Below are 113,877 nucleotides of genomic sequence, written 5' to 3' on the forward strand. Positions count from 1 at the left end.
GACGCCCCGTCGATCCGGGCGGCCTCGATCGGCGCCCGCGGGATCGACTGGAGTCCGACCACGAACAGCAGCATGTTCACGCCGAGCTGCTGCCACGCCCACACCACGATCATCGCGATCGTGTTGCGCGGGCCGTCCTGGAGGAACTCGGTGTCCCCGCCGGGCATCCCGAAGAAGGTCAGCACCTGGTTGGCCATGCCGTCCGGCTGGAGGATGAAGCCCCAGATCAGGCCGAGCCCCGCGCCGGACATCGCGTACGGCAGCAAGAACGGCAGCCGGAACCAGCCGCCGCCCTTGAGGTCGTAGGACAGGACCGCGACGAGCAGGCCGAGGCCGACCGGCAGGACGGTCGTGCCCACCACCCACAGCAGCGTGTTGCGGATCGAGGTCAGCAGCGCCTCGTCGTGGAACATCCGGACGTAGTTGTCGAGCCCGGTGAACTCCGCCGAGCCGAGCCCGTCGTAGGTGGTCAGGCTCAGGTACGCCGTCCAGACGAACGGCAGGTAGAGCAGGACCGCGACGAACACCACGGCCGGCGAGATGTACAGGTAGCGGAGGCGTCCGAACAGCGCGAAGCGGCCCGGCCGGCCGGGGCCTCCGGGGCTCGCCGCGGCCCCGGCGGCGGCCACCGCGCGGTCCGGGAGGACCGTGGGGGTCGTCATGCGCCGCTCAGCTTCCGGCCTTGTGCGACTTCCAGTACTCCGCGTTCACCTTCTGGATGTCCTGGAGCACCTTCATGTAGGTGTCGGGCTTGCCGAGGAACCCGTCGAACCCGCTCAGCGCCTCGGTGAGCACCGGCGGCGGCGCGGCCTCGAAGTAGCGCGGGACGAGCCGGTTCCTCTCCTCCTTCGCCGCCTCCTTGGTGACGCGGTCGAGCTCGGGGTCGGCGACCTTCACCCGCGGGTTGCCGGACACGTCGCCGCGCGCGTTGGCCCACTTCTCCTGCGCGGCGGGTGTGACCCACCAGTTGAGGAACTTGGTGCTGGCGGCGGTGTCGGGGGCCTTGCGCAGCGAGCAGAGCGGCCCGCTCTCGAAGACCAGCGAGGTCTTCGGCAGCGCCGGGTTAGCGTTCGGGACGAAGAAGAACCCGTAGTCCTCGCCCTGCTTGAGCCCGCGCTGGGTCATGGAGGTGTTGAACCAGGTGCCGTTCAGGACCATGGCGGCCTTGCCGGACTTGAAGTGGTCGGCCGGGTCGGCCTTGTCGCCGGGGGTGTTGAAGTACCCGGCCTGGATCATCGACTTCCAGCGCTCCATCGCCGCGACGACGCCCGGGTCGGTGTAGGACGCCTGCCCGGTGGAGAGCCGGTCGTACAGGTCAGGGTCGGTGCCGGCCAGGATCTGCTCGAACCAGGCGAAGGAGAACAGCGAGGTCGGCGAGGTGTGGTGGAAGGGCACCTGGCCCTTGGCCTTCAGCGTGTCGGCGATCTTGATCAGGCCGTCCCAGCTGGTGGGCGGCTTGAGGCCGTACTTCGCGAAGATCTTCTTGTTGTAGAACATGCCCCAGTAGGCGGTGTTCAGCGGGACGCAGTACTGCTTGCCGCCGACGGTGTAGTACTTCTGGAGGCTCGGCGACAGGTCGCCGTTCTTGACGCCCTCCGCCCAGATCGCCGAGGTGTCCGACACCTGCTTCTGGTCGACGATCTCCTTGAGCCGTCCCCCGGTGGACCAGGTGAACAGGTCCGGCTTGACCTTGGTGCGGAACGAGGTCTTGATGAAGGCCGTGTACGTCGGCTCGTCGGTGTAGCCCACCGGCGTGACGCCGAGCCCGGTCTGCTGCTTGGACAGGACGCCCATCTGCTGGAAGAAGGGCTTCCAGGCGCCCTTGTCGTTGTACAGCCTGAGCTCGGACTTCTTCCCGCCCGAGTCGCCGCCGGACCCGCAGCCTGTGGCGATGAGCAGCGCGCCCATGGTGAGTGCGGTCACCCGCATTGGCTTCGACGACAACATGTGGGCCTCCTTGTCGGGGGGGTGGGTGCCCAGAGAGATCGGTGTTGGAGGGGTCGTTGAAGGGGGCCCGCGGCGGGGGGTCGCCGCGCGCCTGACCTGAGCGGCCGGTGCGTCGGTGTGTCGAGTGCGTCGGTGCGTCGAGTGCGTCGGTTGAGTTGAGGGGCTGGAGGCGGGAGGCGGGTCAGGCCCGGTCGAGACGTTCCTCGATCACGTGCTTGACCACGGCGAGGTGGTCCCGCATGAGCCCCTCGGCCGCGTCGCCGTCGCCGCGCTCGATCGCACCGAGGATCGCCCGGTGCTCCTCGAAGTCGCGGCGGCGGTCATCGAAGATCCGCTGTATCTCGCGCTGTTCGGAGCCGTGCACCGACAGCAGCGAGTCGATGACCTCGTCCAGGACCGAGTTGCCCGCCGCGGCGGCGGCCTCCCGGTGGAAGGCCATGCTGGCCTCGTGCAGCCCGTCGTCGTCGACGGTGAGGTGCCGGGCCGCGTCGTCCAGGACCGCGCGGAGCCGGTCGAGGACGGCGGGCTCGGACCGGCGGGCGGCCCGCGCGGCCAGCGGCGGCTCGATCAGCAGCCGGGCGTCCAGCAGGTCCAGCAGCCGGTCGGTGTCGAGCTCCCGGACGTTCGGGTTGGGGATCACCACCCGTTCCAGGTCGGTGCCCACATAGATGCCCGAGCCGTGCCGGAGCTGGACGGCGCCGGTGGCCTCCAGCCGGCGCAGCGCCTCGCGCAGGGTCGGCGTGGTCACCGCGAACCGCTGCGAGAGCTCCCGCGCCGACGGCAGCCGGTCACCGGGGCGCAGGCCGCCCGACCTGATCAGCTCCAGCATCCGCTCGGTCAGAGCGTCCGAAAGGCTGGGCCGGGCCACATCCTGGGACATCGCCACCTCACTCCAGAAGAAGTAAAATCATCTAATCACTTAGTCTACGACGCTGTCCAGGGCCCGGCGCAGCACCGCGCGCTGCTCCGCGAGCGCGCGCCGCGCCACCTCCGCCGAGGTCACGCCGTCGAAGCCGTGATAGACGCCCGGCACGTGCCGCAGCTCGGTCGGCACCCCGGCCGCGATGAGGCGCAGCGCGTAGGCGAGGTCCTCGTCGCGCAGCGGATCGGCTTCGGCGGCGAGCACGTACGCGGGCGGCAGGCCGGACAGGTCGGCCGCGCGGGCCGGCGCCGCATAGGGCGGCGCCTCCGCGAGACCGCCCAGGTAGTGCCGCCACATGTGCGTCACGTCCGTCCGGTTGAACAGGGGCGGCTCGGTGTACGCCCGCATCGACGGCGTGTCCATGCGGTCGTCGAGCACCGGGTAGAGGAGGAGCTGGAACGCCAGCGGCGGCCCGTCCTCGTCCCGCGCCCGCAGCGCGACCCCGGCCGCGAGCGCGCCGCCGGCGCTGCCGCCGCCGACCGCGATCCGCGCCGGGTCACCGCCGAACTCCGCCGCGTGCCGATGCGTCCAGCACGTCACGGCATAGCAGTCGTCGAAACCCGCCGGGAAGGGATGCTCGGGCGCGAGCCGGTACTCGGCCGACACCACCGCGATCCCCTCCTCGGCGGCGACGTCCAGGCAGCGCCGGTGCTCGTTCTCCAGGTCGCCGGTGACGAACCCGCCACCGTGGAAGTACACGAGCACCGGCGCCGGACGCCGGGCCCGCCGCGGCCGGTAGACGCGCACCGGGACGGGCGGCGCTCCGGGCGGGCCCGGGACCTCCCGGCCCGTGACCTCCACGCGGCCGTCCGCCGCCGGCTCCACCAGCACGGCCACCAGCTCGCGCATGGCGGCGCGGGCGGCACGCGGATCGGCCAGGCCGACGTAGGGCAGGCCCGCGATCGCGGCGCGCAGTTCCGGATCCACGGCGGCGCGTCAGCCGGTCACGGGCACGTCGACGAACCGCGCGCGGTAGATGCTGACATCGGTGTAGTTGTCGTTCTCCTCGCCCTCGGTCTTGTCGAGCGAGTTGACGTTGTACGACACCACCAGGGTGTTCGCGCCGCTCAGCGAGGCGTGCGCGTGAGCGTTGTAGGTGTAGACGTCCGCGTTCCCGTACGTGCCGGACGCGCCGGTCTCGGGCGTGTTGTAGACGGTCCGCTCGCCGGTGAACGGGCCCGCCGCCGAGCACGACAGGTACGCGTCGATCTCGGTGCTGACGTACTCCTTGGTGTCCTGGGTGATCAGGATGTAGTGCGAGCCGCGCCTGGTGACGCTGAACTCGTTGGACACCCCGCTCATCAGCCGCGCCGAGTCGGCCTCCGTCGCCGACCACCCGGCGGCGGTCCGGTAGCTCCAGGCGCCGCGCAGGTCGGTGCCCTTCACCCGGGCGACGTGCAGGTACTTGGTGTTGACCTTCGTCTCGGGGTCGGTGAAGTCCTCGGTCCCGTAGACATAGGTGTGGCCGCCGTCCTTGAGCAGCGCCGACCCCCACTGGACGCCCGTGACCGACGGGGCGTCCCGCACCTCGGTCGGGGCCGCCATGGAGCCGGGCGCGAAGCGCGCGAGGACGTTGCGCTTCCACCGCAGGTCCCACGGGTCGTTGTTGCCGGGGTCCGGGTCGTAGTACTCGCGGTAGAACTGCTGCACCTCGCCGCCGCTCTCGGTCAGGTCGCCCGCCCAGTACCAGTGGGCCGCCTGCGAGGGCGGCATCGGCTCGACCGGGTCGGACGCCGGTCCCCGGTGGACGGTGCTGAGCGACCCGTCCGTCCCCTCGACCACGAAGGAGTTGTTGAGGAACGGCGTCGTCCCGCCCTCGTCGGTGACGACCGGCCGCGACCCGTCGGCGTCGACCTTGCCGAGGAAGGTGTCGGAGTAGGCGAACACGGTACGGCCGTCGGACAGCTTGAGGGAGTAGGTGGTGTCGGCGCCCGTCCAGTCGTCCAGCCGGGTGTTGTCGTTGCCGTAGGCGGTGAACTTGGCGTTCTCGGCGCCGTCCGGCTTTGCGGCGCCGAACACGGGCGCCGGCTCGCCCGCGCAGACGGGCCCGGCGGCGCGGGGCGCGTCGGCCCGCGCGGCGGCCGGGAGGACGGCGACCCCGGCGGCCAGCGCCGCCACCGCGACCGCGGCGCCGAGCCGCCTGGACGGGCGGGGGTGGGAGGGGGCGGATTCCTGCATGCGAACCTCCGGTCAGGGGGAACGGGTGTGGGAACAGGCGTGGAACAGGCGTTGGGACGGGTGTACGGGAGTTGCCGACGGCTCGGCGGTCGGGGCGCTAGACCTCGGGGAGGGCGGCCGGGTTGCGGGCGAGCAGGCCGCCGTCCACGCGGTGCTCGGCCCCGGTGACGAACGACGAGCGCGGTCCGGCGAGGAAGGCCACCACCTCGGCAACCTCGGCAGCGGTCGCCACCCGTCCGAGCGGATGGGCCCGGCCCCACTCGGCGACCTGCGCGTCCTGGGAGGTCTCGCCGCGGAACAGGTCGGCGGCCCAGCGCAGCATGGGGGTGTCGACCGACCCCGGGCACACCGCGTTGGCGCGGATCCCGTCGGCGGCGTGGTCGAGCGCCATCGACCGGGTCAGCGCGTTGATCGCGGCCTTGCTGGCGCTGTAGGCGGCGACCCGCGCCTGCGACACGAACGCCTGCACCGACGACATGGTGACGATCGTGCCGCCGCCGCGCCGGCGCAGCTCGGGCACCGCGGCCCGGCAGGTGAGGAAGACGCCCTTGAGATTGACGTCCAGGACCTCGTCCCACACCTCCTCGGAGGTGTCCTCGACGGTCCCGTACCGCTGGACGCCCGCGCAGGTCGCCACCACGTCCAGGCCCCCGTACCGGGAGACGGCCTCCGCGACCAGACCGCGCGCCTGCGCGGCGTCGGTCACGTCGGCGACCACCCCGGTGACCTCGTGGCCGGCGCTCCGCGACGCGTCCTGCGCCGCGCGGACGGCGTCGTCCTCGATCCCGCAGAACACCACCGCGGCGCCGTCCCCGGCCAGCCGCTCGACCACGGCCCGGCCGATGCCGAGCGACCCCCCGGTGACCAGGGCGACCCTGCCCTCGAACTCGCTCATCGCTCTCCTCCCCCGCGGACCCCGGGCTCGCCCCCGCAGTCTTAGTCATCAGATCACTTGCTGTCTAGATGTATCGTCTCCTGCATTCGATCCCCGTTCCCCAGGAACCCCGGCGAGAGGAGAGCGCCCATGGCCGCCCTGGAAACGCTCGGCAGGCCCGGACCGGCCCGGGTCGCGCTCATCGGCGAATGCATGATCGAACTGAGCCACGTCGCGTCCGACCGGCTGGCGGTCGGCTACGCGGGCGACGTCCTCAACACCGCCGCCTACCTGGCCCGGAGCGCCGCACCGGGCCGGGTCGACGCGCAGTTCGTGACGATCACCGGCGACGACCCCTACAGCGACCGGATGCGGGCGTCCTGGGCCGCGCACGGGGTCGGCGCGGCGCTCACCCGGGTCCGGACGGGCGGGCAGGCCGGGCTCTACCTGATCCGCACCGACGACCACGGCGAGCGGACCTTCCACTACTACCGGTCGCAGTCGGCGGCGCGCGGCCTGTTCGGCCCAGAGCACGGGGCCGGGATCGACGCCGCCGTCGCCGCGTCCGACCTGGTGCACCTGTCCGGGATCACCCTGTCGATCCTCGGCGACGCGGCCCGTGAGCGGCTCCTGGACGTGCTGGACGAGACCCGCCGCCGGGGCGGCCTGGTCTCCTTCGACGGCAACTACCGCCCGGCCGGCTGGCCCTCGCCCGCGGCGGCGGCGCGGGCCATGTCCGCCGTGCTCGCCCGCACCGACATCGCCCTGCCGACCCTGGCCGACGACCGCGCCGTGTTCGGCGACGCGACCGCCGCCGACACGGCCCGCCGGCTGCGCGCCGCCGGCGTCGCCGAGATCGTGATCAAGCTCGGCGCGCGCGGCTGCGTGATCGCAAGCCCGGACGGCGCGGACGATCCGGGTCCTGACGGCCCCGGCGCGGGCGGGCTGGTGGAGGTTCCGGCCGTCCCCGGGGTCCGGGTCGTCGACACCACGGCGGCGGGCGACGCGTTCAACGGCGGGTACCTCGCGGCCCGGCTCGGCGGCGCCCGCCCGCGCGGGGCGGCGGAGGCCGCGGCCTGCCTCGCCGCCCGTGTCATCGGGCACCGCGGGGCGCTGCTGCCCCCCGGAGACCGGCTCTCCGCCACTCCCGCGGTGGTACCCGCCACACGGGAAGGGTGACGATTTTCTCCGCCGTACGACGTTTGATGGGCTTTCGGTCAGCTCGCCACGGACATTGGTGAGAAGCCACGCGCGGCGAAGTCTCGCGAGGGCCTCCGCAGGCGGTAGTTTCAAAGGTGCGGGACCATCCTGCGAGGGAGTGACGTGACCGAGGAAACCGCTGCAATGCCGTCCAGTACCAAGTTGTCCGTTCGTGACGTGGTGACCGTGAGGTTGCCCGCCGCGAGCGCCTATCTGTCCGTCCTGCGGACCGCCACGGCGGGGCTGGCGGCCAGACTGGACTTCACGCTGGACGAGATCGAGGACCTCCGCATAGCGGTGGACGAGGCGTGCGCCATGCTGCTCGCCCAGGCGGTCCCCGGGACCGATCTGACCTGCGAGTTCGAGCTGACCGGAGAGGCCATGCGCATCTCGGTGTCGGTGCTGACCGTGGACGGCATGGAGCCCAGCCGCGACACCTTCGCCTGGACCGTCCTGTCGTCCCTGGCCGGCGAGGTCGACGCCCAAGTGGGCGCCGACGACAGGGTCACCGTGACGCTCCAGAAGCGACGCGGCGCGGCGGGGGCCCCGTGACGGAGAAAACGACGATCGCGGGCTCGGGCGCGAGCAACGAGCGGTCCGACAGCGCGGTCCCCGACCGCGCCCGGGCCCGCGCGCTGTTCGTGCGCCTCGCCGAGCTGCCCGAGGGCGACGCCGAGCGCCAGCGCATCCGCGACCAGCTGGTCGAGCTGCACCTGCCGCTGGTGGAGTACCTCGCCCGCCGGTTCCGCAACCGCGGCGAGTGGCTCGACGACCTGATCCAGGTCGCCACCATCGGGCTGATCAAGTCGATCGACCGGTTCGACCTCGGCCGCGGCGTGGAGTTCTCGACCTACGCCACGCCCACCATCGTCGGCGAGATCAAGCGGCACTTCCGCGACAAGGGCTGGGCGGTCCGGGTACCGCGCCGGCTCCAGGAGCTGAAGCTGTCGCTGACCAAGGCGATCAGCGACCTGGCCCAGCGCGAGGGCCGCGCGCCCACCGTCAGCGAGCTCGCCGCGCACCTCCAGATGACCGAGGAGGAGGTGCTCGAGGGCCTGGAGTCCGCGAACGCCTACTCCACGGTGTCGCTGGACGCCCCCGACTCCGGTGACGAGGACGCGCCCGCGGTGGCCGACTCGCTCGGCATGATCGACGAGTCGCTGGAGGGCGTGGAGTACCGCGAGTCCCTCAAGCCGCTGCTGGAGAAGCTGCCCGCGCGGGAGAAGAAGATCCTCCTGCTCCGGTTCTTCGGCAACATGACCCAGTCGCAGATCGCCGCCGAGCTCGGCATCTCCCAGATGCACGTGTCCCGGCTGCTGGCCCGCACGCTCGCGCAGCTCCGCGAGGGCCTCACCGCCGACGAGTGATCCCGGCGCCCCTCCGCGGGGCGTCCGGTCATCCGATCCCGGCCCGGTGCCCTCGCCGGAGCCTTAGCCGCGCTCTTGGCCGAGCCCTTGGCCCGAGCCCGAGCCCTTGGCCGAGCCGGCTCCGTCGTCGTCCGGGCCGCCGTCCGCGGGAGCGCCGTCCTCGTCGTCCGGGCCGTCGTCCTCGCCTCCGTGCACCAGCCACGCGGTGCTGGGCGGGCTGAGCACCAGCACCAGGGTCAGCGCGGCGACCACACCGAGCGGGATCGCGGTGAACGCCTGATCGCTCTGCCACAGCGACCAGGCCACCGGCAGCGCGAAGAGCTGGGTCAGCACCGTGGGCGCGCGGCTGCCCTGCTGCCCGCGCAGCAGGCCGCGGGCGCAGGCCAGCATCCCGATCCCGCCGGCCAGGGCCAGCACGGTCACCCCGATGGCGCTCACGGGATCGACGGCCGAGCCGATGGCCGTCTCCACGCCGACGTAGCCGCCGAATCCGACGGCGGCCACTCCCTCCGCGGCCTCGAGGGCGGCGGCGGCGAGCACGGTGCTGGAACGCTTGGACACAACCCGAAACCCTACTCGCCCGCGCGGGGAACGCGGCCACCATGGATACGCTGGCGCCGTGCGCGCCATGCTCATCGCCAATCCCAAGGCGACCTCGACCTCTCGGCGGGCCCGTGACCTCCTGGTCCGGGCCTTCACCGGCGACCTCGACCTCCTGGTCGCCGAGACCGGCCACCGCGGCCACGCGACCGAGCTGGCCCGGCGGGCCGCCGACGAGGGCTACGACGTCGTGGTGGCCCTCGGCGGCGACGGCACCGTGAACGAGGCGGTCAACGGCCTGCTCGCCCAGGGCCCCTCCCCCGAGCTGCCGGCGCTGGCGGTGCTGCCGAGCGGCAGCGCCAACGTGTTCGCCCGCGCGCTCGGCCTGCCCAACGACCCGGTCGGCGCGACCCGGGTGGTGCTGAGCGCGCTGCGCGCCGGCCGGCACCGCACCGTGGGGCTCGGCACCGCCGAGCACGCCGGCGCGCCGCCGCGCTATTTCACCTTCTGCGCCGGAGTCGGATTGGACGCCGAGGTCGTGCGCGAGGTGGAACGGCACCGGCATCGAGGATCCAGGGCCGACCCGTCACTCTATGTGCGGACGGCGGTCCGGCATTTCTTCTCGGGCACCGATCGGCGCCGTCCCGCATTGACGCTGGAGGCGCCCGGACGCCCGACCAGAACGGGCCTGTTCCTCGCCTTCGTGTCCAATGCCACACCCTGGACCTACCTTGGCCCGCTGCCGTTGAATCCGAGCCCGCTGGCCGGATTCAACGACGGCCTGGACGTGTTCGGGATGCGTTCCCTCGGGCTCGCCCCGACCCTGGGCGCGCTCACCCAGATGCTGGTCGCGCGGACCCGTCCGGTCCAGGGTGAGCATGTCCTCAACGCGCACGACGCGGCCGAGTTCACTTTGCGCGCCGACCGCCCAGTGGCTTTTCAACTGGACGGCGACTACCTTGGTGAAGAGGATTCGATCACCTTCCGGGCGGTGCCCAAGGCCGTGCGCATTGTCATCTGAGGACGTGCGCACCACCTGTTATCAACAAAGCAACAGGCCCGACCCACTGATGTGACACATGCGACACCCATACTTTGAGAATCCCTTCTCGAGGGTCTTGCGCCTGGCCACACCCCCCTGACACGCTCAAAGTGCGCCAGCCGACAGGGGCCCCAACGCCGCCGGCCCTCTGATCGCAGCGCCGCCGAACCCCACATCACCCCCGTGACCGAGCCCGATCAGGCTCGGGGTGTTCGCGACATGTGAAACCGTTCACAAGTGGAGTTTCTCCGCCACGCTGACAGAGGAGTGGACCGCATGGACTGGCGCCACCGCGCAGCCTGCCGTGACGTGGACCCCGAGTTGTTCTTTCCGATCGGAAACACCGGGCCCGCGATCCTACAGATCGAAGAGGCCAAGCAAGTATGCAGGCGCTGTGACGTGAACGACGCGTGCCTACGCTGGGCGCTGGAGTCCGGCCAGGACTCGGGCGTCTGGGGCGCGATGGGCGAGGACGAGCGCCGCGCCCTCAAGCGCCGCACCGCCCGTGCCCGCGCCCGCGCCAACGCGGCTGCCGGAGCCTGACCCGGCTCCGGCACACCACCGCCGCCGCACCCGGCGGCCCGTTCCGCGGACGTGGTACCGCCTCCGAACCCAACGGCCGGAGAGCAGCAGCGCACCACCCGCGCGACCTGACATCAAGCGCCCGTGGCCTTCGCCACGGGCGCTTGTCATGCCCGCCCGACCGGACACCGCGCCGGCACGACCGCACCGGGCGACCACCCGGCCCGCCCGGCCCGATGGCGACGGCGACGGCGGATCAGCGGGCGGGCGGGCCCGGACGGTGGTGCTGGTCGAGCGGGACGTCCACCACGACCTCGGTGCCGCCGCCCGACCGGGCGCGGAAGTCCAGCCGTCCGCCCAGCTCGCCCACGATCAGCGTCCGGACGATCTGGAGGCCGAGGCTGTTGCTGCTCTCCACGTCGAAGTCGGCGGGCAGCCCCACCCCGTCGTCCACCACGACCGCGACCAGCCGCTTGCCCGCCTCCTCGGGCCGGGACGCCGGGCCCGCGGGACCCGCCGGATCGGCCAGGCCCGACCCGCCCGGCCCCTCCGGCGGACGGTTCGGCCCCTCCGCGGCGCCGCCCGGCCACTCCCCCCACACGTCCACGACCGCCGGATCGTGCGCCGCGCGGCCATCGCCGTAGCGCCACGCCACCACCTCCAGCGTCCCGAACCGGTTCGACAGGCCGTGCTCCAGCGCGTTCTGGAGGAGTTCGGTGAGCGCCATCGCCAGCGGCGTCGCGATCTCGGCGGGCAGCACCCCGAAGCTCCCGGTCCGCTTCGGCGTGACCCGCGTCTCCGGGGTGGACACCTCGCCCGCCATCGTGATCACCCGGTCCGCGATGTCGTCGAAGTCGATCAGCTCGTCCGGGGTGAGCGACAGCGTCTCGTGCACGATCGCGATGGACCCGACCCGGCGCACCGCCTCGTCCAGCGCCGCCCGCCCCTCCGGGATCCGCAGCCGCCGGGCCTGGAGCCTCAGCAGCGCCGCCACCGTCTGGAGGTTGTTCTTCACCCGGTGGTGGATCTCCCGGATGGTGGCGTCCTTGGTCATCAGCTCCCGGTCCCGCCACCGCAGCTCGGTGACGTCGCGGCACAGCACGATGGCGCCGATCCGGTCATCGCCCACCACCAGCGGGATCGTGCGGAGCTGCATGATCGACCCGTGCGCCTCGACCTCCACCTCGCGCGGCGCCCGGCCGCTGAGGATCACGCTCAGCGCCTCCTCCAGCGGTTCGCCGGTGTCGCACAGCTCGGTGGTGACCAGGCCGAGCGACTCCCCGACCAGGTCGGTCGGGTAGCCGAGCCGCCGGAACGCCGACTGCGCGTTCGGGCTGGCGTAGGTCACCCGTCCCGGCCGGTCGAGCCGGATCAGCCCGTCGCCCACCCGCGGCGAGCGGACGAGGTTGGGCTCCTCCCCCGGCGCCGGGAAGCGTCCCTCGGAGATCATCTGCGCGAGGTCGCTGGCGCTCTGGAGGTAGGTCAGCTCCAGCCGGCTCGGCGTCCGGGCGGAGCTGAGGTTGGTGCTGCGCTGGATCACGCCGAGCACCTTGTCGCCGCGCCGCACCGGGATGGACTCCTCCCGCACCGGGATGCCGCTGCCCCACTCCGGGTCGCCCTCCCGGACGATGCGCTGCTCCCGCCACGCGACGTCGATCAGCCCGCGCCGCCCGGTGCGCACCACCTTCCCGACCAGGTCGCCCGAGTAGGCCGTCGGCCCGGTGGTCGGGCGCATCTGCGCGATCGCCACCCACCCCGGCACGGTCGCGCTCGTGTCCACCCCGACGTCCCCCGCACCGCCCGCGCCGCCCGCGCCGCCGGGGGACGGGTCGTCGCCGGGCCGCAGCGGCACCCACAACAGCAGGTCGGCGAAGGAGAGGTCGGCCAGGAGCTGCCAGTCCGAGACCAGGGCGTGCAACCACTCCAGGTCGGTGTCGGTGAGGTCGGTGTGGTCGCGGACCAGATCGGTCAAGGTAGGCACGCGACCATCATCGCCCATCCGATTTCGTGCCCTCCCTCCGTCCCCCGCGCGTCCCCGGGCTGGCAGGATGCCCGCATGACCGCAGGACAGGACGCACTGGCCAGGTTCCGGGACGCGGCCGCGCGCCGCGCCGACGCGGGACTGCGGCGCACGCTGCGCCCCCGCGGCAGCGACCACGACGGGCTGGTCGATCTGGCGTCCAACGACTATCTGGGGCTCGCCCGCGACCCGCGGCTGATCGACGGCGCCGTGGCGGCGGCCCGGGAGTGGGGCACCGGCTCGACCGGGTCCCGTCTGGTCACCGGCACCACCGAGCTGCACGCCGAGCTCGACCGACGGCTGGCCGCGTTCACCGGCAGCGCCGCCGGGCTGGTCTTCTCGTCCGGCTTCCTGGCCAACCTCGGCGCCGTCGCCACCCTGGCGGGGCCCGGCACGCTGGTGGTGTCCGACCAGGTCAACCACGCTTCGATCGTGGACGCCTGCCGGCTGTCGCGGGCCCGGGTGGTGATCGTCCCGCACCGGGACGCCGCCGCCGCCGAGCGGGCACTGGCCGGCCGTGACGAAGAACACGCCCTGGTCGTCACCGACGCCGTCTTCTCCGTGGACGGCGACCTGGCGCCCCTCGCCGGGCTGCACCGCGCCGCCCGCGCGCACCGCGCCCTGCTGGTCGTCGACGAGGCGCACGCGCTCGGCGTCGTCGGCGACGGCGGCCGGGGCGCCGCGCACGCCGCGGGCCTCGCCGGCGAGCCGGACGTCGTCCTCACCCTCACCCTGTCCAAGTCGCTGGGCGCCCAGGGCGGCGCGGTCCTCGGCGCCCCCGAAGTGATCGGCGCGCTGGTCGACACCGGCCGCGCGTTCATCTTCGACACCGGCCTCAACCCGCCCGCGGCGGGCGCGGCCCTCGCCGCGCTCGGCATCCTGGAGACCGATCCCGCGCTGCCCGCCCGCGCCCGCGAGCGGGCCCGGCGGATGGCCGCGCTGGCGGCCGGATCCGGACTGGAGACCGCCGTCCCCGCCGCGGCCGTCGTCCCGGTGTACCTCGGCGAACCGGCCGCGGCGGTCCGCGCCGCCGGGATCTGTGCTGACCATGGCGTCCGCGTCGGCTGCTTCCGGCCGCCGTCGGTCCCCAAGGGACGGGCCTGCCTGCGCCTCACCGCGCGCGCCTCGGTCAGCGAGGCGGACCTCACAATGCTGGAGACCGCTCTGGCGGACGTGGCCTGCTCTACCGCCCGTAGTCTTCAGACGTAACATCGGGGTCAACCGATGATGAACGTGAGGAGATGCCGTGACGGAGGTCAGGGGCGGGCCCCGGCACGGGGGCTACGAGCGCGCGCCGCTCAGCGACATCGGCAGACACCACTCGGCCCAGGCACCCCGCATCCCCAAGTACTACAAGCTCAAAGAGCTGCTCGTCGAGCTGATCCAGTCGCTGCCGCCGGGCAGCCCGCTGCCGCCTGAGCGCGCCCTCGCCGAGAAGTACGAGACCTCGCGCACCACCGTCCGGCAGGCCCTGTCCGAGCTGGTCGTCGAGGGGCGGCTCCAGCGGATCCAGGGCAAGGGCACCTTCGTCGCCAAGCCGAAGGTCTCCCAGGAGCTCAACCTCGTCAGCTACACCGAGGACATGCGGCACCACGGGCTGCGCCCCGAGACCCGCATCCTGGAGGCCGGCTACGTCAGCGCCGACGAGCGCCTGGCCGGCCTGCTCAGCATCCGTCCCGGCGGGCGGGTGCTGCGCATCCACCGGCTCCGCCTCGCCGACGGCGAGCCCATGTCGGTCGACACCTCGCACCTCCCGGCCCGCCGCTTCCCCGGCCTGCGCCGCGAGCTGCCCCGGCACCGCTCGCTCTACGAGACCCTCGCCACCGCCTACGACGTCCACCTGGCCGAGGCCGAGGAGACGATCGAGACCGTGCTGGCCACCCCGCACGACGCCCAGCTCCTCGGCGTCGACGTCGGCCTGCCGATGCTGCTGCTGTCCAGGCACGCCTTCGACTCCACCGGCCAGCCGGTCGAATGGGCCCAGTCCCTCTACCGCGGCGACCGCTACACCTTCATCACCCGCCTCCGCCGCAACTGACCGACCGACTACTCTCGGCGACCGATCACACTGTTCTCGGTACTCTTAGAACACACGTTCTCTACGATGACCGGAGCAGATCGTGAGGGAAGGGTCGCCCAAAGTGAGCGTCACGCCAGTGGACATCGAGCAGATGCAGTTGCCCGACACCGCCTACAACATGTGGGTCCGCGGCGAGCTCGATGACTTCGTCCACGCGCCCGAGGGCCACCGGGTCGAGGTCATCGGAGGCAGAATCGTCGTGTCACCAGCTCCCCTGCTCCAGCACGGCGGCATCGTCCAGGACATCGTCAGAGCCGTCTTCAAGATGGAGGCGGCCGACTCCGACTTCCCCTGGGAGTGCATTCAGGCCAACGGCGTGGACCTGTTCGGCGCCAGAGAGGGGTACATCCCCGACCTCATCCTTCTGGACAAGCAGGTCTACGCGACCGCGCGCCGGTCATCGGTGCGCTACCTCGTGCCGGATCAGGTCGAGCTCGTCATCGAGGTCACCTCGCCGTCCAACGCCAGCGAGGACCGCCGGCCGAAGCGCGGGCACGGGCGCGACCGAGCCACCAAGTGGAACGGCTACGCACGGGCCGAGGTCCCGTACTACCTCCTGATCGACCGCGATCCGAAGTCCCCGGGCACGACCCTCTACTCCATCCCCGACCAAGGCACCGGCGCCTACCTCCACAAGGAGACGTGGGAGTTCGGCGAGACCGTCCACCTGCCGGAACCGTTCGGCCTCGACATCGAGACCGGTGCGTGGACGTCCTGGCAGACCGGGTCGCCGGAGACCGGGCTCGAGGAGTAGAGGGCGCGGCGCGGCACGGCCGGATTCGGGCGGGTTCGGCCGGGGGCGCCCGGACCTGGCCGGACCAGGGCCTCAGAGGGTCTTGGAGAGGGCCTTGATCGGCATCTGGAGCTCGGTCAGCAGGTCCAGGTCCTTGGCGGCCGGACGGCCGAGGGTGGTGAGGTAGTTGCCGACGATGATGGCGTTGACGCCGCCGAGCATGCCGTCGCGGGTGCCGAGGTCGCCGAGGGTGAGCTCGCGTCCGCCGGCGTAGCGCAGGATGGTGCGGGGCAGGGTGAGCCGGAACGTGGCGATGGTCTTGAGCGCCTCGGTGCCCTCGACCAGCGGGAGGTCGGCGAACGGGGTGCCGGGACGGGGCGCCAGGAAGTTCAGCGGGACCTCGTCGGGCTCCAGTTCGGCGAGCTGGGCGGCGAACTCGGCGCGCTGCTCGACGCTCTCGCCCATGCCGACGATGCCGCCGCAGCACACCTCCATCCCGGCCTCCTTGACCATCCGCAGCGTCTCCCAGCGCTCCTCCCACGAGTGGGTGGTGACCACGTTCGGGAAGTGCGAGCGGGCGGTCTCCAGGTTGTGGTTGTAGCGGTGCACGCCGAGCTCGGTGAGCTCGTCGACCTGGGCCTGGGTGAGCATGCCGAGGGAGCAGGCGATGTTGATCTCGACGGCGTCGTTGATCGCCTTGACCCCGTCCCGGACCTGGGACATCAGCCGGTCGTCCGGGCCGCGGACGGCGGCGACGATGCAGAACTCGGTCGCCCCCGTGCGGGCCGTCTCCCTGGCCGCCTCGACCAGCTCGGGGATGTTGAGCCACACCGACCGGACCGGCGACTCGAACTGGCCCGACTGCGAGCAGAAGTGGCAGTCCTCGGGGCAGCCGCCGGTCTTGAGGGAGATGATCCCCTCGACCTCGACCTCCGGGCCGCACCAGCGCATCCGCACCTCGTGCGCGAGGGCGAGCAGGTCCTCGATGCGGTCGTCGGGGAGGGTGAGGCACTCCAGGGCCTGCGCGGCGGACAGTCCCTTGCCCTCGTCCAGCACCTGGCGGCGGGCCACGTCGAGGATGTCGGTCACGGGTTCTCCTTAGTGAGGCCGTTGTTGTCACGGAACGTAGCAGCGTCGAACGCGCCGCCGAACGCCGGGGCGAGGCCCCCGTGCGCGGCGAGCAGGAACTCGGCGGGCCCGAGCGCGGCGGCGCCCGCGGGAAGCGCGCCGGCGAGCGGCCGGGCGGCGATCGTCTCCAGGTCGCGGATGTTGCTGCGCATCGCCTCGTCGGGCTCGTCCGGCCAGGACCCGAGGACCACGCCGGCGAGCTGGACGCCGCGGTGCGCCATCGCCTCCAGGGTGAGCGCGGTGTGGTTGAGCGTGCCGAGGTCCGGACGGGCCACCACCACGACGGCGGCGCCGAGCCAGCGGGCCAGGTCGGCGATCGTGGTGCCCTCCTCGTCGTAGCGGACGAGGAGGCCGCCCGCGCCCTCGACCAGCACGAGGCGGCGGTCGCGGGACAGCTCCTGGACGCGTTCGGCCACGTCCGCGAGGCGCACCGGAGGTGTCCCGGCGTGGCGGGCGGCGGCGGCGGGCGACAGCGCGGCGGGGAACCGGGCGAACTCGTGGACGTCGCCGACGGCCGCGAGGCGGCGCACCGTGTCGAGGTCGCCCGGCTCTCCCGGATCCAGCCCGGTCTGCCCTGGCTTGATCACGGCGACCGGCGTCCCGCGCGTCGCCGCCAAGGCGGCCAGCGCGGCGGTGACGACGGTCTTCCCGACTCCGGTGCAGGTCCCGGTGACCACGAGCACGCTCACCTGCGGCAGGTTAGCGCGGGTCCGGCGGCGGGTCGCCCGCCGAATCCCACAGTCTTCGCCGGAGGATTTTGTAGCGGAACCCCAGGGCGCGGCGGGACGTCCAAGGCCCATGGCCGATCTGTCAGGACGTTCCAGACATGTGATCGATCGGGGGATCGTGACCCTACTGGTGGGGGCGGGGGCCCTCACCGCCTGCGGCGACCTCGGACCGAACGACGAGGTGTCCACCCTTCCCATCGCCCCGTCCTCCGCCCGGCCGCCGCAGCCGGGGCCGGCGGGAACGGGGGCGGGGGCGGGGGCTGTGCTGCGCTGGCGGAAGGGCGGCGGCATCGCCGGACTGGGCGGTCCCGGGAGCCTGCCCGACTTCTCGCTGTACGCCGACGGCCGCGCGGTCTCCGTCCCGGGCGGCGGCGCCGCGCCGGTGGAGTTCCGGCTGAAGCCTGCGGCGGTGACCCGGCTGCTGGACGGGGCCAGGGCCGCCGGGCTCGGCCGGTCGCGCACCGTCCAGGCGGACGGGGTCGCCGACGCGATGACCTTGGAGATCACCCTGGGCGGGGCGCGCACCCGCGTCGTCCAGCCGGACGGACGGAGCGACCCGGCGGTGCGGTTCTGGACGCGGCTGCGCCCCGAGACGTGGCCCAAGGCCGACCAGACCGCCCCGAGCCGCCCGTACGTCGGCGACCGGCTCGCCGCGCTGGCCACGCCCACCACGTCCACCACGGGGAACGGGCAGAAGGTTCGGGAGTGGACGCTGGCGCCGCTGGCCAAGGGCGCACCGGGGCCGGGGGGCCTGTGCACGGTCCTCGCCGGACGCGACGCCCAGTCCCTTCAGAAGGAGAGCGGGCCGCCCAGGCCCCGCTCCGTATGGCGGGACGGGGGCAAGGTCTACTCGCTCCGGCTCCGCCCGCTACTGCCCGACGAGAAGACCTGCGCGGACCTCGCCCGCGCATAACGCGCGGGGCGTGGGGAGGCGGGGCGCACGGGGTCAGTGTGCCGTCGCGTCGAGTTCGGCGGCGACCTCGTGCGCGACGGCGGCCAGTTCCGGGTCGAGCGCGTCCAGCCGGGCGTCCAGGTCGTCGGCGAACCGGAGCCGGTCCAGGCCGGACGGCGCCGCGACGGCCTCGGGCATCCATGCGGAGTGGATCAGGAACGGCACCGTGGTGCCGCGCGGCGGGGCGAGCACCGCGACCGGTCCGCGCGCGACGTCCGCCGCGTCGAACAGCTCGATCCGGAACCGGTCGTCGTTGTGCACGGCCACCACCAGGTGGCCGTCGTGCCCGCCCGGCCGCGCGCCCGCGTACCGGCTGCGGCCCCCGGTGCCCGGGTCGCGCGGGACGAAGGTGGGCGAGGTCGGGTAGTCGTCGAGCGCGAACGTCCACTCGGCGAGCGGCTCGAGGTCGTCGCGGTCGAGGCTCGCCAGCACCGCGGGCGTCTCCTCGCGCGGGAACAGCGAGGTGTCGACGCGGCCGGCGTAGTTGGCCAGCGCCCGCTGGTTGATCGCCTCGGGATGGAAGCCGAGGAAGACCAGGTGGTGCCGGGTCGGCGCGAGCTGCCCCTCCATGCTCCAGTCGAGCGCCGACAGCTCGGCCTGCCACCAGCGCGCGGGGTCGTGGGCGCGGGCGTGCTCGTCCACCCGGCCGGTCTCGGGGTCGAACCGCAGGACGGTGGTGAGCGCGGGCGTCATCCCGTGGCAGTACATGCCGCGCAGCGCGGGGTCGACCGGGCGGCCGAGGGCGTCCACGTCGTCCGCGCGCAGGTACATCCCGATGTCCACGCCGGGCGTGTGCTCCATGACGACCTGGACGCCGTCGGAGTCGTCGTAGCGGGCGTAGAAGTGGTTGACCTCGGGCGCGATCCGGAACTCCCGGCACCGGACGGTGGCGCGGGACGGGTCCAGGTCGTCCTTGCGGATCAGCAGCACCGGGCCGCCCGGGTTGTTGGCGACGGTCCGGTCGGCACCGAAGACCTCGTCGGTGTCGACCTTGTACGCGGTGTCGGCCAGCACCAGCCAGTCGCGGGTCTGGGTGATGGTGTGGGCGGCCTGCGGGAGCGCCGCGCCCTCGACCGCCCAGCGCCGGACGTGCTTGCCGGTCCCGTCGTAGCGGATCACCGAGAAGGCGCCGGTCATGACGTCGCGGCTGACGCTCCACAGGCAGCCGCGCTCGGGGTCGACGACCGGATGCGCGGAGGAGGAGACCAGTGGCAGCACCGCCTGGTCGAGCGCGGGCCGCCAGTCGTCGCGGTGCCCGACCTCGGCGACGAACTCCAGGGTGACCGGGTCGATCTCGACCGGGCGGCCCGCGTCCCAGGTCGCGAAGAGCCGATCGCCCCAGGGCAGCGGCGCGGTGTTGGCGCAGTTGACGAAGCCCCAGGGCGAGCTCGTCCCGACGGGCCCCGCGGTGAACAGGTCGGGACGCTTGCGCCGCAGCCGCACCGAGGGCGTGTCGATCACCCGGGGCCGCCAGGCGAACCGTCCGGCGGGGGCGCCGTCGGTGCCCGGACGCAGCGCCAGCCGCGCCATGATCCCGTCGCCGAAGAACGCGTGCACGGGATGGGTGCGCTGGTCGGAGGTGCTGACGACGTAGTGCCCGGACACCTCCTGCGGCCACGTGCCGGCCACGACCTCCAGATCCAGGTCGCGGGGGTCGTCCTTGCCGAGGATCGAACGGGGGATCGGCATCACGCCTCCAGAACGAGTGTCCGCACGAGTGGCACCGCCCCATCAAGCCGCAGTCCGGCACCCGTCGTCAAGGCTCTAACGACTATCGCACACAAGATCGGGACTCCCCGGACAAGCGTTCGCTTGTTACGGTGCGTCCATGAAGCCTGCACACGGTGGCGACACCGTGATCTCGGTGGTGCGCCGGCACGGCGTGGAGACCATGTTTACCTTGTCCGGGGGGCATGTGTTCCCCCTGTACGACGGCGCGGTCAAGGCTTCGGGGAGGCCGCGGATCCTGGACGTCCGGCACGAGCAGACCGCCGTGTTCGCCGCCGAGGGGACCGCCCGGCTGACCCGGCGGACCGGCCTCGCCGTCCTCACCGCCGGACCCGGCGTCACCAACGGCGTCAGCGGCATCGCGTCCGCGCACTTCAACGGCTCGCCGGTCGTCGTCCTCGGCGGGCGGGCCCCGCAGGGGCGCTGGGGCTCGGGCGCGCTCCAGGAGCTGGACCATCCCCCGCTGGTCGCGCCGATCACCAAGCTCGCGACCACCGCCGCCGGGCCCGGCACCCTCACCTCGGACGTCACCCGGGCCTTCCAGACCGCGGCCGACCCGCACCGCGGGCCGGTCTTCCTCGACCTGCACATGGACCACCTGTTCGGCCCGGCCGCGCCGGAGCAACTGGTCCCGAGGACGCCGGCGGGCGCGCCGGACCGGCCGCCGGACCCGGACGCGCTCGCGGCCATCGCCGCGCTGCTGGCCGCGGCCCGGCACCCGGTGCTGGTGCTCGGCTCGGACGTGTGGATGGACGGCGCCGACGAGGCCGCCCGCGCGTTCGCCGAGGAGCTGCGGCTCCCCGTGGTCGCCAACGGGCAGGGCCGCGGCGTCCTGCCCGCCGGGCACGGGCTGCTGGCGACCCGCGCCCGGCGCACCGCGTTCGCCGAGGCGGACCTGGTCATCGTCGCCGGCACCCCGCTGGACTTCCGGCTCGGGTACGGGTCGTTCGGCGGCGGCGCGGCCAAGGTCGTCCACCTGGCCGACGCGCCCTCGGCCCTCGCCCGGCACACCGGCACGGCCGGCGCCGCGGCGGGCGACCTGGCGCTCATCTTCGCCGACCTGGCGGCGGCCTGCGTCACCGCCGGCGTCTCCCCCGCCGCGTACGCGCCCTGGACGGCCGCGCTCCGCGACGCCGCCCGCGCCGCGATCGCCGCCGACGCCGGACCGCTGGCCTCGGGCGCCGACCCGATCCACCCGCTGCGGATCTACGGGGAGCTGGCCCGGATCCTGGACGACGACGCGGTGGTGATCGGCGACGGCGGCGACTTCGTCTCCTACGCCGGCAAGCACATCGAGCCCGCGCGGCCCGGCGGCTGGCTCGACCCCGGCCCGTACGGCTGCCTCGGCACCGGCCTCGGCTACGCGATCGCGGCCCGGATCGCGCGCCCGGCGGCCCAGGTGGTGGCGCTGCTCGGCGACGGGGCGGCCGGTTTCTCCCTGATGGACGTCGATACCCTGGTCCGGCACGATCTGCCCGTGGTGCTGATCGTCGGCAACAATGGCGCCTGGGGGCTGGAGAAACACCCGATGCAGATGCTCTACGGCTACGACGTGGCCGCCGACCTCCAGCCGCAGTGCCGGTACGACCAGGTCGTCCGCGCCCTGGGCGGGGCCGGCGAGCTGGTCACCCGGCCCGACCAGATCGCCCCGGCGCTGCGCCGGGCGTTCGGATCCGGCGTCCCGTACCTGGTCAACATCGCCACCGACCCGGCGGTCGCCTACCCGCGCAGCACCACCGGTGTCTGAGGGCGTCACCGTCCGGCCGGTCCGGACCGCGGAGTACGGGCGGGTCGGGGCGCTGACCGTCGAGGTGTACGTGCACGGCGGGCTGGTCTCGCCCGCGTCGCCGTACGTGAGCACGCTCGCCGACGCCGCCGACCGCGCCGCGAAGTCGGAGCTGCTGGTGGCCGAGGTCGGCGGCGACCTCGCCGGGGCGGTCGCCTACTGCCCGCCGAGCAGCCCGTACGCGGAGCTGGCCGGGCCGGACGAGGCCGAGTTCCGGATGCTGGCCGTCCTCGACCGGGTCCGCGGCCAGGGGGTCGGCCGGGCCCTGGTGCAGGCGTGCGTCGACCGGGCGCGCGGCACCGGGCTGGCCCGCGTCCGGCTGTCGACGCAGGAGAACATGGGCTCGGCCCACCGCCTCTACGAGCGGATGGGGTTCACCCGCACGCCGGACCGCGACTGGTCGCCCGTGCCCGGCGTCGACCTGATGACCTACGTCCTGCCGCTCTGACCCGGAGCCCGGCCTTCCGGCCCGGCGCGCTGCCCCCGGCCCTCCGCCCTGGCGCTCGGCTCAGGTGGAGGCCAGGACGCCGTGCTCGGAGCAGCGGGCCGTCCAGCCCTGCGGCGTCACCTGGACGACCATGCGGCGGCGGCACCGCGCGCAGTAGCGCGGCGGCTCCATCCGCCGGGCGGCCCGGCACGCCTCGTGATCGGCGCCGCCCGCGTCGCCCGCGGGGTCCCCGCAACGGTCACAGTAGGTGTCCACGACCGGCACAGTACCCTCCGGCTACTCGACGACGCGATGAGGCCGCCGCTCTGGATCTCACGGGAGCACGGCCAGGGGACGCATGCGTTCCACGATCCCGGTGTCATAGGTCCCACCCGTGAACTCGGGACGGTCGACCAGCTCGGCCAGGAACGGCAGGTTGGTCGGGAGCCCCTCGATCCGGAACGCGCCGAGCGCGGCGCGGGCCCGGCCGAGCGCCGCGGCGCGGTCGTCGCCGTGCACGCAGAGCTTGGCGAGCAGCGGGTCGTAGAACGGGGTGACGGTGTTGCCCTCGGCGTAGCCCGCGTCGATGCGGATGCCGGGGCCGACCGGCTCCTCCCACACCTCGATCTTGCCGGGTCCGGGCATGAACCGCTGCGGGTCCTCGGCGTACACCCGGAACTCGATGGCGTGCCCGCGGGGCTCGCGCGGGCCGAGCGCGACCGGCTCGCCCGCGGCGGCGCGGAGCTGCTGCTCGACCAGGTCGACGCCGGTGGTCATCTCGGTGACCGGGTGCTCCACCTGAAGGCGGGTGTTCATCTCCAGGAAGGAGAAGTCCTGGGCCGGGTCGACGAGGAACTCGACGGTGCCGGCGCCCCGGTAGCCGACCGCCTCGCCCGCGCGCACGGCCGCGGCCAGCATCCGCTCGCGCAGCGCCGGGGTGATGCCGGGCGACGGGCCCTCCTCGACGATCTTCTGGTACCGGCGCTGCACCGAGCAGTCGCGCTCACCGAGGGCGGTCACGGTGCCGTCCGCCAGGCCGAAGATCTGCACCTCGACGTGCCGCGCCCCCTGGACGAAGCGTTCGAGCAGGATGTCGGCGTTGCCGCCGGTCTCGCCCGGACCGCCGGCGAAGTACCGGTCGGCGGCGGCCCGGGCGGACGCGTACACGCGGCGCACCCCGGCCTCGTCGCGGGCCGTGCCCATGCCGACGCCGCCGGCGCCCGCGGCGGGCTTCACCATCACCGGGTAGCCGATGCGGTCGGCCTCCTCGGCGGCGGTGTCGGCGTCGGGCACCGGCTCCCAGGCCCCGGCGGAGACCGGGACACCGGCCTCCTTCATCAGGTTCCGGGCGTTGATCTTGTCGCCCATCCGGGCGATCGCCAGCGGCGGCGGCCCCACCCAGACCAGCTCCCGCTCGATCACCTGCCGGGCGAACCCGGCGTTCTCGGCGAGGAACCCGTACCCGGGGTGGACGGCCTGCGCGTTGGTGGTCCGGGCCGCCTCCAGCACCGCGGCGACGTTGAGGTAGCTGCGGGCGGGCTGCGCCGGGCCGATCAGGATCGCCTCGTCCGCCTCGGCGACGAACGGCAGGTCGGCGTCGGCCTCGGAGTACACCGCGATGGCCTTGAGGCCCATCGAACGCACGGTGTGGATGATCCGGCTGGCGATCTCGCCCCGGTTCGCCACGAGCACCGACTCGAACACCTGCGGACTCCCCTTCGCCGTCTCGATCCCGTCGCACCGACGCCGCCGACACTAGCGGGACGCGCCCCCCTCGTCGGCCATGAGATCGACAAATACCGGCCCGGAGTTTTGTGCGCCGGTCCGCCCGCGGCCCGCCGCTACTGGCGGAGCCGCCGGTCGACCACGCGGCTCAGCGCCTCGACCACGGTCGGGTCGTACTCCGAGGCCGAGTCGAGGCGCAGCCGTTCGAGCACCGCCGCGCCCCGGTCGCGGTCGGACGACTCGCCGACCAGGTCGTCGTAGGCGTTGGCGACCTTGATGATGCGGCTGGCGAGCGGCGGCGGCAGCGGCCGGGCGTGCGCCGGGTCGCCGCCCTGCCGGAGCGGCTGCGCCTCGCCGTGCCCGGTCCGGTACGGGTGGGACGAGAGCCGGACGATGTGCGCCACCCGGTCGAGCACCCCGGTCTGCTTGATCACCTCGGCGCCCAGCTCGGCGATGCGGCGCTGCTCGGGCGGCGAGGCCAGCACGGTCGCGCCGCCGGGGATCGGGTCGCCGAGCGAGAGCTGCCCGATGTCGTGCATCAGCGCCGCGTACTCCAGTTCGAGCAGCTCCTCCTCGGACATGCCGAGCTCGCGGCCCATCGCCACCGCCAGCCGGGACACCCGCCGCGAGTGCCCCGTCTCGACGTACCCGCCGACCTCGGTGACCCGGGACAGGGCCCGCACGGTCTGGAGGTAGGTCGCGCGGATGCCCGCGTACCGCCGGAATGCGAACTGGGTGACCAGGATCGGCGCGGTGAAGACCATCAGCGCGGCCGGGCCCATCGCGGTGGTGGCCACCGCGATCAGCATCGCGGTGGCGCCGATCGCCGCGCACAGCGCGAGCTTGGCCCGGATCTCGTCACGCAGCGCGATGCCGAACCGGGCCCGGACCGCCTCGGCCCGGATCATCGCCGCGATCACCACGTCGGTGAAGCACGACACCACCACCACGACGCCCATCACCGCCAGCAGCAGCTCCCATTCGAGCCGGGCCGACACCACCGGGCGGAAGCACAGCGCCACCACGGTCACGGTGAACAGCCGCCGCGCCATCGCGTCGGGCCGGGGCGAGCGGCCCACCGCGATGTGCGGCAGCGACCCGACCAGCATGCCCGCCGCGGTCACCGCCACCACCTGGAGGGCCGAGTGCCCCGCCGGGACCACGTGCAGCGGCAGCGCGCCGCGGGAGCCGTCCGGCCCGGTGCCGATCAGCAACGCGTAGCCGATCGCGCCGGCGCTGGCGATCGGGGCGACCTCGCGGTTGCCCGGCATCACCATCCGGAACAGCTCGCCGAGCGCGATCAGCACGCCGAAGACGATCGCGATGTTGGGCTGGTCGAGCCCGACCGCGGCGACCTGGGTGACCGCGACGACCACCGCCAGTCCGGCGGTGGCGATCAGCAGCAGCTGGCCCGAGTCGATGCTCTGCCAGGCCGCCCGCTCGCGGGTGCGCATCTGCGCGCTCATCACGTCGCGCATCAACGCACCCGGATGGGGGCGCTCGGGTCGTCGTGGTCCTGCTGGGTGGTCTCCACGACGTCGTCGTCGGGCAGCACCACCGGCTGCGGCGGCTCCCACCCGGTACGGTCCAGCGCGCACAGGAACGCCTCCACGATCGCCGGGTCGAAGTGGTCGCCCATCCCCCGGCGCAGCTCCTGCACGGCCTCCTCGATCGTCCTGGCGGCCCGGTAGGACCGGGTGGAGGTCATCGAGTCGAACGCGTCGGCGACCGAGATGACCCGGGCGAACTCGGGGATCTCGTCGCCGGCCAGGCCCATCGGGTAGCCGCGGCCGTTCATCTTCTCGTGGTGGTGCATGATCCCGGCGAGCGCCTCGTCGAGGAATCCGATCTCGCGGACGATCTCCAACCCGCGCATCGGATGCAGCTGGATCGCGGCGAACTCCTCCTCGGTGAGCGACCCGGACTTCTGGAGCACCTTGGTCGGCACGCCGAGCTTGCCCACGTCGTGCAGCATGCCCGCGTAGCGGATCGCCTCGACCCGGTCGGGCCGCATCCCGATCTCCTGGGCGATCATCACCGAGCCGCGGGAGACCCGCTCGGAGTGCCCGCGGGTGTAGTAGTCCTTGGTCTCGACCGCCTGGCAGAGCGCGGCGAGGGTGGCCGCGTGCGCCTGCTGCTGCGCGTGCGCCTGCTCCATCGCCCAGCGGGCGACGAACAGCGGCAGCAGCACCAGCACCGCCGAGAACGGCCCGACCCGCTGCCACAGGCCCGCGATCAGCAGGCCGAACATGCCGTAGCCGAGGCACCCGGACGCGAGCTGCCCGCTCCCGCGCAGCAGGTCGCGCGGCACGGCCTGCCGGCTCAGCAGCAGCACCCCCGCCGTCAGGGACATGTTGACCAGGACGAAGGTGACCAGCGCGCCGAGGAACGGCACGCTGACATGCTCGACCCACCTGGTCTGCCCGGCCTCGAAGCGGTGCCCGCCGAGCAGGTTGAACACCACGCCCGCGGTGTAGCCGCTGAGCGCGAACTGCGCGCCGTTGAACAACCGCTTGACGGGGGCGAAGAACCGCTGCCCGGTGACCACCGCGCAGAGGCCGAGCAGCGCCGCACCCGCCGGGCCGAGGAGCACCACCCCGGCCAGGCTCGCGGCGAAGCTGAGCGACACCTTGGCCCGTTCGACGCTGAGCTGAGCGGGCGCGGAGTCGCAAATGAGGAAGAGCACGGCCAGCACGGCCAGCTTGTACCAGTCAAGCTCCGCAAAGGACGACGTCGCGATGAGGCCGGCCGCGAGGGCCACCACACCGCAGACGTACGCCCAGGCAGCGAGAGGTAGTCCACGCATTGCCGCCCCCCTCGGGAGTGACGAATGAGCGGGCCGCCGCCAGGATCGCCGGTGCCGGCCGGCACCGGCCGGCACGCGACTAGACCCAGGACACGCCCTTGGGCATCATCAGCGACGACGACACCAGGGCAGGCCGGTCGAGACCGGCCGTCACCACCTGCTCGGGCATGACTACTGCCTCCCCCCACACCGGGCCGGCCGGACCGCCAGATCCGGCCACCCGAACCGGCATGGTCCGGGCTTCCCGGGCGGGCGCATACCCACTATCGGAGGGCATGCACCTGTTCCCGTCGCTGAATTCGGCACAAGCCTAACGTGGGAGGCCCAGGTCACACAGGCATGCGAGAAATCGTGAGCAAAGCGTGAAGTAATCGTCACCTTAGGTGACCAATCGCCCCAGAAGATCCACACAGGGTACTCGCACGCTCGCTCTGCACAACCGTACTGCACGTGCACGTCAATCCGGGCGTTCTCGGTGAGACTCAGGCGCGCCGGCCGCCCGCCGCGCCACCGCGCTCGCGGGCCCACGCGACCGTTTCCGCCAGCCCCTCGCGCAGCCCCACCCGGGGCTCCCAGCCGAGTTCCCGGCGGGTCGGCCCGGGGTCGACCGACATCGCGGGCAGGTCGCCCAGCCGGGCCGGGGCGAACTCCGGCTCGTCCGCCGCGCCCACCGCCTCGGCGACCATCGCATGCAGGTCGCGGTCGGTCGTTTGCAGGGCCGTTCCCACGTTGAACCGCTGCCCGCCGCCCCGCTCGCCCGTCGCGCGGGCGAACGCGTCGACGACGTCCTGAACGAAGACGTAGTCGCGGGTCTGGCGGCCGTCGCCGAACACCTTGGTCGGACGTCCCGCCAGAAGCGCGTCGGTGAAGATGGAGATGACCCCGGCCTCGCCCTCCGGCGTCTGCCTCGGGCCGTACACGTTGGCCAGCGTCAGGGTGGTGAAGTCGATGCCGTGCAACGCCCCGTACATCTGGGCGTAGACCTCGCCCGAGACCTTGGACGCGGCGTACGGCGACGCGGGACGCAGCGCGGCGGTCGGCGGGACGGGCAGCGCGTCGGGCACCCCGTACACCGCGCAGCTCGAGGTGAAGACCACCTTCCGCGCGCCCGCCGTGCGGGCCGCCTCCAGCACGCCCGCGGTGCCGACGACGTTCACCCGCGCGTCGCGCAGCGGGTCGGCCACGCTCAGCCGCACGCTGACCTGCGCGGCCAGATGGCAGACGACCTCGGGACGGCGCTCGGCCGTCCGCACGGCCAGCTCGGGGTCGGCCACGTCCATCCGCCACAGCTCGACACCGGGGCGGATGTTGGACCCCGACGACAGGTCGTCCACGCCGATGACCTCATGGCCGTCGGCGAGCAGCCTGTCGACGAGGTGGGAGCCGATGAAACCGGCCGCGCCGGTGACGAGTACGAGCACCCGAGCACGATAGCCGGGCCGGCCCCGCACCCGCGATGACGGGGCACGGCCATGACCGGGACCCGCCAGACCCGCCCACGGCGGGTCTGGCACGTCCGGGCGTGGTCAGCGCCCGGTCAGGCCGTCTCGGACGACCTGGCCGCGTCGCCGATCCCGCCACCGGCCGGATTTCCGGCCTCCCTGGCGGGGTCGCCGGAGCGGATCTCGCTGCACACCTGCTCGATGCGGCCGAGTACTTTGGCACGCAGGTCGCCCGGGGCCGACTCGCAGGCGCAGGACTTGTTCACCAGCTTCTTGACGGCCTCCTCGAGGCCGTACTCGCGCAGGCACGGCCCGCACTCGTCGAGGTGCTCGCGTACCTCACCGCAGCCGCCCTGGTCGAGCTCGCCGTCGAGGTAGGTGTAGACCCGGGCCAGCACCTCATCGCACGGGGTGTCGTGGTGATCGCCACAGCTCATGGCTCACGCACCCTTCTCGCTCACCGCACGAAGGGCCGTGCCCTCCCGGCGCTCGCTCCGCTCACCGCGGCGGGTCCGTACTCGGCTCATGCCGATCCCTCCCTCGCGCGCGACAGGCCGCGCTCCTGAGCGTAGTCCTCGAGCATGCCGCGCAACTGGCGGCGGCCCCGGTGCAGACGCGACATCACCGTGCCGATGGGCGTGCCCATGATCTCGGCGATCTCCTTGTACGCGAAGCCCTCGACGTCGGCGAGGTAGACCGCGATGCGGAACTCCTCGGGCAGGTCCTGCAAGGCCCGCTTGACGTCGGAGTCGGGAAGGTGTTCGAGCGCCTCGGCCTCGGCCGACTTGAGCCCGCTGGAGGTGTGCGACTCGGCCCGCGCGAGCTGCCAGTCCTCGATCTCCTCGGTGGCCGACTGCTGGGGCTGGCGCTGCTTCTTGCGGTAGGAGTTGATGAACGTGTTGGTCAGGATCCGGTACAGCCACGCCTTGAGGTTCGTGCCTTCCTTGAACTGGTGGAAGGAAGCGAACGCCTTGGCGAAGGTCTCCTGCACGAGATCTTCGGCATCGGCGGGATTGCGCGTCATGCGCAGCGCGGCCGAGTACAGCTGGTCCAAGAACGGGAGCACGTCGCGCTGGAACCGCTCCTGGCGCTGCTCCACGGTCTCCGTGGTGCCCGGTACCTGACCCACCCCCTTGGCTGTGGCGACGCCGGCGGCGTCGTACCCCACAGACGATATCGGGCCGCGCTGCCTGATGACGCCGGTGGGGGCCGGTGCGCCTCCGGGCGGCGCCGTCAGCGGCCTTCCGCCACGGTGTTCGGCAACGGCTGTGGTCATCTGCCTGCACCTCCGCTGTACTGGTCTGTCTTTCCCCGTCCGCGGGCACCTCCGGGCTTTACCCCTGTCCTGGCGCCGCGCGTAAACGGTTGTGAGACGGTGCAACGCCGGGACCGGCCCGCCGATTCCCTGACCGGGAGTGATGGGCGGACCGATTTCGGACGAGTTCCGTGCGGGTTCGGGACACCTCACCCCGACCTGTACGCAGGGTGATGACCGGGCCCTGGCGGGGAAGAAGTCCTCATACACGGCGAGAACAGGAGCAAACCGTTGCTACCGGTGCCGGCGCGACCTCCCGAACCCACCATCGCCAGCCTGCGCGACGCCCCAGGAGACGGGACGGGAGACGGCGATACCCTGGCGCTGTATTGGACGTTCTACTGGGCCGTGGCCGAGGCCCAGTTCGCCCGGTGGCTGCCCCGTAGACCCTCCCGCGTGCTGGACGTGTCCGGCGGGCAGGGGCACAGCGCCACCCAGGCCACCGCCGCCGGGCATTCGGTGATCGAGGTCCTCGATCCGGGGCTCGGTCAGTCCGGCAAGGGCGGCGAGGCGGGCAAGGGCGGCGGGCCCGGCAGGATCCGCGGCGCCGGGAAGGCCCGCCAGGCCGGCGGCGTCCGCGCGGCCGGGATGATCCGGGAGGCGGGCGGCGGCCGTCCGGCCGGGCACGCCGCGCGGGTGATCGCCGACTCCGGCTCGCTGACCTTCCTGAACGACCAGTGCGTGGACGCGGTGGTGGCCGAGAACCGGGTGCTGTCCCGGCACCTGGTCACCGAGTCGACGGTCGCCGAGATCGCGCGGGTGCTGCGGCCCGGCGGCCGGGTGCTGCTGTCGGTCGACTCGCTCACGCTCGGGATGGCGCTGCTGGCCGAGCAGAACTGCTGGGCCCACCTGTCGGACGTGCCGAGCGCCGAAGTCGTGCTGGTGCCCTGGCCGGACGGGACGATCACCCGCTGCTTCTGGGCCGACCAGCTCCGTGAGCTGCTCACCGAGGTCGGTCTCGAGGTCGAGTGGATCAGGCCGCGCACGGTCCTGTCGCCCTCGACGGTCGAGCACGTCCTCAAGACGTCCCCCCAGGCCATGCCGCGGCTGGTGCGCACCGAGCTGAACGCCCCGCCGGGCGACGAGTCCCTCGGCATCCACCTGCTGGCCAGCGCCCGCCGCACCCCCTGACCCGCCCACGCGGCGCGCGGTCCCAGCCGCGCGCCGCGTGGGGGCTCGGGGCCCAGCGCGTGGGGCTCAGCGCGTGGGGCGGTCGTGCGCGGTCTGGCAGGCGACACAGCGGGCGGCGTCGGGACGGGCTTCGAGGCGTCCTTCGGGGACCTGCTCGCCGCAGCCGAGGCAGCGGCCGTACCGGCCCTCGGCGAGCCTGGCCAGGGCCGCGTTCACGCCTCGGCGGTGCCGTTCGAGCGAGTCGAGCGCGGCCTCCACGCGGTCGCTGTCGGAGAGGCCCGCGCCGGCGTCGGCGGCGGAGTTCTCCCGTTCGGGGCGCTCGTCGCCGAGGATCGCGATCGACCGCTCCAGGTCGGCGAGCATGGACTCGAGGCGGGCACGGGCGGCGGCGCTGTCCACGGTGCTCCGATCTCCTCCCGGCGGGGTCCCGGGCGGGGGGGTGGGCCGCCTCCGGTCGCCCCGGGGGGGCGCGGCGGCGGTCAGAACAGGGTGTCGGAAGGGCTGCCAGAACTGTTCCCGTTCGTAGAGGGTTCAATGAGTTCCGGTCCGTTGTTCTTGACATTGTTGACGGCCTTCGACACCGGGAACGCCTCCATCGTCCCGGCCATCGCGGGCACCAGCAGCTCACGGACCCCGGCGGCCTCGGTCAGGCCCGGGTCGAGCCAGGCGTCCCAGCGGTCGGGCTCGACGACCATCGGCATCCGGTCGTGGATGCGGCCGACGTCGTCGGGGGCGTCGGTGGTGATCACCGTGGCGGTCCAGACCCACTCACCCTCGGGCGATTTCCAGAGCTCGTAGAGGCCGGCCATGGCCATCACGCCGCCGTGCTTGGGACGGATGTAGAACGGCTGCTTCTGCGGCTTCTTGGCCTTCTTCTGCGGCTGGGCGGGGTCGAGCGCGGCTCCGGGCCCCTGGTCCTGGAGGGTGTACCACTCGAAGTAGCCGTCGGCGGGCAGCAGGCAGCGGCGCTGGGCGAACGCGCGGCGGAAGGCGGGCTTCTCGTCCACCGTCTCGGCCCGCGCGTTGATCATCCGGGCGCCGACGGATAGGTCCTTGGCCCACGACGGGACCAGCCCCCACCGCACCGTCCGGAGCTGGCGGACCGGGGCCTCCTCCTCCGGGGCGTCCTTGGGGCGCCGGACCAGCACGGCCGGGACGTCCTTGGTCGGGGCGACGTTGTAGTCCGGCTGGAGATCCCCCTCGACCGCGTCGACCTGGACCTGGAACTGGTCCAGGAGTTCCTGACGCGCACGCGCTGTGGCATATCGACCGCACATGCCCCCATCCTGCCCCGTGCCTCCGACGGTACGGACGGACGGAGCCGACGGCGCGGTACGGAGCAGAGCGGGCGAAGCGGGGCGTCCAGGCAGTTTTCCGGACTGCCGCCCGGCGTGCCGGTGCTTGATGTCCGGCGTGCTGGGCATGTACGCGAGCATGCGACCCATCACGACTCTGGCCCGCCCGTTCGTGGCGGCTCCGTACATCATCACCGGCCTGGAGACGCTCCGCGATCCCACGCCGCGCGCCGAGCAGGTCGCGCCCACGCTCAAGCCGATCGTCGACCGGCTCGACTGGCTGCCCACCAAGGATCCGGAGACCCTCGTGCGGATCGAGGGCGCGCTCAGCCTGGGGACCGGCGCGCTGCTGATGGCCGGCAAGTTCCGGAGGCTGACCACGCTGCTGCTCGCCGCGCAGCTCGTGCCCGCGCTCGCGACCGAGCACCGGTACTGGACCGAGGACGACCCCGAGCGCCGCAACAGCGAGCGCTCGCACCTGCTCAAGAACGCCGGCCTGTTCGGCGCACTGCTCATGGTGGCCACCGAGCCGCGCCACGTGTCCCGCCGCGCGCCGCGTGCCGCCGACCTCCGGCGGCAGACCCGCGAGGTCCGGATCAGGGCCGGCGCGGAGACCAAGGCACTGCGCCGGGAGACCGCCGCGGAGATCAGGAACGCCCGCCGGGAGGCGGCCCGCCAAGTGCGCGACGTCCGCCGCGAGGGGAGCCGCAGGGCGGCCCTGGGCACGGCCAAGGCGTCCAAGGGGGCGGCCAAGGTGTCGATGGGGGCGGCGAAGGCCGGGCAGAGTGCGGGGAAGGGCGCGGCGAAGGCCGGAAAGGGCGCGACCAAGGCCGCCAGGGCGGTCCGGACCTCCAAGGCCGGAAAGGCCGCGCGCTCGTCCTTCGGACGTTGAGCGGGCCCACTTTCCGAAGGGAGCCTTGAAAGAGGCTCAGAGCGCCGTTGAGCCGCGCACCGGTCCGGCCCCGTGCTGCCTGCTGACCGCCCGTTCCATCTGGGACGCCCCCAGAGGACGGCCGCCGGGCCTTCGATGCGCCTCTCCATGAGCGCGAGCCGCACAGGGCCGAACAGCGCCTGACGGCCGGGCCAAAGGACGCCCTCACCGGCGTGTCCCCGTCATCGAGGCGCGCCATGGACGAGCGCGCAGCCGACACACAAGCGAGCGCCGCGTGCGCGGGTGAGGCATGCCCAGGTGACGCGTGCGCGGGTGAGGCATGCGCGGGTGAGGCATGCGCGGGTGAGGCATGCGCGGGTGACGCCCACGCGAGCGCCGCGTGCGCGGGTGTCGGCGACACGCCAAGCGGTCCGGCGGTGCACAGCGCTGGGCGGTGCGGGCGGTCCGGGTGGGCGGTTGTGCGCTACGCCCTCTGGACACAGCTAAACCGCGCTGCGGGGAGGGCGGCCGGATCTGGCCGCATGGGGCATCCAGACCACTCATCGGCTCGACGTATTCCTGATCTTTAACCGGCACGACTCCGCGCATTCATGGGGGCAAACAGCCGCGACGTCCCCCAGATCTCCAATTACGCATGTTCCTCGATTTCCAGGAGATAGCCCAGCACGACATGCGCACTATGCACCTTTCGCCGTTTTAATCCGACCTGGCGAGCGTCAAGAACGGCTCGAATCGCCACTCCGAGACGACGTTTGCTGCGGCCAGTAATAGCTGTTATACGTAGTGATACCCAGCTCCGCCAGGGGCTAGAGGGGACACCCGGTGCCCGTATCGGGATCCCGGGCGTGACAACAAGGAAAGGGAATCATGAAGTCCTTCAGCTACGCGGAACTCGACCTGCTGGCCGGCGAGGTCCTGCCGGAGCGCGCCGTCCTGTCCACCGTGATGGCGGGCGTCCCCGGCGACTCCTACAACAACAACAACGCCGGCGGCTCCGGCCACGACGGTGGCGGCTCCACCATCGTCTCCAACGCCTGCCAGAGCAACATCAGCCGTCCCGACAGCGGGCTGCTCCAGCTCGTGGGCCTGCACGCGCAGAACGACGCTTCGTCGTTCACCTGCGTGCCGGGCACCGCCGTTTCGGGCCACTGATCCACGGTCTGTAACGAGCGGAAGCTCACATCGGCATAGAGAAGGGCTGGCGTTCATCCGCCAGCCCTTCGCCCGGTTTTCGGTCCCCTTACCAGCCCCGCGACCGAGGACCATTCGGAAGGCGTTCTCGAACGACACGGAAGAACAATGGGCGCTCACAACAAAGAGACTTTCAGTTTCGCAGAGCTCGACCTGCTCGCCGGCGAAATCCTGCCCGAGCGGGTCCTGCTGTCGCTGGCCGGCCCGCCGACCGGTGACGGCCATCGGACCGAGGTGTTCTACGCGTGCCAGTCGACGTATTACGCGGGCACCTCCGGCCTGCTCGGAACCGGCCTGCTCGCGGAGGGCGCCAAGACCACGATGACCTGCGTACCCGCCGTGACCAACAGCTATTGACCATGGCGCCGCCGGTCCCGCGCGAGATCCGGCACTTCCCCATGAATTCCACGAATTCCCGGAGAGTTCCATGAGCACGCCAGCAACGTCGACCATCGACGATGCCGAGCCCTGCACGCTCCCCACGCTGACCGAGGGGGCCGAGCTGGTCGGCGAATTCAAGGGCTCCGGCTACCGCGAACCGCCGCAGCTCGTCAGCCTGCCCAACCGGCAGCTCGTCCGGCTCCCGCCGCTGCTGTTCCAGGTCGTCAAGGCGCTGCACGACCACCGCCACCTGGCCGGGACCATCGATCCCCGCATCGCGCTGGACGCGGTGGCCACCGAGGTGAGCCGCGCGGCGGGCGCGCGGATCTCCGGCGAGCAGGTCCTGTTCCTCGTCGACCGCAAGCTGGCCCCGCTCGGAGTCACCACCTACAGCAACGGGGCCCGCCCGCAGCTGGTCAAGCCCGACACCTTCCTCGGGCTGCGGTTCAAGCTGGCGGTGTTCCCCGAGTCCGCGACCTGGATCCTGGCCGGGCTGTTCTCCTGGCTGTTCACGCCGGTGGCGATGATCTTCGCGTTCGCCGCCGTCTTCCTCAGCGAGGTCTGGGTGCTCGGCACCCAGTCGGTGGGCGACGCGCTGCACAGGGCGATCCTGGCGCCGGAGAGCATCCTGATGGTGCTGGGCCTGGCGATCGCCTCGTGCGTCTTCCACGAGATCGGCCACGCCGCCGCCTGCCGCTACAGCGGCGTCCGCCCGGGGGTGATGGGCTGCGGCATCTACCTGGTGTGGCCGGCCTTCTACACCGACATCACCGAGTCGTACCGGCTGGGGCGCGGCGGGCGCATCCGCACCGACCTGGGCGGCGTCTACTTCAACGGGATCTTCCTCGTCGGGCTGACCCTGGTGTACCTCCAGACCGGGTTCCAGCCGCTGCTGCTGGTCATCCTGACGGTCAACTTCGAGATCATCCAGCAGCTGCTGCCCACGCTGCGGTTCGACGGGTACTACATCATCTCCGACCTGGTCGGCATCCCCGACCTGTTCAAGTACATCAAGCCGATCCTGCGGCGGACGCTGCTGCGGCGCGCCGCCGACGAGCGGCTCAAGGCGCTGAAGCGGTGGCCGCAGATGATCGTCACGCTGTGGGTGCTGACCGTCATCCCGGCGCTGGCCTTCCAGTTGACGCTGATCGCGGTGCGGGTCCCCGAGCTGGTGGTGAGCGACTGGCGGATGATCGAGGGACTGGGCCGGGCCGCCGCGGCCGGGGCCGGCCCGCTCCAACTGATCACGGCCGGGTTGCAGATCCTGCTGCTGATCCTGCCGCTGCTCGGGCTGGCACTGCTCGCCTACCGGCTGGTGCGGTGGCTGGTGGTGAAGGCCGTCCGGTACGTGCAGGGGCCCGCTCCCGAACCGGCCCTGCCAGGGGCCTAGCGGGTCAGGTCGCGTCCAGCGGGCGCGCGTGGACACGGCGGTGCGGCGGGGTTCCGGGTTCTCGGAGCCCCGCCGCACCTTTTCATGGTCGGTCCCGCCGGTCAGCGGGCGAGCGGGCCGAGGGTGTGGAGTTCGTCGACGTGGCGGAGGACGGGGTCCGCACCGGGCACCGCGTCGCGATGGCTGATCAGCACGACGGTGCGGTCCCGGGCGGCGGCGAGCAGGCCGATCAGCACGGTGCCGGCGGTCGCCTCGTCCAGGTGCGCGTCCGGCTCGTCCAGGATCAGGATCGGGACACCGGCGAGCAGGGCGCGGGCGAGCGCGAGGCGCTGCCGTTCGCCGCCCGAGACCGCGGTGCCGTGCTCCCCCACCCTGGTCGCGAGGCCGTCCGGCAGCGCGTCCAGCCAGCCGCCGAGGCCCGCGCGGCGGAGGGCGGCGGCTACGTCGGCGTCGGACGCGGCGGGACGGGCCAGCCGCACGTTCTCGGCGACGGTGGTGTCGAAGAGGTGGGCGTCCTGCCCGCACAGCCCGATCACCCGCCGCACGTCGCCGCCCGCGAGGTCGCGCAGCTCCGTCCCGTCCAGCGTGATCGAGCCGCGGTAGTCCAGGAGGCGGGCCAGAACGGCGGCCAGGGTCGACTTCCCGGACCCGTTCGGCCCGGTGATCATGAGGCGCCGGCCGGGTGGGAGGTCCAGGGTCAGCGCCGGTTCGGCCAGCGCGTCGGTCCCGGCGCCGGGCCAGCGGGCGGTCACCCCGTCCACCCGCAGGTGGTGCCCGCGCGCGGGGGCGGGCAGGGGGCGCGGCGCGTCCGGGTCGGTGACCGGGGCGGGGGTCGCGAGGGCGTGCCGGACGCGGGCGGCGTCGGTCCGGGCGCGCAGGAGCCGCTGGGCCGCGTCCGACAGCGCGCCGACGGCCTCGAACGCGGCCAGCGGGGTCAGGACGATCACCGCGAGCAGGACGGTCTCCAGCCGGCCGTCCCGCACGGCGGGCACGCCCAGCGCCAGCGCGCCCAGCACCGCGCCGCCCGTCGCGAGGGTGGTCAGGCCCGACCCGAGCCCGGCGGTCCAGGCCGACCGGGCGGCGGACGCGGTGACCCGCGCGTCGGCGCGGCGCAGGTCCGCGAGCCGCGCCGGCAGCGCGCCGTAGGCGGTCAGCTCGGGCAGGCCGTGCAGGGCCTCGGTGGTCCGGGCGGACAGTTCGGCGCGTCCGGCCGCGGCGCGTCCGGCGGCCCGGCGTGCCCCGCGCTGCGCCAGCCAGGGCGCGAGGACCCCACCGGTCAGGAGCGCGGCTAGCAGGACGGCGCCCGCGGCGGGCAGCAGCCACCCTTCGAGGGCGACGGCGGCGGCCCCCGCGAGTCCCGCCGACGCCATGGGGAGCACGCCGCGCAGCCAGCGGTCGGCGACGCCCTCCGCGTTGTCGAGCACCAGGCCGAGCGGTCCGTCGCTCGCGGGACCGGTCCCCGGCGCGGCATCGGAGGCCCCGGCGCGGACCGGGGCGGCGTGCGGGAGGGCGGGGGTGATCGCGGCGAGGCGGGTGAAGACGCGGACGCGCGTGCGGGCCTGCACCCGCAGGGCGGCGTCGTGGGAGACGAGGCGTTCGACGTACCGCAGCGCGCCGCGGCCGAACCCGAACGCCCGCACCGCCACGATCGCGACCATCAGGTACAGGACGGGCGGATGCTGCGCCGCCCGGGAGATCAGCCACGCCGACGTGGCCAGCAGCCCGATGCCGCAGCCGAGCGCGCCCGCGCCCGCCGCGACGGCCGCCCCGAACCGCACCGCCGTCGTCATACCCGTACCGGGGGGCCGGTCAGGGCGGCCGGTTCCAGCGCCACGACCTGGTCGGCGCGGTCGAGGAGGGTGCGGCGGTGCGTGACGATCAGGGCGGTGCGGCCTCGCGCCAGGCGGAGGAGGATCTCGGTGGTCTCGATCTCGGTGAGCACGTCGAGGTGCGCGGTGGGCTCGTCCAGGATGAGGAGGGGGGTGCCGAGCAGATCGCAGCGGAGCGCGGCCCTGGCGAGGGCGACGCGCTGCCGCTCCCCCGCGGAGAGCCCGGCGCCGCCGGGGGCGAGCCGCGCGTCCAGGGCGGTGATGTCGAGGACGCCGGTGGCGGCGGCGGCCCGGCGGACCGCGTCGCCGGGGGCGTCCGGGACGGCGAGGGCGATGTTGTCCGCGATCGTTCCGGCGAAGAAGAACGGCCGCTGCGGCACCCAGGCGATCTGCCTGCGCCAGTCCGCGTCGGCGCCCGCGTCGAGTGCCTCGCCGCCGGCCAGCACGCGTCCGGTGGCGGGACGGGTGAAGCCGAGCAGCACGGCGATGAGGGTGGACTTCCCGATGCCCGAGGTCCCGGTGAGGGCGGTGAGCGTCCCGGGTTCGAGGGTCAGCGAGTACGGCCCCACCGGCTCCCGTCCGGGATGGGCGACCACGATCTCGTCCGCCTGGATGCGCCCGCTCGCGGACGGCCGTCCCTTCCGGGGCGGCTGAGGGGGCGGCCGGAGGGAGGGGTCGACGGACGGGTCGCCGGACGCCGGCGGAGGCGTCAGGACGGACAGGATGCGGTCGGCGGCGGCGACGCCCTCCTGCCCGGCGTGGAACTGGGCGGCGGCCTGGCGGAGCGGCAGGTACGCCTCGGGCGCGAGGATCAGGACGAACAGGGCGGTCTCGAACGGGAGGGACCCCGACACCAGCCGGAGGCCGACCGAGACGGCGACCAGCGCGACCGAGAGGGTCGCGGCGATCTCCAGGACCAGGGCCGAGCAGAACGCGAGCTTGAGCGTGGCGCCGGTGGCGCGGCGGTGCTCGCCCGCGACCCGGGCGATCTGCCGGGCCTGCGCGTCCGCGCGGCCGAACGCCTTGAGCGTCGGCAGGCCCGCCACGACGTCGGCGAAGTGCCCGGCGAGCAGTTCCAAGGTGCGCCACTGGCGGCGGGTGCGGGCCGCCGCGCACATCCCGATGAGCGCGCCGAACAGCGGGATCAGCGGCAGCGTGACCAGCACGATCACCGCGGAGAGCAGGTCGGCCTGGGCGAGCGCGCCCACGATCGCGACGGGCACGATGACCGCCAGGGCGAGCTGCGGGAGGTAGCCGGAGAAGTACGGGTCGAGCGCGTCGACCCCCCGCGTGACCAGGGCGGTCAGCTCGCCGGAGCACGCCTGCGCGGGACGGCCGGTGGTCAGGCGTTCGAGCAGCCGGGCGCGGAGCTGCGACGTGACGTCCGCGGCGGCGCGGTGGGCGGCGACCTCGCGGCCCCAGGCGAGGACGGCCCGCGCCGCGACGACCGCGAGCAGGGAGAACGGGACGGTGAGCGCGGCGATGGCGTGCGCGAGGAGCGCCGCCTGGGCGAGGACGCAGGCGGCGCCGAGCACGCCGAGCAGCACGCAGGCGGCGAGGTGGGGCGCGGTGGCACGGGCCTGCCGGAGCAGCCGCGCGTCCACGGGTCCGGGCACCGGCTCAGGCCGGGATGTTCTGGACGCCGATGCGGCGGCGGAACACCCAGTACGTCCAGCCCTGGTAGATCAGCACCAGCGGCAGGAAGATCACCGCGACCCAGGTCATGATGCCCAGGGTCTTGTCCGTCGCCGCCGCGTTCGCCACGGTGAGGCTGTTGGCCGGGTCGACCGTCGAGGGCAGCACGTCCGGGTACAGCGCCACGAACAGCGTGATCGCCGCGAACGCGACCGCGCCGCCGGACAGCGCGAACGCCCAGCCGTCCCGTCCGATCCGGTTCAGCACCAGCGAGCCGACCAGGGCGAGGGCCGCGACGATCGCGGTGCCGCCGCTGGCCGCCGACCCGTGCCGCGTCTGCGTCCAGATCAGGAACACGACCGCCGCGACGGCCGCGCCGAGCCCGACCTGCCCGGCGAGCCGCTCGGCCCGGTCGCGGAGCCCACCGGACGTCTTCAGCGCCGTGAACACGGCGCCGTGGTAGATGAACAGCAGCAGCGTGGTGACGCCGCCGATCAGCGAGTACACGTTCAGCAGGGCCCAGAAGCCCCCGGTGTACAGGTGCCGGTCGTCCAGCGCGACGCCGCGCACGATGTTGGCGAACGCCACCCCCCACAGGAACGCCGGGACCAGCGACCCGAAGAAGATCGCCAGGTCCCAGTTGCGGCGCCAGGACCGCCCCTCGCGCTTGCCGCGGTACTCGAACGCGACGCCGCGCACGATCAACGCGACCAGGATCAGCAGCAGCGGCAGGTAGAAGCCGCTGAACAGCGAGGCGTACCACTCGGGGAACGCGGCGAACATCGCGCCGCCCGCGGTGATCAGCCACACCTCGTTGCCGTCCCACACCGGCGCGATCGTGTTGATCAGTACCCGCCGCTCGGTGTCGTCCCGGGCCAGCGCCTGGGTGAGGACGCCGACGCCGAAGTCGAACCCCTCGAGGAAGAAGTAGCCCACGAACAGCGTGGCGATGGCCACGAACCACAGGTCGTGCAGCTCCACTGGATCCTCCGGAGTGACGGGCGGGGCACGGCGGTCAGTAGGCGAAGGCCATCGGCTGGTCGTCGCCGGACGGGGTGCTGCCGGGCGGCGGGTCGTCGGGCGGGTCCTTGCGCGCGTAGCGCAGCATCAGCCCGACCTCGACGACGGCGAGCGCCCCGTACACCAGGGTGAACACGATCAGGGAGGCCAGCACGGTGCCGCCGGGCACCGACGGGGATACCCCGTGCCTGGTCTCCAGCAGCGAGAAGACGACCCACGGCTGGCGGGCCATCTCGGTGAAGATCCAGCCGGCCGAGTGCGCGATGAACGGCAGCACCACGCTCCAGATCGCCACCGTCCAGACCCAGCGGCGCCCGGGCAGCCGGCCGCGCCGGGTCAGCCAGAGCCCGGCCAGCGCGACCAGCACCGCGAGCACGCCCGCGCCGATCATGACGCGGAAGCCCCAGTAGGCGACGGGGATGACCGGCCGGTAGTCGCCCGGCCCGTACCTGTGCCGGTACTCGGCGTTGAGGTCGTTGATCCCCTCGACCCGGCCGTCGAACGTGCCGGTCGCCAGGAACGACAGCACCCGCGGTACTTCGAGCTGGTAGACGGGCTTGCTCCCGTCCAGGGTGCCGATGGTCAGCACCGAGAACGAGGCGGGCTGCCGCGTCTCGTACAGCGCCTCGGCGGCGGCCATCTTCATCGGCTGCGTCTCGGTCATCACCTTGCCGAGCAGGTCCCCGCTGATCAGCACGCCGACGAACCCGACGAGGGTGGCGGCCAGCCCGAGCCGGAGCGAGGCGCGGAAGACCTCCAGGCTCCGGCGGCGGGCCAGGTGCCAGGCGGCCACGGCGGTCATCAGCACGCCCCCGGTCACCAGGCAGCCGAAGACGGTGTGCGGGAAGGTGGCCAGGACGACCTTGTTGCCGAGGACCGCGCCGAAGTCGGTCAGCTCGGCGCGGCGCGTCTGCGGGTTGTAGCGGGTGCCGACGGGGTGCTGCATGAACGAGTTGGCGGCCAGGATGAAGTAGGCCGACAGGATCGTGCCGATCGCGACCAGCCACATGCAGGCCAGGTGCGCCTTGGCGGGCAGCCGGTCCCAGCCGAAGATCCACAGGCCGAGGAAGGTCGATTCCAGGAAGAAGGCCAGCAGCGCCTCGATCGCGAGCGGCGCGCCGAAGATGTCGCCGACGAACCGCGAGTAGTCGCTCCAGTTCATCCCGAACTGGAACTCCTGCACAATTCCGGTGACCAGCCCCATTCCGAAATTGATCAGGAACAGCTTTCCCCAGAACCGGGTGGCGCGCAGGTACCGCGCCTTGCCGGTGCGCACCCACGCGGTCTCCAGGAGCGCCACCAGCACCGACATCCCGATCGTGACCGGCACGAACAGGAAGTGGTAGACGGTGGTGATCCCGAACTGGAGGCGCGCCAGCAGCAAAGCGTCCACGGTCCGCCTCCCCCCGACAGCGACGACCGGCGTGCACGAACGTAGGCCCCATGCCCGGCCGAACCCCATGATCAACTAGTGGATCGGCCAAGGCTTGGCCCGATCGCGCCCGCGAGGCGGTGTGAGCGGGGCCCGATATCCTGTGTCCATGCCCACACCGCTCACTCCGCCGTCCGCACCGCACTGGCCCGCGCCGGTCGCCCGAACGGCGGTCGACGCCACGGTGGCGCTGCCCGGGTCCAAGTCGATGACCAATCGCGCGCTGGTCCTCGGCGCGCTCGCCTCCGCCCCGGTGCGGGTGGTCCGGCCGCTGCGCAGCCGCGACACCGACCTGATGGCGGACGCGCTGCGCGCGCTCGGGACCGGGGTGACCGAGGACGGCTCCGACTGGCTGGTCACGCCGGGCCCGCTGACCGGTCCGGCCCGGGTGGACGTGGGGCTCGCGGGCACGGTGATGCGGTTCCTGCCGCCGGTCGCGGCGCTGGCGGCCGGCGAGGTCGCCGTCGACGGCGACCCGCGCGCCCGGGAGCGGCCGATGGGCCCGATCATCACGGCGCTGCGCGAGCTCGGCGCGGAGGTCGACGACGGCGGGCGGGGCGCGCTGCCGTTCACCGTCCGCGGGCGCGGGCTGGTCGACGGCGGCCCGGTGACGATCGACGCGTCCGGGTCCTCGCAGCTCGTCTCCGGGCTGCTGCTGGCCGCGCCGCGCTTCGCCAAGGGCGTGGAGGTGCGGCACGAGGGGCCGCCCGTCCCGTCCACGCCGCACCTGGCGATGACCGTCCGGATGCTGCGCGAGGCGGGCGCGGGCGTCGAGACCGGCGAGAACGTGTGGCGGGTGGCGCCCGGCCCGCTGCTCGGCGGCGAGCGGATCATCGAGCCCGACCTGTCCAACGCCGCCCAGTTCCTCGGCGCCGCCCTGGTCACCGGCGGCCGGGTGACGGTGCCCGGCTGGCCGGACGACACCGTCCAGCCGGGCGACGCACTGCGCGGCCTGCTCACCGCGATGGGCGCCGACGTCTCGCTCGGCCCGGACGGGCTGACGGTGCGCGGCTCCGGGACGTTCCCGGGCGTGTTCCAGGGGCTGGAGGCCGACCTGCACGAGGTCGGCGAGCTGACCCCCGTGCTCGCCGCGCTGGCCGCGCTGGCCGCGACACCGTCCCGGCTGACCGGGATCGCCCACCTGCGCGGGCACGAGACCGACCGGCTCGCCGCGCTGGTCACCGAGATCAACGCGCTCGGCGGCGACGTGCGGGAGCTGCCGGACGGGCTGGAGATCCGGCCGCGCCCGCTGCACGGCGGCGTGTTCCACACCTACGACGACCACCGGATGGTGATGGCGGCGGCGGTGCTGGGACTGGCCGTGCCCGGAGTCGAGGTGGAGAACCCCGAGACGGTGGGCAAGACGCTGCCCGACTTCACCGGCCTGTGGACGGACCTGGTGAGGACGGCGTAGATGGCGCGCAAGGTGGGGGACTACGACGAGGACGACGTCCGGGTCCGGCCGGGGCGGCGCGGCTCGCGTCCGCGCACCCGCCGACGGCCCGCGCACGACGACGCGGTCGCCGGGTTCGTGACCGCGGTCGACCGGGGCCGCTACCGCTGCCTGGTGGGCGACCGGCCGGTGACCGCGATGCGCGCCCGCGAGCTCGGCCGCAAGGGCGTGGTGGTCGGCGACCGGGTCGCCCTGGTCGGCGACTCGTCCGGGCGGCCCGACACCCTGGCCCGCATCGTGCGGGTCGAGCCGCGCACCTCCTCGCTGCGCCGCACCGCCGACGACACCGACCCGTTCGAGCGGATCATCGTCGCCAACGCCGACCAGCTCGTCATCGTGACCGCGCTCGCCGACCCCGAGCCGCGCCCCCGGATGATCGACCGGCAGCTCGTGGCGGCCTACGACGCCGGGATGGACCCGCTGCTCTGCCTGACCAAGGCCGACCTCGCCGGCCCGGACGACCTGGTCGCGGCGTACGCGCCGCTCGGCGTCCGCTACGTCGTCACCCGCCACGGCGGCGACCTGGACGGGCCGCGCGAGCACCTGGCCGGGCGGACGAGCGTGCTGGTCGGGCACTCGGGAGTGGGCAAGTCGACCCTGGTCAACGCCCTGGTCCCGGACGCCGAACGGGCCGTCAGCCACGTCAACGCCGTCACCGGGAGGGGCCGGCACACCTCGTCCTCGGCGCTCGCGCTGGCGCTCCCCGGCGGCGGCTGGATCATCGACACCCCGGGCGTGCGGAGCTTCGGGCTCGCGCACGTCAAGCCCGAGAACGTCATCAACGCGTTCGAGGACCTGGCCGAGGGCGCCGCCGAACGCTGCCCCCCGATGTGCGACCACCTCCCCCCCGGCTCGCTTCGCTCCGGTCCGGCCGACTCCGACTCACCTGGGGAGCGACCCCCAGACCCCCGCCAGACAGCCGGGCGGTCCTCGCTTCGCTCCGGTCCGTCCGACTGCGGCCTGGACGGCTGGGTGGCGGAAGGGCACGCCAGCCAGGCGCGGCTCGACTCCCTGCGGCGCCTCCTCACCGCCCGCGAGGGCGAGCCCGAGTAGCCGCTCCCGGACGGTTCGCCGCACAGACTGGACCGCGTCGGTATCGTCCTCTTATGTCCCAAGTGATCGCAGCGCGCTACGAGCTGATCGACGTGCTCGGCCGGGGCGGGATGGGCGCGGTGTGGCGGGCCCGCGACACGATGCTGGGCCGCGAGGTGGCGATCAAGGAGGTCGCCCTCCCGCAGGGCCTGGACGAGGCGCAGGTCGAGCGGATCCAGGCGCGCACCCTGCGGGAGGCGCGGTCGGCGGCGCGGCTCCACCATCCGGGCATCGTGACGGTCTTCGACGTGGTCGAGGAGGACGGCCGGCCCTGGATCGTGATGCAGCTCGTGCGGGCGCCCGCGCTCGACCGGGTCCTCGCGCAGGACGGGCCGCTGCCGCCCGCCCGGGTCGCCTCGATCGGGCTGGACCTGCTGGACGCGCTGCGCGCCGCGCACGCGGCCGGGGTGACGCATCGCGACGTCAAGCCGGGCAACGTCCTGCTCCCCGGCGGGCGGGCCGTCCTCACCGATTTCGGGATCGCCACGATGGAGGGCGACCAGACCCTCACCCAGTCCGGCGCGATCGTCGGCTCCCCCGCGTACCTGGCGCCCGAGCAGGCCCGGCGCGGCCGGGCGACGCCCGCGTCCGACCTGTGGTCGCTGGGCGCCACGCTCTACGCCGCGGTCGAGGGCCGCCCGCCGTTCCAGCGCGACGACGTGTGGGGGCTGATGGCCGCGCTGCTCACCGACGAGCCCGACCCGGTGCGCCTCGCCGGGCCGCTGACGCCGGTGCTGCACGGGCTGCTGCACAAGGATCCGGACGAGCGGCTCAGCCCCGGCGACGCCGAGCGGCTGCTCCGCGAGGCCGTCGGATCCGGCCCCGGCTGGAGTCCGCCTCAGGCGGGTCTCCACCCGGGCGCGCGGAACGCGACGCTGCCGCCCCCGCCGCCCCTGCCGTCCGCTCCGGCCCCGTCGCCCGATCCGACGTTCCCGGGCCCGTCCTCGCCCGCCCGGCGGCGGGCCCGCTGGAACCTGATCGTCCCGGCGGGGATCTTCGCGGTGGCGCTGGTCGCCGCGGTCGTCGCCGTCCTGGTCTTCGTCGACGGCGCGGGCGACCCGTCCGGACGGACCCCGTCCCCGAGCGCCGGGTCGGCCGGGTCCGGCGGCGCGGCGAGCGCGCCGGCCGGCGGGGCCGCGTCCGTCCCGGCCGGGTACGAGGAGTACCGCGGGCCGTCCTTCGTCGCGGCCGTCCCCCGGGGGTGGAAGGCCGAACCGGAAGGCCGGGACGTGACGTTCCGCGACCCGGCCCCGGACGCGGCCCGCGGAATCGCCTTCCAGCGGATCGCCGGGGTCACCGGCAACGAGGCCCGGTGGCTGTCGGACGCCGCCAAGTCGTTCAAGAACAGCTCCGACTATCCCGACTACGAGGAGATCGCGTTCAGGGAGAACATCCCCTTCCAGGGCGCGAACGCGGCCGAGCTGGAGTTCACCTTCACCAAGGACGGCCGGCCCGGCCGGGTCAGGGACCGGCTGTTCTCGTTCAACGGCGGGCTGTACCAGGCCCTCCTGATCGCGGGCCAGCGGGACTGGGACGCGAGCACGCGGTACTTCGACACGTTCCTGAGCACCTTCCGGGCCCCCTGACCCGGCGACGCGGGCGGGCTGCGAGCGCGCCACCTGCGCATCCCGGCGAAGCCGGTGTGCCGGGCGGCCCGGTCAGCCTTGCGAGGGCTCCTCGAAGAGGCTGCGCGCCTTGGCCTCGGCCGCGTTCAGCGCCCGGACGTGCTCGGGCGCCAGCTCCTCCACGCAGCGGGTCATCTCCTCGGTCACCTGGCTGAACGCGGCCTCTTCGGCGCCGCGCAGCGCCGCCCGCACGCTCGCCGAGCGGGCACCGAGCGCGGACCACTCCAGCTCCAGCCGGGCGACCGCCTCGTCGAAGGCCCGGGCGGTCTCCCGGCCGGCCTCCTTCAGCTCGTCCGGGATCGGGCCGCGGCCGGACTTGCGGGCGTGGCTGGACAGCGTGGAAATGCGGCTCGCCAGCGTGAGGCCCTCGCGGGCCAGCGGCAGCACCTCGTGGATCAGGTCGGTCACCGCCTTGGCCAGCTCCTCGACCCGGGTCAGCAGGATCTGCGTCGCCGCCTCCATCGCGGCCGACGTCCGCGCCGAGACCCGCTCGGCGACCTCCTCCTGCTGCCTGGCCAGGACCGGGACCACGTCGCTGTCGAGCAGTCGCCGCAGCTCGCGCTCGCGGCTCGCGTGGTTGTCCGGCCCGGTGCGTCCGGTCCAGTCGGCCCAGACCCGTTCGAGCCGCTCCTCCCCGGAGGCCGCGATCTCACCCGCGATCTCCTCCAGGGCCTCGCCGACCCGGTCCTTGAGCCGTTCGACCCGGCCGTAGAGCGCCTCCCGTTTGAACGGGTCGTTGAGCTCGTTCAGCAGGGCCTGCAACCGGCGGGACACGTCGATGGCGTGCTCGGCCAGGGGAACGAGCCGGTCGGCGAGCTCGTCGAGCGTCTGCGCCCGGCGTGGGTCGGTCAGCTCGGCCACCCACCCGGGAAGATCGTGGGCCATGCGCCCATGCTTTCATCTACCGGGCCGCTCGGGCGGGCGCACGCGCCAGCGCGCCCGGCCCGGACCGAAATCCGGTCCGCCGCCGCGCGGGCACCGCCTGCCCCGGTCCCTGTCGGGGCGGGGTCCGGGCACGGTAGCGTGGCACGTCGTGGCGGGCTATTCCGATGACCTGCGTCTCGCGCACGTGCTCGCGGACGGGGCCGACGACATCACGACCAGGCGCTTCCGCGCGCTCGATCTGGAGATCGAGACCAAGCCGGACCTGACCCCGGTCAGTGACGCCGACCGCAGCGTCGAGGAGCAGATCCGCGGCACGCTCAAGCGCGCCCGGCCGCGCGACGCGGTGCTGGGCGAGGAGTACGGCCGCACCGGCTACGGGCAGCGCTGCTGGATCATCGACCCGATCGACGCCACCAAGAACTTCGTCCGCGGCGTGCCGGTGTGGGCGACGCTGATCGCGCTGATGGAGCACGACGAGATCGTGGTGGGCGTGGTGTCGGCGCCCTCGCTGAACCGCCGCTGGTGGGCCGCGCGCGGCGGCGGCGCCTGGGCGGGGCGCAGCCTGACCCGGGCCTCCCGCATCCAGGTCTCCCAGGTGAACGACCTGTCGGACGCCTCGCTGTCGTTCTCCAGCCTCGGCGGCTGGGAGGAGCAGGACCGGCTCGACCAGTTCCTCGATCTGACCCGCGCGGTCTGGCGGACCCGGGCCTTCGGCGACTTCTGGTCGCACATGATGGTGGCCGAGGGCGCGATCGACGTCTCGGCCGAGCCCGAGGTCTCGCTGTGGGACCTGGCCGCCCTCCAGGTGATCGTGGAGGAGGCCGGGGGCATGTTCACCGACCTGTCCGGCGTCCCGGGCCCCGATGGCGGCAGCGTGGTGTGCACCAACGGCCGCCTCCACGCCGAGGTGCTGCGCACCCTCGGCGGCGGCCAGCTCTCCCTGCGCGTCTGACCTTCCTGCACGGACGATCTCCCTGCGCGTCCGGCCTCTTGCGTGGGCGGTTCCCTGCTGGCCGAGCGAGGACGTCAGGCCAGGATGATGACAATGAAGATCAGGCAGCAGATGATGTTGATGAGCCAGCTGTGGGTGTTCATCCAGTCCCGCACTGCGGGCATGGCGCCCTGCGCTCGCCGGTGGAACAGCAGCAGAGCGAGCAGTGGCAGTGCCGCGATCAGGACGGTGGCCGCGATGAACACCGCCGCCGAGCCGAAGCCCGCGTGGTGGTGTTCGAGGTTGGCTCCGACCGTCAGCATCACCAGGATGTCCGAGGGCATCAAGAAGATCAGGAGTAGACCGGTCTTGAAGGCCCTGCGTGGACCGGCGTTCATCAGCGTCCCGAGCCACTTGGGCGGCTTCACCGTGGCCCGCTTCACGTAGTTCCTCAGTATCCCGGCCACCAGCAGGGCGACCAGCACGTACTGGATGATCTTCCCCAGCGAGGTGTTGTCGGAGGGCTTGCCCAGCGACACACTGCTGCCCACCAGCGAGAAGACGCCACGCGATATCGCCATGCCCACGGTCACCGCTATCAGCACGCCGAGCAGGAACGCCAGCGAGACCCGCACCGCTCGGGCGGTGGTCACCAGGATGATGGCGGACATGATCTGCGGTCCCGCCATCATCGTGATGGCCAGCGGGAGCACTTGAAGGCTCATGGTTTCCCCCCCAGGTCGATCCCGGCCGACCGCTGCGGCCTACCGGCGTCGATCCGCGCTTGTCTCTGGGCGCCGCGCCTACGACAGGCGCAAGAACAACGACAAAACCGCCCACTGGCGAGGGTCGCGACGCCGACCCGGGCAGGCCCTACCTGCAACGACAAAGACGAGGTGGCCCGCCGGACCCCCGATGCCGGGGACCCGCCTCGCTGAGTTTCACGATAGAGGAGCGATCAGTGCACTATCCGCTACTCGACGTGTTCTTGACCATGATGTGGTTCTTGTGAACGGGGCGGCACCCGATCTCTTGGTACCGCCCCGTCAGAACGCCGGCTGACTCGCGACGAATGCATGGTCTCGTCTCTTCAGGTGGTTGACCTGCGGAGACGAGGCTACGCGTCCGCGTTTCCGGGGGTTTGGCCCGTGGGGAGCCCGTCAGCGCCGGAACCGGCCCCGGAGGGCTCAGAGCCGCTTAGAGCCGCGTCGATGAGCCGGTTTGTCTCTTGCTCCATGCCCGTGAACCAGTGCGCGTATGTGGACATCAGGACCGTGAGGGAGTGCCCCAGGCGCCGCGCGACCTCGGTAGCGGGAACGCCGGAGTTGAGCAGCAGCGACGCGCAGCCGTGCCGCAGGTCATACGGCCGCTGGGCCAGCCCCGCCGCCCGCTCGGGGCCGGTCAGCGCGACGGCCCGTGCCCGCCGCCACAACTGCCCGTACATGGTGTTGGTGATCGGCGCAGCATCCCGGATCGCCGCCGCCAACGCCGACACATCCGCCCACACCGGAGGAGCCACCACCACCGACCGATCCCCGTCCACCACCCCATCCAGGCGAATCACCGCGTGAAAGTGCACCGCCCCGCGCCGCTGGTACTCGGCCACCTTGACGTAGGAGACCCGCACCAGCGACCGCACCGCCCGCACCGAAACCGGCACCCCGGACCGCTCCGACCCGATCCGCGCCAACGCCCGGTAGACGTAGATCATCGTCCGCCGCCAAAGCTCCGGGACGGCCGCATGCCACAGGACATCGCCCCTTCGGGGTGGCTGCGCCATTCCGCCGGCCCACCCTCACCACCGCGACACCAGGGCGCCGCGCGGAGCCACACGCCGACCGATAAGTGGCTACCATCACGCCCCGTGATCACTGTGGCTACATGGAACGTCCTGCACCGTGTCCATGCCGAGAACTGGAGTGAGGATGTCCTGGCGCGTTGGCCGGACGAATCGGAGCGGATCGCTGCCGTTACGGCGCGGTTGGTAACGCGGACCGAGCAGGTCATCGCGCTTCAGGAGGTCAGCGGTGACCAACTGGCCAGCATCCGCCTCGCACTGCCCGAACGAACCGTCCACACGTTGCGGTATCCGCGCGTCCCGGCACCCCGCCACGCCATCCGTCCGCTGCGCGCCCCCGAGGAGTACCTCGTGCTTCTGGTGGACGGACAGAGTCGCAAGGTGGCCGCCGACTCCTTCGAGGACGATCCGGGCAAGGGAGTGCTGTCCGTCGAGACCGCGGGGACACTCGTCGTCGCGACCCACGTGAGCGGTGATCAGCGACGCTCGCGCCAGCTGGCACGCCTGGCCGAGCTGACCGCCACTCCACCGGGACAGGCAGCGATGCTTCTGGGCGACTTCAACACCGACCGTGCCACCGTGGCGTCGGCTCTGGGCCCCGGTTACGACGTCGTGGATCTCCCGCCGGAAGCCCTGCCGACACGGCCACAAACCTCAAGCTCGGAGCCACAGTGGATCGACCACGTGGTCGTGCGGGGCGGGAGAACCAGCAGCGCGGCCGTCGAGGACGTCGGCGGCCTCTCGGACCACAATCTCCTCCGCGCGAACATCACGGTGTGAGCTCGGCGGCAACGCGCGCGGCCGGACGCCGTCACGAACTTGATCGACGCGTGCAGCGGTCGCGCTGACGCCGCCATCAGCGCTGCCGTCTCCATGAGGTTCATCGTGGACCGGACCGGCCCGCCTGCTCGGTCGTCTCCCGCTCGGTGATCTGCTGCACCCTCGCCCGCGCCGAAGTCAGCGCCGCCGCCACCGCGTCCAGGCACTCGCACAGGTGCTCGGTCATCAGCCCCGCCGCTGCCAGGTCCAGGTGTTCGCTCTGCGTCTTGACCCGCCGGGCGACCACGCCCGCCCGGTTGGCGAGTTGTTTCGCCTCCCACACCATCGCCTCCGTCACGATCCTCACCGCGCCGCCTCCTCCCGCACGGCCGGGAAGGTCCCCGGGTACATCCGGTGCTCCATCAGCCCGGCGACCTGGTCAGCCGCCTTCACACGTCCCGGCACGGAGCGAACGGGAACCACGGATCGGCGAACGCGTCGAAGTAGGCCCACCCGCCAGGGACGGCCCGCGCCATTGCCAGAACTCCGACGTCCTCTTTGGGGCCCCAGACCGTGAACAGCAGCATCGGGAAGTACACCGCCGTACTCCGGTCCGGGTAGAGCTTCACCCCCCGGTACCCCCGCCGCTCCGACGCCAGCGCCAGCCGGTCCAGATGCCGCGCCGCCGTGTCACGCCCCCGCAGGGTCCGCCACCACGACACGCACCACTCCGCCCGCCCGTGCCGCTGGACCGGCAGCCGCCACCACCCCACGCACCCACCGCCCAGCACGAAGGGCGCCCTCCGACACGCTCACCACCGCGCCCACTTGGCACCCAACCCCGCGCCGCGCCATCCTTGAACCGCAGCGCGCGAGGAGGAGACGGACCCGATGAGCGAAGACCTAGCCGCCGTCATCGCCGACCAGCTAAAGCGAACCGGCGAAACCGGCACCGTCTACCACTCGCCCGACGAACGCGACCGGCTACGCGCCGCCGGACGCCAAGCCGGACGCCTCCTGAACCGCCCCGTCCGAACCTTCGACACCGCCGCCCGCCATCCACGCTGCGACGCCGACCAATGCGGCACCGTGCGGATCGCTCTGGCCGATTGGGGCACCAACCCCCTAGAAAGCCAGCTCAGCGAAACCCGCGCCAACAAGGTGATAGAGCGCGCCCTCAGCGAGTGACCAGCGCGAACCGTCCCGGGCCATGGCCCGCACATGGCCCGTGAACAGTCAGCACCAGCGGCAACCAGCGCGCACCAGTGAGACAAGATCAACACCGCCCGCCCGCCATGGAGCAGCTAAACCCCCAGGTCAAGCAGCAACCCCGCACGTGAACGGGGCGGCACCCGATCTCTTGGGTACCGCCCCGTCAGAACGCCGGTTGACTCGCGACATATCGTGGAACCACGGTCGCCGGGCGGCCGTTGTCCCAGTGGCGACCGTACGGAGGTTAAGAGATGTCGACCCAGACCAAACTCGTCATCGGCGGAGTCGTCGTCGGCTTCCTGACACTGTTGATCTTTCCCTTGTGGCTCAGCGCGCTGATCATCCTGGGCGTCATCGGGACGCCGGTGGTCGGCTACCTGATGCTCGACCCGTCCCAGCGCAAGCGGGTCCGCAGCCAGGGGCGCAAGCGCCTGGGGAGCTGACACCGCCGCCCGAGCCCGGCGCCCGAGCCCGCACCGGCGCCCGTTCCCGCCGTCGTCCGGCCGGTTAGGGTGCGGACGTGACCGAGGTGCGGATGGGCGTGGTGGGCGCCGGGATCCTGGGGCTGGCCGTGGCGCGGCGGCTCGTCCAGCGGTATCCCGGCGCGCGGGTGACGGTCCTTGAGAAGGAGGACCGTCCGGCGGCGCACCAGACCGGGCACAACAGCGGCGTCGCGCACGCGGGGCTCTACTACGCGCCCGGCTCGCTGAAGGCCACGCTGTGCCGGCGCGGCGTCGGCCTGCTGAAGGACTACTGCGCCGACCGGGGCCTGCCGTACGAGGAGTGCGGCAAGGTCGTGGTCGCGCGTGACGCGCGCGAGCTGGCCGCGCTCGACGAGATCGAGCGGCGGGCCGCCGCGAACGGGGTGCCGGGGCTGCGCCGGCTGACCGGCGGCGGACTCCGTGAGATCGAGCCGCACGCGGCGGGCGTGGCGGCGCTGCACTCCCCCACGACCGCGATCGTCGACTTCCCGGCGGTGGCGCGCGCGTTCGCGGACGACGTCCGCGACGGCGGCGGCGACGTCCGGTTCGGCTTCGAGGTGGTGCGGCTGCGCCGGGCGGGCGGACGGGTCGTGGCCGCCTCGCCGCGCGAGGAGCTGGTCTTCGACCGGCTGGTGGTGTGCGCCGGGCTCCAGTCGGACCGGGTGGCGCGGCTCGCCGGCGACGCCCGCGGGCCCGCGATCGTCCCGTTCCGCGGCGAGTACTACCGGCTGGTCCCCGCGCGGGACGAGCTGGTCAGGGGCCTCATCTACCCCGTGCCCGATCCGCGCTACCCGTTCCTCGGGGTGCACTTCACCCGGCGGGTCGGCGGCGGCGTCGACATCGGGCCGAACGCCGTGCTCGCGCTGGCCCGCGAGGGCTACCGGCGCCGCGACGTCCGTCCCGCCGAGCTGTGGGAGACGCTGCGCTGGCCCGGGTCCCGGCGCCTGGCGCGGCGGCACTGGCGGACGGGCCTGAAGGAGCTGTACGGGTCGGCGGTCAAGCGGGCGTTCGTCGCCGAGGCGCGCGGGTTCGTGCCGGAGCTGGCGGCGGCCGACGTGGTGCCGGCTCCGGCCGGGGTGCGGGCCCAGGCGGTCGACCTCGACGGCTCGCTCGTGGACGACTTCCGGATCGGGCTGCTCGGCCCGGTCGTGACCGTGCGGAACGCCCCGTCCCCGGCGGCGACCTCGTCCCTGGCGATCGCCGAGCACGTGGTGGAGCGGCTGGAGACCTGAGGCGACGCGGCGCCCCGGGTCAGGGGACGTCGTCCCAGAGCTTGCGGTCGTCGCCGCGCGGGTCGCCGACCACCGGGTCGCCCGCGGCGTCGAAGATCTTCACCATCCGGGTGTCGGAGCCGAACCGCTCCCAGCCCGGGTCGCCGTGCACGGCGAAGTCGATCCAGGCGCGGTGCATGGTGTCGGCCAGTTCCTGGGGCGGGTTGGGGCCGGTCAACCCCCCGGTCCCCGCGCCGAGGTTGTCGAAGACGAACCCGAGCTCCAGCGCGTGGCAGGCGCCGAGGTCGTGGTCGGGCGACCGCCAGCCGAACTCGTACATCCAGGTCGGAGCGGGCGCGTGGCCGTCGGCGACGCGGTTGGCGGGGACGCGGAACATCCGGTCGGTGATGAGCGTGGCCATCAGCTCCCCGGCGCTCTGCCCGGTGTGACGGTCGCGGTACGCGGCGGCCACGGCGGGCGGGACGCCCATGCCCGCGCAGGCGGCGTCGACCAGATCGTCGTTGAGGATCGTGGCGAGCCCGGTCGGCATCAGGAACAGCCGGAACTCCTCGGCGGTCGTGCCGATGAGCAGGTCGACGTCGCGTCCGGCGCCGTCCGCGATGGCGTCCTCGGCGCGGCGCGGGTACAGGTCGCCGTCCAGCACCGGCATCAGCGACATCGCGGCGGACGCGGTGGTCCGGCCCCAGTGGCGCGGATCGGGCAGCGCGGCGACCGCGGCGGCGATCTCGGCCTGCACCGGGATGATCGCGGCGGGGGCGAGCGCGGCGAACCCCGCGGCGGTCGGCTCCACGCCGAGCCGGGACGCCATCTCGCGGGTGACGACCATGGCGTCGTCCGGGTCCTGCGCGATGTTGCCCGCACCGCTCTGCGCGATGGCCCGGTGGAACAGCCCGAGGTCGAGGGAGAGCAGCGTGGTGACGCTCATCGCGCCCGCGGACTCGCCGAAGACGGTGACCCGGCCGGGGTCGCCGCCGAACGCGGCGATGTTGTCGCGGACCCATTCGAGGGCGGCGATCTGGTCGCGCAGGCCGCGGTTGGACGGGGCGCCGGGCAGGTTGGCGAACCCCTCCACGCCCAGCCGGTAGTTGAAGGTCACGCAGACGACGCCGTCGCGGGCGAACGCGGCGCCGTTGTAGACGTCCACGGCCCCGGACCCGTTGCGGAACGCGCCGCCGTGGATCCACACCATGACCGGCAGGCCCGCCCCTCCCGGCGCGGGCTCCGGCGTCCAGACGTTGAGGTTCAGGCAGTCGTCGCCCGGGATCTGCGGGTCGGGCAGCAGCATGTCGTACGGCTTGGGGTAGCCGGGCTTGGGCGCGGTCGGGCCCGGCTCGGTGGCGTCGCGGACGCCGTCCCAGGACTCGGGCGGGCGCGGCGCCTGGAAGCGGTTCGCGCCGAAGGGCGGCGCGGCGTAGGGGATGCCGAGGAAGGCGGCGATCCCGCCGCGCGTGGTCCCGCGCACCTTGCCGTACGCCGTCTGGACGACCGCAGTCATGCCGCGCCTCCGGTTCTAGAACGAAGTTCGACTCAGCCAGAGGGTACGGGACGCCCCCGCCCGACCGGAAGCGCGCCGGACCGAAGGACCGAACCCGAGTCCGGCAGGACGGGGCAGACCGGCGGGGCGGCGGAATGGTCGAGCGGGCGGGCGGGCGGTCAGGCGGGCGGTGGCCCCGGGCGCAGCATCCGGGTCAGGTGCTCGCGGGCGAACGCGCGGATGGCGTCCTCGCCGTCGAGCCGGAGCCCGCCGCCCGGAATCAGCAGCAGCGACACCGCGACCCGGAGCAGCACCTCGGCGACCGTGGCGTAGTCCTGCCCGTCGCCCGGACGGGCCCGGCGCAGCCGGTCGGCGAGGATGTCGCGGGCGGCGAGCATGACCGCGCCGCCGTTCATGCTGAGCTGCGGGAGGAACGCCTCGGGCTCGCTCTCCAGCACGCGGGTCATCAGCGGGTGCGTGCGGGCGCCGCGCAGGCCGACGACGAAGCCCTCGACCACCGCGTCCTCGGGGGTGGGCAGCCCCTCGGTCGCATCGGCGATCGAGGTCAGGAAGCGGTGCACCTCGCGCAGGATGACCGCCTGGAGGAGCTGCTCCTTGTTGGAGAACCTCCGGTAGATGGTGGTGCGCGCGACCCCGGCCCGCTTGGCGACGTCCTCGACGCTGACCCGGCGCAGCCCGTAGGTCTCGAACTCCGCGAGCGCGGCGTCCAGGATCCGGGTGTCCAGGCCGTCGGGGTCGGGGGCCGCCGCCAGCAGCCCGGCCAGCGGGGTCGTGTCCATGGTCATAGCCGCACCTTAACCGGGGGAGGACGTCGCTCCGTACTCCTTCCCGCAACACAGCTACAGTATTCGTAGTTCTGTCCTCCAGGCTGATCCTCCCGGCGGTGCGCATGACCGACCAGACCCCCCACGCCCGGCCCGCCCCGCTCGGGCCGTCCTCCCTGACCTGGCGCTTCTTCGGTGACACCCGGATGCTGCTGGTGGGGCCGCGGGCGGCGGTGCTCCAGAACATGCTCCCGGCGCTCGGCCAGGGCGTCCTGGACCACTCGGTGTTCTTCTCCGAGACCTTCGCCCGCCTCAAGCGCTCGGCCGGGCCGATCCTCGACACCGTCTATGGCGGGCCCGAGTCGCGGCGGACCGGCGAGCGGGTCCGCGACTTCCACCGCGAGATCAAGGGCACGATGCCGGACGACTCCCGCTACCACGCGCTCGACCCCGAGACCTTCTACTGGGCGCACGCCACGTTCCTCGACACCATGCTGCACGGGATCGAGACCTTCATCCGGCCGCTGCGCGAGGACCAGAAGCGGCAGATCTACGAGGAGTCCAAGACCTGGTTCCGGATGTACGGGGTGAGCGACCGCGCGATGCCCGAGGACTGGGAGGCGTTCCAGGCGTACTGGGAGCGGATGCTCGAAGAGGAGATCGTCCCGCACAAGACCGCCCGCTACGGCGTCGGCTACGTCACCAAGGGCCTGCCCGCCCCGCCGAAGGTGCCCGCGCCGCTGTGGCGCGCGGTCTCGCCGCCGCTGAACGCGCTCGCCCGCTTCATCACCGTCGGCGGCCTGCACCCGCGGATGCGCGAGCTCCTCGACCTGCCGTGGAGCGCCGCCGACGAGCGCCGGCACCGCCGCTTCGCCGCCGCCGTCCGGCGCGGCAACCGGTGGTGGCCGCTGCTGCCCGAGGCGGTCCGCTACGCCCCGCACGCCCGTCGCGCCTTCCGCCGGGAGGGGGCGGCGGGTCAGGCGCGGATCCTGGCGTCGTAGCCCTTCCTGGCGTCCTCGTCGTACTCCAGGAAGATCTTGTCGAGGCCGTAGCGGCGGGCCACCGCCCGCTTGACCCGGTCGGGGACCAGGCCGCCGATCCGCACCTGCCCGGACAGCTTGCGCGGAACGACCGCCTGCGGGCGCGGACGGCCGACGAGCTCGACCACCGCGGCGGCGATGTCCTCCGGCTCGCAGTTCTTCTGCCCCTTGGGGCTGCGGGTGCCGGCGACCAGCTCGGTGTTGGTGAAGGTGGGCAGCACCGCGCTCACGTTCACCCCGCGGTCCAGCACCTCCAGCCGGGTCGCCTCGGTGAAGGCGATGACCGCGGCCTTGCTGGCGTTGTAGAGCGCGAGGCCCGGCGTCGGCAGCACCCCGGCGAGCGAGGCAATGTTGATCACGTGCCCGGCGCCGCGCGGCAGCATCCGGCCGAGAGCGAGCTTGGTGCCGATCATCACGCCGTGCACGTTGATGTCAATGCAGCGCCGCGCGTCGGCGTCGCTCTCGCCGGTGACCGGGCCGATCGGCATGATGCCGGCGTTGTTGACCAGCACGTCCAGCGGCCCGGCCGGCTCCTCGGCCCGGTCCAGGAACGCGGCGAACGACGCGCGCGAGGTCACGTCCAGCGGGTACGCGGCGACGCCGAGCCGCTCCCCCGCCTCCTCGGCGGCGGCCTCGTCGATGTCGCCGATGACGACCGACGCGCCCTTGTCCTTCAGCGCGCGGGCGGTCGCGAACCCGATCCCGCGGGCACCTCCGGTGACGGCGATGACCTTGCTCATCGGCTCTGCTCCAAACGGTCGAGACGGTCGAGACGGTCGAGACGGACGGGGAGGCCGTCCTTGGGCGAGGGCAGCGAGGTGGTGTCCAGCGGCCATTCGTACCGCGCCGGCACGCTCCACCGGTAGCGCTGGAGCATCTGGTGCAGGACGCTCTTGACCTGCATGCCGGCGAAGTGGAGGCCGATGCACTTGTGCGCGCCGCCACCGAACGGCTCCCAGGCGTACTTGTGCACCTTGTCCTCGCGGCGGTCCGGCGCGAACCGCTCGGGGTCGAACCGCTCCGGGTCCGGCCACCACTCGGCCATGTGGTGGTTGGTGAGCGCCGGCACGACCACGGTCGTCCCGGCGGGGATGTGGAAGCCGAGGATCGAGGTGTCCTTGACCACCCGGCGGGGCAGCGCCGGGACGGGCGCGACGAGCCGCAGCGCCTCCTTCATCACCATGTCGATGCCGGTCAGCGCGTCCAGGTCGGCGAACTCCAGCCCGGTGCGGCCGTGCTCGGCGACCAGCGCCAGCGACTCGTCCCGCAGCCGCTCCTGCCACTCGGGGTGCTTGGCGAGGTAGTACGCCATCGTGGTCAGGGTGATCGTGGTGGTGTCGTGCGCCGCCATCAGGGCGAAGATCATGTGGTTGACGACGTCCTCGTCGGTGAACCGGTGGCCGTCGTCGGTCTCGGCCTCGCAGAGCGCGGCGAACAGGTCGTCGCCGCCGTCGCGGCGCTTGGCGGGCAGGTGCTCGCGGAAGAACGCCTCCAGCACCTTGCGGGCCCGCAGCCCCTTGTACCACCGCAGCCCGGGGACCGGGAAGCGCACGTAGGCCGTCCCGGCCCGGACCGCGTCGACGAACGCGCCGTTGATCCGGCCGGCCTCCGCGCGGTCCAGCTCGACGCCCATGAACACGTCGGCCGCCAGGTCCAGGGTGAGCTGCTTGACGTGGTCGTACACGGTGAAGCCCCGGCCGGGCTCCCAGGCGTCCAGGCCGGTGGCGATGCCGGGCGCCATCGCCTCCATGTAGGCGCGCAGCCGGGGCCTGTTGAACGCCTGCTGCATGATGCGCCGGTGGTGCAGGTGCTCCTCGAAGTCCAGGAGCATGATGCCGCGGTAGAAGAACGGGCCGATGAAGTAGCTCCAGGCGGGCCCGTTGGCGAACGCCTTGTCCCGGTTGACCAGCACCGTCTCGGCGGCCTCCGGCCCCTGGACGGTGACGGTCCGCTGGCCGAGCAGCCAGCCCCAGGTGACCGGTCCGAACTGCTCGTACCGCTTGCGGGCGATCCGGAACGGCTGCCGCATGACCTGGAAGGTGTCCCCGATGTACGGGACCCCCACCGCGCCACGGACCGGCTTGAGGCCGCTGCCCTCGGGCGGCGGCGCGAGGATGGTCGTGGCCATGAACCCTCCGGTGCCCGGAACGAGGTGACCCGTCCGGGCGTGCAACAAAGGTGCGGATTATGTCGCTTTGTTGTAACGCAACGGGCGCCAGGAAGTCCATAGCGGCGGCCGGGTGACTTGCGCCTCGTCCAGGCGGGGTCAGTGCCCGCTGCGTACGCGATGCGCGCGCACGGATGTGCGCGCCCACCGGAAGCGGCTGCGTGCGGAGCGAGGGCGCACGGCGCGGGCGCGGGGCGAGGTGGACCGGCGGCGGGCGTGGCAGGCAGTCAGCAGGCGCGGCGAGCGGTCAACGGGCGCGGCGCGGGCGGTCAGCGGGCCTGGCGGGCGGTCTGCGCGCGGAGCAGGCGGCGGCGGGCGGTCTCGGTGAGCGGCCGGTACGCGCCGGAACGGTCGCGGTAGTACGTGCGGCCGTCGCCCACGGGAGGGACGCCCTCCTCGCGCAGCGGCGCGGACAGCAGCCGGTGCCCGCCCGTCACCGGGATCTCGTCCACGATCCGGACGACGGCGGGCCGCAGCCCCGGATCGACCCGCAGCAGCGCCTCGGACAGGTCGACCGGCTTCAGCTCGCCGGCCGCGCCCGCGCGCAGGCTGATCGCCGCGGCGGCCAGCTCGGCGTCGCCGGCCGGGACGCCGTAGACGGCGACCGCGTCGACGCAGGGCAGGTCGCCGAGCGCGTCCCGGATCGGGCCGGGCGGGACGATCCCCTCGGGCGTGCGGATCAGCTCGGCCTCGCGGCCGACCAGCCAGTAGTCGCCGCCCTCGTCGCGGCGGAACAGGTCACCGGTGATCGTCCAAGCGTCCTCGGGCGCGAACACGCCGCGCACCGGGCGGACCGCGGACGCGACCGCGGCCGGGCGGATCCGGGCGAGCAGCATGCCGATCTCGCCGGGCCCGCACTCGGCCGCGAACCCGCCCGGCCCCGCGGCGAGCCGTCCCGCCTCCAGGTCGTAGCGGGCCAGCCGCAGCTCGGCGCTGCCCGGCATCGGGCGGCCGAGCGAGCCGGGCTTCTTGCCGCTCAGGTTGACCAGGATCGCCTCGCCCTCGGTGGAGGCGTAGAACTCCAGCACCCGGGCGGGCGTGAACCGCTCCTCGACCCGCCGCCACAGGCCGCGCGGCATGCCCGAGCCGATGAACAGCCGCACGGCGTGGTGCCGCTCGCCGGGATGCGGCGGCGCGCTCACCAGGTCGCGCAGCAGCGTCCAGGTGTAGGACGCGACGGTCACCCCGTAGCGGCGCGCCTCGTCCCAGAACGTCTCAGGATCGTAGGCGCTGGCCAGGGCGAGCCGGGCGCCGCTCGCGACGGCGCCGCCGAGGCTCATCAGCAGCGCGGACGGATGTTGCAGCGGGGTGATGCTGAAGACGGTGTCGGCCGGTGACAGCGCCGCCGACGAGGCCGTCCCGAACGCCGACAGCGCCCAGCGGCGGTTGGTGATGCGGCTCGCCCGCAGCCGCTCGCCGTCGCCGGTGAACAGCACGAACGCCAGGTCGCCGGCGCGGCCCGGGTTGGGCCGGAACCAGCCCGGCGGCTCGACCCGGGCGGGGTCGATGCGCTCCATGTCCATCAGCGGGAGGCCGAGCTCGCGGGTCGCGCCCCCGCCGCCGAGCAGGTGGCCGGGCACGCCGTCCAGCCGGGACGCGCGGGCGGCGTGCTCGGGGTCGGCGATGACGCGGCCGATCCGGCCGAGCTCGGCCTCGCGGGCCAGGTCGCCGTCGGGGCGCAGCAGCACCGCGACCGCGCCCAGCCTGCTCAGCGCCGCCACCAGCGCGAGCGCGGTCGGCCGGGTCCCCATCAGCACGCCGACCGCGTCACCCTGCCGGACCCCGACGTGGATCAGCCCGCGGACGATCGCGTCGATGCGCCGCTCGGCCGCCGCGTGGGTGTGCGCGCGGCCCTGGTAGAGGAAGAACACGTCGCCCGGGGCGCGGCGCGCCTGCTCGTCGAGCAGCAGGCCGAGCGACATCCGCGTGTCGGCGTGGATGCGTTCGAGCCGGGCCAGCCGGGGCAGGTTGAGCGTGGCCTCGCGGGTGAGCTGCCGCGAGCCGCGCACGGCCCGCGCGGCGGTCCCGGCGGCCGAACGGGCGGCGCTCGAGCCGACGCCCATCGCGAGCTGGAGCCCGTAGCCGGCGGCGCCGCCGGGCAGCGCGGGCGCCGCGGCCTCCTCGTCGCCGTCGACCCGGTGGACGATCCCGGGCAGCTCGCCGCGGCCGTCGCGCCAGGCCGCCCAGGCAGCGACGGCGGGCCAGGTCTGCGTCACCGCGAGGCCGCCGACGACCAGGCCGAAGTGCCCGGCGCGCAGCGACGCCTCGTACACCTGCGCGCGGGACGCGGCGCGGCGGATGCCGCGCACCATCGGCGGCGAGGCGATCTCGTCGACCTCGCCGACGAAGGTGAGCACCGGGCAGGTGATGTCGGCCAGCGTGACCAGCCGGTCGCCGATGACGAAGCCGCCGGTGAGCATCCGGTTGTGCGCGATGAACTGGCGGACGAAGTCGAGCAGCGCCGGGCCCGGCCACGACACCCAGCCCTCGCGTTCGAGGAAGCGGCGCTGCCGCTCGCGCGGGGCGAGGCGCTCGCGGTCGTGCAGCCGGAGGATGAAGTCGACCCGGCTGCGCACCGACTTGACCGGGCTGAGGAGCTGGAAGCCCGTCCGGGTCACCCAGCCGGGCACCGCGAAGCTGCGCAGCAGCGCGTCGGGGATGCGGCCGGCCGCGTCGGACGCGACCCAGCCCGGCAGCCCGAACGGGAGCCCGACGCTGGTGTCGGCGGGGCTGCCGAACGTGACCACCGACGCGACGCCCTCGCCGCGCCGGTACGCGGCGGTCTGGTAGACGAACATGCCGCCCTGCGAGTAGCCGGCGAGGTGCACGTCCCGTCCGGTGATCTCGCGGACCCGGTCGACGGCGTCGCTGACCGCCAGGACGTGGTCGGTGACGGTGCGCTCCAGCCCGCCGGGCTCGCGCTCGGGGGCGCCGAAGTCGACCACCCACGGGTCGACGCCGCGGTCGTACAGCGCGCCCACCGCGCTGACCCGCGAGGAGATGTCGTACACCTCGGCGGTCATCATCAGCGGCGGGACGAGCAGCATCACCGGCCGCCCGGCGCCGTCCCCGGACGCCGCGGCGCGCGGGAAGTAGCGGCGCAGCCGGTAGGTGCGCTGCTCGGTCAGCACGTCGTACGGGGAGGCGTCCTCGCCGGTGTCGAGCCCGCCGAACCGCGCGACCTCGAGAGCGTTCTGGGCGGTGGAGCCCAGGCGCGCGCCCAGGCTGAGCAGCGCTTTGGCAACAGGGGGCATCGTCGACCTCTCAGAGCGTCAACGCCATGTTGCCCCTGTTCAACGCGGTAAGCAATAACGGCCCCCGGATGGGCCGATCTTGCACCGCCGCACCGGGCGTCAGGGGACGATCCGGGCACCTTCCATCCGTCCGGCCCGGAGCTGCTCCCACATGTACCGGCGACGCGGCTTGCCGCTGGAGGTGCGCTGGATCAGCCCGGTCCCGACCACGATGGTGACCTCGACGTCGTCGCCGACCCGGCGGCGCAGCGTCTCGCGGACGCCGTCCACCCACGACGCGTCGCCGGTCTCGGCGAACAGCGCCAGGCCGCGGGTGCCCGCGCCCGGGACGCCGACGACCACGATCCGGCCCTTGCCCAGCCCGGACGCCTCGGCGATCTTGGCCTCCAGGTCCTCGACGTAGACCGAGCGGCCCCGCACCTTGATGCTGTCGCCCATCCGGCCGAGCACGAACAGCCGGCCCTCGTGGAAGAACCCGGCGTCGCCGGTGTGCACCCGGCCCTCGATGAACCGGGTCGACTTGGCCTCCGCGCCCGCGTAGTAGCCGGGACAGGCGGAGACGCCGCCGACAACGATCTCGCCGAGCCGGCCGGCGGGCAGGTCGCGGCCCTGGTCGTCGACGATCTCGACGGGGACGTCCTCCTCGGGCGTCCCGCACCCGACGACCCAGCCGGCCTTGGCGCCGAGCGACTCCGCGCCGAGGGTGTGCTGCTCGAGGACGCGGACCTTCTCGCCGAACGCCAGCGACTCGCCGTCCGGACGGACCGCCAGCGGGTCGCGGCGCGGATGGTCCATGGTCACCAGCAGCGTCGTCTCGGCCATCCCGTAGGCGGGCTTGAACGAGGCGCGGGAGAACCCGAACGGCTCGACCAGCCGGGCGAAGACCTCCAGCGCGTGCGGGTCGATCGGCTCGGCGCCGATGATCGCCGTCTTCCAGCCGGACAGGTCCAGGCCCTCGAGCTCCTCGGGCTTCACCCGCCGCGCGCAGTAGGCGTACGCGAAGGGCGGCGCCGCCGTGTGCGCGGCCTCGGCGAAGCAGCGGATCCAGCGGGCCGGGTCGCGGATGAAGTGGTCCGGGCGCATCAGCCGCAGGGCGGCCTGCCGGGCGATCGGGGTGAGGAAGCAGCCGATGAGGCCCATGTCGTGGTAGAGCGGCAGCCAGGAGGCGACCACGTCGTCGTCCTCGAACCCGGCGGTGCGCGCGATCAGCTCGCAGTTGGCCTCCAGGTTCTCCCAGGTGACCATGACGCCGCGCGGGGCGCCGCTGGAACCGGAGGTGAACTGGAGGAGGGCCAGCTCGCCGGGCACCCGCACCTCGGCCTCGGCGTCCGCGCGGCGCGGCAGCCACGGTTCGCCGGGAAGCCCGGCCTCCGCGAGCGCGCGGGCGGCGCGTCCGGCCAGGTCGGCGGAGGCGATGGTGAGCGCCGGGCGGGCCTGCCGCAGGATCGCCGCGACGTGCGCCACGTAGTCGTCGCCGTCCTGGAACAGCGGCGGGGTGATCAGGCAGACGGTCGCGCCGGCGGCCCACACCGCGTAGTAGGTCTCGATGCAGGTGAAGTCGGTCGGCAGGATCAGGCACACGACGTCGCCGGGACGCACCCCGTCCTCGATCAGCGCGGCGGCGGTGCGCCGGGCTCCCGAGGCCAGCTCGCCGTACCCGCGGAACTCCCAGCCGCCGTCGTCGGTCGCGAGCTGGACGCCGCGTCCGATGTTCGGCTTGTCCAGCCAGTCCCGCAGCCCAGATGCCATGGTGCCCCCTTCATGTACCCGCCGCCACCCACGTGACTAGCGAGTAACTTCACCAGCGCGGCGGCGCCGCCGTCAACCACGCCGGGCGACCGAAGAGACCACCCGGTCATGTGGAGCGCCACCGCCCCCGCGGGTTTGTGAGCCGGGTGACAAGGACCGTCCCGAAAGTTGTGCGCCGGGGCGGGACGGGCGGGTCAGCGGCCGGGCAGGAACGCGTCGCGGGAGGAGCGCATCGAGTTCAGCACCCGGGCCACCAGCCGCCAGCCGAGCAGCGCGAGTCCGAGGAACGTCAGGGCGACCACGATGAACGAGAACGCGGTGCCCTGCCCGGACGCCACGCGCAGCACCATGCCCACGGCGACGGTCACGGCCCACACGCCGATGCCCGCCGGGAACAGCGCGAACGGCCCCGGACGCCGCCACACCCGCAGCAGCGCCCACCCGGCCGCCAGTCCCGCCAGGAACGGCCAGGCCGTGGTCGCCATCCCGGCGAGGCCGCCCGCCTCCTCGTGCGACGAGCGTCCGATCGCGACGAAGAGGAGCACGCAGCACACATCGAGGAACGCGGCCATGACGTTTCGCATTCACCCAGGATAGGCGCGGAGGGCGAGTCCTCGGGAGAAGCGGAAAGGCCCGGTCGGTGCAGACTGTGTCTGCACCGACCGAGCCTATTCCTCTTGGTAGCGGGGGCAGGATTTGAACCTGCGACCTCTGGGTTATGAGCCCAGCGAGCTACCGAACTGCTCCACCCCGCGTCGGATGTCTTAACTCTATGGGGCCCGTCCCGCTTGCGCAAACCGGTTAGGCGCCCGCTTGCGCGAGCCCGTCGGGCGCGGCCCGATGGGGGGCCGCGAGCGCCGCGGTCAGCATCTCGATCAGGTCGGTCACGAAGGCGTCGTGGCCGAGCAGCGAGCCGCCCGCAGGACCGGCGAGGCTGCCCGCCTCCTCTTCACTCAGGATAGGCGCGGAGGGCAAGTCCTCGGGAGAAGCGGAAGGCTCGGTCGGTGCAGACCGTGTCTGCACCGACCGAGCCCATTTCCTTCTGGTAGCGGGGGCAGGATTTGAACCCACGACCTCTGGGTTATGAGCCCAGCGAGCTACCGAACTGCTCCACCCCGCGTCGGATGTCTTAACTCTATGGGGCCCGCCCCGCCTGCGCAAACCGGCTAGGCGCCCGCCTGTGCGAGCCCGTCGGGCGCGGCCCGATGGGGGGCCGCGAGCGCCGCGGTCAGCATCTCGATCAGGTCGACCACGAAGGCGTCGTGGCCGAGCAGCGAGCCGCCCGCAGGCCCGGCACGGTCGGCGCAGTCGGCGCGGCCGACGCGTCCGGTGCGGTCGGCGAGCGCGGCGGCGAGGAAGGCGATCATCACCGCGATGCGCTCCAGCGCGAGCGCGGCGGGCAGGAAGCCGAGGCAGCACTCCTCCAGCAGCGCGAGCTGCCGGGCGATCGCGGTGCCCTCGATCGGGCCCGGCACGGCGTGGCCGCGGATCCCCGCCCGGCCCGAGACCTGGGCGACCACGCGCAGGAAGTCGCGCCCCTCCTCGGTGCGCAGCTCGCCGGCGATCGGTTCGACCACGGCGGCCACGATGCCGCGCAGGTCGGACGGGTCGAGCCGGGGCAGCGTGGCCAGGCGGGCGGGCTCCATCCGGTCGACCCCGGCGCGCAGGACGGCCTCCAGCAGCCCGCGCCGCGAGCCGAAGTGGTAGGTGATCGCCGAGTCGTTGCCCTGCCCGGCGAGCGCCACGATGTCGCGGGTCCTGGCGGCGTCGACGCCCTCGGCGGCGAACAGCCGGGCCCCGGCGCGGAGCAGCCGCTCCCTGGTCGCTCTTGCGTCTCTCGGCACGGCGGTGATACTAACAGGAGGCGTTAATAACGGTGATCGTTACAACCGAGGGGTGCCGGGCCATGGGCGACGCACACGACCAGTACGACCCGTTCGACCCCGACTTCCAGGCCGATCCCTACCCCGCCTACCGCCGGCTCCGCGACGAGGAGCCCGTGCACCGGCACGGCGCCCCGCCGTTCTGGGCGCTGTCGCGGTTCGAGGACGTCTGGACGGCGGTGCGGGACGCGGCGGCCTTCTCGTCCGCCGAGGGCCTGACGTTCTACCCCGACGAGATCGGCGCGCTCGGGCTGGCGCCGACGATGGTGATGCTCGATCCGCCCCGGCACACCGCGCTCCGGCGGCTGGTCGGCCACGGCTTCACGCCCCGCCGCGTCGCCGCATTGGAGGAGCTGCTCCGCGAGTTCGTCCGCGGCCGGATCGCGGTGATGGAGCGCACGGTCGCTGACGGCGAGCCCGCCGACCTGCACCGCGACTTCTCCTCGCCGCTCCCCACGTTCGCGCTGGCGCACCTGCTGGGCGTCCCGGAGCCGGACCGGGCGCGGTTCGGCCCGTGGGTGACGGCCCTGACCCGCCTCCAGGACGACGGGTTCGACGCGGGCGCCCTCGATTCGGGCGGCGCGGCCGGGGCGGTCGCCGAGATGTTCCAGTACTTCACCGACCTGATCACCGCGCGCCGGGCCGCGCCCACCGGCGACCTGATCAGCGCGCTGACCGCCGCCGAGGCGGACGGCGAGCGGCTCACCGACTGGGACATCCTCGGGTTCTGCTTCGTCATGGTCGCGGGCGGCAACGACACCACCGGCAACCTCATCTCGCACGGCGTGGCGCTGCTCGACGGCGACCACGCCCAGCGCGAGAGGCTCGCCGCCGACCCGGCGCTCATCCCGAACGCGCTGCTGGAGTTCCTGCGGCTGGAGGGGTCGGTGCAGGGGCTGGCCCGGACGACGACCCGGCCGGTGGTGCTGCACGGCGTGGAGATCCCCGCCGGCGAGAAGGTGATGATGCTGTACGGGGCGGCCAACCGCGACGAGCGCGAGTTCGGCCCGACCGCCGGACGGCTCGACGTGACCCGCGAGATCCCGCGCCACCTGGGCTTCGCCAGCGGCGTGCACTTCTGCATCGGCTCGCACCTGGCCAAGCTCCAGGCCCGCGTCGCGCTGGAGGAGCTGCTGGCCGCGCACCCCCACGTCGGGGTCGACCTCGACCGGGCCGAACGGCTCTCCTCGGCGTTCACCCGAGGCTGGACGAAGCTTCCCGCCACCGGCCTCGCCCCGTCCACCTGATCACCACCGCCCGCCGCCGCGCCGCGCCGTCCCCTCCCCCGGCCTCTGAGTTCGCCCCTGAGCCTCTGGACGAACGGCGCCGGGCTGCCCGCCAGGAGTGGTGGCGCGGACGGCCCGGGCCGGCCATATGGGCTCCGGGAGGGCCCATGTGCGGGTGGGGTCGGTCGGATGTGCGGCCGGCGTCAGCCCATGTGCGGGTAGCGGTGGCCGGTGGGCGGGACGAAGGTCTCCTTGATCGAGCGCGGCGACGTCCAGCGCAGCAGGTTCTGCGCCGACCCCGCCTTGTCGTTGGTGCCGGACGCGCGGGCGCCGCCGAACGGCTGCTGCCCGACGACCGCGCCCGTCGGCTTGTCGTTGACGTAGAAGTTGCCGGCCGCGTAGCGCAGCACCCGCATGGTGTGCGCGATGGCCCCGCGGTCCTGCGCGATCACCGCGCCGGTCAGCGCGTACGCCGAGACCGACTCCATCTGCGCGAGCACCTCGTCGTACCGCGCGTCCTCGTAGACCAGGACGCCGAGGATCGGCCCGAAGTACTCGGTCTTGAAGATCTCGTCGTCCGGGTCGGCGGAGACCAGCACGGTCGGCCGGACGAAGTAGCCGACCGAGTCGTCGCAGGTGCCGCCCGCGACGATCTCGACCGCCGGGTCGGCCTCGGCCCGCTCGATCGCCGCGCGGTTCTTGGCGAACGCCCGCTCGTCGATCACCGCGCCCATGAAGTTGCCCAGGTCGGTGACGTCGCCCATGCTCAGCGACTCGACCTCGGCGGCGAGCTCCTCCTTGAAGCCGTCCTCCCAGATCGAGCGCGGGACGTAGGCGCGGGACGCCGCCGAGCACTTCTGCCCCTGGTACTCGTAGGCGCCGCGGACCAGCGCGGCCTTCAGCGCCTCCCGGTCGGCGGACGGGTGCGCGACCACGAAGTCCTTGCCGCCGGTCTCGCCGACGAGCCTCGGGTAGGTCCGGTACGTGCCGATGTTGGCGCCGACGGTCCTCCACAGGTGCTGGAACGTCGCGGTCGAGCCGGTGAAGTGGATCCCGGCGAGGTCGGGGTGGGTCAGCGCGACCTCCGACACCTCCAGGCCGTCCCCGGTCACCAGGTTGATCACGCCCGGCGGGAGCCCGGCCTCCTCCAGCAGCCGCATCAGCAGCACGGCCGAGTAGGTCTGGGTCGGCGACGGCTTCCACACCACCACGTTGCCCATCAGCGCGGGCGCGGTCGGCAGGTTCCCGGCGATCGCGGTGAAGTTGAACGGGGTGATCGCGTAGACGAACCCCTCCAGCGGCCGGTGGTCGGTCCGGTTCCACACCCCGGGGCCGCTGATCGGCTGCTCGGCCATGATCTGCCGGGCGAAGTGCACGTTGAACCGCCAGAAGTCGATCAGCTCGCAGGGGCTGTCGATCTCGGCCTGCTGGGCGGTCTTGGACTGCCCGAGCATCGTCGCCGCCGCGATCCGCGCCCGCCACGGCCCGGCCAGCAGGTCGGCGGCCTTGAGGAAGACCGCGGCGCGGTCGTCGAACGACAGCTCCCGCCAGGCGGGTGCCGCGGCGAGCGCCGCGTCGACCGCGTCCCGCGCGTCCTGCCGGGTGGCGGTGCCGAACGTGCCGAGCACGGCGGCGTGCCGGTGCGGCTGCACCACGTCGGTCTTGGCCCCGGCGCCGAGCCGCCGCTCGCCGCCGATCGTCATGGGCAGGTCGATCGGGCCGGCGCCCGCGAGCTCGGCGAGCGCGGCCTCCAGCCGGGCCCGCTCGGGGCTCCCGGGGGCGTAGCCGAGCACGGGCTCGTTCACCGGGGCGGGCACGTTGGTCACGGCGTCCATGGAACGGTCCTCCTCAAGGGGTCGGGGCAGAGGGTGGGGGGTCAGCGGGAGACGAACGACCGCAGGAAGAAGGCGAGGTTGGCGGGACGCTCGGCAAGGCGGCGCATGAAGTAGCCGTACCAGTCGGAGCCGTACGGGACGTACACGCGCATCCGCTCGCCGGACGCGGCCAGCCGCCGCTGCTCCGCGGCGCGGATCCCGTACAGCATCTGGAACTCGTACGAGTCGGTCGTCCGCCCGTTGCGCCGGGCGAGGTCGAGCGCGATCTCGATGACGCGCGGGTCGTGGGTGGCGACCATGGGGTGACCGTCGCCGTCCATCAGCGTCCGCAGCGCCCGCACGTAGGCGCGGTCGACTTCCTGGCGGCCCTGGTGGGCCACCGACGCGGGCTCGGCGTAGGCGCCCTTCACCAGCCGCACCCGGGAACCCTCGTGGACGAGGTCGGCCAGGTCGCCCTCGGTCCGGCGCAGCATCGCCTGGATCGCGACGCCGGTCGAGGGGAAGTCGGTCCGCAGCTTGCCGAGCGCGGCCAGCGTCGCGTCGACCGTGGTGTGGTCCTCCATGTCGAGGGTGACCGTCATGCCGTGCCGGGCCGCCGCGGCGGCGATCTCGCGGGCGTGGTCGAGCGCGATGGACGCGCCGCCGGGCAGCGCCCCGCCGAGCGCCGACAGCTTCACCGACGCCTCGGCGGACGCGGTGAGGCCGTGCTCGGCGAACGCGGCGAACAGCGTCAGGTAGGCGTCCCGGGTGGCCTCGGCCTGGGCCCGGTCGGTGGTGTCCTCACCGAGGTGGTCGAGCGTCACCGCCAGCCCGTCCCCGGTCAGCTCGCGCACCGCCTCCAGCGCGGCCTCCAGGTCCTCGCCGGCGACGAACCGGTCGACGACAGCCCGGGTGAGCGGTACCGCCGTGACCAGCCGGCGGATCCGGTCGCTGCGCGCGGCGGCGAGAAGAACAGGACTGACCACGATGACCTCCCGAGCTGCGATGTCCTGCCTCTCAAGCTACGAGCCAGAGCCCCGTCCCCCTACAGCCGACTGTCACCCGTCCAGGCCGCGAACTTCATACAGACGTACAATCGGGGACATGGCCGCCGATCTCCAGGAAATCGTGGAAAGCGCCGCCGACCTGCTGGGCGCCCCGGCGACGCTGGAGGACCGCGACTTCCATCTCGTGGCGTACGCGGCGCACGGCGACACGATCGACCCCGTCCGGATGGAGTCGATCCTGCACCGCCGCGCCACCGAGGCCGTCCGGTCCCGGTTCGAGCGCTTCGGCATCGCCCGCGCCACCGGCCCCGTCCGGATCCCGGCCGACCGCGCCGCGGGCGTCCTCGGCCGTCTCTGCCTGCCCGCGCGCTGGCACGGCGTGACCTACGGCTACCTGTGGCTGCTCGACGACAGCGGGACGATCTCCGACGAGCTCGCCGCGCGGGCCATGCCCCTCTGCGAGCGCGCGGGCCTCCAGATGGCCCGCCAGGCCCGCGAGCGCGACGATCTCGGCTGGAAGCTCGCCGACCTCCTGTCGGCCCAGCCCGAGGTGCGCGGCCAGGCCGCGGCCGACCTGGCCGAGGCACTGCCCCCGCCCCTGGCCGTCGCCGTCCTGCGCGCCCCGGGCCCCGAGCCCCGGCCGCTGAACCCGTGGCTGCTCCCCCGCTCGGTCCTCACCACCGTTTGGGAACGCGACCACGTCCTGGTGTTCCCGATGTCCCGTGCGGGCGACGTCGTCGAGCGGGCCCGCCGCCTCCTCGCCGAACGCAGCCCCGAACCCGTCCAGGCCGGCTCGTACGGCCCCTGCGACGCCCTCACCGAGGTCCGCGAGGGCTGGCTCCGCGCCCGCGTCGCCGCCCGCGCCGCCGCCACGGGCGAGACCCGCGACTGGACCTCGCTGGGCGTCCTGCGCCTCCTGCGCTGCGCCGCCGACGACGCGCTGTCCCAGGCCGTCCTCACCCCGGGCGCGGACCGCCTGCTGGCCCACCCCGACCTGGCCGCCACCGCCCGCGCGTTCCTCGACCGCGCCGGCAGCGTCCAGCACACCGCCCGCGACCTCAGCATCCACCGCCAGACCCTCTACCACCGCCTCCGCCGCATCGAGGAGATCACCGCCCTCGACCTCTCCACCGGCCAGGACCGCCTCACCCTCCACCTGGCCCTCACCCTCTCCCCCTACCTGCCCCCGTTCACCGCAACCCCACCGCAGTAACCTGCGCCTCCGCCACACCCCCCGCGCGGTGTGGCTTATGTATGACTTCGCGCTGAGGGTGTTCTCGGCCGCCTGAGAGTGCGGGCGGAATGCCGAGGAAGTCAGCCTGAACTAGGCGGAAGGGGAAAAGGGGAGCCCGGGAAAAGCAAAAGACCCGGCTGGTGCGAACTGTGTTCGCTTCCAACCGGGTCTTTCCTTGGTAGCGGGGGCAGGATTTGAACCTGCGACCTCTGGGTTATGAGCCCAGCGAGCTACCGAACTGCTCCACCCCGCGGCGTTGTCTTAACTCTATTGCATCCGGGGTGATCGGCCAAATCGGTGCGGCCGGGCCCGTTCCTCAGGAGCAGGCGGGGATCTGGCCGCCCTGGCCGTTGAGGGCGTTGACCGACTTCACGGCGCTGTCGAGGGTGTCGGCGCGGATCAGGCGGAGGCCGTCGGGGCGGGCGGCGGAGGCGTCCGTGCAGTTGTCCTTGGGGGTCAGGAAGACCGTCGCGCCGGCCTGGCGGGCGGCGATCATCTTCTGCTGGATGCCGCCGATCGGGCCGACCTTGCCCTCGGGGGTGATCGTGCCGGTGCCGGCGATGAACTTCCCGCCGGTGAGCGAGCCGGGGGTGAGCTTGTCGACGATGGCGAGCGAGAACATCAGGCCGGCGCTCGGGCCGCCGACGTCGCCGACGCTGATGTCGATCTTGAACGGGAACTTGTAGCGGTCGCCGAGGACGACGCCGATCACGGCGCGCTTGCCGGTGGGGTCGGCGACGGTGGTGACGGAGACCTTCTGCTCCGCGCCGGCGCGCCGGACGGTCAGCTCGACGGCGTCGCCGGCCTTGTGCTTGGCCATCAGGCCGGTGACCTGGGCGGCGCTGGCGGTCTTGGTGCCGTCGACCGCGATGACCTCGTCGTCCGGCTTGATCTTGCCGTCGGCGGGCCGGCCCTTCTGCACCGAGTCGATGACGACCTGGGTGCCCAGCGGGATCTTGAGCTGGTGCAGGGCGGCGGCCTCGGCGCTCTCCTGCGAGTCGTGCATCTGCCGGGTGTTCTCCTGGTCGACCTGCTGCTGCGACTCGTTCTTGGGGAAGACCGTCTCTTCGGGGACGATCGCGGTGTCGCTGGCCAGCCAGCCGCGCAGCGCGCTGAACAGGTCGATCCGGCCGCCGGGGCCGCCCCGGTAGGTGACCGTGGTGAAGTTGAGGTGCCCGCCGTCGTCGTAGGTCCGCCGCCCCTCGATCTTGATGAGCGGCTGGCCCTTGTCGTTGGCGCCGAGCGTGTTGCTCGTCGGGCCCGGCATCAGCGCGACGTACGGGACGGGCAGGAACGAGCCAACGAGAGCCAGCACCAGGACGAGCACGCTCGCGGCGGTGAGCGTGGCGGCACGACGAGACATGCCGGAAACTCTATGCCGAAGCGGGGCCTCAGCAGGCCCCGACCCACTCGTCCCCGCCGTCGGCGAAGGTCTGGTGCTTCCAGATGGGCACCAGCGCCTTGAGGTCGTCGATCAGCCGCCGGCACGCCTCGAACGCCTCGGCGCGATGCGGGCTGGACGCGGCCACCACGACGGCCAGGTCGCCGATCTCCAGGTCGCCGACCCGGTGCACGGCGGCGAGGGCCAGCACCGGGAGGTCGGCGGCGACCTTCTCCATGACCGCGCGGAGCTCCCGCCCGGCCGTCGGGTGGGCGCTGTAGGACAGGTTCCGGACGGCCCGCGCGTGATCGGCGTCGCGGACGGTGCCGACGAACAGCGCGGTGCCGCCCGCGGCCGGGGAGCCGACGGCGCCGAACACCTCGTCCACCGACAGGGGGGTGTCGCGGACGTCCGCCAGCCGGATGACCGCGGGCCCGGCCGGGACGGACCCGGCCGGGGAAGCAATGACCTCGCTCACGTCCCGCAGGCTACCCGCCCGCCGGCCGATCCTGATCTCCCGCCGCGGCCGGACGGGCGGCGGCGTCCGGCTCGTCGGGGTCGAGGGTGGCGGCGAGCGCCTCGGCGAGGGCGGGGACCAGGTCCGGGCCGGCCAACACCTCGTCGTCGGCGTCGTGCCGGCGGAGCCGCAGCGCCGAGTGGCGGGTGCCGTCGCGCAGCACGCCGACCACCATGCGGACGTCCTCGCGGGCCGGATGCTCGGCGGCCCAGGCGACGGCCTCCTTCTCGTCCTCGGGGATCTCCTCCTCCACCTCGGGCGGCAGCACCACCCGTTCGATCACCAGGGCGCAGCCCTCGACGGCGTCCGGCCAGGCGATGGTGGCGAGCGCGTCCTCGACGGCGGACTGCTCGGGCAGCGCGGGCTGTTCGAGGGCGGCGAGGGTGTCGGCGTCCGATTGCAGGCCGAGCTGGTCGGCCAGCTCCGGCTCCGCGCGGCGCAGCTCGACGCTGCGCACCAGCGCGTAGAGGCGCGGAGCGGTGTCCCATCCTTCCAGGGCCGAATGACGTTCGAGGTCCAGCACGACTTCTTCCAGAAGACTCACGGGGCCATCTTTCCCCCAATCAGCCCGGGGAAATGCGGGAACCCCACGCCAACTCGGTAAGTTGCATACACAGCACCGGCGTGCCGCCGGTGGGCACGACCATGAACGGAGGGGCCCTTGACCTTCCGGACTCCCGAATTCGGGCGCCGGCTCGGTAGCGGCCGGACCCGACTGGTGCTACCGGTCCTGGCCGTACTGGCGGTGCTGCTGATCGCCTTCATGGTGTTCACCGCGCTCTGGACCGACCTGCTCTGGTACCGCTCGGTGCACTTCTCGTCGGTCTTCACCACCATGCTGTGGGCGCGGGTAGTGCTGTTCGTCGGCGCCGGCCTGTTCATGGCGCTGGTGGTGGGCGCGAACGTGATGATCGCGCACCGGCTGCGGCCCGCGTACCGGCCGCTGTCGGTCGAGCAGCAGGGCCTCGAACGTTACCGGACCGTGATCGACCCCCGGCGCAAGCTCATCACCGCGGGGCTGCTCGGCCTGCTGGCCGTCCTGACCGGCTCGTCGGTGTCCGGCCAGTGGCCGGTCTGGCTCGCGTTCCTCCACCGCACCTCCTTCGGCCAGGTCGACCCGCAGTTCCACAAGGACATCTCGTTCTACGTCTTCACCTACCCGTTCCTGCGGCTGGTGCTGGGCGTGGTCTTCGCGACGGTGATCCTGTCCATCCTGGCCGCGGTGATGGTGCACTACCTCTACGGCGGGCTGCGCCTCCAAGGGCCGGGCGACAAGGCCAGCCCTCCCGCGCGCGCGCACCTGTCGGTGCTGGTGGGCGTGTTCATCCTGCTGAAGGCGTTCGCCTACTGGTTCGACCGGTACGGGCTCGTCCACTCCGAACGGGGCGTCACCACCGGCGCGTCCTACACCGACGTCAACGCCCTGCTGCCCGCCAAGACGATCCTGGCGATCATCGCGCTGATCTGCGCCGCGCTGTTCTTCAGCAACCTGATGCGGCGCGGCATGATGCTGCCCGGCGTGGGCTTCACGCTGCTGGTGCTGTCGGCGATCCTGGTCGGCGGCCTCTACCCGCTGCTGATCCAGCAGTTCCAGGTCAAGCCGGACGAGCTCGCCAAGGAGCGGCAGTTCATCCAGCGCAACATCGAGTTCACCCGCAAGGCCTACGGCGTCGGGGACGTCAGGCCCGCGGCGTACGGGGCGCAGCCCGAGACCGACACCGGGCGGCTCCAGGACGAGGCCGGCAAGCTCGACGGCGTGCGGCTGCTCGACCCGAGCGTGGTCGGCGAGACGTTCCAGCAGCTCCAGCGCGTCCGGCCGTTCTACCGGTTCCCCGACACCCTCGACGTCGACCGCTACAAGGTCACCGACGGCGGCCAGCAGAAGACCGTCGACACGATCGTGGCGCTGCGCGAGCTGTCCGGGGCTCCCGCCGGGCAGAAGAGCTGGGTCAAGGACCGGATGGTCTACACGCACGGCTACGGCTTCGTGTCCGCCTACGGCGACCGGTTCACCGGCGGCGGCGAGCCCGAGTTCCTGACCAAGGACATGCCGTCCGCGGCCAACGCCCAGATCAAGGTCGACCAGCCGCAGATCTACTACGGCGAGCACTCCCCGTCCTACTCGGTGGTCGGCGGCGCGGGCCAGAACGAGCTCGACTACCCCGACAACAGCTCGGCCGGGCAGGAGAACACCACCTACAAGGGCGCCGGCGGCGTGCCGATCGACTCGTTCTTCAACAAGCTCCTCTTCTCCGCCAAGTTCCAGGAGAAGAACCTGATGCTGTCCGGGGCGATCAAGAAGAACGCCAAGATCCTCTACAACCGGACGCCGCGCGACATGGTGCACCGCGCCGCGCCCTGGCTCACCCTCGACGGCGACCCGTACCCGACCGTGGTGGACGGCAAGGTCACCTGGATCGTCGACGGGTACACCACCTCGTCCGGCTACCCCTACTCCGAGCAGACCAGCCTCGGCGAGGCCACCCGCGACACCATCACCGACACCCGGTCGGCGGTGGCGCGGCAGGCCAACGACCGCGTCAACTACATGCGCAACTCGGTCAAGGCGACCGTGGACGCCTACGACGGCACCGTCAAGCTCTACCAGTGGGACGAGAAGGACCCGGTGACCAAGACCTGGATGAAGGTCTTCAAGAACACCGTGGAGCCCAAGAGCGCGATCCCGGCGGAGCTGGAGAGCCACTTCCGCTACCCGCAGGACATGTTCAAGGTGCAGCGGCAGATCCTCGCCAAGTACCACGTGACCGACCCCGGCGCGTTCTACAACGGCGAGGGCTTCTGGGACGTGCCGGAGGACCCGGGCGCGAAGGGCCGGCGGCAGCCTCCGTTCTACCAGAGCCTGGCGATGCCGGGCAGCCCCACCGAGGACTTCTCCCTCACCACCGTGTTCAACCCGGTCAACAACCCCAACCTGGCCTCGTTCATGGCGGTCGGGTCCACCCCCGGACCCGACTACGGCAAGATCCAGATCTTGCAGCTGCCGCGCACGCCGCCGACCCAGGGGCCGGGGCAGGTGCAGAACACGTTCGAGACCAACGCGCAGGTCAAGGACTCGCTGTACCGGCTGCGCCAGGGCAACACCCGCACCGTGGCGGGCAACCTGCTGACGATCCCGTTCGGCAAGGGCCTGCTGTACGTGGAACCGATGTACGCGCTGGCGGCCGGAGGCGCCGAGCAGCAGCCGTACCCGATCCTCGGCCAGGTGCTGGTGCGGTTCGGCGACCGGATCGCGTCCGGCAAGACCCTGCCGGAGGCGATGAAGCTGCTCCTCGGCGGCGCCGGGGCCACCCCGCCGCCGGCGGCCACGCCCGGGAAGCCCGCGCCGCAGGGCGGGCCCGAGCTGAGCCAGGCCGTCCGGGACGCCATCACCGACCTGCAACGGGCCGTCGACGGCTACGAGAAGGCCCGCAAGGACGGCGACTATCCCGCCATGGGCACCGCGTGGGAGCAGATCAAGAAGGCCAAGGAGGCGTTGAGCGCCGCCAACCAGGCGGCGGTCAAGCAGCCCGCCGCATCGCCCCCGCCGTCCGGCTCCCCGAGCGAGAAGCCGTCCAGCTAGTCCCGGGCTCCGCCCGCCCGCCTGGACCGGTTTCCGGTCAAGGCGGGCGGGCAAAGCGATCAAAGCAGCGGCGGACGGGCCGGGGCCGCGGGCCGGCGGGGCGGACCTGGACGGACGGAGGTCAGCGGCGCCGCTTGCGGGCGCGGCGGATGGCCGCGGCGGCGCCGATCGCGGCCACGGTGGCGCCCGCGGCGGTCGCCATGGTGGCCTCCTTGCCGCCGACGCGGCGGCCGACGACGGCGTGCCGTCCGGCGGTCTCCTCCATCACCACGCGCAGGGCGGTGGCGTTGTCGTACCCGGGCTTCCAGCCGGCCGCCCGCAGCCGGGCGCAGTCGACCACCCACGGGTAGGCGACGTAGTGCAGGTCGGTCGCGGGCGCGGGGGTCATGCCGAGGCGGTGCAGCCGCTGCGCCATCCCGAAGGTGAGCGCGGCGGGCAGCTCGAAGCTCCGCTTGCCCGCGATCTCGTTGACCTCGTCCGAGCCGAGCCAGCCGTCGCAGCCCACGCCGAGCGGGCCGGGCAGGTCCTCGACGACCACCAGTTCGAGGGCGGCGGCCAGGTCCTCGACGTGGCAGAACTGCCAGCCGGTGGTGCAGCCCTTGACCGACAGCAGCCTGGGCGACTCGAAGTGGCGGGTCACGACCGTGTCGATGCCGGGCCCCACCAGCGCCGCCGGGCGCACCACCGTGACCTCGAGGCCCGGATGGGTGACCGGCGCGTTCGCGGCCAGGTCCTCCATCTCCAGGAAGTCGCCGGCGATGCTCTCGTTGGCCTCGGCGAGCAGCGGGGCGTCCTCGAGGAGCGGCACCTCGTTGCCCGGCCCCGCGCCGTAGACCATCGCGCTGGTGACCAGGACCACCCGGCGGACCCGGGCCGCCGCGGCGGCGGTCACCACCGTCTGCGCGCCCCGCACGTTGTGGGTGCGGCGCTCGCGCGGGTCGGCCTCGGGCGACTGCTCGACGTCCAGGTTGACGATCACGTCGACGTCCGAGAGCCGGTTGGACAGCAGCGGATCGCGGATGTCGACGACCCGCCAGGTGACGTCCGGCACATCTCCGCGCTGCCCGTCGATCGCGACGACCTTGCGGATCTCCTCACGCTCGGCGAGCCGGGCGGCCAGCAGCCGCCCCGCCCCTGTGGCCGCCCCGGTGACGGCGACCACCGGGGCCTTGCTACGCCGAGGGCGAACCTTGCCCGTTGCCACGGGGGTGCCCCCTTCCTTGTGTACGCGACTTCGCCGGGACCGGCTAACGTTGCGGATATGAGCCCATCATGCATCCCAGGGGCAAACCGATGAGTGACAATCCCTTCGGCTTCAACCGTCCAGGCGACGACGGAGACGACGACAAGCCCCAGGATCCATTCAAGGCCATGGGCGGCGACATGTCGCAATTCGCCGACATGTTGCACCGCTTCGCCGACATGCTCGGCAGCCAGGGCGCCGGCGGCGCCGAGGGCGGCCCGCTGAACTGGGATCTGGCCAAGAACATCGCCCGGCACTCGGTCGTCGAGCAGGGCGACCCCTCGATCGTGGACGCCGAGCGGCGCCAGGTCGAGGAGGCGCTGCGGCTGGCCGATCTGTGGCTGGACGAGGGCACCACGCTGCCCGCCGGCATCCGCACCCCCCAGGCGTGGAGCCGGTCGGAGTGGATCGAGCAGACGCTGCCGGTCTGGGCGAAGGTCTGCGACCCGATCGCGTCCCGCATGGTCGACTCGATGGGCGGCGCGCTCGGCGGCGGCGAGATCCCCGCCGACGTGCAGGCGATGGCCGGCCCGCTGATCGGCATGGTCAAGCAGATGGCCGGCGCGATGGTCGGCGGCCAGGCCGGGCAGGCGCTCGGCGCGCTCGCCCGCGAGGTCACCGGCTCCGCCGACGTCGGCCTGCCGCTGGCCCCCGGCGGTGTCGGCGCGCTGCTCCCCGCCGGGGTGGACGCGTTCGGCGCCGGCCTCGAGGTGTCCGGCGACGAGGTGCGGCTCTACCTGGCGCTGCGCGAGGCCGCGCACCAGCGGCTGTTCGCCCACGTGCCGTGGCTGCGCGCGCATTTGCTGGGCGCGGTCGAGGAGTACGCGCGCGGCATCACCGTCGACCTGTCGGGCATCGAGCAGGCCGTCCAGGGGCTCGACCTGAACAACCCCGAGGCCATCCAGGAGGCGCTCGGCGGCGAGCTGTCGCTCCAGCCCGAGGAGACGCCCCGGCAGAAGGCGGCGCTCGCCCGCCTGGAGACCGCGCTGGCGCTGGTCGAGGGCTGGGTCGACACCGTGGTCAACCAGGTCGCCGAGGGCCGGCTGCCCGGCTCGGTGAAGCTGTCGGAGGCCGTCCGGCGGCGCCGCGCCACCGGCGGTCCGGCCGAGCGCACCTTCGCCACGCTGGTCGGCCTGGAGCTGCGGCCCCGGCGGCTGCGCGAGGCGGGCGTCCTGTGGCGCACGCTCACCGAGGCGCGCGGCATGCAGGGCCGCGACGCGCTGTGGGACCACCCCGACCTGCTGCCGACCGCCGACGATCTCGACGACCCCGAGGGCTTCGCGCACGGCAAGGACGAGATCGAGGGGCTGTCCGACCTCGACATCTCCGCGCTCACCGCCGATCACCCCGAGATCGGCCGCACCGACGGCACATCCGGCAAGCCTGGAAAGCCCAGCGAGGACGGCGCTGCCGAGGGCGACGACAAGCCCGACAAGCCCGACGAGAACGGGCGAGGCGGCGCGGATGGCGGGGGCAAGGGCCCGGACGACGGCGCGCCGGGGCCCCGCTCGTGATGTACCGGGCAGGTTCGCGAGTGAGCGGCTGCCGGTACGAGCCCGGCTCGTCCACGAACGTGATCAGGCGGCGGGTCGCCCGCGCCGGACTGTGCTGGCAGCGCCCGATCGACCAGGAGCGGCGCCGCCTGCACCCGGCCAATTCGCGGTACCCGCGCGTGCGGCGGGTATGAGCCGCCCGGACGGCGCCGCGGGGCGGCTGCACGCCGACGCTCTGCGGGTGCTGACCGCGTGGGAGGCGCCCGACGCCGTCCAGGACGAGGAGCGCCGGGAGTTCCTGCGTCACCTGGCCGTCCACCCCGACGGGCTCTGGCGGGAATGCGCCCCCGGGCACATCACCGCCAGCACCGCCGTGCTCGACGGCACCGGCACGCGGGTGCTGCTGACCCTGCACCGCAAGCTCAAGGCGTGGCTCCAGCTCGGCGGGCACTGCGAGCCGGGCGACGCGTCCCTCGCCGCCGCGGCGCTGCGGGAGGCCACCGAGGAGTCGGGCATCGCGGGGCTGCGGCTGCGTCCCGAGCCGATCCGGCTCGACCGGCACGCGGTGCCCTGCCATCCGGGCGGTAGCTGGCACCTGGACGTCCAGTACGTCGCGTTCGCCCCGGAGAACGCCCGGCACGCGGTCAGCGACGAGTCCGACGCGCTCGGCTGGTTCCCGGTGGACGCGCTGCCCGAGCCCTCCGACGACATCGTCCGCCGCCTGGTCGAACGGGCCGCCGGGCTCAAGGGCTGAGCAGCCCAACGGCCGAGCGGTCCGAGGGCGACCGGCCGGACCACACGGCTACTCAGGGTGACCGGACGGCGGGCCGCCCGGCTCAGCGGCCGAGCGGGTCGCCCTCCAGGAGTGCGCGGGTGTTCTCCCAGCCCTCCAGGCCCGGATCGAGGAGCCGCACGTCGGCGGCGGTGCGAAGCCGGTGCCAGCTCGGCGCCTGCGGCACCTGCCCGGGACGGGGCGCGGCGGCCCGCAGCAGGCCCAGCGCGTCGGGCGTGTCGAGATCGACGTCCTCCAGCGCGGCGGCCAGCCACTCCGGCAGCGGCAGCCGGGCGGCGAGCGCCACCAGCCCGTCGCCGCGGCCCGTGCCCCCGGCACTCTCGGCCTGGCAGGCGGCGGCCGGGGCACTGCCGAGCGCGCGGAAGAGCTTGCCGAGCAGCAGCGGCGGCAGGTCGGGCGCGTCCGGCGCGATCAGCGCGGCCTGCTCGGCGCCGAGGGCGTGCAGGGCGGCGAACGCGCGCGGCAGCGTGGGTTCGCGGACGATCGCGGTGCCCGGCCAGGTGACCGCCTCGGCGTCCGGCTGGCCGGGCGGGTGCAGGACCAGCGCGGGCGTCACCAGTTCGAGGCCCGCGACGACCTCGTAGGTGTCCTCCAGCAGCGCGAGCCGGAACTCCGCGGCGTCGATCCCCGGCGGAGCCTCCCCACCGCTCGCCCCGCCGCTCCCCCGGGGCGTCCCGGCCGGCATGGACAGGACGGCGGCGTAGCGGGTGCCCGCGCCGGTCACCCGGCGACCTCGTGCTGGTAGTCGTCCCCGTGGTGGAGGACGTCGCCGCGGTGCAGGTCGTCGTCGCGGGCGAGCTCGTCGCCCGCCGGGTCGGCGTCCATCGGCAGGTGCGCCGCGGCGGTGACGCCCTCCAGGTAGCCGCGTGCCCGGTCGGCCTTGGGGTAGCTGCCGACCAGTTCCCAGAAGTCGGTGCCGTGCCCGGGGATCAGCAGGTGCGCCAGCTCGTGCACCAGGACATAGTCGACGACCCAGGCGGGCATGCCGCGCAGCCGGGTGGACAGCCGGATGGTGCCGTCGTCCGGGGTGCACGAACCCCAGCGAGTCCGCTGGTTCGCGACCCAGCGGACGCTCACCGGGTCGGCGCGGCCGGACAGATATCGGCGGGAGAGTTCATGGGCCCGTGCTTCGAGGTCGGCGTCGCTGGGACGCCGACGTCGTTCCCTTTCCGCGAGCCGTTCGAGGATGGTGGCGATCCACTGTTCCTCCTCGGCCTTGCTCAGCCGGGACGGCAACATCACCACCACCTTGTCCCCGTCGCGGTAGGCGGACACCGTCCGCCGGCGTCGGCTGCTGCGGCGGACCTCAACATTTGGGGGCACGTCAGAACCGTACCTAAAAATTTGCGTCCTCCACAGGGGGTGTTTGACATCACCCCAGGTCAACCCCAGTCTTTTTACCTAAGGGCAAACGGTTTCCACCTGTTGTCCAAACCCTTTCCGCGCCGACACACGGACGCTTCCCGGGCTTCCTCCAGGGCCTGTCGGCACCGTTCGGCCCGACGTCTCGCGGGCCACTCGGGCCGTCCGGGCGCGAGATGGCGACGCGCCACCGGGGACCGCCCGAAAAGGTCAAGGAAGCGGTCCCCGATGGCGCGGAGTTCCTACTGGTATTCGATCAGTAACATAGCGTGACTGCATATCGAGAGGGTCGAACCGCGGTCCTCTCGGCGCTGTCACTCTCCGGTGAACTCGGGACGGCGCCGCTCCCGCTGGGCGGTGATGCCCTCCAGCATGTCCCGGGATGTCATGGTGACCGGCTGGGCGAGCGACTCCCAGCGCAGCGCCGCGTCCATGCCGCTGTGGCCGCCGGCCGACAGCGCGACCTTGGTGAGCCGGGTCGCGATGGGGGCCTGCGCGGCGATCAGCTCGGCCACCGAGAGCGCCTCGGCGAGCGTCCGGTCGCGGGGCACGGCCCGGTTGACCAGCCCGGACGACGCGGCCTCGGTGCCGGTGACGGCCCGGCCGGTGAACAGCATCTCGCGGGCCAGCGGCAGCCCGGCGACCTCGGGCAGCAGCCAGGTCGCGGCCATCCCGGGGTGCAGGCCGAGCGCGGTGAACGGGACGAGGAGCTTGGCGTCCTCGGCGGCGTACCGCAGGTCGCAGGCGAGCGCGAGGCAGAGCCCGGCGCCGACGGCGTGCCCGTTGAGGGCGGCGACGGTCGGCACCTCCAGGTCGCGGATCGCCAGCCACGTCCGGTAGAACTCCAGCATCCGGTCGCGCAGCGCGGGCACCGTCCCGGCGTTCTTGTCCGCGAGCCAGGACAGGTCGCCGCCCGAGCTGAAGGCGCTGCCCGCGCCGGTCAGCACCACGCAGCGCAGGCCCGCGTCGGCTCGCAGGGTGGCGATGGCGGTCCGCCAGGCCGCGGTCATCTCGTCGGACATCGCGTTCCGACGATCTGGATCATTCAAGGTGAGAACGGCGATTCCATCGGAACGACGGTCGACCAGGAGCGCATCAGACAGCTTCTCGGACATGGGGCGCACCGTACCGAATGTCACCGAGGCCACCTTCGGCCGGGCGTGAGAAAGCGCACACTTACGCCGTTGCCGCAGGTCGGTGCCGCGCACCGGTCCGGCGGGTGAGGAATACTTTGAGTCGTTGTGGCGCGAACGAGACCGAATCACCGACAATGGGGTCCGTGAGCGATCTCCCCCGCCGCGCGGTGACGCGGTCAGCAAAGCTGGCGTCCCTCCCCCTCGGATTCGCCGGGCGCACCGCCCTGGGCGTCGGGAAACGCACACTGGGCAGGCCGGCCGAGGCGGTCGCCGTCGAGATCCAGCAGCGCACCGCCGAACAGCTCTTCAAGGTCCTCGGAGAGCTCAAGGGCGGCGCGATGAAGCTCGGCCAGATGCTGTCGATCTTCGAGGCGGCGCTGCCGCCCGAGATCTCCGGCCCGTACCGGGCGACCCTGACCAAGCTCCAGGAGGCCGCGCCGCCGCTGCCGGCCTCCGCCGTGCACAAGGTGCTCACCGAGGGCCTCGGGGCCGAGTGGCGCGACCGGTTCGAGTCGTTCGACGACCAGCCCGCCGCGGCGGCGTCGATCGGCCAGGTGCACCGGGCCGTGTGGGCCGACGGCCGCGAGGTCGCGGTCAAGGTGCAGTACCCCGGCGCCGGCAAGGCGCTGATCAGCGACTTCAATCAGCTCGCCCGGCTCGGCCGGCTGTTCGGCATCCTGATGCCGGGCCTGGACGTCAAGTCGATGCTCGCCGAGCTCAAGGAGCGGGTGGTCGAGGAGCTCGACTACACCATCGAGGCCGCCTCGCAGACCACAATCCGCGAGGCGTTCCTGGACGACCCCGACTTCTACGTCCCCGAGGTGGTGGCGCAGGCCGGGAACGTGCTGGTCACCGAGTGGATCGACGGCACCCCGCTGTCCAAGATCATCAGCGACGGTGAGCAGGAGACCCGCGACCACGCCGCGCTGCTGTACTGCCGGTTCCTGCTGTCGGGCCCCCAGCGCGCGGGACTGCTGCACGGCGACCCGCACCCGGGCAACTTCCGGCTCCTGGCCGACGGCCGCCTCGGCGTGCTCGACTTCGGCGCCGTCGACCGGATCCCCGCCGACTTCCTGCACCGGATGGGACGGCTGCTGCGCATCGGCACCATGTCCGACATCACCGAGATCGAGGACGCGCTGCGGGACGAGGACTTCATCCGCGAGGGCGTCGACATCGACACCGAGTCGCTCCAGGCCTTCCTGGCCCCGATCACCGAGCCGTTCGTCAACGAGACCTTCGCGTTCAGCCGCGAGTGGCTGCGCGGGATGGCCGCCCGGGTCACCGACCTGCGTCCGACCAACGTCGTCCGGCAGCTCAACCTGCCGGCCGAGTACGTGATCGTGCACCGGGTGCTGTCGGCCGGCACCGGAGTGCTCTGCCAGCTCGAATGCGACATCCCGGCCCGCGCCGAGTCCCTGAAGTGGATTCCCGGCTTCGCCGACGACGCCGACGAGGCCGACGGCGAGCTGGTCGGCTGACCGCCCGCGCCGCCCGCGCCACCGGCGCCGCCTGGACGCGCGGCAGAGACGAGCAGCGGGGCCCCGCGCACTGATGAGGTGCGCGGGGCCCCGTTCACACACGTCCGGTAAGGGAGACACCGGCCGTGCGGGAGGCCCGCCGGGAGGCGCGCGGCCCGCCAAACCATCCAAGAAGGACGGGCACCAGGGCCTGCGACCGTACGGGCCGAGTAGCGGATTCGGACGGGCTGATCTCTGACAGATCGGTTTCGGATCGGTCCGGTGGACGGTCCTGGCGGTTCGGATCTCCTGTCGGTTCGGATCTTCTGTCGGACCGGTCCTCACCGCCCGTTCTGCCTGGGCGCAGATTCGTGGTCAGCGACCGGGCGCGTACGGCTCCCCGGCGGAGGTCGGTGCGAGCAGGGCGCGGCGCACGCGGGCGGCCCGCGTGCGGGCGTCCCGGCGGGCCCGGCGCACGGCGCGCACTCGCGCGGCCCGCTGGAGCCGCTCGGCCTCCTCGGTCAGGCCCCGTATTCGTTCACGGGACGGTTCCTGGTCGAGCATCATCATCGTGTTCTTCCTCGCGGCCCGGGTGTGCGGTCCCCGCGCGGGGACCGCACACCCGGACGTGGAACGGCGGAGTTCCGGCATGACGGGCATCAGGGCCTCACACGGCCACTTCGTCCGGCACCGGGTGCTTGCGCGGACGGCCGCGCGGGCGCTTGCGCGGCACGATCACGCCGCGGACGAACAGTTCGCCGCCCCAGACGCCCCAGGGCTCGTTGCGCTCGAGAGCACCGGCGAGGCACTCCTTGCGGAGCGGGCACTCCAGGCACAGGGCCTTGGCGAGCTCGACGTCGGCGGGCGCCTCGGCGAAGAACAGCTCCGGGTCGGTCCGGCACGGAAGCGTGAGGTCCTCTTCGCTTACTGCGAGAGCCCCCTGCATCACAGTCACCCTGGTTCCTCTCGTTGAATATCAACGGGTCGTGTCGGTAGGTAGTCCGGGCAAATAAAGAAGGCCGCGGATCCGGTTACGGATCCGCGGCCTGGGGGCTTGCCGGTGTCTTGCTAGACCGGTGGCCTCCAGGGGTACGGACCCGACGCGCCACTCCGCAGGGAAGCGGCGGCCGTGTGGGCCGTGGCCGGAGCCTGCGGAAGATTGGCTTCGCCGTTGTGCGCGAAGACACTTCCGCCCTGCTCGTCCTGGATTCGCTGCTCGTCGCGTAGATCACGCAGTCGCAGGGCGAGGTCGCCGAAGCGTCCCTCGACCATGTCGGACTCGTGCATCCATGCCGCGCCGCCATAGCGCTTGCCCACACCGTTCAGCGGTGCCGGGGCGGACGCGAAGGCGGGCCTCGCCGAATCGCCGAGGCAGGCGGGCATCCAGGACTGGCCTGATTTGTTCATCAATGCGTTGTTCACCGGATGCACACCACCTTCCTGGCTCATCGGGGCCCGTCACCGGATGAAGATCCGGGGGCCGGGCCGTTTGATTGCTCGCATCGAGAGTACGGCGACTGCGGCGAATCAATCAAGATATTTTTGACCTGCGGTTTTGTGGGTGACCTCACTCGCCCCGCCCGCGGCCGTCAGGAATCGGAGACGCGGACGAGCCCCTCCTGCATCACCGACACCACCAGCTCGCCGGAACGGGTGAAGACCTGCCCCCTGGCCAGGCCGCGCGCGCCGCCCGCGAACGGAGTGTCCTGGTAGTAGAGCAGCCAGTCGTCGGCGCGGAACGGCCGGTGGAACCACATCGCGTGGTCGAGGCTGGCCCCCATCGTGCGCTTGTCGCCCCAGGCCAGGCCGTGGTTGAGCAGCACGGTGTCGAGCAGGGTCATGTCCGAGGCGTAGGTCATCAGGCACACGTGCAGCAGCGGGTCGTCGGGCAGCTCGCCGTCCACCTTCAGCCACACCGTCGACTCGGGCGTGGCGAGCTCGGCGTCGCCGGCCGCCTCCCAGGTGAGCGGGCTGGCGTGCCGCACATCGAACGGGCGCCGGTTCACGAACTCGGCCGCGACCCGCTCGCCGAACAGCGGCGTCAGCCGCTCCAGCGCGTGCGGCAGCGTCTCGGGCTCGGGCGCGGCGGGCATCGCGGCCTGGTGGTGCGGGCCGTCCTCGACGATCTGGAACGACGCCGACAGCGTGAAGATCGCCTTGCCGTGCTGGATCGCGGTGACCCGGCGGGTGGTAAAGGACCGCCCGTCCCTGACCCGGTCGACGGTGTAGACGATCGGGACCAGCGGATCGCCGGGCCGGATGAAGTAGGCGTGCAGCGAGTGCACCGGCCGGTTCACCGGCACGGTGCGGCCCGCGGCGACCAGCGCCTGCCCGGCGACCTGCCCGCCGAAGACGCGCTGCTGGCGGTCCTCGGGACTGCGCCCGCGGAAGATGTCGTTCTCGATCTGCTCGAGGTCCAGCAGGTCGATCAGTGCCTTCAGAGTCTCCTTCACAGCGGCCAGTCTCCCAAAGGGGCCCCTGTGAGCGGTGTCTCACCCCTCCCGCACCTGGTGGACGCGGTGGCGCGAGGGTGCGAGAGGGCGGTGCGCGGGCGCGAGGCGGCGCGGGGCGCGGGGGCCGGGCACCGGGCGCCCGGGGGTCAGGGGCCGCAGAGGGCCAGGACGGCGGCGCCGTACTTGTCGATCTTCACCTTGCCGACGCCGGGGATCTGGGCCAGCTCCTCCAGGGAGCCGGGGTCGCGTTCGGCGATGGCCTGGATGGTGGCGTCGGTGAAGACCACGTAGGCGGGGACGCGCTGCTCGGACGAGACGCCGGCGCGCCACTCCTTGAGGGCGATGAGCAGCTCCTCGTTGAGCTCGACGGGGCAGTCCTCGCAGCGGCCGAGCTTGCGTTCGACGGCGGCGGTGAGCGGCCGGCCGCAGACGCGGCAGGGCTGCGGGCCCTTGGCGCCTCGGCGCTTGCCGCGGTCGACGCGGGCCGGGGTGTGCGTGGTGGTCTTGCCGGTGAGCCCGTCGAGGAAGCGGGACGGGCGGCGGCGCCGAGCCCCGCCGGGCGACCGCGACAGCGCCCACGACAGCGACAGGTGCGCACGGGCGCGGGTCACGCCGACGTAGAGCAGGCGGCGCTCCTCCTCGATCTGCTCGGGCGTCTCGGCGTAGATGATCGGCAGGGTGCCCTCGACCAGCCCGGCCAGGAACACCGCGTCCCACTCCAGGCCCTTGGCGGCGTGCAGGGAGGCCAGCGTGACGCCCTCGAGCGGCGGGGCGTGCTGGGCGGCGGCGCGCTCCTCCAGCTCGGCGACGAACTCGGGCAGCGCGGCGCGCGGGTCGGCGGCGGCCATGTCCTCGGCGAGCTGGGCGAGGGCGGCCAGCGACTCCCAGCGGGCGCGGGCGACGCCGGCGCCCTCGGGAGCCCGGTCGCTGAAGCCCGCGCCGGACAGCACGTGCCGGACGGTCATGATCAGCCCGGTGCCGTCGGTCTCGGCGTCGGCGCCGGCGCGGGCGGCGCCGCGCAGCCGGATGACCGCCTCGCGGACCTCGGGGCGCTCGAAGAACCGCTCGGCGCCGCGCAGCACGTACGGGACGCCGGCGGCGGCGAGCGCCGCCTCGTAGTTCTCGGACTGGGAGTTGATCCGGTAGAGGACGGCGATCTCGCGGGCGGGCACGCCCTCGTCGACGAGCTTGCGGGCGCGGCGGGCGATGTCGTCGGCCTCGGCGACCTCGTCGTCGTACTCGTTGAAGATCGGCTCGGGGCCGGGCGGGCGCTGCGCCACCAGCTCCAGCCGGTAGCTCTGGGCCGCGGCGCCGCGGGCCTGGCCGATGACGCCGTTGGCCAGCCCGACGACCTGGGGCGTGGAGCGGTAGTCGCGGGTCAGCTTGACGAGCTTGGCGTCCGGGTGCTCGCGGGTGAAGCCGAGCAGGTGCGCGGGGCTCGCGCCGGTGAAGGAGTAGATCGTCTGGTTGGGGTCGCCGACCACGCACAGGTCGTCGCGGTCGCCGAGCCAGGTGTCGAGCAGCAGCTTCTGGAGCGGGTTGACGTCCTGGAACTCGTCGACGACGAAGTAGCGGTACTGCTCGCGGACCTGCCGGGCCACCTCGCGGTGCTCGGTGAGCACGGCGGCGGTCAGCTCGAGCATGCCCTCGAAGTCGAGCAGGTTGCGCTCGCGGCGGAGCTGCTCGTACATCGCGTAGACGCGGGCGACGTCGATCACGTCGGCGGGCGTCTTGCGGACGGACGCGGCGACCGCGGCGGCGTAGTCCTCCGGGCGGTTCTGGGTGACCTTGGCCCACTCGATCTCGGCGGCGATGTCGCGCAGCTCGCCGCGGCCGAACGAGAGCCGGCAGGACCGCGCGGCGTCCGCGACCAGGCCGATCTTGGAGTCGATGATCTTGGGTGGCTCGCCGCCGACGACGCGCGGCCAGAAGTAGGTGAGCTGGCGCAGCGCCGCGGCGTGGAAGGTGCGGGCCTGCACGCCCGGCGCGCCGAGCTCGCGGAGCCGCCCGCGCAGCTCGGCCGCGGCCCGGTTGGTGAACGTCACGGCCAGCACCCGCTGCGGCGCGACGACGCCGGTCAGCGTGGCGTAGGCGATCCGGTGGGTGATCGCCCTGGTCTTGCCGGTGCCGGCGCCCGCGAGCACGCACACCGGACCGCGCACCGCCTCGGCGACCTCGCGCTGGTCAGGGTCCAGGCCCTCCAGCACCCCTTCAGCCAACATGCCCCCATCCTTGCAGCCGCCGCCGACCGGATCCGCACGGCGCACCACTGTGGATAACCTCCGGAATGCGGGCCGGAGATCGTATGTTCTTCTTTACGCGGTATTAAACAGATCATTTGAACGAGGGAGACGACGCACCGATGGCGACGCCGACCACCCAGCGGGCCAAGGGCCCCACCGGGCAGCTGACCATGTACACGACCACGTGGTGCGGGTTCTGCCGGCGGCTGAAGAGCCAGCTCGCCCGCGACGGCATCGAGATGGCGGAGGTCGACATCGAGCGCGACCCGGCGGCGGCCGAGTTCGTGATGAGCGTCAACGGCGGGAACCAGACCGTCCCGACCGTCACCATCGGCGACACGATCGTCCTCACCAACCCCAGCGCCAAGGAGGTCAAGCGCCATCTCGCCGAGCTGGCCTCGGAGGGCTGACGCCACCCCGCCAAGGCCCGCCGTCCCGGCACGGGGCGGCGGGCCTTGGTGCGTTCAGACGCCGCGCTCAGACGTCGCGCCCGAAAACCACGGTTTCAGGACACCGCGCTCGGGGCGCCGCGCGCTCAGAAGTGCGGCATGTTGGGGAGTTCGCCGCCGTACCAGCGCATGATGAGCTGGGCGGCGATGGACAGCGGGCCGGGGGCGACGATCTCGCCCGCCTCGACGGCCTCGCGCAGTTCGGCGCGGGTGTACCAGGCGGCGTCCAGGATCTCTTCGGGGTCGGGGCGCAGCGGGACGTCGCCGTCGGCCTTCGCGGTGAAGCCCAGCATGAGGCTGCGCGGCAGCGGCCACGGCTGGCTGCCCAGGTAGCGGACGTCGCGGACCGCGAGCCCGACCTCCTCCATCACCTCGCGGGCGACGGCCTGTTCGAGGGACTCCCCCGGCTCGACGAACCCGGCCAGGATGGACCGGCGGTCGGCGGGCCACTGCGGGCCGCGGGCCAGCAGGATCCGGTCGGCCGCGTCGGTCACCAGCATGATCACGGCGGGGTCGACGCGGGGGAAGTGATCGGACCCGTCCTCGGTGCACGTGCGCACGTGGCCGGCCGACCTGACCTCCGTCGGTGCGCCGCAGCGCGGGCAGAACAGGTGGGTCGCGTGCCAGTGCTCCAGCGCGACGACGAACGTGAGCAGGCCCGAGTCGCGGTCGTTCAGCAGCGCGCCGACGCGGCGGAGCCCGGCGGGTTCGGTCCCCTCGATCGCCGGCAGCGGGGCGGCGGTCCCGAAGTAGGCGACGCCGGCCGGGTCGACGCCGAGCAGCCAGCGGTCGCCGGGCGGCGCGTCCCCTGGCGGGACGAACACCAGCGCGGGGTCCGGGTCGTGCGACACGAGCGAGCGCCCGTCCTCGACCACCAGCACCCGGGTGCGCGGGTCCGCCCAGGCCGTCTTCAGCCAGGCGTCGTCCCGGCGGCGCAGGGCGACCCGGTCAAGGGTGCCTCGCGCCAGGGCCAGCCATTCGAGGGGCGTCTCGGTCACGTGTCTCGATCTCCTTCATCCGGGTGCCGGTCGGGTGTCCTGCCTGGTGGCGGGCGCGGCGGGCGCCCGCCGGCCTTCTGGTCAGCGCAGCGCGGTGGCGAGTTCCTCCCACAGGTAGGCCGCCGCCTCGGCCCCCTTCAGCAGCAGCGGGAGCTCGACCTTCTCGTTCGGCGCGTGGATGCGGTCGCCGTTGAGGCCGACGGCGACGAAGATCAGCGGGGCGTCCAGGATGTCGGCGAGGTCGGCCTCGGGGCCGCTGCCGCCCTCGCGGGTGAACAGCACCTCGGTGCCGAACGCCCGCTCCATCGCGCGCCGCGCGGCCCGGACGCCGGGCGAGTCGATCGGCGAGAAGCACGGCCGGACGCCGCCGCCCGGGACGCGCACCTCGGCGGCGACGCCGTGCGGGGTGTGCTCGTCCACCCAGACCTTGAACGCCTCCTGGACCGTGACCGGGTCCTGGCCGGCGACCAGCCGGAACGAGATCTTGGCGTGCGCCTCGCGCGGGACGATCGTCTTGCCGCCGGGGCCGGTGTGCCCGCCCCACAGGCCGTTGACTTCGGCGGTCGGGCGGGCCCAGATCCGTTCGAGCGTGCTGAAGCCGCGCTCGCCGTGCGGGGCGCGGCTGTCGCCGGCGGTGCGCAGCCAGGCGTCCTCGTCGAAGGGGAGGCGGGCGAAGAGCTCGCGCTCGGCCTCGGTCAGCGGGACGACGTCGTCGTAGAAGCCGGGCAGGGTGACGCGGCCGTCGGCGTCGTGCAGCGCGGCGAGCAGGGACGCCATCGCGTGCAGCGGGTTCGGCACGGCGCCGCCGAACGAGCCGGAGTGCAGGTCGGTGGCGGGCCCGCGGAGCGTGACCTCGACCTCGGCGAGGCCGCGCATGCCGGTGCACATCGAGGGGACGTCCGCGGCCCACATCGTGGTGTCGCTGATCACGACCGCGTCGCAGCGGAGCCGGTCGCGGCGGGCGCGCAGCAGGCCGGCGAAGTGCACCGAGCCCGACTCCTCCTCGCCCTCGACCAGCATCTTGATCGTGACGGGCGGGGCGGCGGCGCCGGACGCGGCCAGCCCGGCGCGGACACCGAGGGTGTGGAAGAACACCTGCCCCTTGTCGTCGGAGGTGCCGCGGCCGATGAGCCGGTCGCCGTCCTCGACGGGGGTGAACGGGTCGGTGTCCCACTCGGCGCGGGGCTCGACGGGCTGCACGTCGTGGTGGCCGTAGACCAGGACGGTGGGCGCCGCGGGATCGGCGGCGGGCCATTCGGCGAAGACCGAGGGGAGCCCGGGGGCCTGCGGCGTCCCGGTCTCCCAGACCTCCACGGTCGGGAACCCCTGGGCGTTCAGGTGGGCGGCGAGCCAGTCGGCCGAACGCCGCACGTCGCCGGCGTGCGCCGGGTCGCCGGATATCGACGGGATCGCGAGCCATTCCTTGAGGTCAGCGACGAACCGGTCCCGGTTGGCAGTGATATATGCCGCTGCGTCCATCTGCGTGCCCCTTCGCATGTCGTACTGTCTGGCACTGTACGAGATCGGCTCTGTGTCCTTTGGAGTTGTGGTGATCCTGATCGATCCGCCGTTGTGGCCGGCGCGTGGGCGGGTGTGGTCGCACATGATCAGCGACATGTCGTTCGCGGAGCTGCACGCGTTCGCGGCGGGGCTGGGCATGCCGGTTCGGGCGTTCGAGCGCGACCACTACGACGTGCCGTCCGAGCTGTACGAGTCGGCATTGACGCTGGGGGCCCAGGCCGTGGGCTGCCAGGAGCTGCTGTCGCGGCTGACCTGCGCCGGGCTGCGCCGGCGGAAGGTCGTGCGGTCACGCCGCCCGGAGCGACCCGCGACGCTGGAACGGCCCGCCACGCTAGAGCGGCCCGCCACGCTGGAACAACCGGCCACGCTGGAGCGGCCCGCGACGCTTGCCTAGGAACAGGCCGCCACGCTTGCCTAGGGACAGGCCGCGCCGCCTGCCTTGGGACGGGCCGTCTCATGCGTTGAGCAGCAGTAGTTCGGTCTCGATGTTGTGCCGGGCGCGCTGCTCGAAGCGCTCCTGGGCGGCGGGCGTGTGGAAGAGGACGGGCAGGGCGAGGAGGCCCTGGAGGACCTCGGCGCGTCCAGCCTTGAAGAACTCGTCGGGGACGAACCCGTACTCCTCCCGCACGGCCGCCGCGTAGGCGGCGTAGCGGGCCGGGTCCGTGCCCAGGACGGCCAGGTCGGCGTCGCAGAGCACCTGGCCGTTGCGGTCGGCGGGCTCGGGAGCGTGCGTGGTGGTGAGCTCGACCAGCCGGACGACCTCGGTGACGGTCGCGTCCGGCAGGTCGGTGTCGGCGAGCATGCGGGCGGCGAGCCGGGCGCTGCGTTCCTCGTTGTCGGCGCGTTCGGGGTCGTAGACGGCGTCGTGGAACCAGGCCGCCAGCCGGACGGCGTCGGGCTCGGCGGCGTCGCCGGCCAGCTCGTCCACCAGGTCGAGGACGGCGGTGAGGTGCTCGCGGGTGTGGTAGCGGCGGTGCGGCTCGGCGTAGCGGGCGTCCAGCTCGGCGCCGATGTGCCGGGTCTGCGGTCCGGCCAGCGCGATCCACCGGTCGAGGAGGTCCATGGCCCCATCCTCTCGAAAGCCGGACGCGCCGGGACACGCGGTGTCATCGTTCTTGCACGCGCTCCGGCCCCCCGCCACTATGGTCTTCGAGTTAGGCAAGCCTTACCTCACTGACCTCGATGTGGAAGGGTGGCCGTGGCCGCCTCGCTCTGTCTCGTCGCCGGCAAGGCGACCGACTCGGTGACGTACGGGTTCCTGCCGGCCGCCCAACGGCTCGGGCTGGACGTGGTCCTCCTCACCGACCGTCCGGCCGCCCATGCCGGAGCCGACCGCACGGTCGTCGAATGCGACGTCACCGACTTCCGGGAGATCATCGCGTGCGCGGCGGCGCCCGCGGCGGTGTTCTCCAACAGCGACTTCCTCCAGGCGCCCGCGGCGCTGGCCGCCGCCTATTCCGGGCTGCCCGCCAAGGACTGGCGGGCGGCGACCCGGGCCAAGAACAAGTCGCTCATGCGCGGTCACCTGGCGGGCCTCGATCCGGTGTTCGCGGCGGATCCGGACGGGAACGGGGTGCCGGACGGCGCGCCCTACCCGCTCGTCCTCAAACCGCGAGAGGGCGTGGCCAGCGAGGACGTCTTCCTCGTGCGCGACGCGCGTGAGCTGGCCGCACGGCGCGACGAGATCCGGGCTCGGCGGGACGATCCGCTCATCGCCGAGGAGTATCTTCCGGGCGCGCTGCACACGCTGGAGACGCTGGGTGACGGCAGCGAGCTGCGCGTGCTGGGGTCGTTCCGCACGAGGATGTCGCCGCCGCCGTACTTCATCGAGGAGCGCCTGGAATGGGCTCCCCCGCCGCCGGAGACCGGGCAGGTGCTGGCGCAGCTCGAGCGGCTGGGCGTGGGGTTCGGCGCGTGCCACACCGAGTTCGTCGTGCACGAAGGACGCGCCCGGATCATCGAGGTCAACTACCGGCTCATCGGCGACCACTGCGACTTCCTGATGGCCGACCTGCTGGGCGTTCCGCTGTTCGAGCAGATCCTCCGCGTCCACCTGGGCGAACGGCTGGACGCGGAACGGCCCCGGCCGCGGTCCCGGCGGCACGCGGTGGCCGAGGCGGTCATCGCCGACCGCGCGGGCACGCTCACCGGCGCCCCCGGCCCCATGGAGGTGACCGATGGGGCCGTACGCGTCGCGTACCGGCCACAGCGCGCCGTCGGCGACACCTTCCCCTTGACCCGCACCAACCGGGACTACCTGGGCACGATCCGCGCGATCGGGCCGGACGCGGACGGCATCGAGGCCGCCATCGCCCGATTCCGCGCCGCCCACTCGTGGACGATCGCGTGACCGCGGAGGGCGGCGAAGGGGTGTCGGGGGGCGAGGGCGTGCTGGCCGCGCGGGTTCTGGACGCGCTCGTGCGCGAGGACTACGCGGGGTTGCGGGGCTTCGTCGACCGCGACCGGCGGCTGCTCCGGTTGGCGGGGCTGCCCGTACGGCTGCTGGACGCGCGCCCCGGGTTCCTCGCGGATCTGATCGTGGACCCAGGCCAAGGGCTGCGGTTGGACGAGGTGTTCGCTGCCGTGCGGGCGCTGGCCGATCCGCGTGACGACGTGGCGGCGTTCGAGCGGGAGTGCGAGTCCGCGCTGGCGACGCTGCGGTTGCATGAGCAGGAGCGTCCGGCGGTGCTGCGGCGGCTGGGACGGGTCCCCGAGGAGCTGCGGCGCGGGCCGGGCCCCTTCTACGAGACGCTCGCCGCGTTCACCGACCATCCCGTCCACCCGACGGGACGCTCCCGGGCCGGACTGAGCAGGGCCGACCTGAACCGGCACGCGCCGGAGTTCGGGCCGGTGTTCCCGCTGCGGTGGGCGACGGTCCCGCGTTGTGAGGCGACGCTGGCGGGCGTGCGTCCGGACTGGTGGCCGGACGGGCCGGACGGTCGGACGATGTTCCCCGTGCATCCGCTGACCGCGCCCTTCCTCAAGGAGCTGCCGGGCGTGACGGTCGACGCGGAACCGTTCCTCCAGGTCGTCCCCACGCTGTCGATGCGAACCGTGGTGGCGGGGCCGTTCACGCACCTGAAGATGCCGCTGCCGACGAGCACGCTCGGCCTGCGCAACCGTCGGACGATCGTGCCGGGCACGCTGCCGGACGGTGCTCTCACGGAACGGATCCTGCGCCGCGTGGTCGCACACGAACCGGACCTTCCACTGCTGCTCGCTGACGAACAGACCTATGGCCACGCCGGATCTCCCCTCCTGGGCTACCTGGTCCGGCGCTTCCCCGAGCAGACCGCGCGGGCGCACGTGGTGCCGGTCGCAGCCCTGCTGGCGGAGGCTCCGGAGGGCGGGTGCGTGATCGAACGCTGGGATGTGCCGTCCCTCTTCGGCGCCTACCTGGACGCGTTGCTGACCCTGAACGTCGCGCTCTTCCGCTATGGAATCGCGCTGGAGGCGCATCAGCAGAACGTGTCACTGGTCCTGTCCGGTGGCACCGACGGCGACGGTGCGGGTGGTCTGCTTCGCCTGCTGGTCAAGGACTATGACGGGACGCTGATCGATCCCGTCCGGCTGCGGGAGCGGCTCGGGCCCGGGGACGGTGACAGGGACGGGGACAGGGACGGCGCCGACCCGGGTGGCCTCATCGACCGGCGGATGACGACGCGCGACCCGGAGGCCCTCGCGCGCGTCTTCGTCACCATCACCCTGCACCTGTGCGCCGCCGCGCCCGCGTTCGGGCTGGCGGAACGGGGCCTGCTGCCGTTGCGGACCGGTCTGGCGATGGTCCGCGACCGGCTCGACGCGGCGCTCGGCCCACAGGACGCGTTCCTGCGCGCCCGCACCCTGGACGCGGCGCGCCTGCCGGGAAAGGCCATGGTCACCGCCGGGACCCTCGTCGACAAGGCCAGGACGGGCGCGGCCGACATCAACAAGCACTACGGCCCGCTCGGGCCCAACTACCTTCGGGACGGAACGTGCTGCTGACGAAACGGGCGCTGTGCGCCGCCGACGCCACCGCCACCGCGCTGCTCAACTGCCTGGTCAGAGAGGTCTGCGCGCCCGATCGACAGGTGTGGCCGGACGGGGGGCGCCTCGTGGTCCGGCTCCCCCGCGCGGGGGTGCTGCTGCGCGCCGGCCTCGCCCGTCCCCCGGCCGGCCCGACCTGGCGCCTGACGCCGCCCTACGAGGAGCGGCGCGGGGACGGCGGATGGATCGCCGCCGGATGGGACCGGCTGGCGGACCTGGTCGCCGGAGAGCTGGAACTGGCGACCGGCCGAGCCAACCCCGAGTTCCTGGCGCAGGTCGGCGACAGCCACGCCGCGCTCGTCGCCATCCTGCGCGCACGCGACGCACACGACGCGGACGACGCGGACGACGCGGACGACGCGGACGGCCCAGATGGCGGGGACGGCTCGCCCAGTACGCCCGGTGCACGCGCAGGGCAGCGCGCGCGTGAGCCGGAGGCCGGTCTGCCGGAGCGGATCGGACGCTATGTCGAGTCGGAGCAGGCCATGGTGGCGGGGCATCGGTTCCATCCGTCGCCTAAGGCCCGGCAGGGGGACGTCGCGCGATGGCTTCCCTATGCGCCGGAAGCGCGGGCCCGGTTCAGGCCGCACTGGCTCGCCGTGCGGGAGGAGCTGCTCGCCGAGGAGGGCGACGCGGAGGCGTTCGCGTCGCTGGAGCGTCTCGGGCCGCGTGTCCCTGCGGGGCATCGGCTACTGCCCGCGCATCCGTGGCAGCTCTCTCTACTGGACGACCGTCCGGTGCTGCGTCGCGCACTCGGCGAGGGGCTCGTCCAGGACCTCGGGCCGTCCGGGCCAGAGGTGGTCGCCACGTCTTCGGTCCGAACGGTCTACGTCCCAGCGGCGGACGTGTTCTGCAAGTTCAGCCTGGACGTGCGCATCACCAACTGCGTGCGCAAGAACGCGTGGTACGAGCTGTCCGGCGCGGTGGTCCTAAACCGGCTGCTCGGTCCCGTCTTCGCGGCGCTGGGGAAGCGCTTCGATGGTTGCGTCCTTCTAGGCGAGCCCGCGTACCGCAGTGTGGCACTGGCCGATCCGCGCCTGTTCGAGGGGCTCGGCGTGATCCTCCGCCAGGGCGTCGGCGGCCTGTCCGGCACTCCCCTACTGGCGGGCGCCCTGGCCGATCCGTACGGGACGGTCCTGAGCGGGCTGCCCGCTCTCGCCACCCCCGACGGGGCACTGGCCTGGTGGGACGCCTACGTGGCGCGGGTTGCGCCGCCGGTGCTGCACGCCTACCTGGACCACGGCGTGATCCTCGAACCGCATCTCCAGAACGTCCTGGTCTCCGTGGACGCCGACGGGATGCCGATCCGGGCCGTCTTCCGCGACCTGGAGGGGACCAAGCTCGCCTCCGGACGCTGGGACGAGGCGACGGCGGGCCTGCCGTCCCGGGTGCGGGAGGCGCTGACCTACGAACCTGGGCGCGGCTGGAACCGCGTCGTCTACTGCCTGCTCGTGAACCATCTGGCCGAGATCGCCGCCGCCGTCGCCGATCTGCATCCGGAGCTGGACGGGGACCTGTGGCCGACCGCCCGCCGCCATTTCGCGTCCGCGTCGGACCGTCCGGAGATGCGCGCGCTGCTGGCCGGGGTTCCGATCCCCGCGAAGGCGAACCTGCGCGCCCGCTGGGGCCGTACCGCCGACCGGGAGGCCGTCTACGTACAGGTCGCCAACCCGCTCGCCCCGTCCACGCCGTTCCCTGGTTGAGGCGGCGCCGTCCGTGCACCTGCCTGCACATGTCGCCGCCTATGTGCGGCGCCTGGATCGCTACCCCGCCTACGTGTACGACCTGCGCGGCCTGAGCGCGCACGCCGCCGCGATCCGCGCCGCGCTGGGCCCGGTGGAGCTCTTCTACGCGGCGAAGGCCAATCCGGACCCGGAGATCCTGCGGACGCTGGAACCCCATGTGGACGGCCTCGAAGTGTCGTCCGGCGGCGAACTCGCCCACGTGCGCGAGACTCTGCCGAACGTCCGCCTCGCCTACGGCGGCCCCGGAAAATCGGACGACGAGATCGCACTCGCCATGCGGCTGGCCGTGGAGCGGATCCACGTGGAAAGCCCGAACGAACCGGCACGCCTGGCCGAACTCGCGTCCGGGCGTCCCGTGGACGTCCTGCTGCGCGCCAACCTCGCGATCGCGCTTCCCGGTGCGGCCCTGACGATGAGCGGCCCGTTCGGCATGGACGAGGACACGCTGGACGCGTGCGCGCATGAGATCGCCCGCACGCCCGGCATCCGGCTGCGCGGCGTCCACGCGCACCTGGCGTCCGGCCTGGACGCGCCCACGATGCTCGACCTCGCCGGGCAGGTCACCGACTGGGCGCTGCCCTGGCTCGCGGCGCGCGGCGTCCGCCGCCCAGAGGTGAACGTGGGCGGCGGCATGGCGGTCGACTACCGCTCCCCAGAAGCCCGCTTCGACTGGACGGCCTACGGGCGCGGCCTCCCCAGGGACGGCACCGTCCGGCTCAGGATCGAGCCTGGACGGGCCGTCACCGCCTACCACGGCTGGTACGTGACGGACGTGCTGGACGTGAAGACCACCCACGGCGAGACCTACGCGATCCTGCGCGGCGGGACGCACCATCTGCGCACGCCCGTCACCAAGGGCCACGACCAGCCGTTCGCCGTCCCCGCCTCCAGCGGCCCGCCTGCCGGGCGCGCGACGCTGGTGGGGCAACTGTGCACCCCCAAGGACGTCTTCGCCCGCCACGTCACCGTTCCGGCCCTCCGGCCCGGGGACGTGGTGGCGTTCGGCATGGCGGGCGCATACGCGTGGAACATCTCGCACCACGACTTCCTCATGCACCCGAAGCCGACCTTCCACCACCTCCGCTAGTCGCCACAGCCCGGCCGCCACACGGCCGGCACGAGCGGCTGATCGACGGGCTGCTCACCCTGGCCGGCGGCGAGAGCACCGTGATCGGGTCCGCCCCGCTCGACCTCGCCGCCGCCCAAAGCCGCCCAGGCGTGAGCCCGCTGCCGGCGCGTCCCCACCCGGCATGCGCGACGTGCCCGCCGGGACCTACCGGCCCCGGATCTCCTCGGCCAGCCGCCGGAACCCCGCACTGCTCACCAGCAACGCGGGCCCACCCGGATCCTTGCTGTCCCGAATCGCCACCACCGCCGAAACCCGAGCGACCTCCACACAGTGGCCGCCGTTGTCACCGCTGCGCGAGGACTTCCGCCACCGCGCGTTGTTCAACTCCATTTTTCCGCCGCCACCCTTTTAATGAGTTCGATCGACTGCCCGAGGGGATAGGCATGAGCCTGAATCAATGCGAAAATCTCCCCGAGACGAATGATGTCCTCACGGTCGACGGTCGTCTCACCACGCAGAACACCATCCCTGTATGCTACCTCGTTCCCACCCGCGAAGGTACCTATCACGAACGGCCCGGACAGCCCTCCATGCTGGACGCACGGGACAATCTGAATTCTCACCCGGTGTGATGACAACGCGACCAGATGTCCGAGCTGATCGCGCATGACACCCCTCCCGCCGATGTCCCGATAGAGCACCGACTCGTCGATAACGCACAGCAGATTGGGCGGCTCCGGCTCACTCCGCGTGAGAATCTTCTGCCGCACCATTCGCGTGTCGGCCGCTCCCTCATTTCCGTCCAGCAGGGCGGTCGCGTACGCGGGGGTCTGCAACACCCCGTCGACGGCGAGCGGCTGGTAGCTGCGGATGTGCATCGCGTCCGGCTCACGCTTGAACCAGTCGGTGAACCAGGTCGGAACGGCCCCCACGCCCTTGAACAGGCCGTCCCACAGGCGGGTCAGCGCGTCCCGGGCGTCCAGGGCGCGGTCCGCCTCGACGGCCATCTTCCGGTCGCAGCCCGACTCGGCCCGTTCGACCGCGCTGATGGTGCTCTTCGCGTACGGGATCTTCTGGCTGAGCTGGAGGCAGGAGAATCCGGCCACCTCCCGGTAATGCCGCAGTTCGCTCCCGAAGAGCGCTTCCCGCGATTCCCAGGGACGTAGGTCATTCGGTCGCTGCGGCATCCGCTGCTCCCCTCGTCGGCCCGGCCGGTGATGGCCGGTGATGGCTGGTGACGCGATCCGCACGGCCGAACTTCGGCCGGTCACCGTGTTCTTCCGGTCACACAGCGTGCCATAGGGGTGATGATTTCGACTGGCAGTCGGACAACATTCCAAAGGTCGTCCCATGATCGACATAAACGCTCGCACACACGCAACGGCCGCGACGCTCGTCCTCGCGCCGACCGACCGGGCGCCCGCCGCGGCGCGCGCATTTCTCAGCGAGGTGTTCCGACAACGGGGCCTCGGCGACGATTACGTGGCGCGGCTCGTGATCACCGAACTCGTCACCAATGCCTACCGGCACACGGGCACGAAGATGATCGTGGCGCTGGTCCGAACCGAGAACGGCCCACCCGTCATCGAGGTGTGGGACCAGTGCGACCGGCTGCCCGACGTACGGCCGGCCGATCAGACGGCGGAGTCCGGGCGCGGGCTGCCGATGCTGTCGATGCTCGTCCATGAATGGGGCACCCGCCCGCTGGTGGAGGGCGGCAAGGCCGTATGGGCGCGCCTCATCGCCTGACGCGCACCGGAAGCCGGAAGAACTTGCGGAGCAGACCGTTCAGCCACCGCACGTCCGCCCGGGGAGGTCACCTCGCCTTTGACCTCGCCAGGTGAACATCGCCAGTGCCACACGAGTCGTGCACGCGCTCGCGTCCAGCACCCCACATATGGATCTGCCGTACTTGTACTCCTGGCCCCGGATCGCCGCGCGACTGCTCCAGGACGGCTGCCGGTGGCCGGCTCTGACCGAACTCGCCGCCATCGACGGCCCATCCGACCAGGATGCCGTCCTTGAGGAGAAGGTGGCCCGCCTGGCGCAGCAGACCCGAAGCGGCATCGGACCGGCATTGAACATCTGGGACATCGCTGCCGGGCTGATCGCCTGCATCTGGAAACATGGCGACTACGACGCCGGCGACGCGATCGCTCACCTCGACAGCCTGTGGAGCATCGCGCGACACTCGGACATGAAGCCGGGCTTGCGGCCCGAAGGCGTGAACATCATCGGTGAAGGCGTCGCGTTGTGGGCCGGCTTCGCCCACGTCGACGTCACCGCGGAAGCGGAGCAGGTACTGACCCGAGCGGTTCCGCTCATCCCTCCGGACCCGTTCAGCGCCCCGGTCTGCCACGCCGTCCTCGACGGCTTCTCCTGACAGGACTCACCCGTGTGGGGGATCTGGTCGACTCTGTGAGGGGAGTCGGGCGACCCGCTGGACCAGCAGGATCTTGGTCATGAGCCTGACTGTTTCGAACGTTCCGCGCTGGGCAGTGTGGGCCGGACACACCGCGGCACTGGTCGCCCTACCCTCAAGCCTGTGGCGGATCGGGCTCGCCCTCGGCCACCCCCTCGGATACACCCAACAAGGACTCCACGACCTCGTCGGCACCGACCAGTGGGGCCCCGTCTACCTCGTCGCCCTCAGCGTCCTCGCGGAAATCGCCGCCATCCTCACACTCGCCCTCATCCACCCCTGGGGCGAAGTCGTACCGCGATGGGTGCCACGACTGGGCGGAACGACCATCCCCACCAAAGCCGTACTGATCCCCGCCTGGACCGCCGTCGCAATCCACACACTGCTCTGGACACAACTACTCTTCTGGTGGACCATCCCCCACCCCGGCATGACCGAACAAGGCCGCCTCCTCGTCGGACTCCTCTACATGCCACTCATCGCCTGGGCACCACTCATGGCCGCCACCACCATCGCCTACCAACGCCGCCGACGCACCCAGACAACCTGACAGCCTGGCCGAGCGAATCACGGCCCTGACGAGCCACCGCAGCAACCGCCACGCCTTGAGCTGGGCATCCGCCCGCTCACCCGGCCTCGCCCATGCGCCGCCAGGCCGGGACGAGCAGGGCCTGGCGGCGAGGCACACGCGATGTGGGCAGGGCGGGGACGGCTAGGCCGGGGTGCCACCGGTGTTCTGGATCAGTTGCTTGAGCACCTTCAGGGTGGTGACGTAGTCGGCGTCATCGATGTCCTTGTGGATGCGGACCCCGATCGTCGGCGCGTGCTCCTTGACTCCGGCACGGGCCTTGTCCCCCGGCTCGGTGATCCACAGCCGTTCGTCGGCGTCGCGGGTGATCCAGCCGCGCTCCAGCAGAACCTCCGCCTCCGCCTTCAGATCGTCTTCGGCCCTGAGGTAGGAGCTCATGGCCTGCTGGAGTTCGGGGATGGTCATGCCCTGGCCGTCGGGCGAGATGTCGTTCTTCGACAGGTTGCGCAGCAGCCAGAACTGAGGCTGGGTGAAGCCGATTTCGGCGAGCTGGTCCCGGATGTACGAGATGACGGACTCGTAGGCCAGCCCGGTCCAGTACGCGGCCGGCTGCGTGGCGGAGATGTGCGGCGTCGTCATTTTCGGTTCCCCCCTGGGAAGGTCGGCTGATGTGGGAACCGTAGAACCTCAAGCTCACTTGAGGGCAAGTCCGGCATGTCGTACCCGCGGACTACGATCGCCGATCGTGAAGCTCGAAGATCAGCTATCGGTGTTGGCGGAGTCGGGCCTGCCGCTTTCAGCGGGCCGGACCGTCGCGGAGTTGTTGTACTCGTTTCCACGAGAGGCGTACGAGCGTGAGCCGTTCTCCCTGGTGCTGTTCACCCTCGGCATCGAGGTCGAGAGCGAGCCGTGGGGACGGTGGTTCTGCGACCGAGCGTGGAACTTCGACACCGAGTGCGTCCATGGGCCGGGCGCGTACGTCAAGATCGCCAGGCAACTGAGCCGGATCGCCGGTCGGCCGGACGCTCTGGCCGACCTGCGCGACCATGTCGATCTCGACATCGGGGAGGCGTGGATCGAGTACGCGGTCGGCGATCGCCGGCGCCGCTGGGACATCCAGGTCAGCGACGACTGGGCCGACCTGACGGTGGTCAGTCACCTGATGGCCGAGCTGGAGCACGACGGCCGGCGATTCCATTCGATGGAGAACGGCCAGTCCATGGTGCTGTTCTTCCTCGACGACGTCACGGCCGGCCGGCTCAACGAGATCGCGGGCGAGCGTCAGGTCGTCGCCGTTCAGACTGAGTTGGTCGCCGGCTGGTGATGATGCGGTGTGGGTTCGGGCGACGGCGGCGGCCGGGGCCGGCCCCGGCCGCCGCCGTCGTCGATGCTTCCTAGGGCTTCTGTCCGGGGCTGTCGACGATGCCCGCCTTGAGACGGACGGTCAGGTTCAGGAGGTCGCCCTTCTTGAGCGCGACTTCACCGTCGTTGCCGCGGCTCTCGTGGTCCTTGACGACGACCGCGCGCTCACCCCGGTACTCGTAGGTCTTCGGGTTGATCAGCAGCTCCTTGTGCAGCCAGCCCTCCTGCGAACGGCCGAGTCCGATCGCGGGACGGCCCGCCGCGTCCGCCCGCCCGGCGGCGAGCGTCACACCCGGGATCAGCTTGATCGCGCGGAACACCGCCGCCTCCGTCTTCGGCGGCAGCGGAGTGTCCCTGAGCACCGCACTGAGCATGGCGTACGCGGTCGCGTAGCGGCCCTCCGCCGTGCCGCCGAGCCCGCCCATGTCGGTGTAGAGCCGGCGCAGCAGCGCGCCCGGATCGGTCGGCAGCGCCACCAGCGAGGCGTAGTCGGACGGCGGGGTCGTCTGGGGGCCCGTCCCGATGGTCACCACCTTGCCGTGCTCCAGGTGTGCGGCCAGCTTGCCGTCCGCGCGCTTCCAGGTGCGTGTCACCACGCTCTTGGACGCGTCCTTGGAGACCGCTCCGTTCGGGGTGCTTCCCTCCCGCACCCGGGACTCCAGGTACACCCACTGATCAGGCCGGGGCGGGGTGAACGGGCGCTGCTCCGCCGCCAGCGCGGCCCGTTCGAGCGCCACCGACGCGTTGGCCACCGGCCCCGCGGGAATGCCGGGGAGCACCGGGCGAGGCCGGCCGTGCCCGTCCGTCCCTCCCGTCTGGACGACGGTGACGCCCACCGCGACCGCGGCGGCCAGGACGCCGACCGCCGCCAGCCGGACCGCCGGGCGCCGCAGCCGGAACCGCCGCGCCGGCCGGGCCTTCCCGCCCTCGGCGGGGGCGCCCGACAGCGCGGCGCGTTCCAGCAGCGCGGCGCGGGCCGAGGCACGCGCCGTGCCGGACGGTGCCGCGGGCTCGGCCCAGGTGTCGTGCAGAATCTCGAGGTCGTTCATCAGTTCAGGTCCTCTCTGAGCGGGTCGGTCTCGCCCAGCGCGGCGCGGATCTTCTTGCGGGCCCGGTGCAGTCGTGACCGCGCCGTCCCGTCCGGTATCCCGAGCGCCTCCGCGGCCCCCTGGAGACTGAGCTGCGCCCAGGCCACCAGCAGCAGGACGTCCCGGTCGCCGGACGACAGCGAGCCGAGCGCCGCCGCCAGCGCACCACGTCTCGCCCGCGCGTCGAGCCGTCCGGCGACCAGGTCGGCGTGCCCCTCGGCGACGGCGGGCACGCCGGTGCGGGCGAGCGCCCGGTACTGGCGCACCTCGGAGCGGTGGTGCCGGGAGATGAGGTTCGAGGCGATCCCGTACAGCCAGGGGCGCGCGTTGCCGCGCGTGACGTCGTAGCTCCCCTTCCGCCCGAAGGCGATGAGGAACGTCTCGGCCGCGACGTCGTCGGCGAGGCTCGCGCCGAGCCGCCGGGCCGCGTACCCGTGGACGGCGTCATAGTGCCGGTCGAAGACCTCGGCGAAGCATTCCGGCTCCTGCTGGGACCGCGCGATGATCGCGCCGTCCCCCTCACCGCGTCCGGCCGCCGTGCGCGGGTCCCGCGCCGGCGTCACCGTCGCCATGTCCATGCTTCTCGGTTCATGTCATGCCTTCCGCGTGGATGGTCACCCCTGCTTCGCCGATCCCCCGGCCCGCGTTCGCGGTGCGGTGCGGGAGAGCGGGGTGGGGCGGCTGCCAGCATCGGGAGTCGGAGCCGGGCTAGAAAGATCGGTATGGAACTCGCTCAGATACGCCTGATGGTGTCCGACTTCCCCGCGGTCTACCGCTTCTACCGGGACGTGCTCGGGCTCAAGCCGCAGTTCGAGGCCGAGAGCGGCCCGTACGCCAAGCTCAGCCCCGACACCGGACACGCCGCGATCGCGCTCCAGGACCGGGCGCAGATGGCCGAGGTGCTGGGGAAGCTGGCGGCGGAACCGGAGGGGTACCGCGTTCTGGTGGTACTGCGGGTGGACGACCTGGACGCCGCCCACGCCGAGCTCACCTCACGGGGGGGCGGCGTTCACCCGGGCCCCGGGCCCGATGGGCGATCGGATGAGGGTCGCCTACCTGGAGGACCCGGAAGGGAATCTGATCGAGCTCCAGGAGTGGCTGGCGCTGCGCGAGCAGGCTGGTAACACGCCGGCGTAGCAGCGGGGTCCGTCCGCCGGGTCAGGCTGGGCGCCCGGTCATCGCCGGTCGGGCAGGGTGATGTGCCACCGGCCGGACGGAGTGAGCCAGACGAGGAGTCCGGGCCACGGCTGGGTGAGCCTCCACCCCGGCGTCTGTTTGGTCCGGTGATGGCGGCGGCAGAGCGGGGCGAGATTGCACGCGCACGTGACGCCCGGCCGCCACGGCACCGTGTGGTCAAGATCGCAGCGTCCGGACGGGTTGTTGCAGGTAGGGAACACGCACGCGGCGTGCCGCGCCTCGACCTCGCGGCGCACGGCGGACGGTGCCCGGGATGCCCATGGCGGTCAGGCCCGCTGCCAGGACACACGGCGTCGCGCAGCTCGGCGATCCGGCCGGTCATCTCATCCAACGCGCGGGCGGTGTGAAGCGGAAGCGCATCGAGTCGTCCAGCGCGCCGCGCCCGCTCGGCGACAGCGGTGAGCCGCCCGTCGATGAGGGCGGCGAGTGCCTCGATGACGCCCGCCTCGCCGCGAAGCCCGTCGCCATCCCCGACCAGCGCCGGCACCCCGGCAGGGGCGGCGGGAGCACCGAGGTCAGGCTGAGCGGCACCTTCACTTCGGTGATTCGAGGGCATCCGCCGAGTGGGGGCGTCGCAGGTCTCTCCCCCACCGGCGGGCTGTCCGGCTTGAGCGAGCAGGGTGCGGACGGCGTCAGGGAGCGGCGCGCCGTGGAGGAGCTCTTTGGCCAGGTCGGCGCGGATCTGGTTGAGCGGACGGCTGTCACCGTCGCCCTTGAGCCCGTGGGCGGCTGCGCTGATCTTGTTGTAGATCGCGTGGGCGTCTGTGGCCGCCAGGTCCAGCAACGCCAGATTGGACGTTCCCGACGGCGTCTCCCACACCTCGAGCCGCCGGTTCTTCACCGTCGACGCTCGCCGGTCTTCGACGGCCGCGGGCGCGAGGCGCTCCACGATCCTGTTCACCTTGCGGCGGAGCTGTCCGGTGGTCTGGTCGGACGCGCCGTCCAGAACGGCCTGTTCGACACGTCCGGCGACGCCGTCGGGCATCCGGTCGGTCAGGTCGCAGATCACCCGCGCCTTCGACAGGTCGATGCGGCCCGTCTCCAACGCTCGCCGTGTTCCGGGGAGGTCGGTGCTCAGCCTCCCGGAGAGGTGCATCAGCGTCGCGGCGGCGTTCCCGGTGACGGTCAACGCGGCGGCGACCTCCTCAGTCGTCGACTCGAACGCGGACAGCACCCGGTAATCGGGATCACCGTCACGTTCGGCCCGCTCGCGGCGGTGGGCGAGCTCGGCGATCGCGGCCAGTTCACGTGCCTGCGCCCAAGCGGTCTGCCGACGCGCCGCCGCCGCCACCTCGAGAAGCTCGGGATCGGACAGGCCACCCAGCCGATCCCGGTCGCCCGACAGGCACACCGCCAACTGCGGCCCAGGAGGGAACCAGCCCCGACCGCCCCATTCACTCTGCGCCTCAACGAACTCGGCGAGCTGCACGGGCATTCCCATCAGGAATTCACCCCCCTTCCATCGAACGTCTTTCTTCACCCTATTATCAGCACCGAGATCCTTTCAAGTGACATTTTGGACAGAATTGTATTCTAAATCTTCCTCACCTCAGCGCCATCTCCCCTGGATCCAGGCGGCCGTCCAACGCTTCTTGCGGACCGAGGGCGGCTTTATCGGATAGGGGTGGCCAGGGCGGGTGGGTGGTTGCGGTGTCCTCTGCGGGCAGGCGCGAACGCGCAGGTTGCCGGTCGGCCGGCGGCACGTTGGCCGAGGTCACAGGCAGGGATGAGTGGTCTGGTTGAAGGTCGGCGCGGGGCCAGGGCTTGGAGCGCGCGCTTCGCGCGCACCCGCACCGACGGCACACCCCCAGCGCACGCGCCGACCCCAGGCCGCACCCGTCCTCGCTGACGCTTTTCCGTTCTTCTGCTTTTCGCTTTTCCGCGCGCGAAGCGCGCGTGCGCCGAGGAGCGTAGATTTCATCAAGGCCAAGAAACACACCTCTCTCCGCCGGAGACCTCAACCGAAGTGACCTCGACGGACCACCACGTGCACGCCATCACCGACCCGCAGGGGAAACCTCAGCAGGGCACCCGCCGAGCCTTCCCAGCTCGAAAGAAAGAAACCCCGGAATAGCAACAACCGAAACGCACGCATCGAAATGAACCTGCCGAACACGATCAACCGAACACTCCAACGCGCCGGCTTGCGAGCGTGGACGACTACGGGCATCGATGATGGGCCTCAGGATGCCGTCCCGAGGTCCGCTGCTACGCGAGACGCCGCTCCCCGCTACATATCTGACTTACCGCCGGGTATGTGCCTGGCTCACCCCCTGGACGAACGACGAACGACGAACGACGAACGACGTCCGGCCGTGAGGTCGGATGAGGAGAGAGGTCCCATGCTGCTGCTCGACCGGGTGCGTTCGCTGGCGGGTCTGGGAGTGCGGGCCGGGCGTGCGGTGCGCGACGTGGGGGTCCTGCATCCCGTCCGTCCGGACCGGGCGGCGCGGCTGCTGTTCCCGTACGTGCGGTTCGGGCCGGTGCCCGCGACGGTGGGTGCGATGTCGGCGCTTCGGTTCCCCGACCGGACGGCGCTGATCGATGAGCGCGGCGCGTTGACGCACGCGGAGCTGGAGGGGCGGGCTTCCGCGCTGGCCACGGCGTTGCGGGAACGGCTCGGCGAGGACGAGCGGGTGGGCGTGCTGTGCCGTAACCATCGCGGGTTCGTCGAGACCGTCCTCGCCGCGTCCCGGCTCGGGAACGACGTGGTGCTGCTCAACACCGACTTCTCCGCCACGCAGCTCGGGCAGGTCATCGAGCGCGAGGGGGTGGGCCTGCTGGTCCACGACGAGGAGTTCGACCCGGTCGTGGACGGCGCCTCGTTCGGCGGGCGGCGGGTGCACGCCTGGTCGGGCGGCGGAACGTACGAGACGCTCGACGAGCTGGCCGAGGCGACCACGGCCGAGCCGGTGATGCCCGGACGGGTCAGCAGGGTCGTCGTGATGACCTCGGGCACGACCGGGACGCCCAAGGGCGCGCGGCACGACATCTCGATCGGCTCGGTGCTGCCCGCCGCGCTGAGCCATCTGATGCGGGTGCCGGTGCGGTCGGGCGCGCCGATCGTGATCGCGCCGCCGCTGTTCCACGTGCTGGGGTTCGGGTACCTGTCGGTCGGGCTGGGGATGGGGATGCCGGTGGTGCTCTCGCGGCGCTTCGACCCGGCCGCGACGCTGCGGGCGATCGAGGAGCACGAGGCGGAGGCGCTGATCGCGGTCCCGATGATGCTCCAGCGGCTGCTGGACGCGGGCACCGTGACCACGACCGCCACCGTGTCGCTGCGGGTGGTCGTGTGCGGCGGGTCGGCGCTGCATCCGCACGTGTCGGAGGCGTTCATGGACGCGTTCGGGGACGTGCTGCACAACGTGTACGGGGCCACCGAGACCGGCTGGGCGACCATCGCGACGCCCGAGGATCTGCGGGCGGCGCCCGGAACCGTCGGCCGGCCCTCGTACCGCCTCACCGTCCGGATCCTGGACGAGGACGGGCGGGAGGCGCCGCCTGGGGACGTGGGCGAGATCCACACCGGCGGCGGACTCCGGTTCGCCGGGTACACCGGGGGCGGCGGCAAGCGGGTGCGGGACGGCCTGACCGGCACCGGCGACCTCGGGCACTTCGATGACGCGGGACGGCTGTTCGTCGACGGCCGGGTCGACGACATGATCGTGTCCGGTGGCGAGAACGTGTTCCCCGGCGAGGTCGAGGACCTCCTCGGCGGGCACCCCGGGATCGCCGAGACCTCGGTCACCGGCGTCGACGACGAGAGGTTTGGCCGGCGGCTCGCGGCGTACGTGGTGCGGGCCGAGGGGGCGAGCGTGGACGAGGACGATGTCCGCGCCTACGTGAAGGCGCACCTGGCCCGCTACAAGGTCCCCAGGGACGTCCACTTCGTCGACGAGCTGCCCCGGACCAGCACCGGCAAGGTCAAAGCGCGGGCGCTGCGGGGCTGACCCGGCGCCGCCCCAGGGCGGGATGGAAAGCCGGGGCCGCTCGCACGCGTCGCCGCGCGAAGATGCTCAGGCCGCGTGACGGTGGGGTCAGGCCGTGCGGAGGCGAGGTCAGGCCGTGCAGAGGTGAGGTCATGCCGTGCAGGGGTGAGGTCATGCCGTGCAGGGGTGCTCAAGCTGTGCAGGGGGGTGCTCGGGCCGTGCGGAGACAGGTCAGGCGACGCGCTGTTTGGCGGCCATGCAGATGCGGGCCAGGTCGTTGAGGGCGTCGGCGCGGCGCTCGTCGAGCGTGCGGCCGTCGCCCTGGTCGGCCTCGGCGAGGGTGTCGATCACCAGGGAGAACACCGGCCATTCGGCGGGCCCGATCGCGCCCTGGAAATCGACGGCGCCGTCCTCGAGGTCGTCGAGATCGAGGTTGCGGGCGAAGGTGGCGAGTGCCGCCTCGGCCGCCACCACCCCGATGCGCATCGCGAGCGCGGCCGGCTGGCGGTCGACGCGCACGGGGGAATCCACACTGCTAGAACCCATGTTCGACAACATAGAACACACGAGCGAGCCACGTCGAACGTTTGCACGAGTTCCCAGCTCAGAAAACCACCGCGAACGCCTAATCCGCCCCCTAACCCAATCCCCTAACCCAATCCCCCCTAACCCGCCCCCTATCCCACCGTCGCCTGGAGGAAGAGGTTGGAGTGGGTGAAGCACACCTCGCCGTCCACCCGGACGGGGCGCATGCCGGTGGGGGCTCCGGTGCCGGCGAGCTCGTCCTCCAGTTCCTTGCGGATCTGGGCGGCGGGCTCGTCCGGGGTCCGCGACATGGCCAGCCACGGTTCCAGCGGCCGGACGTGCTCGAAGCGCTCGGTCCGCTTGACCTCGGCGCCGGCGGCGGTGACCAGCTCGGCGATCCGCTCCTCGGTGAGGGTGGTGCCGTGCGAGGGGTCGCGGAGGCGTTCGATCCGGTCGGCGTCGCCGTCCAGGCCGGGGGGACGGACCAGGTCGGCGATGACCAGGGCCGCGCCCGGACGGCTGACGCGGGCGGCCTCGCGCACCACCGCGGCGGGGTCGGCCACCTGGTGCAGCGAGAAGCGGGTGACCACGAGGGTGAACGAGCGGTCGAGGTGGGGCAGGTCGACCGCGTCCCCGCGGGTGAAGGTCAGGTTGGTGACGCCCTCGGCGTCCGCGGCGCGCTTGCCTTCGGCGAGCATCGCGGGCGTGAGGTCGAGCGCCGTCGCGTGCCGCACCCGGCGGGCGATCGCGCGGGACACCAGCCCGGTGCCCGCGGCCACCTCCAGGACGACGTCCTCCAGGTCCAGCTCGGGCTCCATGAACCGGACGAGCCGGTCCAGGTGACGGGTGAAGGCGACGTTCAGCGCCGGGTCCCCGATCGTGGCCGCCTGCTTGGAGAACTCGCGTACGACCATCTCGTCATGCGTCACCGTCACGTGGCCTCCTCGTGATGTTTGCCCCGGATCATCCCCGAAAGCACCGTCCGTGAAAAGTCTCAGGCGGCGGGAACGCTCTCCAGGAGGGCGGTCAGCCCGGCGGCGTCGAGCAGGTCGGCGGGCCGGACGGTGACGTTCGCGCCGACGTAGTGGAACGCGGCGCTGACCCGCTCGACGGGGACGTCCGCGAGCTCGGCCCAGGCCAGCCGGTAGGCCGCGAGCTGCACCGACGTGTACCCGGCCTCGGCGCCGGACGGCGGGGCGCCGGTCTTCCAGTCGACCACCTCATAGCCGCCGTCTCGGCCCGTGAACACCGCGTCCATCCGGCCCCGGATCAGCCGGTCGCCGATCACGGTCTCGAACGGGACCTCGATGTCGAGCGGCTCGCGCGCGGCCCATTCTGACGCCTCGAACCGCTCGCGGAGCCGGGCCAGATGGGAGTCGTCGGCGGCGCCCTCGTCGGCGGCGCCGGGCAGCTCGCCCGGGTCGAGCAGCCGCTGCTGCCCCCAGCGGCCCTCCAGCCAGGCGTGGAACGCGGTGCCGCGGCGGGCGTAGGGGGCGGGCGGACGCGGCATCGGGCGGCGGATCTGCCGGGCCAGCGCGGCCGGGTCGCGGGCCAGGGAGACCAGCGACGACACCGACAGGTGCGCGGGCAGCTCGACGAGCAGCCCGTCGCCGCCCCGACCGCGGTCGCGTTCGGCGAGCAGCAGCTCGACGTCGCGCGCCCACGCCGACATGCGGCCCCGGTCGGCGTCCGCGAGGCCGTCGTCGCCGGCCCAGGGGCGGGCGCGGCCCCGCATCGCGTCCTCGACCATGCGGGCGGCGTCGACGACCGCCTCGTAGCGTTCCCGCGCCGAGGCGTCGGACCGGCCGCGCTCACCCGGCCCGGCGGGCCACTGCGCCTCGTCCGCGTCCGCGAGCAGCGGGTTGGCGGCGCCGTCCTCGGGCGGGTCGGCCCAGGCCGCGACCGTCCCCGCCCCGGCGAGGCAGACGTCGCGGACCTCCTCCAAAAACGGGGACGGGCCGAGCGGCCGGCCGGACGCGCCCCACCAGTAGCCGGTCACGATCAGCAGGCTGGACGCGCGGGTCACCGCCACGTAGGCGAGCCGCCGCTCCTCGCGCAGGTCGCGTTCGCCGCACGCCCGGTCGAACGCGGCGAGGTCGTCCTTGTCCAGGCCGGGCAGCTCGGGTAGATCGGCGCGGTCGCCGCGCAGCGGGAACGGCAGGACGCGCGGGTTGGCCGTCCAGCGGGTCGCGTTCTGCGGCGGCGAGGGGAAGATCGAGCCCTTGGCCGGGTTGCCGTTCTTCTGCGCGGTGAACGACAGGCCCGGGACGATCACGACCGGCCATTCCAGGCCCTTGGAGGCGTGCACGGTGAGCAGCTTGACGCTGTCGGTCTCGCCGACCCGTCCGGCCTCCAGCCCGAACTCCTCGGTCTCGGCCGCCTTGAGGTAGGCGAGGAACGCGCCGAGCGTCGGGTCCTCGGCGTCGCCGGCGAACGTGGCGGCGGCGCCGATGAACGCGTCCAGGTCGGCGCGCGCGGTGACCGGGTCGAGCCCGGACCTGGCCGCGACCTCGATGTCGAGCCCGAGCGCCCGCTCCACCTCGTTGACCAGGTCGGGCAGCGGCAGCCCGACCTGCCCGCGCAGGGTGCGCAGCTCGTCGCGGAGCCGGCGGAGCCGGCCGTGCCCCTCCGGCGAGTACGCCGCGGGCTCGCCGAGGTCGTCGAGCGCGTCGACGAGGCTCCCGGTCTCCTGGTTCAGCTCGCTGACGAGCTGCCGCAGCGGATCCTCACCACCCGCCGCAGCGGTGTCGCCGCCGCCGGGTCGCACGCCGGGGTCCGGGGCCGCGGGATCCGAGTGGTCCGAGGGATCCGGCAGGGCCGCGGAATCCGACAGGGACGCGGCGCTGGGGGGCTCTGGGAGCTCTGGGGGTTCTGGCGGGGTGACGTCGCGGGCGGACTCCTGGGCGAGGGCCCGGGCGCGGCGGCCGAGGGCCACCAGGTCGCGGGGGCCGAGGCGCCAGCGGGGGCCGGTGAGGAGCCGGGCGAGGGACGCGCCGGCGGTCGGGTCGTGCATGACGCGCAGCGTGGCCACCACGTCCTGGACCTCGGGGACGGTGAGGAGCCCGCCCAGGCCGACCACCTCGACCGGGACGCCGCGGCTCTCCAGGGCGCGGCGGATCAGCGGGAACTGCGACCGCTTGCGGGCCAGCACGGCGATGTCGGAGTAGCGGAGCGGGTCGCCCTCCCACGTCCCGCCGTCGGGCGCGGCCTGCGGGTCGCCGGCCATGACGGCGGCGACGCGGGCGGCGATCCGGTCGGCCTCGTCCTCGATCGTGGCGAACAGCGCGCACTCGACGCGGCCCCGCGCCTCGCGGCCCGCGCCGGGCACCAGGCGCGGCACCGCCTTGGTGTCGGCGCGCAGCTCCTCCTGCACCCGGGCCGCCGCGTCCAGGATCCGCTCACCGTTGCGGAAGCTGCGGCTGAGCTGCGTCACCGCCGCCGGAACCGCGCGCCGTCCCTCGATCGGGGCCTGCGCGGGGAAATCGTGGGCGAAGCGGAGCAGGTTGCCCGCGCTCGCGCCGCGCCAGCCGTAGATCGACTGGCACGGGTCGCCGACGGCCGTCACCGGGTGCCCGCCCGCGAACAGCGAGCGCAGCAGCACGAGCTGCGCCTGGCTGGTGTCCTGGTACTCGTCGAGCAGCACCACCGAGAACCGGGACCGCTCGATCATCCCGACCTCGGGATGCTTGTAGGCGATCCGCGCGGCCAGCGCCATCTGGTCGCCGTGGTCGACGACCTCCCGTCCGGCCTTGGCGCGATGGTACGCCTCGATCAGCGGCATGAGCTGCTCGCGGACGGCATGCTTGGCGAGGATGTCGCGCTGCGCCTTGAGCGGCTTCCCGACCGCGGCGAACCGCTCGTCCAGCCACGTCCCGACCCGGCGGACGTCGCCCGCGGTGCGCAGGTGCTCGGACAGGTCGCCGGCGAGCTCCATCACCGCCTTGGTGACAGTGTCGGGCGCCCAGTCGACACGGTCCATCGGCCCGGCGTAGGCGTCGACGACCCGCGAGCAGATCTGCCACGCGACCGCCGGGGAGATCAGCCGCATCGTCGGCTCCAGCGCCTCGCGCAGCGCGTGGTCGCCGAACAGCCGGGACGCGTAGGAGTGGTAGGTCGACACCATCGGCTCGCCGTCGAACAGCGACTCGCCGCCGAGCCGTTCGAGCTCGTCCGCGGGCAGCACCTCGCGCAGCGCGTCGAGGCGCTTGCGCACCCGCGCGCCCAGCTCGGCCGCGGCCTTGCGGGTGAAGGTCAGGCCGAGGACCCGCTCGGGCCGGACGAACCCGTTGGCGACCAGCCACACCACCCGGGCCGCCATCGTCTCGCTCTTGCCCGACCCGGCGCCCGCGATCACCGCCAGCGGCGCCAGCGGCGCCTCGATCACCCGCGCCTGCTCCAGGGTCGGCTCGGGGATCTCCAGCAGCCTGGCCAGTTCCGCGGGACTGATCACCCCGTTCCCCCGTGCTCGTTCGCGGGCGGCCCCGGAGCGGTCACGGGGGCGGCCCGGCTGGATTCGATGGCGGGCCCGCCGCGCGACCTCGCGGCGACCGGGTGGACCGGCCCGGCCCGCCCGGACGCCCGGCCGCTCGGGTCAGT

General features: G+C 72.9%; 109 protein-coding genes and 3 tRNA genes (2 of these 112 running past the window's edge). 44 read left to right on the forward strand and 68 right to left on the reverse strand.

Features of this window, described 5'->3' with window-relative positions; all coding sequences use genetic code 11:
* The 6 genes from QP090_RS07250 to QP090_RS07275 all read right to left on the reverse strand — a co-directional run.
* A protein-coding gene (locus QP090_RS07250; protein WP_285937729.1) for a carbohydrate ABC transporter permease crosses the window boundary here: on the reverse strand, positions 1-662 show its 5' portion. 289 nt of this gene lie to the left of the window's left edge; the window shows 662 of its 951 coding nt (coding positions 1-662); it begins with the start codon at positions 660-662; its stop codon lies off the left edge, out of view.
* Between the two features lie 7 nt (positions 663-669).
* Complete coding sequence (locus QP090_RS07255; protein WP_285937730.1) at positions 670-1,947, reverse strand: ABC transporter substrate-binding protein; 1,278 nt, start codon at positions 1,945-1,947, stop codon at positions 670-672.
* 181 nt (positions 1,948-2,128) lie between these two features.
* Positions 2,129-2,827 carry a FadR/GntR family transcriptional regulator gene (locus QP090_RS07260; RefSeq protein WP_285937731.1) on the reverse strand — a complete coding sequence of 233 codons (699 nt, stop codon included), beginning with the start codon at positions 2,825-2,827 and terminating at the stop codon, positions 2,129-2,131.
* A 39-nt stretch (positions 2,828-2,866) separates the two neighbouring features.
* Entirely contained in the window at positions 2,867-3,796 is a 930-nt protein-coding gene (locus tag QP090_RS07265) for an alpha/beta hydrolase (RefSeq protein ID WP_285937732.1), read from the reverse strand.
* 9 nt (positions 3,797-3,805) lie between these two features.
* Complete coding sequence (locus QP090_RS07270) at positions 3,806-5,047, reverse strand: DUF5005 domain-containing protein (RefSeq protein WP_285937733.1); 1,242 nt, start codon at positions 5,045-5,047, stop codon at positions 3,806-3,808.
* A 97-nt stretch (positions 5,048-5,144) separates the two neighbouring features.
* On the reverse strand, positions 5,145-5,942 hold the full coding sequence (locus tag QP090_RS07275; protein ID WP_285937734.1) for an SDR family NAD(P)-dependent oxidoreductase: 798 nt from the start codon (positions 5,940-5,942) through the stop codon (positions 5,145-5,147).
* A gap of 129 nt (positions 5,943-6,071) precedes the next feature.
* Here QP090_RS07275 and QP090_RS07280 point away from each other — a divergent pair, with 129 nt between their 5' ends.
* The 3 genes from QP090_RS07280 (at position 6,072) to QP090_RS07290 (ending at position 8,488) form a co-directional block, all read left to right on the forward strand.
* Positions 6,072-7,100 (forward strand): sugar kinase, encoded by a 1,029-nt coding sequence (locus QP090_RS07280; RefSeq protein ID WP_285937735.1) that lies wholly within the window; start codon positions 6,072-6,074, stop codon positions 7,098-7,100.
* Positions 7,101-7,244: 144 nt separating this feature from the next.
* Positions 7,245-7,673, forward strand: a complete 429-nt coding sequence (locus tag QP090_RS07285) for an ATP-binding protein (protein WP_285937736.1) — start codon at positions 7,245-7,247, stop codon at positions 7,671-7,673.
* Complete coding sequence (locus QP090_RS07290) at positions 7,670-8,488, forward strand: RNA polymerase sigma factor SigF (protein ID WP_285937737.1); 819 nt, start codon at positions 7,670-7,672, stop codon at positions 8,486-8,488. Before QP090_RS07285 ends, QP090_RS07290 begins: the two co-directional genes overlap by 4 nt.
* 63 nt (positions 8,489-8,551) lie before the next feature.
* On the opposite strand, the gene QP090_RS07295 is transcribed toward QP090_RS07290, so the two are convergent.
* On the reverse strand, positions 8,552-9,049 hold the full coding sequence (locus QP090_RS07295; RefSeq protein WP_285937739.1) for a hypothetical protein: 498 nt from the start codon (positions 9,047-9,049) through the stop codon (positions 8,552-8,554).
* Positions 9,050-9,107: 58 nt separating this feature from the next.
* On the opposite strand from QP090_RS07295, the gene QP090_RS07300 reads away from it, so the two are divergent.
* Positions 9,108-10,049 (forward strand): diacylglycerol/lipid kinase family protein, encoded by a 942-nt coding sequence (locus tag QP090_RS07300; protein ID WP_285937740.1) that lies wholly within the window; start codon positions 9,108-9,110, stop codon positions 10,047-10,049.
* A gap of 297 nt (positions 10,050-10,346) precedes the next feature.
* Positions 10,347-10,613 carry a WhiB family transcriptional regulator gene (locus QP090_RS07305; RefSeq protein ID WP_285937741.1) on the forward strand — a complete coding sequence of 89 codons (267 nt, stop codon included), beginning with the start codon at positions 10,347-10,349 and terminating at the stop codon, positions 10,611-10,613.
* A 235-nt stretch (positions 10,614-10,848) separates the two neighbouring features.
* On the opposite strand, the gene QP090_RS07310 is transcribed toward QP090_RS07305, so the two are convergent.
* Positions 10,849-12,573 carry a sensor histidine kinase gene (locus QP090_RS07310; RefSeq protein WP_285937742.1) on the reverse strand — a complete coding sequence of 575 codons (1,725 nt, stop codon included), beginning with the start codon at positions 12,571-12,573 and terminating at the stop codon, positions 10,849-10,851.
* A 75-nt stretch (positions 12,574-12,648) separates the two neighbouring features.
* Between QP090_RS07310 and QP090_RS07315 the strand changes: the two genes are divergently transcribed.
* From QP090_RS07315 to QP090_RS07325, 3 genes are all read left to right on the forward strand, one after another.
* Positions 12,649-13,821, forward strand: a complete 1,173-nt coding sequence (locus QP090_RS07315) for an 8-amino-7-oxononanoate synthase (RefSeq protein ID WP_285937743.1) — start codon at positions 12,649-12,651, stop codon at positions 13,819-13,821.
* 37 nt (positions 13,822-13,858) lie between these two features.
* A complete protein-coding gene (locus QP090_RS07320; protein WP_285937744.1) occupies positions 13,859-14,650 on the forward strand; it encodes a GntR family transcriptional regulator in 792 nt (263 codons plus the stop codon).
* 103 nt (positions 14,651-14,753) lie between these two features.
* Positions 14,754-15,446 carry a Uma2 family endonuclease gene (locus tag QP090_RS07325; RefSeq protein WP_285937745.1) on the forward strand — a complete coding sequence of 231 codons (693 nt, stop codon included), beginning with the start codon at positions 14,754-14,756 and terminating at the stop codon, positions 15,444-15,446.
* Between the two features lie 72 nt (positions 15,447-15,518).
* Here the strand turns inward: QP090_RS07325 and bioB are convergent, their stop codons facing one another.
* Together bioB and bioD are read right to left on the reverse strand one after the other, a co-directional pair.
* Complete coding sequence (gene bioB / locus QP090_RS07330; protein ID WP_285937746.1) at positions 15,519-16,514, reverse strand: biotin synthase BioB; 996 nt, start codon at positions 16,512-16,514, stop codon at positions 15,519-15,521.
* Positions 16,511-17,242, reverse strand: coding sequence for a dethiobiotin synthase (bioD, locus tag QP090_RS07335; protein ID WP_285937747.1), 732 nt, complete (start codon positions 17,240-17,242; stop codon positions 16,511-16,513). Before bioD ends, bioB begins: the two co-directional genes overlap by 4 nt.
* A 157-nt stretch (positions 17,243-17,399) precedes the next feature.
* Between bioD and QP090_RS07340 the strand changes: the two genes are divergently transcribed.
* Positions 17,400-18,194, forward strand: coding sequence for a hypothetical protein (locus tag QP090_RS07340; RefSeq protein WP_285937748.1), 795 nt, complete (start codon positions 17,400-17,402; stop codon positions 18,192-18,194).
* 33 nt (positions 18,195-18,227) lie between these two features.
* Here QP090_RS07340 and QP090_RS07345 read toward each other — a convergent pair whose 3' ends face one another.
* Positions 18,228-19,922: a carotenoid oxygenase family protein gene (locus tag QP090_RS07345; protein WP_285937749.1), complete on the reverse strand. Its 1,695-nt coding sequence runs from the start codon at positions 19,920-19,922 to the stop codon at positions 18,228-18,230.
* 139 nt (positions 19,923-20,061) lie between these two features.
* Here QP090_RS07345 and QP090_RS07350 point away from each other — a divergent pair, with 139 nt between their 5' ends.
* Both QP090_RS07350 and QP090_RS07355 read left to right on the forward strand, forming a co-directional pair.
* Positions 20,062-21,708, forward strand: a complete 1,647-nt coding sequence (locus QP090_RS07350; RefSeq protein ID WP_285937750.1) for an acetolactate synthase — start codon at positions 20,062-20,064, stop codon at positions 21,706-21,708.
* On the forward strand, positions 21,701-22,195 hold the full coding sequence (locus QP090_RS07355; RefSeq protein ID WP_285937752.1) for a GNAT family N-acetyltransferase: 495 nt from the start codon (positions 21,701-21,703) through the stop codon (positions 22,193-22,195). The genes QP090_RS07350 and QP090_RS07355 overlap by 8 nt, the downstream gene beginning before the upstream one ends.
* Before the next feature lie 60 nt (positions 22,196-22,255).
* On the opposite strand, the gene bsaP is transcribed toward QP090_RS07355, so the two are convergent.
* The 7 genes from bsaP to QP090_RS07390 form a co-directional block, all read right to left on the reverse strand.
* Positions 22,256-22,450, reverse strand: coding sequence for a biotin synthase auxiliary protein BsaP (gene bsaP / locus QP090_RS07360; protein WP_285937753.1), 195 nt, complete (start codon positions 22,448-22,450; stop codon positions 22,256-22,258).
* Positions 22,451-22,507: 57 nt separating this feature from the next.
* Positions 22,508-23,878, reverse strand: coding sequence for an acetyl-CoA carboxylase biotin carboxylase subunit (locus QP090_RS07365; protein ID WP_285937754.1), 1,371 nt, complete (start codon positions 23,876-23,878; stop codon positions 22,508-22,510).
* A gap of 137 nt (positions 23,879-24,015) precedes the next feature.
* Complete coding sequence (locus tag QP090_RS07370; protein WP_285937755.1) at positions 24,016-25,377, reverse strand: HD-GYP domain-containing protein; 1,362 nt, start codon at positions 25,375-25,377, stop codon at positions 24,016-24,018.
* Positions 25,377-26,705: an HD-GYP domain-containing protein gene (locus QP090_RS07375; protein WP_285937756.1), complete on the reverse strand. Its 1,329-nt coding sequence runs from the start codon at positions 26,703-26,705 to the stop codon at positions 25,377-25,379. Before QP090_RS07375 ends, QP090_RS07370 begins: the two co-directional genes overlap by 1 nt.
* A 482-nt stretch (positions 26,706-27,187) precedes the next feature.
* A complete protein-coding gene (locus QP090_RS07380) occupies positions 27,188-28,126 on the reverse strand; it encodes an NAD-dependent epimerase/dehydratase family protein (protein ID WP_285937757.1) in 939 nt (312 codons plus the stop codon).
* Between the two features lie 116 nt (positions 28,127-28,242).
* Complete coding sequence (gene rsrA / locus QP090_RS07385; RefSeq protein WP_285937759.1) at positions 28,243-28,584, reverse strand: mycothiol system anti-sigma-R factor; 342 nt, start codon at positions 28,582-28,584, stop codon at positions 28,243-28,245.
* An 86-nt stretch (positions 28,585-28,670) separates the two neighbouring features.
* Positions 28,671-29,276: a sigma-70 family RNA polymerase sigma factor gene (locus QP090_RS07390; RefSeq protein ID WP_432763030.1), complete on the reverse strand. Its 606-nt coding sequence runs from the start codon at positions 29,274-29,276 to the stop codon at positions 28,671-28,673.
* Positions 29,277-29,702: 426 nt separating this feature from the next.
* Here QP090_RS07390 and QP090_RS07395 point away from each other — a divergent pair, with 426 nt between their 5' ends.
* Complete coding sequence (locus QP090_RS07395; protein ID WP_285937761.1) at positions 29,703-30,593, forward strand: class I SAM-dependent methyltransferase; 891 nt, start codon at positions 29,703-29,705, stop codon at positions 30,591-30,593.
* A gap of 66 nt (positions 30,594-30,659) precedes the next feature.
* Here QP090_RS07395 and QP090_RS07400 read toward each other — a convergent pair whose 3' ends face one another.
* Together QP090_RS07400 and QP090_RS07405 are read right to left on the reverse strand one after the other, a co-directional pair.
* A complete protein-coding gene (locus QP090_RS07400) occupies positions 30,660-30,992 on the reverse strand; it encodes a TraR/DksA family transcriptional regulator (protein ID WP_285937762.1) in 333 nt (110 codons plus the stop codon).
* Positions 30,993-31,072: 80 nt separating this feature from the next.
* Complete coding sequence (locus QP090_RS07405) at positions 31,073-31,870, reverse strand: SOS response-associated peptidase (protein WP_285937763.1); 798 nt, start codon at positions 31,868-31,870, stop codon at positions 31,073-31,075.
* 157 nt (positions 31,871-32,027) lie between these two features.
* Here QP090_RS07405 and QP090_RS07410 point away from each other — a divergent pair, with 157 nt between their 5' ends.
* The 4 genes from QP090_RS07410 to QP090_RS07425 all read left to right on the forward strand — a co-directional run bounded on the left by QP090_RS07410 (position 32,028) and on the right by QP090_RS07425 (position 35,742).
* The gene (locus QP090_RS07410) at positions 32,028-32,780 is read left to right on the forward strand and encodes a DoxX family membrane protein (protein WP_285937765.1); all 753 of its coding nucleotides are present in this window, start codon (positions 32,028-32,030) and stop codon (positions 32,778-32,780) included.
* An 867-nt stretch (positions 32,781-33,647) separates the two neighbouring features.
* Positions 33,648-33,932: a hypothetical protein gene (locus QP090_RS07415; protein WP_285937766.1), complete on the forward strand. Its 285-nt coding sequence runs from the start codon at positions 33,648-33,650 to the stop codon at positions 33,930-33,932.
* A gap of 147 nt (positions 33,933-34,079) precedes the next feature.
* Complete coding sequence (locus QP090_RS07420) at positions 34,080-34,328, forward strand: hypothetical protein (protein ID WP_285937767.1); 249 nt, start codon at positions 34,080-34,082, stop codon at positions 34,326-34,328.
* A 70-nt stretch (positions 34,329-34,398) separates the two neighbouring features.
* Positions 34,399-35,742: a hypothetical protein gene (locus QP090_RS07425; RefSeq protein ID WP_285937768.1), complete on the forward strand. Its 1,344-nt coding sequence runs from the start codon at positions 34,399-34,401 to the stop codon at positions 35,740-35,742.
* A gap of 101 nt (positions 35,743-35,843) precedes the next feature.
* On the opposite strand, the gene cydC is transcribed toward QP090_RS07425, so the two are convergent.
* Genes cydC through QP090_RS07445 form a run of 4 tightly spaced genes read right to left on the reverse strand, consistent with a single transcriptional unit; the run spans position 35,844 to position 41,619 of the window.
* The gene (cydC, locus tag QP090_RS07430) at positions 35,844-37,532 is read right to left on the reverse strand and encodes a thiol reductant ABC exporter subunit CydC (RefSeq protein WP_285937769.1); all 1,689 of its coding nucleotides are present in this window, start codon (positions 37,530-37,532) and stop codon (positions 35,844-35,846) included.
* Positions 37,529-39,187, reverse strand: coding sequence for a thiol reductant ABC exporter subunit CydD (gene cydD, locus QP090_RS07435; protein ID WP_285937770.1), 1,659 nt, complete (start codon positions 39,185-39,187; stop codon positions 37,529-37,531). The genes cydC and cydD overlap by 4 nt, the downstream gene beginning before the upstream one ends.
* 4 nt (positions 39,188-39,191) lie before the next feature.
* The gene (gene cydB, locus QP090_RS07440; protein ID WP_285937771.1) at positions 39,192-40,187 is read right to left on the reverse strand and encodes a cytochrome d ubiquinol oxidase subunit II; all 996 of its coding nucleotides are present in this window, start codon (positions 40,185-40,187) and stop codon (positions 39,192-39,194) included.
* A gap of 34 nt (positions 40,188-40,221) precedes the next feature.
* Positions 40,222-41,619, reverse strand: a complete 1,398-nt coding sequence (locus QP090_RS07445; protein ID WP_285937772.1) for a cytochrome ubiquinol oxidase subunit I — start codon at positions 41,617-41,619, stop codon at positions 40,222-40,224.
* A 148-nt stretch (positions 41,620-41,767) separates the two neighbouring features.
* On the opposite strand from QP090_RS07445, the gene aroA reads away from it, so the two are divergent.
* From aroA to QP090_RS07460, 3 genes are read left to right on the forward strand one after another with little or no spacing between them, the layout of a single operon-like run.
* On the forward strand, positions 41,768-43,072 hold the full coding sequence (gene aroA / locus QP090_RS07450) for a 3-phosphoshikimate 1-carboxyvinyltransferase (RefSeq protein WP_285937773.1): 1,305 nt from the start codon (positions 41,768-41,770) through the stop codon (positions 43,070-43,072).
* A complete protein-coding gene (gene rsgA / locus QP090_RS07455) occupies positions 43,073-44,164 on the forward strand; it encodes a ribosome small subunit-dependent GTPase A (protein WP_285937774.1) in 1,092 nt (363 codons plus the stop codon).
* Between the two features lie 53 nt (positions 44,165-44,217).
* Positions 44,218-45,789, forward strand: coding sequence for a serine/threonine-protein kinase (locus QP090_RS07460; protein WP_285937775.1), 1,572 nt, complete (start codon positions 44,218-44,220; stop codon positions 45,787-45,789).
* A gap of 72 nt (positions 45,790-45,861) precedes the next feature.
* On the opposite strand, the gene QP090_RS07465 is transcribed toward QP090_RS07460, so the two are convergent.
* Positions 45,862-46,713 carry a hypothetical protein gene (locus tag QP090_RS07465; RefSeq protein ID WP_285937776.1) on the reverse strand — a complete coding sequence of 284 codons (852 nt, stop codon included), beginning with the start codon at positions 46,711-46,713 and terminating at the stop codon, positions 45,862-45,864.
* Positions 46,714-46,861: 148 nt separating this feature from the next.
* Here QP090_RS07465 and hisN point away from each other — a divergent pair, with 148 nt between their 5' ends.
* Positions 46,862-47,665, forward strand: a complete 804-nt coding sequence (gene hisN / locus QP090_RS07470) for a histidinol-phosphatase (protein ID WP_285937777.1) — start codon at positions 46,862-46,864, stop codon at positions 47,663-47,665.
* A 74-nt stretch (positions 47,666-47,739) separates the two neighbouring features.
* Here hisN and QP090_RS07475 read toward each other — a convergent pair whose 3' ends face one another.
* A complete protein-coding gene (locus QP090_RS07475; protein ID WP_285937778.1) occupies positions 47,740-48,357 on the reverse strand; it encodes a GAP family protein in 618 nt (205 codons plus the stop codon).
* Between the two features lie 404 nt (positions 48,358-48,761).
* Positions 48,762-49,424 carry a replication initiator gene (locus QP090_RS07480; protein ID WP_349666477.1) on the reverse strand — a complete coding sequence of 221 codons (663 nt, stop codon included), beginning with the start codon at positions 49,422-49,424 and terminating at the stop codon, positions 48,762-48,764.
* A gap of 84 nt (positions 49,425-49,508) precedes the next feature.
* Here QP090_RS07480 and QP090_RS07485 point away from each other — a divergent pair, with 84 nt between their 5' ends.
* Positions 49,509-50,222, forward strand: coding sequence for an endonuclease/exonuclease/phosphatase family protein (locus tag QP090_RS07485; protein ID WP_285937780.1), 714 nt, complete (start codon positions 49,509-49,511; stop codon positions 50,220-50,222).
* Between the two features lie 100 nt (positions 50,223-50,322).
* Here QP090_RS07485 and QP090_RS07490 read toward each other — a convergent pair whose 3' ends face one another.
* Entirely contained in the window at positions 50,323-50,568 is a 246-nt protein-coding gene (locus tag QP090_RS07490) for a hypothetical protein (protein WP_285937781.1), read from the reverse strand.
* An 82-nt stretch (positions 50,569-50,650) separates the two neighbouring features.
* A complete protein-coding gene (locus QP090_RS07495; protein WP_285937782.1) occupies positions 50,651-50,992 on the reverse strand; it encodes a hypothetical protein in 342 nt (113 codons plus the stop codon).
* A 100-nt stretch (positions 50,993-51,092) separates the two neighbouring features.
* Between QP090_RS07495 and QP090_RS07500 the strand changes: the two genes are divergently transcribed.
* The 3 genes from QP090_RS07500 (at position 51,093) to lhgO (ending at position 53,127) form a co-directional block, all read left to right on the forward strand.
* Positions 51,093-51,389: a hypothetical protein gene (locus tag QP090_RS07500; RefSeq protein WP_285937783.1), complete on the forward strand. Its 297-nt coding sequence runs from the start codon at positions 51,093-51,095 to the stop codon at positions 51,387-51,389.
* 275 nt (positions 51,390-51,664) lie between these two features.
* Positions 51,665-51,856 carry a tail-anchor membrane protein gene (locus tag QP090_RS07505; RefSeq protein WP_285937785.1) on the forward strand — a complete coding sequence of 64 codons (192 nt, stop codon included), beginning with the start codon at positions 51,665-51,667 and terminating at the stop codon, positions 51,854-51,856.
* Between the two features lie 92 nt (positions 51,857-51,948).
* On the forward strand, positions 51,949-53,127 hold the full coding sequence (gene lhgO, locus QP090_RS07510) for an L-2-hydroxyglutarate oxidase (protein WP_285938602.1): 1,179 nt from the start codon (positions 51,949-51,951) through the stop codon (positions 53,125-53,127).
* A 19-nt stretch (positions 53,128-53,146) separates the two neighbouring features.
* On the opposite strand, the gene QP090_RS07515 is transcribed toward lhgO, so the two are convergent.
* Positions 53,147-54,622: a carboxylesterase/lipase family protein gene (locus tag QP090_RS07515; protein WP_285937787.1), complete on the reverse strand. Its 1,476-nt coding sequence runs from the start codon at positions 54,620-54,622 to the stop codon at positions 53,147-53,149.
* Between the two features lie 158 nt (positions 54,623-54,780).
* Positions 54,781-55,407, reverse strand: a complete 627-nt coding sequence (locus QP090_RS07520) for a TetR/AcrR family transcriptional regulator (RefSeq protein ID WP_285937788.1) — start codon at positions 55,405-55,407, stop codon at positions 54,781-54,783.
* A gap of 104 nt (positions 55,408-55,511) precedes the next feature.
* Between QP090_RS07520 and QP090_RS07525 the strand changes: the two genes are divergently transcribed.
* Positions 55,512-56,387: an oxygenase MpaB family protein gene (locus QP090_RS07525; protein ID WP_285937789.1), complete on the forward strand. Its 876-nt coding sequence runs from the start codon at positions 55,512-55,514 to the stop codon at positions 56,385-56,387.
* Here the strand turns inward: QP090_RS07525 and QP090_RS07530 are convergent.
* The 9 genes from QP090_RS07530 to QP090_RS07570 all read right to left on the reverse strand — a co-directional run bounded on the left by QP090_RS07530 (position 56,363) and on the right by QP090_RS07570 (position 65,440).
* Positions 56,363-57,166: an SDR family oxidoreductase gene (locus QP090_RS07530; protein WP_285937790.1), complete on the reverse strand. Its 804-nt coding sequence runs from the start codon at positions 57,164-57,166 to the stop codon at positions 56,363-56,365. The genes QP090_RS07525 and QP090_RS07530 overlap by 25 nt on opposite strands.
* Entirely contained in the window at positions 57,163-58,554 is a 1,392-nt protein-coding gene (locus QP090_RS07535; protein ID WP_285937791.1) for a cytochrome P450, read from the reverse strand. Before QP090_RS07535 ends, QP090_RS07530 begins: the two co-directional genes overlap by 4 nt.
* A 308-nt stretch (positions 58,555-58,862) precedes the next feature.
* Entirely contained in the window at positions 58,863-61,847 is a 2,985-nt protein-coding gene (locus QP090_RS07540; protein WP_285937792.1) for an AMP-binding protein, read from the reverse strand.
* 99 nt (positions 61,848-61,946) lie between these two features.
* The gene (locus QP090_RS07545; protein ID WP_285937793.1) at positions 61,947-63,596 is read right to left on the reverse strand and encodes an AMP-binding protein; all 1,650 of its coding nucleotides are present in this window, start codon (positions 63,594-63,596) and stop codon (positions 61,947-61,949) included.
* Between the two features lie 194 nt (positions 63,597-63,790).
* Complete coding sequence (locus QP090_RS07550; RefSeq protein ID WP_285937794.1) at positions 63,791-64,180, reverse strand: DUF3054 domain-containing protein; 390 nt, start codon at positions 64,178-64,180, stop codon at positions 63,791-63,793.
* 94 nt (positions 64,181-64,274) lie between these two features.
* A tRNA-Met gene (locus tag QP090_RS07555) sits at positions 64,275-64,351 on the reverse strand.
* A 46-nt stretch (positions 64,352-64,397) separates the two neighbouring features.
* Entirely contained in the window at positions 64,398-64,571 is a 174-nt protein-coding gene (locus tag QP090_RS07560; RefSeq protein WP_285937795.1) for a hypothetical protein, read from the reverse strand.
* A 68-nt stretch (positions 64,572-64,639) separates the two neighbouring features.
* A tRNA-Met gene (locus QP090_RS07565) sits at positions 64,640-64,716 on the reverse strand.
* A 46-nt stretch (positions 64,717-64,762) separates the two neighbouring features.
* Positions 64,763-65,440: a TetR/AcrR family transcriptional regulator gene (locus QP090_RS07570; RefSeq protein WP_285937797.1), complete on the reverse strand. Its 678-nt coding sequence runs from the start codon at positions 65,438-65,440 to the stop codon at positions 64,763-64,765.
* A 62-nt stretch (positions 65,441-65,502) separates the two neighbouring features.
* Here QP090_RS07570 and QP090_RS07575 point away from each other — a divergent pair, with 62 nt between their 5' ends.
* Positions 65,503-66,726: a cytochrome P450 gene (locus QP090_RS07575; RefSeq protein ID WP_285937798.1), complete on the forward strand. Its 1,224-nt coding sequence runs from the start codon at positions 65,503-65,505 to the stop codon at positions 66,724-66,726.
* A 182-nt stretch (positions 66,727-66,908) separates the two neighbouring features.
* Here QP090_RS07575 and pruA read toward each other — a convergent pair whose 3' ends face one another.
* Together pruA and QP090_RS07585 are read right to left on the reverse strand one after the other, a co-directional pair.
* Positions 66,909-68,540, reverse strand: coding sequence for an L-glutamate gamma-semialdehyde dehydrogenase (gene pruA, locus QP090_RS07580; protein ID WP_285937799.1), 1,632 nt, complete (start codon positions 68,538-68,540; stop codon positions 66,909-66,911).
* Positions 68,541-68,581: 41 nt separating this feature from the next.
* Complete coding sequence (locus QP090_RS07585) at positions 68,582-69,505, reverse strand: proline dehydrogenase family protein (protein ID WP_285937800.1); 924 nt, start codon at positions 69,503-69,505, stop codon at positions 68,582-68,584.
* Between the two features lie 118 nt (positions 69,506-69,623).
* Between QP090_RS07585 and QP090_RS07590 the strand changes: the two genes are divergently transcribed.
* Positions 69,624-70,739: a PucR family transcriptional regulator gene (locus tag QP090_RS07590; RefSeq protein ID WP_285937801.1), complete on the forward strand. Its 1,116-nt coding sequence runs from the start codon at positions 69,624-69,626 to the stop codon at positions 70,737-70,739.
* 197 nt (positions 70,740-70,936) lie between these two features.
* On the opposite strand, the gene QP090_RS07595 is transcribed toward QP090_RS07590, so the two are convergent.
* From QP090_RS07595 to QP090_RS07610, 4 genes are all read right to left on the reverse strand, one after another.
* A tRNA-Met gene (locus QP090_RS07595) sits at positions 70,937-71,013 on the reverse strand.
* Positions 71,014-71,076: 63 nt separating this feature from the next.
* On the reverse strand, positions 71,077-72,123 hold the full coding sequence (locus QP090_RS07600; RefSeq protein ID WP_285937802.1) for a YlbL family protein: 1,047 nt from the start codon (positions 72,121-72,123) through the stop codon (positions 71,077-71,079).
* Between the two features lie 28 nt (positions 72,124-72,151).
* Positions 72,152-72,619: a molybdenum cofactor biosynthesis protein MoaE gene (locus tag QP090_RS07605; protein WP_285937803.1), complete on the reverse strand. Its 468-nt coding sequence runs from the start codon at positions 72,617-72,619 to the stop codon at positions 72,152-72,154.
* A 10-nt stretch (positions 72,620-72,629) separates the two neighbouring features.
* On the reverse strand, positions 72,630-73,202 hold the full coding sequence (locus QP090_RS07610) for a PPA1309 family protein (protein WP_285937804.1): 573 nt from the start codon (positions 73,200-73,202) through the stop codon (positions 72,630-72,632).
* 117 nt (positions 73,203-73,319) lie between these two features.
* Between QP090_RS07610 and QP090_RS07615 the strand changes: the two genes are divergently transcribed.
* Positions 73,320-76,238, forward strand: coding sequence for a UPF0182 family membrane protein (locus QP090_RS07615; protein ID WP_285937805.1), 2,919 nt, complete (start codon positions 73,320-73,322; stop codon positions 76,236-76,238).
* A 121-nt stretch (positions 76,239-76,359) separates the two neighbouring features.
* On the opposite strand, the gene QP090_RS07620 is transcribed toward QP090_RS07615, so the two are convergent.
* Positions 76,360-77,400, reverse strand: coding sequence for an NAD-dependent epimerase/dehydratase family protein (locus QP090_RS07620; protein ID WP_285937806.1), 1,041 nt, complete (start codon positions 77,398-77,400; stop codon positions 76,360-76,362).
* Positions 77,401-77,531: 131 nt separating this feature from the next.
* Here QP090_RS07620 and QP090_RS07625 point away from each other — a divergent pair, with 131 nt between their 5' ends.
* Genes QP090_RS07625 through QP090_RS07635 form a run of 3 tightly spaced genes read left to right on the forward strand, consistent with a single transcriptional unit; the run spans position 77,532 to position 79,728 of the window.
* Positions 77,532-78,995 (forward strand): zinc-dependent metalloprotease, encoded by a 1,464-nt coding sequence (locus QP090_RS07625; protein WP_285937807.1) that lies wholly within the window; start codon positions 77,532-77,534, stop codon positions 78,993-78,995.
* A 20-nt stretch (positions 78,996-79,015) separates the two neighbouring features.
* Positions 79,016-79,168: a hypothetical protein gene (locus QP090_RS07630; RefSeq protein WP_285937808.1), complete on the forward strand. Its 153-nt coding sequence runs from the start codon at positions 79,016-79,018 to the stop codon at positions 79,166-79,168.
* Entirely contained in the window at positions 79,165-79,728 is a 564-nt protein-coding gene (locus QP090_RS07635) for an NUDIX hydrolase (protein ID WP_285937809.1), read from the forward strand. The genes QP090_RS07630 and QP090_RS07635 overlap by 4 nt, the downstream gene beginning before the upstream one ends.
* Positions 79,729-79,810: 82 nt before the next feature.
* Here the strand turns inward: QP090_RS07635 and QP090_RS07640 are convergent, their stop codons facing one another.
* The 3 genes from QP090_RS07640 to QP090_RS07650 all read right to left on the reverse strand — a co-directional run bounded on the left by QP090_RS07640 (position 79,811) and on the right by QP090_RS07650 (position 82,244).
* Positions 79,811-80,491, reverse strand: a complete 681-nt coding sequence (locus tag QP090_RS07640) for a glycosyltransferase family protein (RefSeq protein ID WP_285937810.1) — start codon at positions 80,489-80,491, stop codon at positions 79,811-79,813.
* On the reverse strand, positions 80,488-81,042 hold the full coding sequence (locus tag QP090_RS07645; protein ID WP_285938603.1) for a M48 metallopeptidase family protein: 555 nt from the start codon (positions 81,040-81,042) through the stop codon (positions 80,488-80,490). Before QP090_RS07645 ends, QP090_RS07640 begins: the two co-directional genes overlap by 4 nt.
* Before the next feature lie 401 nt (positions 81,043-81,443).
* Positions 81,444-82,244, reverse strand: coding sequence for an enoyl-CoA hydratase/isomerase family protein (locus tag QP090_RS07650; protein ID WP_285937811.1), 801 nt, complete (start codon positions 82,242-82,244; stop codon positions 81,444-81,446).
* Positions 82,245-82,408: 164 nt separating this feature from the next.
* Between QP090_RS07650 and QP090_RS07655 the strand changes: the two genes are divergently transcribed.
* Complete coding sequence (locus QP090_RS07655; protein ID WP_285937813.1) at positions 82,409-83,746, forward strand: ABC1 kinase family protein; 1,338 nt, start codon at positions 82,409-82,411, stop codon at positions 83,744-83,746.
* 354 nt (positions 83,747-84,100) lie between these two features.
* Here the strand turns inward: QP090_RS07655 and QP090_RS07660 are convergent, their stop codons facing one another.
* The 5 genes from QP090_RS07660 to QP090_RS07680 all read right to left on the reverse strand — a co-directional run bounded on the left by QP090_RS07660 (position 84,101) and on the right by QP090_RS07680 (position 88,400).
* Complete coding sequence (locus QP090_RS07660; protein ID WP_285937814.1) at positions 84,101-84,295, reverse strand: hypothetical protein; 195 nt, start codon at positions 84,293-84,295, stop codon at positions 84,101-84,103.
* 97 nt (positions 84,296-84,392) lie between these two features.
* Entirely contained in the window at positions 84,393-84,671 is a 279-nt protein-coding gene (locus QP090_RS07665; protein ID WP_285937815.1) for a WhiB family transcriptional regulator, read from the reverse strand.
* A 122-nt stretch (positions 84,672-84,793) separates the two neighbouring features.
* On the reverse strand, positions 84,794-85,147 hold the full coding sequence (locus tag QP090_RS07670) for a hypothetical protein (RefSeq protein WP_285937817.1): 354 nt from the start codon (positions 85,145-85,147) through the stop codon (positions 84,794-84,796).
* 167 nt (positions 85,148-85,314) lie between these two features.
* A complete protein-coding gene (tesB, locus tag QP090_RS07675; RefSeq protein WP_285937818.1) occupies positions 85,315-86,178 on the reverse strand; it encodes an acyl-CoA thioesterase II in 864 nt (287 codons plus the stop codon).
* A 146-nt stretch (positions 86,179-86,324) separates the two neighbouring features.
* Positions 86,325-88,400: an ATP-dependent DNA helicase UvrD2 gene (locus QP090_RS07680; protein ID WP_285937819.1), complete on the reverse strand. Its 2,076-nt coding sequence runs from the start codon at positions 88,398-88,400 to the stop codon at positions 86,325-86,327.
* 140 nt (positions 88,401-88,540) lie between these two features.
* Between QP090_RS07680 and QP090_RS07685 the strand changes: the two genes are divergently transcribed.
* Positions 88,541-88,831, forward strand: a complete 291-nt coding sequence (locus QP090_RS07685; RefSeq protein ID WP_285937820.1) for a mycoredoxin — start codon at positions 88,541-88,543, stop codon at positions 88,829-88,831.
* Between the two features lie 125 nt (positions 88,832-88,956).
* Here the strand turns inward: QP090_RS07685 and nudC are convergent, their stop codons facing one another.
* Together nudC and QP090_RS07695 are read right to left on the reverse strand one after the other, a co-directional pair.
* Positions 88,957-89,868, reverse strand: a complete 912-nt coding sequence (gene nudC, locus QP090_RS07690) for an NAD(+) diphosphatase (protein WP_285937822.1) — start codon at positions 89,866-89,868, stop codon at positions 88,957-88,959.
* Positions 89,869-89,949: 81 nt separating this feature from the next.
* Entirely contained in the window at positions 89,950-91,347 is a 1,398-nt protein-coding gene (locus tag QP090_RS07695; RefSeq protein ID WP_285937823.1) for a dipeptidase, read from the reverse strand.
* A 70-nt stretch (positions 91,348-91,417) separates the two neighbouring features.
* On the opposite strand from QP090_RS07695, the gene QP090_RS07700 reads away from it, so the two are divergent.
* On the forward strand, positions 91,418-91,783 hold the full coding sequence (locus tag QP090_RS07700; protein ID WP_432763016.1) for a DUF4031 domain-containing protein: 366 nt from the start codon (positions 91,418-91,420) through the stop codon (positions 91,781-91,783).
* A 60-nt stretch (positions 91,784-91,843) separates the two neighbouring features.
* Here QP090_RS07700 and QP090_RS07705 read toward each other — a convergent pair whose 3' ends face one another.
* Entirely contained in the window at positions 91,844-92,452 is a 609-nt protein-coding gene (locus QP090_RS07705) for an HD domain-containing protein (protein WP_285937824.1), read from the reverse strand.
* A gap of 135 nt (positions 92,453-92,587) precedes the next feature.
* Between QP090_RS07705 and QP090_RS07710 the strand changes: the two genes are divergently transcribed.
* Genes QP090_RS07710 through QP090_RS07725 form a run of 4 tightly spaced genes read left to right on the forward strand, consistent with a single transcriptional unit; the run spans position 92,588 to position 98,247 of the window.
* Complete coding sequence (locus QP090_RS07710) at positions 92,588-93,739, forward strand: ATP-grasp domain-containing protein (protein ID WP_285937825.1); 1,152 nt, start codon at positions 92,588-92,590, stop codon at positions 93,737-93,739.
* Positions 93,736-95,373: an IucA/IucC family protein gene (locus tag QP090_RS07715; RefSeq protein WP_285937826.1), complete on the forward strand. Its 1,638-nt coding sequence runs from the start codon at positions 93,736-93,738 to the stop codon at positions 95,371-95,373. The genes QP090_RS07710 and QP090_RS07715 overlap by 4 nt, the downstream gene beginning before the upstream one ends.
* A complete protein-coding gene (locus tag QP090_RS07720) occupies positions 95,364-97,118 on the forward strand; it encodes an IucA/IucC family protein (protein ID WP_285937827.1) in 1,755 nt (584 codons plus the stop codon). Before QP090_RS07715 ends, QP090_RS07720 begins: the two co-directional genes overlap by 10 nt.
* A gap of 13 nt (positions 97,119-97,131) precedes the next feature.
* A complete protein-coding gene (locus QP090_RS07725; RefSeq protein ID WP_285937828.1) occupies positions 97,132-98,247 on the forward strand; it encodes an alanine racemase in 1,116 nt (371 codons plus the stop codon).
* A 186-nt stretch (positions 98,248-98,433) separates the two neighbouring features.
* On the opposite strand, the gene QP090_RS07730 is transcribed toward QP090_RS07725, so the two are convergent.
* Together QP090_RS07730 and QP090_RS07735 are read right to left on the reverse strand one after the other, a co-directional pair.
* Complete coding sequence (locus tag QP090_RS07730) at positions 98,434-98,619, reverse strand: DUF397 domain-containing protein (RefSeq protein ID WP_285937829.1); 186 nt, start codon at positions 98,617-98,619, stop codon at positions 98,434-98,436.
* Complete coding sequence (locus tag QP090_RS07735) at positions 98,610-99,416, reverse strand: helix-turn-helix domain-containing protein (protein ID WP_285937830.1); 807 nt, start codon at positions 99,414-99,416, stop codon at positions 98,610-98,612. The genes QP090_RS07730 and QP090_RS07735 overlap by 10 nt, the downstream gene beginning before the upstream one ends.
* A gap of 163 nt (positions 99,417-99,579) precedes the next feature.
* Here QP090_RS07735 and QP090_RS07740 point away from each other — a divergent pair, with 163 nt between their 5' ends.
* The 3 genes from QP090_RS07740 to QP090_RS07750 all read left to right on the forward strand — a co-directional run bounded on the left by QP090_RS07740 (position 99,580) and on the right by QP090_RS07750 (position 101,201).
* The gene (locus QP090_RS07740) at positions 99,580-99,978 is read left to right on the forward strand and encodes an ATP-binding protein (protein ID WP_285937831.1); all 399 of its coding nucleotides are present in this window, start codon (positions 99,580-99,582) and stop codon (positions 99,976-99,978) included.
* 91 nt (positions 99,979-100,069) lie between these two features.
* Positions 100,070-100,612, forward strand: a complete 543-nt coding sequence (locus tag QP090_RS07745) for a hypothetical protein (protein ID WP_285937832.1) — start codon at positions 100,070-100,072, stop codon at positions 100,610-100,612.
* Between the two features lie 79 nt (positions 100,613-100,691).
* Complete coding sequence (locus QP090_RS07750) at positions 100,692-101,201, forward strand: hypothetical protein (protein WP_285937833.1); 510 nt, start codon at positions 100,692-100,694, stop codon at positions 101,199-101,201.
* A 162-nt stretch (positions 101,202-101,363) separates the two neighbouring features.
* On the opposite strand, the gene QP090_RS07755 is transcribed toward QP090_RS07750, so the two are convergent.
* Positions 101,364-101,819 (reverse strand): MarR family winged helix-turn-helix transcriptional regulator, encoded by a 456-nt coding sequence (locus QP090_RS07755; RefSeq protein WP_285937834.1) that lies wholly within the window; start codon positions 101,817-101,819, stop codon positions 101,364-101,366.
* 106 nt (positions 101,820-101,925) lie between these two features.
* Between QP090_RS07755 and QP090_RS07760 the strand changes: the two genes are divergently transcribed.
* The gene (locus tag QP090_RS07760; RefSeq protein ID WP_285937835.1) at positions 101,926-102,504 is read left to right on the forward strand and encodes a hypothetical protein; all 579 of its coding nucleotides are present in this window, start codon (positions 101,926-101,928) and stop codon (positions 102,502-102,504) included.
* A gap of 70 nt (positions 102,505-102,574) precedes the next feature.
* Here the strand turns inward: QP090_RS07760 and QP090_RS07765 are convergent, their stop codons facing one another.
* Positions 102,575-103,591 carry a CU044_5270 family protein gene (locus QP090_RS07765; protein ID WP_285937836.1) on the reverse strand — a complete coding sequence of 339 codons (1,017 nt, stop codon included), beginning with the start codon at positions 103,589-103,591 and terminating at the stop codon, positions 102,575-102,577.
* Entirely contained in the window at positions 103,591-104,202 is a 612-nt protein-coding gene (locus tag QP090_RS07770; RefSeq protein WP_285937837.1) for an RNA polymerase sigma factor, read from the reverse strand. Before QP090_RS07770 ends, QP090_RS07765 begins: the two co-directional genes overlap by 1 nt.
* A gap of 150 nt (positions 104,203-104,352) precedes the next feature.
* Between QP090_RS07770 and QP090_RS07775 the strand changes: the two genes are divergently transcribed.
* Positions 104,353-104,754 (forward strand): VOC family protein, encoded by a 402-nt coding sequence (locus QP090_RS07775; protein WP_285937838.1) that lies wholly within the window; start codon positions 104,353-104,355, stop codon positions 104,752-104,754.
* Here QP090_RS07775 and QP090_RS37620 read toward each other — a convergent pair.
* Positions 104,640-106,268 carry a DUF222 domain-containing protein gene (locus QP090_RS37620; RefSeq protein ID WP_432763031.1) on the reverse strand — a complete coding sequence of 543 codons (1,629 nt, stop codon included), beginning with the start codon at positions 106,266-106,268 and terminating at the stop codon, positions 104,640-104,642. The genes QP090_RS07775 and QP090_RS37620 overlap by 115 nt on opposite strands.
* A gap of 901 nt (positions 106,269-107,169) precedes the next feature.
* Here QP090_RS37620 and QP090_RS07785 point away from each other — a divergent pair.
* Positions 107,170-108,777: an AMP-binding protein gene (locus QP090_RS07785; protein WP_285937840.1), complete on the forward strand. Its 1,608-nt coding sequence runs from the start codon at positions 107,170-107,172 to the stop codon at positions 108,775-108,777.
* Between the two features lie 210 nt (positions 108,778-108,987).
* On the opposite strand, the gene QP090_RS07790 is transcribed toward QP090_RS07785, so the two are convergent.
* From QP090_RS07790 to QP090_RS07805, 4 genes are all read right to left on the reverse strand, one after another.
* The gene (locus tag QP090_RS07790) at positions 108,988-109,275 is read right to left on the reverse strand and encodes a hypothetical protein (RefSeq protein WP_285937841.1); all 288 of its coding nucleotides are present in this window, start codon (positions 109,273-109,275) and stop codon (positions 108,988-108,990) included.
* Between the two features lie 158 nt (positions 109,276-109,433).
* Positions 109,434-110,216: a class I SAM-dependent methyltransferase gene (locus tag QP090_RS07795; protein ID WP_285937842.1), complete on the reverse strand. Its 783-nt coding sequence runs from the start codon at positions 110,214-110,216 to the stop codon at positions 109,434-109,436.
* Between the two features lie 59 nt (positions 110,217-110,275).
* A complete protein-coding gene (locus QP090_RS07800) occupies positions 110,276-113,731 on the reverse strand; it encodes an ATP-dependent helicase (RefSeq protein WP_285937843.1) in 3,456 nt (1,151 codons plus the stop codon).
* Positions 113,732-113,872: 141 nt separating this feature from the next.
* A protein-coding gene (locus QP090_RS07805) for an ATP-dependent helicase (protein ID WP_285937844.1) crosses the window boundary here: on the reverse strand, positions 113,873-113,877 show its end. Its footprint extends 3,139 nt past the window's final position; 5 of the gene's 3,144 nt are visible here — the last part of the coding sequence; its start codon lies off the right edge, out of view — the gene reads right to left on this strand; it ends in the stop codon at positions 113,873-113,875.

Origin of the sequence: Actinomadura xylanilytica (genome assembly GCF_030283145.1) — a bacterium.
GTDB lineage: Bacteria > Actinomycetota > Actinomycetes > Streptosporangiales > Streptosporangiaceae > Spirillospora > Spirillospora xylanilytica.

Bases quoted from the DNA above. Each gene is read 5' to 3' on its own strand.
- QP090_RS07255 (WP_285937730.1), bottom strand. From the start codon at position 1,947: ATGTTGTCGTCGAAGCCAATGCGGGTGACCGCACTCACCATGGGCGCG.
- QP090_RS07260 (WP_285937731.1), bottom strand. From the start codon at position 2,827: ATGTCCCAGGATGTGGCCCGGCCCAGCCTTTCGGACGCTCTGACCGAG.
- QP090_RS07270 (WP_285937733.1), bottom strand. From the start codon at position 5,047: ATGCAGGAATCCGCCCCCTCCCACCCCCGCCCGTCCAGGCGGCTCGGC.
- QP090_RS07275 (WP_285937734.1), bottom strand. From the start codon at position 5,942: ATGAGCGAGTTCGAGGGCAGGGTCGCCCTGGTCACCGGGGGGTCGCTC.
- QP090_RS07280 (WP_285937735.1), top strand. From the start codon at position 6,072: ATGGCCGCCCTGGAAACGCTCGGCAGGCCCGGACCGGCCCGGGTCGCG.
- QP090_RS07305 (WP_285937741.1), top strand. From the start codon at position 10,347: ATGGACTGGCGCCACCGCGCAGCCTGCCGTGACGTGGACCCCGAGTTG.
- QP090_RS07315 (WP_285937743.1), top strand. From the start codon at position 12,649: ATGACCGCAGGACAGGACGCACTGGCCAGGTTCCGGGACGCGGCCGCG.
- QP090_RS07345 (WP_285937749.1), bottom strand. From the start codon at position 19,922: ATGCCGATCCCCCGTTCGATCCTCGGCAAGGACGACCCCCGCGACCTG.
- QP090_RS07350 (WP_285937750.1), top strand. From the start codon at position 20,062: ATGAAGCCTGCACACGGTGGCGACACCGTGATCTCGGTGGTGCGCCGG.
- QP090_RS07370 (WP_285937755.1), bottom strand. From the start codon at position 25,377: ATGCGCGACGTGATGAGCGCGCAGATGCGCACCCGCGAGCGGGCGGCC.
- QP090_RS07375 (WP_285937756.1), bottom strand. From the start codon at position 26,705: ATGCGTGGACTACCTCTCGCTGCCTGGGCGTACGTCTGCGGTGTGGTG.
- rsrA (WP_285937759.1), bottom strand. From the start codon at position 28,584: ATGAGCTGTGGCGATCACCACGACACCCCGTGCGATGAGGTGCTGGCC.
- QP090_RS07405 (WP_285937763.1), bottom strand. From the start codon at position 31,870: ATGTGCGGTCGATATGCCACAGCGCGTGCGCGTCAGGAACTCCTGGAC.
- QP090_RS07410 (WP_285937765.1), top strand. From the start codon at position 32,028: ATGCGACCCATCACGACTCTGGCCCGCCCGTTCGTGGCGGCTCCGTAC.
- QP090_RS07415 (WP_285937766.1), top strand. From the start codon at position 33,648: ATGAAGTCCTTCAGCTACGCGGAACTCGACCTGCTGGCCGGCGAGGTC.
- QP090_RS07420 (WP_285937767.1), top strand. From the start codon at position 34,080: ATGGGCGCTCACAACAAAGAGACTTTCAGTTTCGCAGAGCTCGACCTG.
- QP090_RS07425 (WP_285937768.1), top strand. From the start codon at position 34,399: ATGAGCACGCCAGCAACGTCGACCATCGACGATGCCGAGCCCTGCACG.
- cydC (WP_285937769.1), bottom strand. From the start codon at position 37,532: ATGACGACGGCGGTGCGGTTCGGGGCGGCCGTCGCGGCGGGCGCGGGC.
- aroA (WP_285937773.1), top strand. From the start codon at position 41,768: ATGCCCACACCGCTCACTCCGCCGTCCGCACCGCACTGGCCCGCGCCG.
- rsgA (WP_285937774.1), top strand. From the start codon at position 43,073: ATGGCGCGCAAGGTGGGGGACTACGACGAGGACGACGTCCGGGTCCGG.
- QP090_RS07460 (WP_285937775.1), top strand. From the start codon at position 44,218: ATGTCCCAAGTGATCGCAGCGCGCTACGAGCTGATCGACGTGCTCGGC.
- QP090_RS07465 (WP_285937776.1), bottom strand. From the start codon at position 46,713: ATGGCCCACGATCTTCCCGGGTGGGTGGCCGAGCTGACCGACCCACGC.
- QP090_RS07480 (WP_349666477.1), bottom strand. From the start codon at position 49,424: ATGGCGCAGCCACCCCGAAGGGGCGATGTCCTGTGGCATGCGGCCGTC.
- QP090_RS07500 (WP_285937783.1), top strand. From the start codon at position 51,093: ATGAGCGAAGACCTAGCCGCCGTCATCGCCGACCAGCTAAAGCGAACC.
- QP090_RS07505 (WP_285937785.1), top strand. From the start codon at position 51,665: ATGTCGACCCAGACCAAACTCGTCATCGGCGGAGTCGTCGTCGGCTTC.
- lhgO (WP_285938602.1), top strand. From the start codon at position 51,949: ATGGGCGTGGTGGGCGCCGGGATCCTGGGGCTGGCCGTGGCGCGGCGG.
- QP090_RS07515 (WP_285937787.1), bottom strand. From the start codon at position 54,622: ATGACTGCGGTCGTCCAGACGGCGTACGGCAAGGTGCGCGGGACCACG.
- QP090_RS07520 (WP_285937788.1), bottom strand. From the start codon at position 55,407: ATGACCATGGACACGACCCCGCTGGCCGGGCTGCTGGCGGCGGCCCCC.
- QP090_RS07525 (WP_285937789.1), top strand. From the start codon at position 55,512: ATGACCGACCAGACCCCCCACGCCCGGCCCGCCCCGCTCGGGCCGTCC.
- QP090_RS07530 (WP_285937790.1), bottom strand. From the start codon at position 57,166: ATGAGCAAGGTCATCGCCGTCACCGGAGGTGCCCGCGGGATCGGGTTC.
- QP090_RS07535 (WP_285937791.1), bottom strand. From the start codon at position 58,554: ATGGCCACGACCATCCTCGCGCCGCCGCCCGAGGGCAGCGGCCTCAAG.
- QP090_RS07540 (WP_285937792.1), bottom strand. From the start codon at position 61,847: ATGCCCCCTGTTGCCAAAGCGCTGCTCAGCCTGGGCGCGCGCCTGGGC.
- QP090_RS07545 (WP_285937793.1), bottom strand. From the start codon at position 63,596: ATGGCATCTGGGCTGCGGGACTGGCTGGACAAGCCGAACATCGGACGC.
- QP090_RS07550 (WP_285937794.1), bottom strand. From the start codon at position 64,180: ATGCGAAACGTCATGGCCGCGTTCCTCGATGTGTGCTGCGTGCTCCTC.
- QP090_RS07575 (WP_285937798.1), top strand. From the start codon at position 65,503: ATGGGCGACGCACACGACCAGTACGACCCGTTCGACCCCGACTTCCAG.
- pruA (WP_285937799.1), bottom strand. From the start codon at position 68,540: ATGGACGCCGTGACCAACGTGCCCGCCCCGGTGAACGAGCCCGTGCTC.
- QP090_RS07590 (WP_285937801.1), top strand. From the start codon at position 69,624: ATGGCCGCCGATCTCCAGGAAATCGTGGAAAGCGCCGCCGACCTGCTG.
- QP090_RS07600 (WP_285937802.1), bottom strand. From the start codon at position 72,123: ATGTCTCGTCGTGCCGCCACGCTCACCGCCGCGAGCGTGCTCGTCCTG.
- QP090_RS07625 (WP_285937807.1), top strand. From the start codon at position 77,532: ATGAGTGACAATCCCTTCGGCTTCAACCGTCCAGGCGACGACGGAGAC.
- QP090_RS07635 (WP_285937809.1), top strand. From the start codon at position 79,165: ATGAGCCGCCCGGACGGCGCCGCGGGGCGGCTGCACGCCGACGCTCTG.
- QP090_RS07650 (WP_285937811.1), bottom strand. From the start codon at position 82,244: ATGTCCGAGAAGCTGTCTGATGCGCTCCTGGTCGACCGTCGTTCCGAT.
- QP090_RS07660 (WP_285937814.1), bottom strand. From the start codon at position 84,295: ATGATGATGCTCGACCAGGAACCGTCCCGTGAACGAATACGGGGCCTG.
- QP090_RS07665 (WP_285937815.1), bottom strand. From the start codon at position 84,671: ATGCAGGGGGCTCTCGCAGTAAGCGAAGAGGACCTCACGCTTCCGTGC.
- QP090_RS07680 (WP_285937819.1), bottom strand. From the start codon at position 88,400: ATGTTGGCTGAAGGGGTGCTGGAGGGCCTGGACCCTGACCAGCGCGAG.
- QP090_RS07685 (WP_285937820.1), top strand. From the start codon at position 88,541: ATGGCGACGCCGACCACCCAGCGGGCCAAGGGCCCCACCGGGCAGCTG.
- QP090_RS07695 (WP_285937823.1), bottom strand. From the start codon at position 91,347: ATGGACGCAGCGGCATATATCACTGCCAACCGGGACCGGTTCGTCGCT.
- QP090_RS07705 (WP_285937824.1), bottom strand. From the start codon at position 92,452: ATGGACCTCCTCGACCGGTGGATCGCGCTGGCCGGACCGCAGACCCGG.
- QP090_RS07730 (WP_285937829.1), bottom strand. From the start codon at position 98,619: ATGGAGTTGAACAACGCGCGGTGGCGGAAGTCCTCGCGCAGCGGTGAC.
- QP090_RS07735 (WP_285937830.1), bottom strand. From the start codon at position 99,416: ATGCCGCAGCGACCGAATGACCTACGTCCCTGGGAATCGCGGGAAGCG.
- QP090_RS07740 (WP_285937831.1), top strand. From the start codon at position 99,580: ATGATCGACATAAACGCTCGCACACACGCAACGGCCGCGACGCTCGTC.
- QP090_RS07750 (WP_285937833.1), top strand. From the start codon at position 100,692: ATGAGCCTGACTGTTTCGAACGTTCCGCGCTGGGCAGTGTGGGCCGGA.
- QP090_RS07755 (WP_285937834.1), bottom strand. From the start codon at position 101,819: ATGACGACGCCGCACATCTCCGCCACGCAGCCGGCCGCGTACTGGACC.
- QP090_RS07765 (WP_285937836.1), bottom strand. From the start codon at position 103,591: ATGAACGACCTCGAGATTCTGCACGACACCTGGGCCGAGCCCGCGGCA.
- QP090_RS07770 (WP_285937837.1), bottom strand. From the start codon at position 104,202: ATGGCGACGGTGACGCCGGCGCGGGACCCGCGCACGGCGGCCGGACGC.
- QP090_RS07775 (WP_285937838.1), top strand. From the start codon at position 104,353: ATGGAACTCGCTCAGATACGCCTGATGGTGTCCGACTTCCCCGCGGTC.
- QP090_RS37620 (WP_432763031.1), bottom strand. From the start codon at position 106,268: ATGGGAATGCCCGTGCAGCTCGCCGAGTTCGTTGAGGCGCAGAGTGAA.
- QP090_RS07785 (WP_285937840.1), top strand. From the start codon at position 107,170: ATGCTGCTGCTCGACCGGGTGCGTTCGCTGGCGGGTCTGGGAGTGCGG.